We start from the raw sequence: 113,654 nt of genomic DNA, 5'->3' as shown, positions 1-113,654 counted from the left end.
GCGCCCCGCGGCGCCGAACATCCACGGCGCCACCGGGAACAGCACCTCGGAGATCTCCGCCAGCGCCATGATGTGCTTGGCCATGGGCTGCTCGCGGTCGTCCCAGGTGGATCCGAGCGAGCCGGGCTGCATCTTCTCGAAGCCCAGCGCCAGCGTGCATTCCGCCAGGCCGCCCCGGATCGCCTGCGCGGCGAGGTACAGCGCCGTGGAGCCGGTGGAGCAGTTGTTGTTCACGTTGACCACCGGGATGCCGGTCATGCCGAGTTCGTAGACGGCACGCTGCCCGGAGGTGGATTCGCCGTAGACATAACCGACGTAGGCCTGTTCCACCAGGTTGTAGTCGATTCCCGCGTCGGCGAGCGCCTTGGTGCCGGATTCCCGGGCCATGTCCGGGTAGTCCCACGCGCGGGTGGTGCCGTCGGCTTCCTCGACCATGCGGCGGCCCGGCTTCTCGAACTTCGTCATCCCGACACCGACCACGTAGACCTTGTTCGCCATCGAACTCCTCAGTTTGTACGTACGCCGCGAGGCGGCCGAACGAGTGAAAACAAACATACAAGGTTGTATGTAAGTGGGCAAGAGGTTGGCACGGCAGCGCCAGCTCCATGCCGGTAACCAGCCGATTGCGTCCCCCCTGCTACATACAGTGAGACATGCATGTTCTTTGATTACCGCGCTGGAGCGATCTGATCAGATAATCGCCGGTCGATCGGCGAGTATGACGGTCGCGCGGGCGGAGGAGGCGCGCTTCGACGATTTCCGGGCCATGGCGGCATCCCCTCCGCCGACCAGAACATACAGCAGTGTATGTAAGTGTAAGATCGAGCGATGGCCAGGAGCGTAGTCGTGAAGCAGCAGCGCCGGACGCAGGAGCAGCGCAGCAGCGAGATGCGCACCCGCCTGCTGGACGCGACGGTGGACTGCCTGGTCGAGTACGGATACTCCGGCACCACGACGCCACGGGTGGCCGAACGCGCGGGGGTGACTCGCGGGGCCCAAGTGCATCACTTCGGCTCGAAAACCGATCTCGTGGTGGCCGCGATCAGTCATCTGGCGCAGTTGCGCGCCGAGACCGCCATGCGGGAGATGTCGCGGGTGGAAGCCGGTGACGATCCGGTGACGGCGGCGCTGGAGTTCCTGTGGGACCTGCACCAGGGTCCGCTGTTCATCGCGACCGTCGAACTGTGGGTGGCGGGGCGCACCGATCCGGTGCTGGCCGCGGCGATGGAGAAGGTCGAGCCGTTCGTCAACAACGCCGTCCTGCTGGCGGTCGCCCGTTTCGTGCCGGACGACGTGCGCCGTAAGGAGGCGCGCGACTTCATCTACACGGCCATGGACGCGCTGCGCGGCATCCTGATCTCGAATTTCGTCGATCCGGACGATGAACGCGCCCGTCGCCGGTGGCGCCGCGCCTCGGCGCACCTGCACGAGATCGCGGGCCGCGCGCTTGCCGGCCGCCCCGCCGAATAGTCCTCAGCGGCGAGTCCGGCTCCCGGCTGCTTCCACCGCCGCCCGCCCGCGCGTTGTCACGCCCGGTTGGCGAGCATCGGGAACACGACGTAGAGCGAGGGCGCTACTGCGGCCTGGTCACCGTGCCGCTCGCTGTTCGGTCCCGCGATTTCCGCGCCGTCCAGACGGTCACCGCGAACAGCAACACGCCGGTCGCGGCCAAGGCGGCGCCGACCACGGCCGGGGCCGTGTAACCCAGGCCCGCGGCGATGACCAGGCCGCCGAGCCAGGCTCCGGCGGCGTTGGCGATGTTCAGAGCGGCGTGGTTGAGGGCGGCGGCGAGGGTCTGGGCATCCGCCGCGACATCCATCAGACGCGTTTGCAGCCCGGGCGCCAGCGCGGCCCCGGATGCGCCGACCAGCAACGCGCCGAAGGCCGCGGTATAGGGATTGTGCGCGGCGGCGACGAATCCACCGAGGATGACGGTCATCGCGACCATCGACACCGAGATGGCATGGTCCACGCCACGGTCGGCGAGCACGCCGCCGACGATGTTTCCGATCACCATGCCCACGCCGAACAGCATCAACACCAGGGGGACCGCCCCGGCCCGCAGACCGGCGACGTCGGTGAGCGTGGTCGCGATGTAGGTGTAGACGGCGAACATGCCGCCGAACCCGACCGCGCCGACCAGCAGCGTCAACAGCACCTGCGGACGCCGCAGCGCGCCGAGTTCGGTCATCGGATCGGTCATGGTGATGCCGGTGAGTACCGGCACGAAGCGCAGCAGCGCGGCCACGGTGCAGACACCGATCAAGGCGACCACCACGAACGCGTCGCGCCAGCCGAGATGCTGCCCGAGCCAGGTAGCTGCGGGAACGCCGACGACGTTGGCGGCGCTCAACCCCAGCATAACCGCCGCAACCGCCTTGGCCCGCTGTCCCGCCGGGGCGAGAGTGGCGGCGGCCAGCGAGGCGACGCCGAAGTAGGCGCCGTGCGGCAATCCCGAGACGAACCGCGCCGCAACCAGCGTCTCGAACGAGGGCGCCACCACGGTCGCCGCGTTGCCCACGGTGAACGCCGCCATGAGCGCGATGAGCAGCCGCTTGCGTGCCACCCGCGCGCACAGCGCCGCGATCAAAGGCGCGCCGATCACCACGCCGAGCGCGTAGGCCGACACCGCGTGCCCCGCGGTGGGCTCGGAGACGTGCATGTCCGAGGCGATGTCCGGCAGCAAACCCATGGTGACGAATTCGGTCGTCCCGATCCCGAATCCGCCGAGGGCCAGTGCCAGCATGGCCGGTACATGCCAAGCGGTTCGTCCGGGTGGGGCGGCGGTGCTGGTCGTCGTCACGGGGCTGGTCACGTGTTCATGTAACCGTTCCCGGCCCATATCCGCTTCCCGGGCGAACGTGAGTTCGCCCACCGGGACGTCGATGAACGACGCTGGTCGACCCCGCGAATCGTCCTGGACCGCTACACCGGTCGCGCATCCCCCGGCTCGCCGCGCCCGGAAAGTCCGCCGGTATTCGGCGGGCGATACCCCCGACCACACCGGAGAAGTGGCGGCGCAGGTTGGTGGCGGTGCCGAGACCGGACATCCGGCTGATCGCTCGATGCCGTAATCGGTGGCTTCCAGCAGGGATTGCGCATGGGCGAGGCGCTGGCCGAGCAGCCACTGCATGGGGGTCGCGCCCGTGGACCGTTGCAGACGTCGATGCAACAGTGCGGGCACCCGTTCCACCGGTGGGTGGGGCGGGTGCCCGATGTTCAGCCCGGCGCTGGGTGAGCACCCAGCGCCGGAGTCGGCCGAGCGACACGGCTCGGCCCCGCGGTTCGGCGCCTTGTCGGCGCCCGCGAACTCAGCGCAGTGCGCGAGCCAGGTTGGCGTCCAGCGCGCCGAGGAATTCCTCGGTGCTCAGGTAGCCCTGGTCCCCGCCGACGAGCAGCGCGAGGTCCTTGGTCATCTGGCCGCCCTCGACGGTCTTGATGACGACGTCCTCGAGGGTCTGCGCGAAGCCGATGACCTCCGGGGTGTTGTCCAGCTTGCCGCGGTGCTCGAGCCCTCGGGTCCAGGCGAAGATGGACGCGATCGGGTTGGTCGAGGTCGGCTTGCCCTGCTGGTGCTGGCGGTAGTGCCGGGTGACGGTGCCGTGCGCGGCCTCGGCCTCACAGGTCTGCCCGTCCGGGGTGAGCAGCACCGACGTCATCAGGCCGAGCGAACCGAAGCCCTGGGCCACGGTGTCGGACTGCACGTCGCCGTCGTAGTTCTTGCACGCCCAGACGTAGCCGCCCTCCCACTTCATGGAGGAGGCCACCATGTCATCGATGAGGCGATGCTCGTAGGTCAGGCCCGCGGCGTCGAACTGGCTCTTGAACTCGGCGTCGAAGATGTCCTGGAAGGTGTCCTTGAACATGCCGTCGTAGGCCTTCAGGATGGTGTTCTTCGTCGACATGTACACCGGGTAGTTCTGCTGCAGGCCGTAGTTGAACGACGCCCGCGCGAAATCCTCGATGGACTTGCGGAAGTTGTACATGCCCATGACGACGCCGCCGTCCTCGGGCATCTTCACGACCTCGTGCACGATCGGCTCGCTGCCGTCGTCCGGGGTGAAGGTCAAGGTGACGGTACCGCCTTGGAACACCTTGAAGTCGGTGGCGCGGTACTGGTCGCCGAACGCGTGGCGGCCGATGATGATCGGCTTGGTCCAGCCGGGAACGAGCCGGGGAACGTTCGAGATGATGATCGGGGCACGGAAGATGGTGCCGCCCAGAATGTTGCGAATGGTGCCGTTGGGCGAACGCCACATCTTCTTGAGGCCGAATTCTTTGACCCGCGCCTCGTCCGGGGTGATGGTGGCGCACTTCACACCGACACCGTGCCGCTTGATGGCTTCGGCGGCGTCGACGGTGACCTGGTCGTCTGTCTTGTCGCGGTACTCGATGCCCAGGTCGTAATACTCCAGGTTCACATCGAGATAGGGGTGGATCAGCTTGTCCTTGATGAACTGCCAGATGATCCGGGTCATCTCGTCGCCGTCGAGTTCTACGACGGTGCCTTCAACCTTGATCTTGGACATGGATCTTCGTGTCCTCCTAGGATGGTGCCCTCATTGCACGGCCAGGCGAACACGCTTGTGAGCGGACCCCAGCTGTTCCAACAGACAACGTATATGTCCCGCGTTGTCGGCGAGACGTGTGGTGCAAACAAGACGAGCGTACTGCTGCCCGAGTCCTCACCGCACGGGCAGCCCCCGGAGTGAGCTACGCCACCTTTGTTACCGATTGGTAGGTCGGCGACGGCTCCGAGCACCGTGAAGGGCGTTCGCGCAACCGCCGTCGCCGCCATGATCCGCCTTCCGTCCGAGCCCGGCAACCATCCGGCAGACGACGAGGTCCGCGCGGCCTCACCGGCGTCGCGCGGACCTCGTTCGCGGCGGATCAGACCCCGACCGGGATCCGTGCCCCCTCCTCGGAACCTTCGATGAGGTTCTCCGGCCGGTCCCGGATCATCAGCGCGATGATCGGGACGGCCGCGAGGAAGAACCCGGCGCCGACATAGAAGGCCACGTCGTAGCTGTGGATCGCGGCCCGCGCGGCCAGATTGTCGATACCCGGGTTGTCCTGCGCGAAGGACTTCGCGACTTGCACCGAGATCGTGGTCAGCAGCGCCGTCCCGACCGCGCCGCCGACCTGCTGCGCCGCGTTCAGCAGCGCGGAGGCGACGCCGGAGTCCTCTTCCTCGACCTGATGCAGCGCGACTGTCTGCATCCCGACGAACAACGGACCCATACCGAGCGCGATGAGCACCTGCGCGGGCAGCACCCCGGCCAGGAAACTGTCGCCGTAGCTCAACTGGGCCAGCAGCAGCAGGCCGATGACGCCCAGCACGGCGCCGGCCAGCATCAGCGGACGCGGGCCGAGCTTCGGCAGCAGAGCGCTGGTCACACCCGCCGAGATCGCGATGCCCGCCGGGAAGGGCAGGAACGCGAAGCCCGCCTTCAGCGCGGAGTAGCCGAGCGTGATCTGGAAGTAGAAACTCAGGAACAGGAACATCGCGAACATCGCGATCGGGATGAGCAGCGCGGCGAGGAAGGCGCCGCCGCGGTTGATCTCACCCGGGATGTGCAGTGGCAGCAGCGGGTTCGAGGAGCGGCGTTCGATCGCCACGAAGGCGACGAGCAGAGCGAGTCCGGCGACGAGCAGCCCCAAGGTGCTGCCGGCCAGCCAGCCGTCGTCGGCGGCGCGGCTGAAGCCGTAGACGATGGCGATCAGGCCGAGCGTCACCGTGACGGCACCGGGCACGTCATATCCCCCGCGGCGCGGCGCCGGCACGTCCTTCGCCACCCATGCCAGCGCCCCGACCAGCGCGAGCAGCGCGATCGGCGTGTTGACCAGCAGGCACCAGCGCCACGACGCGTACTCGGTGAGCGCGCCGCCCGCGATCAGGCCGAGCGCCGCGCCGCCCGCGGAAATGCCCGCGAACACACCGAACGCGGTGGCCCGCTCTCCGGGCTCGGTGAAGGTCACCGACAGCAGCGAGAGCGCGGCCGGGGCCAGCAGCGCGGCGAACGCACCCTGCAACGCGCGCCCGGCGAACAGTTCCGCCCCGGTTTGAGCGAGCCCGGCCAGCGCCGAAGCACCCGCGAAGCCGATCAGGCCGACGATGAAGATCCGGCGGCGGCCGAGGTAGTCGGCCAGCCTGCCGCCCAGCAGCAGCAAGCCGCCGAAGATCAGCGTGTAGGCGGTGAGCATCCATTGCCGGTTGCCGTCGCTGATGTCGAGATCACGCTGCGCGAACGGCAGCGAGATAGTCACGATTGTGGCGTCCAGCACCACCATGAGCTGGGCTAATGCGATCACTGTCAGCGCGAGCCAGCGCGCTGAAGCGGCCGTTTTCCGCGGCGCGTGCGCCGCTGTCCCGGGTTCCGTCACGGTCGTCTCCTCGTCCTTCGATGTCGGAAGCCATCCTGTCATCGAGCGACATTTGTCGTCAAGAGAAAAGTGTCGTACTACGACATTTGACCGTTAAGGACAGGAAAACAACAGGTTGCGTTACCATGGGGTCATGCTCGAGTCATCGACGCCGATGGGCGCGAGCGCTGCGGCCGACCGCGCCGCGAGCGCCCCCGCGACCCCAGGGCTGCGCGAACGCAAGAAGCAGCAGACGAGGTTGCGCATCATCGCGGCCGCCCTGGATCTGTGCGACACGCAGGGCTTCGACGCGACCACGATCGAGCAGATCGCCAACGTGGCGGACGTCTCGCCGCGCACGATCAACCGCTATTTCGAGAGCAAAGAGGACATCGTCCTCGGACCGGTCCAGGATTTCGGGCGCACGATCGCCGAGACGCTGCGCGAGCAGCCACGCACGGGTAACGAACTACAGGCGCTGCTCGCGGCCTTCCTGCACGTGGTCGATCAAGCCGCCGAGGGTGGCGAGGCCGACCCGTTGTCGTTCCGGCAGTTCCAGAAGATGCAACGGATCCTGCGCAGCAGCCCTTCGGTCAGCGCGCGCAGCATGGAACTCGCCGACGACAAGAACACGGCGATCGCGGCGGTGGTCGCCGAGCGCCTCGGCACCGAACCGGACGCGCGCGCGGTGCGGCTCCTCGTCGGCACCTGGCAACTGATCGGCCACATCGGCATGGAGTGCTCCGACGATGCGTTCCTGGACGAGGACCTGGCGACCGCGACCAGGGCGGGGCGCACCGCGTTCACCGAGGCGTACGACGAATTCGTACGCACCTGCTGCGGGGCGGCGACCGTCGCGGACCAGTGAGTTCGGCGGAGGATTTCGGACGCCGACCGCCCGCCGGTTATGATGCCGGGCAGGTTATGAGTACCAGCGCCAAGCCCCGGCTCGCTGGTCGGCAACCCTCCAACCGCGGTGGGGTGCTCCGGGTGATGACCTGGCTCCCGAGAGTCGGGAGCAAGCGCGTAACAGGAGGTCGCCGGCATGTGTTGTTGTTCGTTACCCACACACCGCTAACCCTTGCTGTACCGGCGAACACCTTTTGGGAGCAAACCATGAGTGAATTCACCGCGCCCGGGACCGAGCAGGACCCGGCAGCGCCGTACAGCCGCGTGGCCGCCACCGTGGACATTCCGGGCGATCTACGCGCCTGCTTCGCGACGGCGGCGACGTGACCGTGAGCACCGAACCGAGCACGCGGACCTCCGGCAACGTCCTGCCGCCCCCGGATGGACAGCTCGGCGCCATCGCCATCGGGGACGTGCGACTGGAGAACGGCGCGGTCATCCCGGACGTCCACCTCGCGGTGCAGCGCTGGGGCGAGCTCTCCCCCGGCCTGGACAATATCGTGCTGGTCGAACACGCGCTCACCGGCGACTCGCACGTCGTCGGCAAGTCCGACGACGTGCACGAGATGCCCGGCTGGTGGGACGGCATGGTCGGCCCGGGTGCTCCGCTGGACACCGACGAATGGTGTGTGATCGCGACGAACGTGCTCGGCGGCTGCAAGGGCAGCACCGGGCCGTCGAGTCCCGCGCCGGACGGGAAACCTTGGGGCGCGCGATTTCCCGAGATCTCCATCCGCGATCAGGTGACCGCCGAGGCCGCTCTGTTCGACCTGCTCGGTGTCGAGCGGCTCGCCGCCGTTGTCGGCGGTTCGATGGGCGGCATGCGGGTGCTGGAGTGGATGGTCGGCGCACCGGAGCGGGTCGCGGCGGCGCTGGTGCTCGCGGTCGGCGCCCGCGCCACCGCCGACCAGATCGGTACCCAGACCACCCAGATCGCGGCGATCAAGGCCGATCCGGACTGGCAGGGCGGCGACTATCACGGCACCGGCCGCGCCCCGCTGACGGGCATGGCCCTGGCCCGGCGGATCGCCCACCTGACCTACCGCACCGAATTCGAACTCGACCACCGGTTCGAGAACAAGCCCCAGGGCGACGAAGACCCGTGGCACGGCGGCCGCTACGCGGTGCAGAGCTACCTGGACCACCAGGCCGAAAAGCTGTGCAAGCGCTTCGATCCCGCCACCTATGTGCTGCTGACCGAGGCGATGAACCGGCACGACGTGGGCCGGGGCCGGGGCGGCGTCGAGGCGGCGCTCGCGGCGACGCCGGTGCCGTGCGTGGTCGGCGGCGTCGACTCCGACCGGCTGTACCCGCTGCGGACCCAGCAGGAACTCGCCGATCTGCTGCCCGGTTGCGACGGATTGGAAGTCGTGCACTCCCGCGACGGGCACGACGGATTCCTCACCGAGGCGGCGGCGGTCTCGAAGCTGCTGACCGAGACCATGCGACTGGCCCGGGCGGGTGTGCGACCCGAACGCTGAAGATCCGCCGCGCCGAAGCGTCCGCGCGCGACGTTCCGAGCACTGTCTGCCCCACGCTCAGAGCGCCGCGCCTCGTCGCGCCGCCTCGATCCGGTTGATGTTGCTTTCGATCCAATCCCGCAGCGCCGCGATCGGCGTGCGCAGACTGTGGCCGAGGTCGGTGAGGGTGTAGTCGACGCGGGGGGGAACCGTCGGATGCACTGTGCGCGTGACGAATCCGTCCGCCTCCAATTGCCGCAGAGTTTGCGTCAGCATCTTCTGGGAGATGCCCTCGATGCGGTTGCGCAGATCGGTATAGCGCATGGTGCCGTCCGCGAGTGCGTCGATGATCAGCACCGTCCATTTGCCCGCGATGTGGTCGAGAACCTCCCGCGTAGGGCACTTCGCGGAGTACACATCCGCGGGGAGACCGGAACCTTCGAGGTATGTGGGCACCTTTCGGAGTGTAGCGCACTATTTAGTGCCTTCTTCCTATTCGAGGGTCACTCTCCGATAGTAAGAATCATGGAAACGCAGACACTTTCGATTGCCGAAGCCATTCGAACCCGCCGCACCGTCCGGCATTACCGGGCCGATCCGGTAGCGCCGGAGCTGCTCGAAGAACTCCTCGACCTGACCATGCAGGCCCCGAGCGCCTGGAACATGCAGGACCGGTCGGTTGTCGTGGTGACCGGCGAAGCCGGCCGCCGCGCCCTGCACGAAGCCGCGTTCGGTCAGCCCCAACCGCTCGAGGCGCCGGTAGTGCTGGTTTTCCTCGCCGATGTCGACGCCTGGCGAGCGGGCAACGCCGATATCGCCGAACTCGCCGGCCGCAGCGGCGCGTGGAACGCCGACTTCACCGCCATGTTCGACACCCGCGCGGAGTACCACGCGCTCGAACGGCACGGCCTGCTGCGGGAGAATGCGGTGAAGAACGCGATGATCGCGGCCACCTACACGATGCTGGCGGCCACCGGCCTCGGACTGGCCTCGGCCCCGATGAACGGGTGGGACGCCGAACTGGTGAAGCAGGCCGTCGGTGTCGGCGATCGTGTCGATCTGGCCGTCGCGGTCCTGGTCACGGTCGGTTACAGCGACACCGTTCCACCCCATCCCGGCCGCCGGCCGCGCGAGCGGACGGTTTTCGCCGAGCGATACGCGGCCGCCCGCTGACCCCGCTGGGCGTCCCGCCGGGGCGCCCTTCCCGAGCGGTCAGCCGACGCCGAGCGTGTTGATCGTGGCCGCCAGGAACAGGATGCTCGAGCCGAGCAGCGTCAGCGCACCCACATCGAAAGGCTTGCTGCGCACCGCGAGCAACCCGACCCGCGCGGTCGGCAGGCACAGCCGGAACGCCGCCGCCAGCAGCGTCGCACCGCCGAAGAAGAACGCCCCGCGCCGCCACCGATCGGACGCGACGAAGACCACCGCCACAACCATGACCAGCGTCACAACCACCATCGGCAGATGGGAGCGCAGAAACTGCGCCCCCGCACTGCGGCGCCCGGAGATAGGCGCGTCGGCATCGGTCACCCCCCGATTCTTGCAGACCACCCCCGTCGGCCCGCCGGAGGTCACCGAGCCCGATCGGAACCAGCCCGATTCCTAGCGGCGAGTGGCACACGGCTGCGGCGAATCGCGAGTAGATCCCTCAGCTGTGTGCCACTCGCGGGCTGTCCACGGCGCTGATAGGCGTTCGAAAGTGGTTGTAGGTCAAGTTGGTTGGATGGCCCGGAAGGTTGGGCGCGTTCGGCAGGCTGGCATCATTCCATCATGATCATGCGACGACTCGCCCTGCTCGCGTTCGCAGCACTTCCCATGGCGCTCGGCTCCGGGGCCACCGCCACCGCGACACCTCCGCTGTCGCCTCCGGTCCTCGAGGAGGTCTTCTCGGTCCCCGGAACCGTATCGGCGAAATTCCACAACCCGAACGCCGAGGGTGTGTGCTGGGTGTACAACGACGACACCGGAGAGATCTTCGGTGGCAACAACCCCACGTCGTTCGCCATCGCGGACGGCAAGATGGTCCAGACGTCGCTCGGCAACGGAGCCTTGCCCGCCGGCCGGATGCGCGTGCGTGGCGCATGCGCCTGGGAACGACCCACCGGCGATCCCCGCGACGGCGACACGTCGACGACGGACGTCGTCACCGTCGACGTGGTCGGCAAGCCGAGCACGGGCAGCTTCGGCTGACCCCTGGCCGACAGACTCCGGGCGGGCGTCGGCAGCGCCTGACGCCCACCTGATCGACCGGCACCCGTGTTCCATCTGATGTTCCACGAGCCGTGCATCACTATTCACAGAACGTCAGCCACGCCGGAGCGCCCGGCGCAAGGCAGGGTAGTGCGCAGTCAACGCTATAGCGTGTGGTTTTCACTACAATCAGACCCATGACCGCAGCGTTCGAGTACGAAGATCTACATCGTCTGGTCGATCGGCTCACCCCGGACCAAGCGCATGCGCTGCGGGCTGTCGCGTTGCAGTTGGTCGTCACCGATACCGCTGAGCGAAGCCCGGTCACCGAGCCGCCAGGCGAGCGGCGTCGGCACCTTTCGTTTGCCGGCATGATGCACGCAGAGCCGGATCTGGCGGCAAGGTCTGAAGAGTTGCTCCGCGAGGAACGCGGTAGGCACGTCGAGTGATCGTCTGCGACACAGGCCCGCTCGTCGCTGTGCTCAACAAGAACGACGCGGATCACCGACGCTGCCTTGATCTCCTCGAGACACACCCCGGGCCGCTGCTGGTTCCAGGTCCAGTTCTCGCGGAAGTCTGCTATTTCTTGGAAACGCGGGTCGGTCCTTCGGCAGAGGCGAGATTCTTGGAATCTATCGCGAACGAGGAAATCGAACTCGTCGATCTCACTCCGGGCCGATCTTTTGCGGATGGCCGAGTTGGTGCGGAAGTACGCCGACTTCCCGCTCGGCGCTGTCGACGCCGCTGTCCTGGCCGTCGCCGAACGGCTCGGCGTGAGGGAAGTCGCAACATTGGATCGCCGACACTTCACCGCGGTCCGAACCAGTCACCCGGTTCCGCTCCGACTGTTACCCGACTGACCGACGAGGTCGTGGCTCCGCCGACCTGATTGACTGGCACCCGTGTTCCATCTGATGTTCCACGAGCCGTGCATTCCGCCGAATACCGGCAACGCGATCCGGTTGGTCGCGGGGACGGGGTGCCATCTGCATCTGATCGAGCCGTTGGGGTTCGATCTATCGGAGCCGAAGTTGCGCCGGGCCGGGTTGGATTACCACGATCTGGCGTCGGTGACGGTGCATGCGAATCTGGCGGCGGCGTGGGAGGCGTTGCGGCCGGAGCGGGTCTTCGCGTTCACGACGCAGGCCACCACTCGGTTCACGGAGGTGGCCTACCGCGAGAACGACGTACTGCTGTTCGGCACCGAGCCCACCGGCCTGCCCGCGGAGGTGCTGGCGGACCCGCACGTCACCGACCGGCTGCGCATCCCGATGGTGCCCGGCCGTCGCTCCATGAACCTCTCCAATGCCGCCGCGGTGACCGTCTACGAAGCCTGGCGTCAACTCGGCTTCCCCGGCGGCGTCTGATCCGCTCCGTCCATGTCGGTGCGGAACCCACCGCGAGACAGCGTGTTCAGGGTAGGTCGATCTCGAATCGTTTGAAGCGCGATGTCGCGCCCGCCGCCAGCCGGACGGCGGACTTGGCGACTCCGAAGTGTTCGGCGAGCAACTCGATGGCCGCCTTGTTGGCTTTGCCCTCGACGGCCGGAGCCCGCACGTACAGGTGCAGGCTGCCGTCGTCGAGGGTTTCCACCAGCGGGCCCTTACGGCTGTTCGGTTTGATCGTCGCCCTGACCACCGTCGGCACGCTCGCCTCCTGCGCTGGTTTCCGCGCCTTCGGCGGCGCCGCTCGCGGACTTCACGGGCGCTGATTCTTCCGCACCCGAGGCTGGCTTCCGACGGCGGCGCACCAGGCGCACGATGCCCCACAGCACGGCGGCCGACACCGCCAGGAAGCCGAGCCACGGAATCGCCTTGCCGCTGAACACGACCGCGTCCCGCAGCCAGTCCACCAGGGAGTTCCAGCCGGAGACGATGCCGTCCCAGAAGCTGTCGGGTTCGTCGCCGGGCTTCTTCTGATCGGTGGTGATCTCGATGGTCAGCGTGGACAGGGCGACCTGGTCGTCGAGCCGCCGCTTCTGCGCGGTGAGGCTGTCCAGTTCGCCCTGGCGGCTGGACAGCGCCTGTTCGGCGGCGAGCAGGTCGGAGGTGCTGGTGGCGCCCGCGATGAGCGCGCGCAGCCGCTCGACCGAGGCTTGTAACGCCTTGATCCGCGCGTCCAGGTCCTCCCACTGCATGGTGACGTCGTCGCGGTTGGTGGTGACCCGGGTGACCTGCCCGACCCCGCCGAGGCCCGCGATGAACGCGTCGGTCTTGTCCGCGGGCAGCCGGACGACGAGCGTGGCGCTGGGCTCGGTGTCGTCGGTCCCGGGTTGCTCGGTGCGGCTGTCGACCCGGCCACCGGCGGCGCGCACCTGGTCGATGATCGTGCCCGCCGCGGCGACGGGCGCGCCCGCGGTGATCTCGACACTGCCGGTGACCACTTCCTTGCGCAGGGACACGGGCTCGCCGCCGGAGTTGTTGTCCCGCTTGGGGGGCGCCAGTTCGTGTGCTCCCGGCGGCACGAGCGCGGGGGCGGCGGGCCCGGTGATCGCCGTCGACGTCCGGTCTCGAGCGGGCTGGGGGTTATCGGCACCGCAGCCGGCGAGCAGACTCAACCCCAGCACGCCGACACACAGCACAGCAAGCTTCCTCATGCCTGGCACAGTAGCCTTTTGCACTGCGCGAACAGCCCCGCATAACCGTTTCCTAGAACGCTTCTAATACTTCTTTAATGCACCGGCTCAACGGAAGTCGCGCGACTTGGACGCCATCCGCAGATCCATGCGCTGTAGATGTTCGGCGACCACGCTCACCACGCCCTCGGCATTCTGCACCCGGCCGCGGATGAGCAGAGCGGCAGCGCCCTGGGCGAGACGCCGGTACCGCCGCCACAGCCCCAGTGAGCAGACGATGTTCACCATGCCGGTTTCGTCTTCCAGATTGAGGAAGGTGACGCCCTCTGCGGTGGCGGGACGCTGCCGGTGCGTCACCGCGCCGCCCACCAGCACCCGCGAGCCGTCGGGCACGGCCAGCAGGCCGGAGGCCGGTATCACGCCGAGCGTGTCGAGGTGCGGGCGCAGGAACTCCGTCGGATAACTGCCCGGCGAGACGCCCGTGGCCCACACGTCGGCGGCGGCCAGTTCCAGATCGCTCATCCCGGGCAAGGCGGGCGCGGTGGTGGCCGCGCCGGTACCGGGCAACCGGTCCGGGCGCTCGCCCGCGGCGGCGCCCGCCGCCCAGAGCGCTTCGCGGCGGGTGCTGCCGAGACTGCCGAGCGCGCCCGCCGTGGCGAGCGATTCCGCCTGGGCGACAGTGAGTTCCACCCGCCCGGTCAGGTCGAGGAAGGACGTGTAGGGCCGCTCGCCCCTGGCGGTGACGATGCGTTCGGCGAGGTCGTCGCCGATCTGACGGATCGCGGCGAGACCGAGGCGCACCTCGGTGCCCTTCGCCTCGAGGGTGGGCTCGGCCCTGCTGGCGTTGACGTCGGGGCCGTGCACCGCCACCGCGTGCCTGCGCGCGTCGGCGACCAGCGACTGCGGCGAGTAGAACCCCATCGGCTGGGCGCGCAGCAGACCCGCGCAGAAGGCGGCGGGATGATGCAGTTTGAACCAGGCCGAGTAGTACACGATCGCGGCGAAGCTCTGCGAATGACTCTCCGGGAAGCCGAAATTGGCGAAGGCGTAGAGCTTCTCGTAGATGCGGTCGGCGACTTCGCCGGTGATGCCGTGACGCTCGCGCATGCCCTGGTAGAGCCGCGCCTCGAGGCGCTTCATGCGTTCCGGTGACCGCTTGGAGCCCATGGCGCGGCGCAGTTGATCGGCTTCGACGGCGGTGAATCCGGCGACGTCGACGGCCATCTGCATGAGCTGCTCCTGGAACAGCGGCACGCCGAGCGTGCGTTCCAGCGCGTTCTTCAGCGCCGGATGGTCGTAGACGACGTCCTCCACACCGTTGCGCCTGCGGATGTAGGGATGCACCGAACCGCCCTGGATCGGGCCGGGACGGATCAGCGCCACCTCCACCACCAGGTCGTAGAAGCTGCGCGGCCGCAGCCGGGGCAGGGTGGCCATCTGCGCACGAGACTCGACCTGGAAGACGCCGACCGAGTCCGCGCGCGAGAGCATCTCGTAGACCTCGGGTTCGGCCAGGTCGAGCGAGTGCAGCTCGACGGTCTCGCCTTTGTGCTCGCGCACCAGGTCGATCATGTAGTGCAGCGCGGAGAGCATGCCGAGGCCGAGCATGTCGAACTTCACCAGATCGATGCCCGCGCAATCGTCCTTGTCCCACTGCAAGACGCTGCGGCCGGGCATGCGCGCCCATTCCACCGGGCAGACGTCGGCGATCGGCCGGTCGCAGATCACCATGCCGCCGGAGTGGATGCCGAGATGCCGCGGCAACCCCTCGATATCGGCGGCCAGTTCCAGGACCTCGGCGGGGATGTCGGTGTTCGTCTCGGCGCCGACCCCTGTCCAGCGGCTCACCTGCTTGCTCCACGCGTCCTGCTGACCGGGCGAAAAACCCAGCGCCCGCGCGGCATCGCGCACCGCGGACTTGCCGCGATAGGTGATCACGTTGGCCACCTGCGCGGCGTACTCGCGGCCGTACTTGCGGTAGACGTGCTGGATCGCCTCTTCGCGGCGGTCGGATTCGATGTCGACATCGATATCCGGCGGACCGTCGCGCTCCGGGGAGAGAAAGCGCTCGAACAGCAACTGGTTGCGCACCGGGTCGACATTGGTGATGCCGATCGCGTAGCAGACCGCGGAGTTGGCCGCCGAGCCGCGACCCTGACAGAGGATGTCGTTGTTCTTGCAGAAGCTGACGATGTCGTGCACCACCAGGAAGTAGCCGGGGAATTCCAGCTTGCCGATCACCGCGAGTTCGTGCTCGATCTGCCGGTATGCCTCCGGGTTCTCCTCCGGCGGCCCGTAGCGCGCCGCGGCGCCTGCCATGGTGAGTTCGCGCAACCAGGACTGCTCGTCGTGTCCGGCGGGCACGTCGAAGGGCGGCAGGTGCGGGGCGATCAGCTTCAGGTCGAAGGCGCATTCGCGAGCCAGTGCCGCCGCGTTCGCCACCGCCTGCGGGCAGTCGGCGAACAACCGCGCCATCTCCGCCCCGGACCGCAGGTGCGCGCCGCCCGCCGGGGCCAGCCAGCCCGCGATCTCGTCCAGGCTCTGCCTGGCCCGGATCGCCGCCAGCGCCATGGCTCGACGGCGCTGGCCAGGTGCGGCGAAATGCGCCCCGGTGGTGGCGAGCACGGGCAGGCCGAGACGATCGGCCAAGGCGATGAGGTGAGCGTTGCGCTCATCGTCCTCCGGGACGCCGTGATGGGTGAGTTCCACGCTCACCCGGTCGGTTCCGAAGCGGTCGGTCAGGCCACGCAGCGCCGCTTCCGCGCGCTCGAGCCGGGTGTCGCCGCTGCGTAAATCGAGCTCGAGCGCCTGGCGCAGGTGACCCTTCCGGCACCCGGTCAGGATGTGCCAGTGCCCATCGGCCGCCGCGGTGAGCGTATCGAGGTCGTAGCGCAGGATGCCTTTCTCTCCGGCGGCCATGTGCGCGGCGGCGATCTCGCGGGAGAGCCTGCGGTAGCCCTCCTGGCCACGAGCCAGCACCAGCAGGTGCGGCCCGGCCGGGTCCGGCGCGCCGGTGCGCGGCGCCGAGTCGGGCGCGGCGGCGTGCCCGCGCGCCGTGCCGGAAACGTGGGGTTCGGATGCCGTGCCGAGCGACAGTTCGGCTCCGAAGACAGTGGGCATCCCCCACTCCTTGGCCGCCTCGGCGAAGCGGACGGTGCCGTAGAAGCCGTCGTGATCGGTGAGCGCGATCGCCGCCAAGCCGAGCCGCACCGCCTCCTCCACCAGCTCCTCCGGATGGCTGGCGCCGTCCAGGAAGCTGTAGGCCGAATGCGCGTGCAACTCCGCGTACGGGACCGGCGGTTCCGCGGCGCGCAGCACCGGCTCGGGCCGGTACTCGCCGCGCTTGCGCGACCACGCCGGGCTGTCGCCGCCGTCGCCCTGGACCACCCCATCGGGATTCGTCCGTCCGGAGCGCCCGGACAGCACCCGCTCCATCTCCGCCCAGCTGGGCGGACCGTTTCCCCAGCCCACAACTCACCTCCTCTTCTCGAACATACATTCGAGCAAGATCGATGTACAGGCTGGTCAGGCCACCGAAAGACGTTCGATGGAACCGGCGGCCAGGGCGGCTTCGACCCCGCTCAGGCGAGTCCGGATGAGCGCGCCGTAGGCATCGGAGGCCAGGACGTCGAGATGCCCGCGCGCGATGGCCAATTGCATCCTGGCCACTTCGAACTCACCGACCCGGCGGTGGCTGTCGGCCAGATTCAGATAGAGCGAGGGCAAGAAGCCGCGCAGGCCTTCATCCAGCGGCACGCCGGGAGCGAACACCGCGGCCAGCGCCCGCTGATCCCAGCGCAGCGCCTCCGCGGCCTCCTGCTGGAGGTCGGCGAGATGGTGGGCGACCACGCAGCGTTGCAGCGCTCCACCGTGTTCGCCGAGTTCCCCCCAGAGCTTTTCCAACGCCCGCCGCCCCGCCGCCGGGTCGACGCCACCGAGCCGCACCGCGGCAAACACCTCCGCCATCCGATCGTCCGACATGCGCAGAGTATCGCACATATGTTCGAACGTTTCGACAGTTGTTCGAACGTTTCGCACACCCGGGAAAACCCCGCACCCGTGCGGTTCTCGAAGACGCCGAGCCGCGCCGGGCGATACGCCGCCGCCACCGGGCCCGGCGCTCACGACTGTGATCAGGGCCACTTGGCAGTGAACTTACTTCAGAGTAAGTTTCATTTCGACCACACCTGCAAAGGAGCAGCGATGACCGACGCATCCGCCGAACCCGCCCGGCGCGGGCGCCGCAACCGCGACCTCAACGGACGGCACGTTCTCATCACGGGGGCGTCCTCCGGAATCGGCCGGGCGGCCGCGCTGGCCGTCGCGGCCAAGGGCGCCACGGTGTTCCTGCTCGCGCGCCGGGGCGAGGAACTCACCGCCGTCGTCGACGAGATCAGGGCGGCGGGCGGCTCGGCCTACGGATACTCCTGCGACGTCACCGATTCCGACTCCGTGGACCAGGTGATCGAGACCGTCCTGGCCGAACACGGCCACGTGGACATGCTGGTGAACAACGCGGGCCGTTCGATCCGCCGCGCCATCCACCGCTCCACCGACCGGCTGCACGACTTCGAACGCACCATGGCCGTCAACTACTTCGGCGCGCTGCGGCTGACGCTGGCCCTGCTGCCGCAGATGCGGGAACGCAAGTTCGGGCACATCGTCAATATCAGCAGCGCGGGCGTGCAGGTGGCCACACCGCGGTTCTCCGCATATCTGGCCAGCAAGGCGGCGTTGGACAAGTTCACCGAGGTGGCGGCCGTCGAGACCATGGCCGACGGCGTCACGTTCACCACCATCCACATGCCGCTGGTGCGCACGCCGATGATCACCCCGAGCGGCGACCAGGGCCCCGCCGAGTCACCCGAGTGGGCGGCCGCGACCATCGTGCGGGCGCTGACCGAACGCCCCAAGCGCATCGACGTACCGCTGGGCACCATCGCCGAATACGGCGCGCTGCTCACTCCGAAGATCCGCGACCGCGTCCTGCACCGCTACTACCGCGCTCTGCCCGACTCCCCCGCGGCCAAGGGCGAGCCGACCGAGCCCGACGACGAACAGGTCGAACCCGTCGACTCGCTTCCCGCGCGACGGCCCAGGTCGGCCGCGCGGCGCGTCACGGGCACGGCCTTGCGCCGGGCCGCCCGATGGGTGCCCGGTACGCATTGGTGAACCTCAGCCGGCCAGGAACGGCCGGACGGTCGCGGCGAACTCCTGGTAGCGGTCGCGATGGATGCTGTGGCCGCAGGTGAAGGTGGTCACGGTGCAGTCGGCGAGGCCGGCTCGCAGGTCGGCGAGTTTGGCCGGATCCACCATGCCGCCCGGTCCGCCGCACAACACCAGGGTGGGTGCGGTGATGTCGGAGAGCCGGTCCCACCATTCCGGGTTCGGCTTGCGGAACTGCTCCAGCGCCGTCTTCGTCATGGCACGGTCGAACGCGACCACCGCGCGCGGGTGGCGCACCAGGCTGGATGTGGCGTGCCACAACTCGGGCACGGTGGGAAACCGGCGGGTCAGACGCATTTCCTCGACGCCGGATCGCAGCGGAAGCGGGCATTCCTCCATGACCAGCCTGCGCGCCAGCTCCGGTCGCTCCTGCGCGACGCGCGACACCGCGTAACCGCCGAGCGAATGCCCGACCAGATCCACCGCGGGCAGCTCCAGATGTTCACAGAGGCGCAGCAGATCGTCGCCGAACTCGTCGAAGAGGTAGGAATCGGTATGTGAGCTACGACCGTGTCCGCGCAGATCGGGGATGATCACTCGGCGCCCGGATTGCACCAGCACACGCGCGAACCGGTCCCACGTGTGCCCGTCGCCGCCCATGCCGTGCACCAGCAGCACAGGGACGTCGCTGACGGCGCCCACCCCCGAATCCCGATAGGCGATTCGCACGTTTCCGAATGTCACCTGGTCCAGCGTCAGATCCACGACCAACGAGGATACTGACAGTCATGCACTCCCCCTGCGTCATGTAGCGCGTATCACTGCAGGAAAAGAGGTGTGGTGCGTGACCCGGGATTCCCGGGGCTCGCGAAGACTCGTGCGAAGCATGGTGTTTCGACTCGCTCGATAAATGCCTGGTGCGAGAGCGAGCCCGGAACAATACTCACCGCATGCCCTCCTTCGCCGACTTCGACCGCCGCGACTACCGCACCGTCGATGTCGCCACGGGATACGACGGGTGGGCGCCCACCTACGAGCAGACGGTCCTGGACGAAATGGATCTCGCTCTGCTCGGGCGATTGCGGTTGGACCTCGGCCGGATGCGGCGGGCGGCGGATCTGGGCTGCGGCACCGGGCGCACCGGAACGTGGCTGCGGGACAACGGGTTGACGCACATCGACGGGGTCGACGTGAGTGAGGGAATGCTGGCGCTGGCCGCCGAACGCGGCGTCCACACCACGCTGACCCGAGCGGATGTGCGGGACACGGGTCTGCCGGGCGGCGCCTACGACCTGGTGATCGCGTCGCTGATCGACGAGCACCTACCCGAACTCGCGCCGTTCTACGCGGAGGCGTGGCGCCTGGCCGCACCGGGCGCACGGTGCGTATCGGTCAGCTACCACCCGCAGTTCATCATGGTGTCGGGAATGCCGACACACTACACCGACCCTTCCGGCGAACCAGTGGCGATCAGCACCCATCTGCACTTGATCAGCGAGCACCTGTCGGCCGGTCTGGCCGCCGGATGGGTCCTCACCGAGGTCGCCGAGGCACTGGTGGACGACGCGTTCCTGGCCCGCAAGCCGAAATGGGCTGCGCTGCGCGGACATCCGTTCACGCTGGCGACGGTGTGGTCGCGGCCGGAGTGAACCAGCCGCCGACCCGGGTGCGGTGACGGCGGCAGCACCTGGTCTCCGACGCCGATTCCGTTCAGAGCCAAGCCTGTACCGGCCGAGAGCAACCCGAGGTCGGCGGGCGTGCAACTGTTGTGGCCCTCAGTCGTAAAGCCCCTCGGCGCGCCAGGTTTCGGCGCGGTAGACCAGCAGCAGCACTCGGCTGGGGGCGGGCGCGTCGTCGAGTTGGACCTGGGCGCGGGCGGTGAGTTCCGCGTCGTCCGCATCGGGCGCCCACCAGCGTTCGTCCACCGGCCACGGGCCCGCCCAGCCGGTCAGCCGCCACTGTTTGCTCCCCCAGCGCAGCAGGGCCGGCTCGGCGTCGAACATGGCGCGGTCGGTGACCTTGACGGGCGCGCCGTCGGCGGTTTCGAGCCGCACCAGCGGACGGTTCAGCAGAAGTACGGCGGGGGCGGGCTCGGGCAGCCGGCCCGGCCAGGGTTGCGCGGGGTCGGCCGCGGGGACGAGTTCGTCACCCAGCGTGACCATGGTGATTCGTTCGGCGGGCCCGCGTCCGCCGCTCAGCACGCCGACCCGCACCGCTTCCCCGCCCAGCAACCCTTGCACCCGGATGAGCGCGCGCCGGGCTCGCTCGTCCTCTTCCCCGGCCCCGCCCCACAGCCCGAGTTGCAATGCGCCCGCCGTGACCACCTCGACAGGTTCCAGCCGCAGCACGGTGATCGGCGCGGTGGGCCGCGCGCCGTCGCGCCGGGTGAGCCAGCCGTCCAGTTGCCAGCGCACCCGGTCCGCCGTGTCCTCCGGGGTGAGCGGCTCGGCGCAGCGCCAGATCCGCGCGAGATCCTCCCCCGCCGCGGTTTCCGCGTGCACCGAGAGCCTGGTGCAGGCCAGTCCGGCCTCCGCGAGCGCGCTGTGCAGCCGGGTGGCGAGCAGGCGACCGGCGAAGGCGGCCGCGTCGACCCGCTCGATCGGCGGATCACAGCGATACTCCACCACCAGATCCGGCGGCGGCTGCCGGGCGGACGGCGGACGCTCCGGCTGGGCCCTGGCGCAGCGGTGCGCGAGCACCGCGTCGGTCCCGAACCGGGAGGCGACCTCCGCCGCGGAGAGCGCGGCGAAATCACCGATCCGGCGCAGACCCAAGCGGTGCAGCAGATCGACCAGATCGGCGCGTTCCGGGGCGGCCAGGCTGGGCTCCACCGCGAGTTCCCCGATCGGCAGCGGCGCGAGAAACCGCGCACCCGCCCCCACCGGCACGATGGCGGCGCGCCGGGCGGCGATCACCGCCGTGGACAACTCGTCGGCGATCCCGATCTGCGCTTCCGCCCCGGCCGCGGCCACCGCGTCGACCAGGCGCTCGGCCGCCGCCTCCTCGGACCCGAAGAACCGCGCCGCACCGCGCGCGGCGAGCACGAGCAGCCCGGGGCGCAGTACCTCCACACCGGGGACCGTCGCGGCCACCGCCGCGACCAGCGGTTCGAACAGCCGCGCGTCCCGGTCCTGATCCTGCTGCGCGAGGAACAGATCGGGACACCGCGCCTGCGCCTCTCGGCGCTTCAGGCCGCGGCGCACCCCTTCGGCTCGGGCGATCGCCGAACAGGCCACCACCCGGTTGGCGAACAGCACCGCCACCGGCCGCGTCGCGGGCAGTCCCGCCGACGCCGCCGCGGCGACCGCGGGCCAGTCCGGGCACCACAGGGCGAGCACCCGCTTCGACCCCGGCCGGATCACGGCGACGAACGACCTTCGTCCCCCACGGGTCCTCGAGGGCACACGATCCCGGTGGAGTCATTCGCCGCATCGTGCGACATGCACTCCAGGTGGCGGACACGACACCGGATCCGGCGGCCCGGATTCTCCCTCGCGTGCTCGCGGCCGCCCGTCCTCATCGACGGATCGCGCCGACCGTGCCCGGGACACTCGGCGCCACCGGTGCCGAATCGCTCGGTCGGTGCGCCGGACCGGATCGGCAGCGACCGGACCGGGCAGCGGCGAACCGCAGCCATCGGGCGAATCGAGACGACCGGGGAAGCCGAGGAGCGGGCCTGCGCACTCACGAGACCGCCTCCTGCGTGTCGGCGACTTCGGCTGTCCGGGCGGACTTCTCGCGCAGCACCCATTCCACGCGCCCCGCATTCGGGCACAGATCCAGCCGTCCGCGCCGCGGCGGTCCCGCCTTGCCACGCACCTCGACCGTCAAGCCGAGCGAACGCAAGCGTCCGCGCCCGCGGCCGAGACCGGCATAACCCGCGATGCGGGCGTCGAGCTGGAGGGACGCGCCGGGCCACCGACCGTCGGTGACCACGAGGGTGGCGCCCTTGTTGCGGGCGCGGGCCGCGATCACCCGGCTGCGCGCGGGCGCGACGGCGCCACCGCCGAGGCCGAGCACGACCAGATCGAGCCCGTCGAGCAGCACCGCGGCCACCTCCACCGGATCGGGGCCGGGCTCGGCGATCACGGCCAGCCGCCGCAGCTGCGCCCCCATCTCCACCGCGGCGAGCAGACCGAGCCGGGGCATGCCGACCACCGCGGCATGCCCACCGCCCTCGGTCACCGCGGCGAGCAGACCGGCCAGCAGCGAACTCGCCCCCGTGTACGCCACCACCGAACCCTTGGGCAGGCCACCATCGGGCAACAGGGGCGCGAGCGCCGCTGGCACCGGCAATGCCGCGCGGCTCGATTCGGCGCCGAGCGGGACCCGCTGCGCCGCGGATTCACCACGCCCCGGCACCGCGGCCATGCGTCTGCGCAGTTCAGCCAGGGAGGGAGCATCCTCCCGCCCACCATCGCGCCGCAGCGCGCCCCGATTCACCCCTCCCTGCGATATCGCATCCGAACCCATCTCAACCACCCACTTCCCACGATGGACCCGAGGCGAAGCATGGCGGAGCTGCCCTCGCTTTCGAGCGCAGCACCGATTCAGCTATCGATTCATATCGAATATACGTTCGATACCGACTCAGTAGAAACCGACCCCTGGGTTTCGTCAAGAGCGGAGGGCTTCGTGTCGCGCCGTCCCCGCCGAGGTGAAAGTGCCCGGCTCGGCAAACCGGCCACGCAACCACTGCCATAGGCCGGAAATCCGCGGATCCCTTCCGAGTGACGTGATTCTCGATGCGAGGAGCGAACCCGGCGCGCGCCCGGCTACGACGCAACGGCACCCATTCATCGGTATGGTGTGTGGCACGCATCCCGACCGAGCGTCAGCGAGCGGGCGCGGCACATGGCCGCGCCCCGTGTATCGCCTATGCGCGAACACGAATCAGGCCAGCTAGCCTCATTTTCCGCTACCCTGCACCCGTGACCGAACGCGCTCGTCCCACTGTCGGCCCCCAATATCTCGTCGCAGGCCGCTATCGCCTCCAGTCGAAGCTGGGCGGCGGCGGCATGGGCGCGGTCTGGCTGGCGCACGATCGCCTGCTCGACCGGGACGTCGCGATCAAGCAGGTGCTCACCACGGCCGGGCTCGGTGAGGCAGAAGCGGAGGCGGTCCGCAACCAGATCCTGCACGAGGGCCGGGTCGCCGCGAAACTCTCGCACGACCACGCGATCGCCGTGTACGACGTGGTGCTCGAGGCCGGTGAGCCCTGGTTGGTGATGGAGCACCTACCCTCCCGCAGCGTCGCGAAGGCGCTCGCGCTGGTCGACACGCTGCCGCCGATCGAGGTCGCGCAGATCGGCGCCCAGGTCGCCGACGCGCTCGCCGCCGCGCACGCGGTCGGCATCGTGCACCGGGATATCAAGCCGGGCAACATCCTCGTCGCCGACCGCGGCCCCGGCGTGGGTATGGCGAAACTCAGCGACTTCGGTATCTCCCGGGGTGCGGGCGAGCTGTCCGACGAACCGGACGGCGTGATCACCGGCACCCCCTCCTATCTGCCCCCCGAGGTGGCGCGCGGAGCCCAGCCGACCAAGGCCAGCGACGTGTTCTCCTTGGGCGCCACGCTCTACACCGCGATCGAAGGGCAGCCGCCGTTCGGCTTCGACGAGGACAGCGACGTCATCGTGCACCGCGCCGCCATGGCGCAGATCATCCCGCCGACCCGCAGCGGTGTGCTCACCCAGGCCCTGCTGCACATGATGGAGCCCGCGCCGCAGCGCCGCCCGACCATGGCCGAGGCGCGGGACGAGATCCTCACCGCCGCTTTCGGTCCCGGCACCGGCCCGCACATTCTCGGCGCGCCCGTCCGCACCGAGGACGGAACCATCCCCTCCTGGGCCGCGCGCAATTCGGCGTCCGGGATCCGCAGCCCGCACTCCACCCCGCTGCCCCGCCCGCACCGCAACCACGCGGGCGCGACCGCGACCGCTACCCCGCAGCGCGCCAGGAATCCGCAGCCGAACAATGCCCCTCTGGCCATCGCCGTGGGACTGCTGATCGGCCTGATCATCATCATCGGGATCATCGTCGCCGTCCTCTGACGTCGCCGCACCGCACCGGCGGGCGCGCGGCCGTCAGTCGATGCGGCGGCGGTGAGCCCAGCGGGTCAGGGCGTTGCGGTTGGACTGCTGGGTCTTGCGCAGCACGTTGGAGGCGTGCGTTTCCACGGTTTTGACGGAGATGAACAGGGATTCGGCGATCTCACGGTAGGTGTAGCCGCGCGCGAGCAGGCGCAGAACCTCCAACTCGCGCGGGGTCAGGGAGTCGAGTTCGGGATCCAGGGGTGGTTCGGGTACCGGGGACCTTCCGGTGAACGAGTCCAGCACGAAGCCTGCCAGGCGTGGGCTGAAGACCGCATCACCGCCCGCCACCCGGCGGATCCCGTCGGCCAGCTCGGAGCCCGAAATCGTCTTCGTCACATACCCTCTGGCCCCGGCCCGGATCACCGCGATCACGTCCTCCGCCGCATCGGACACGCTCAACGCCAGGCACACCGGCCCCGGCTCGATGCCGGCCAGCACCGCCACCCCGCCGCCGTCGGGCATGTGCACGTCGAGCAGGACGACGTCCGGGCGCTCGGCGTTGATCCCGGCCACCGCCTCCGCCACCCCGCCGGCCTCCCCGACCACCTCCATGTCCGCCTCCCGGCTCAACTCCGCACGCACACCCGACCGGAAAACGGCGTGATCATCGACGAGAAAGACCCGCACGGCCACCTACTTCTCCTAACCGACCCTTGACCCCCAACCGGTACCACACTCATCCCCCACGCGCTCTTCGCGCACCCCACGGCCGCTGTGCGGACTCTGCGGGTCCGCGAGAAGCGGACGACTAGCGGACGACGCCCGCGGCGGGGGCGGGCTCTTCGTCGTGGGCGGGGCAGCCGGAATCGGTCCGCGGCATGATGATCCGTACCTCGGTGCCACGGCCCGGCCTCGACAGGATGTCCACCTGACCACCGCGGCGCTCGATCCGGCCGCGAATGGATTTGGCCAAGCCCCGGCGATCCTCCGGCACGGACGCGAGGTCGAAGCCGGAGCCACGGTCACGCACGAAGACGCTCACCTGATGCGGCTCGACCTCGGCGAACAGATCAATCTCCGGGACGCCCGCGTGCTTCGCGGCATTGACCAGCGCTTCCCTGCTCGCGCCGAGCAGCGCGGTGAAGTGCTCCTTCGGCAGACCGGATCCGGAACCGTCGATGTCCATCGACACGTCACCGACGGTCACCGGCGCCACCTTCACGCCGTGCTGGTCCTCCACCTCGCCCGCGATGGTCCGCAGGGCCGCGGTCAAGCTCGACTGCGCGGGGCCGGAATCCTCGAACAACCATTTCCGCAGTTCCCGCTCCTGGCTGCGGGCCAGCCGCAGCACCTCCTGCGGGTCATCGGCCTGGCGCTGGATGAGCGCGAGCGTCTGGAGCACGGAATCGTGCAGATGCGAGGCGATCTCCTCGCGTTCCTCGTTGCGGATGCGGGCGGCGCGCTCGGCGTTCAGCGCGCGCATCATGCGCAGCCACAGCGGAACCGTCAGCAGTCCGGCGCCGACCAGTGTGACCGCCACCGCGAGCAGCGCCGAGCCGAGTGAGCTGAGATCGATCCGCGCCAGCACCACCACCCCGAGGCCCGCCACGATCAGCGTCGCACCGGCGACGATCCGGGACCAGGTGATGACCGAGGGCCGCGCGGGCAGCCCGAGCAGCGAACGCGGCCCGTCGACGTCGTACTCCCGCCACACCAGCGCCGCGCCGACCGCCACCACGATGATCGGCGCGATCACCTTCGCCGCCGTCCCGCTGAACACCCATGACACGGCGACCGCGAGCCCCAGCCCGAGCATGGCTAGCCCGATCGCCTGCCGCCGCTCGGCACCGGAAGGTTTCGACTGGTCCGACCCACCGGGCGTGAAGATCCACAGCAGCCCGTAGGCGGCGATGCCCGCCCCGGCCAGCGCGCACAGCAGCACGAACGCCATCCGCACCTTGAACACGTCGACGCCCAGATGGTCGGCCAGACCGCCCGCCACGCCGCCGACGACCCGGCCACCCGAGCGGCGGAACATCCGCGCCTGCGGCGGCCCGGGGACCGGCGCGGGCGCGGGGCCCAGTCCGCGCGCGGCGTCGAACCCCCGAGTGTCGAACGCGGGAACAGACGGGTACATGTCTTCGATACTGCCCGACAACGCAGCTGCCAGCCATCCGGATTCACCCTGATCTCGAGCAGCGACACCCCCGCCGACCAGGGCAGAAGCGGCCGGATCAGCGAAACTCGGCATAGCTGAACAATTGCTACATCAGTGGATCGGTCCAAAGTGTTCAGGCCGTTTTTCAGGGTTCCCCCCGATGCGCCGATTCCGCGGGTCGGCACACCATGGGAGACATGACGAAAACGAGCTTCGGCGACCAGGTCCAGCAGATATGGCAGACCCGGCCGATCCGATTGCCGCGCCAGGGGCCTATCGCGGGCGTCGCGGCGGGGTTCGCGCGGCGCTACGAGATCGATCCGGTGCTGGTTCGCGTCGCGTTCGTCGTCTCGACGATCTTCGGCGGCGCGGGCCTCGTGCTCTACCTGCTGGCCTGGCTGCTGCTGAGCGCGGCGGGCGACCCGGCGTCCGCGGCCGAATCGCTGGTCGGCAAGGGCCACAGCTCGCAGTCGCAGACCAAGACCATCGTGCTGATCGTGGCGCTGGCCATCGCGGTCAGCACGATGGGCCCGGTCGGTGTCGGTCTCGGCGGATCCGGCCTGATCAGCCTCGCGCTGATGCTGGCCGGCTGGTGGATGCTGCATCTGCGCACACCCAACCCGCCCCCCGGAACCACCGAGGCGTTCGGCGGATTCGCCCCGGACGGCGGGATCACCGCCACCGGCTACCCCGGCGCGGTCTTCCCGCAGGGCGCGACCCGGACCGTCGGTGACCTGTACGTGCCGCCGACCTCCGTGTACACGCCGTACACCAAGCTGCCGGAGACGTATGTCCCCGAGACGCCCGTGCGCGCCGCGAATGGCGATGCGGCAACGGTCCCGCTGCACAAGCCCGCCCCAGAGGAGCAAGCCGCCGACCCCGCGACCGTGGTGCTGGACAAGTCGGCGGCGCCGACCTCCGGAGGGGCAACCGATGCCGGACCGGAATCGTCCACCGGCAAGCGAACCGAATCGGGCGCGGCCGTCGGTGACCGAGCCGGATCGAATCCGGCTGCCATCGGCCATGTCGGGCCGATGCCCGCGGTCGGCGACGAGACCGAGCCGGGGGATATCGGCGAAACAGGACCGAACTCTTCCCGCAGCGCCGAGCACCACGCGCTGAGCGCCTCGGATGACGCCATATCCACCGAGCGAACGTCTCGGCCCGCGAACCCGGTCTCCTCAGACAACACCGGCACCGGGGTGCCCGGCCGCACTCCGAGCCCGCGCAGCCCCGCAGCCGCTCACCCCGCGATCATCGGCGGCCCGACCCCACCGTCCTGGGACCCGCTCGGCGTCGCCCCGCTCGCCTGGGACCTGCCAGACCCCACACCGGCCCGCACCGTCGTCGCTCCGCCGCAGAAGCGTCCACGCTCGCGCCTTACGCCGGTGGTGCTCGGCCTGGCCATTTTGGCGGCGGCGGGCGCGGGTGCGGCGGCCGCCTCTGGCGCGGAATGGATGACGCCCGGCCGGATCGCCGCCGCTGCGCTGGCCGTGATCGGTCTGGGCCTGGTGCTCGGCGCGTTCCTGCGGCGTGGATACGGGTTGCTCGTGCTCACCGCGCCGCTCGCGGGCTTCGTCCTGCTCGCCTCCGCCGTCGGTCCGGTCGAGTTCGATCAGGCCGCGATGGGCAACCACACCTGGGCACCTGCTTCCGTCGCGGAACTGGCGTCGAACTATCAGGTGACCATGGGCTCGGGCACGCTGGATCTGCGGTCGGTGAAACTGACCGAGAACCGCACCGTGGACGTCGACGTGCGGATGGGCGAAGCCCGCGTCCTGCTTCCGGCGGACATGACCGTCCGCACCCGCTGCACGGCGACCATGGCCGAGGCCCTCTGCACCGACGGCATCAGCGGTCCGAATACTCTCGGCGCGCCGGTGCTCGAACTGAACGTCGACGTCCGCGCCGGAAACGTGGAGGTGCGACGTGGCTGAGACCGAGCGCGAAGAGACGACCGATTCCCGCCGCGGCCCCGCCGCCTCGCTGCTCATCGCGGGTTTGCTGTCCATCGCGATCAGCGTGTGGGCTTTCGTCGGTCCGGCGTCCTGGCCCGCGGCCAGCATGATCCCGATCGGTTGGATCGTCGTGATCGCCGCGATCGTCATCGGCATCCTGCTGGTGATCTCTCCCCGCAAATGACCGCACGGCCCGTCCGACCGGACGGGCCGTGCCACGTTCATCCCCAGCGATCATCCGGGCCGGACCCCTCGTCGTCGTACGACAGGAGAATCGAATGAACCCCGACGAACCCACCGATCCGCCGCGTCCCACCGCGCGGACCACACCGCCGGATCCCCGCCCAGGCAGCGCCAACGGTGCGCTGCTGGGGCACCTGATTCTGCACAGCGCCTTCCACCGCCCCCGCTGACCTCCTCGGTGACGCCGAGCGGCTACCGCCGGGAGATCACTCCCACTCGATGGTCCCCGGCGGCTTGCTGGTCACGTCCAGGACCACGCGGTTGACCTCCGGCACCTCGTTGGTGATCCGGGTGGAGATGCGTTCGAGCACCTCGTAGGGCAGCCGGGTCCAGTCGGCGGTCATGGCGTCCTCGCTGGAGACCGGGCGCAGCACGATCGGGTGACCGTAGGTGCGGCCGTCACCCTGGACGCCGACGCTGCGGACATCCGCGAGCAGCACGACCGGGCACTGCCAGATCTGTCCGTCCAGACCGGCCGCGGTCAATTCCTCGCGGGCGATGGCATCGGCCTGGCGCAGCGTCTCCAGCCGATCCGCGGTGACCTCACCGACGATCCGGATGGCCAGACCGGGCCCTGGGAAGGGTTGGCGGGCAACGATTTCCTCCGGCAGCCCGAGTTCGCGGCCGACCGCGCGCACCTCGTCCTTGAACAGCAACCGCAGCGGTTCGACGAGTTCGAACTCCAGGTCGTCGGGCAGGCCGCCGACATTGTGATGGCTTTTGATGTTCGCGGTGCCGGTGCCGCCGCCGGACTCCACGACGTCCGGGTAGAGCGTGCCCTGCACCAGGAACTCGACCTTCGGCGCCACGCCGTCGGCCTCGCCGTGCTCGAGCACCACCTCGCCCACCGCGTCCTCGAAGGACCGGATGAACTCCCGGCCGATGGTCTTGCGCTTCTCCTCGGGATCGGTCACGCCCTTCAACTCGCCGAGGAATTTGTCCACCGCGTCGACGGTCACCAGCTTGGCGCCGGTCGCGGCGACGAAATCCTGCTGCACCTGCTCGCGCTCCCCCGCCCGCAGCAGACCATGGTCGACGAACACACAGGTCAACCGGTCGCCGATGGCGCGCTGCACCAGGGCGGCGGCGACCGCGCTGTCCACCCCGCCGGACAACCCGCAGATCGCGTGCCGGTCACCGATCTGCTCACGCACCGAGGCGACCAGCGAGTCGGCGATGTTCGCCGGAGTCCAGGTGGAGGGGATGCCCGCGAGCTCGTGCAGGAACCGGCTCAGCACCTGCTGGCCGTGCGGCGAATGCAGCACCTCCGGGTGGTACTGCACACCGGCCAGGCGTCGCGCGCGATCCTCGAACGCGGCGACCGGAGCGCCCGCGGTGGTGCCGGTGACCTCGAAGCCCTCCGGCGCGTCGGTGACCGCGTCGCCGTGGCTCATCCACACCGGCTGAATGGTGGGCAGGCCGCCGTGCAGCAAACCGCCATCGATGTTGAGTTCGGTGCGCCCGTATTCGCGAGTGCCGGTATGCGCGACCGTGCCACCGAGTGCCTGCGCCATCGCCTGGAAGCCGTAGCAGATGCCGAAGACCGGCAGCCCCAGCTCGAACAACCGCGGGTCCAGCTGCGGCGCGCCCTCGGCGTACACACTGGCCGGGCCGCCGGAGAGGATCACCGCGAGCGGCTGCTTGTCGGCGATCTCCTCCACCGTCGCGGTGTGCGGAACCACCTCCGAGAACACGCTCGACTCGCGAACCCTCCGCGCGATCAGCTGGGCGTACTGTGCTCCGAAGTCGACGACGAGGACCGGTCTCTGGGTTTGTGCCACCCACCCAGTTTAGTGAGCGGCGAAACGAGCGAATCATCGGCACAGCGCCCCTCGCGCGGGAGGCGAGCCGACCGCCCGAATCGTCACCCGTGGCCGGGCCGGCTGGTTATCCTTCTGCTCGTGCCCTTCGCCCGCGCGATCGATGCCGACATCCATTACGAGGACAGCGGCGGGGACGGCCCGGTGGTACTGCTGGCGCACGAGTTCTTCATGGACCGCACCATGTTCGCCGCCCAAATGGCCGCGCTCGCACCGGAGTTCCGGATCGTCTCCTGGGATGCCCGCGGCCACGGCCGCACCAGGGACGAGGGCCTACCCTTCACCTACTGGACCGCGGCCCGCGACGCGCTGACCATTCTCGATCATCTCGGCGCCGAACAGGCCGTCGTCGGCGGCACCGCCCAGGGCGGCTTCACCGCGCTGCGCACCGCCTTGATCGCGCCGGAACGCGTCTCCGCGCTGATCCTGATCAGCACCGAAGCGCACGGTCCCACCCCGCAGCAGTCCACTGCCACCCAGAAATTCCTCGAAGAGTGGTACGACGACGGCTCCCGTGAACGCGCCGTGCACCAGCTGGCTTCCTGGCTGATCGGCGATGACGAGTGGTACCGCCAGATCTGGACCCAGCGCTGGCTGGTGCGCGACCGTCGTGGCATCGAGGTCGCGGCCGGCTGCCTGCTCAGCCGGGATTCGGTGCTGGATCGCCTGCGCGAAATCGCTTGTCCGGCTCTGGTGATCCACCCCACCCACAGCGGCATGGACCGTGAACGCGCCCAAGAACTGGCCCAAGGACTGTCCGGCGCGACGTTCATCGAGATCGCGGACGCCCGACTGGCGGTGACGATGACCCACCCCGAGCCGGTCAACCACGCGATCCAGCAATTCCTGCGCGCACGGACGAAACCGACCCGCGTGCGGTGAATCCCACCCACGCGAGCATCAATCGAACAACGGGAACCGTGTGGCATCAACTCGAACGAAGCATGCGCGAGAAACGAGTCTTACGAGCGCCGTTCGCGGCCCGGCTCACGTTCCGGCGGTCGAAGCGCATGCGCCGAAGGCGCGAGTCTCGGCCGCTGGAACGCGAGCCATCGAGGGGCCGCGAACACGCAGCGCCGCGTGCGCTGCGAATCGAACACAGCTCAGGCACGCACGCTGAGGCCGACCTTCTGGAATTCCTTCAGATCCGAGTAACCGGCTTTGGCCATCGAACGACGCAGTCCACCAACGAGGTTCAGCGATCCGAACGGATCGTCGGACGGCCCGAACAGCACCCGCTCCAGGCTCGGGCGCACCGTGTCACCGACCGGCTCGCCACCGAGATCCCACGGATCGTCGACGTGCAGCAGCGACCCGCGCGGAACCGATGGGTGCGCGGCCGCCGACGGCCAGTACCAGCCGCGACCCGGCGCCTCCGCCGCCACGGCGAGCGGAACTCCGAGCATGGCGGCGTCCGCGCCGCACGCGATCGCCTTGGCCAGTTGCCCCGAGGTGGCGACGTCGCCGTCCGCGATGACGTGCACGTAGCGGCCGCCTGTCTCGTCCAGGTAGTCGCGGCGCGCGGCGGCGGCATCCGCGATCGCGGTGGCCATCGGCACGCCGATGCCCAGCACCTCACCGGTGGTCGTCGCGCCGGGGTAGGAGCCGTAGCCGACGATGACACCCGCCGCCCCGGTCCGCATGAGGTGCAGCGCGGTGCGGTGATCGCTCACGCCGCCCGCGACCACGGGCACGTCCAGCTCGGCGATGAAGGTCTTCAGATTCAGTGGCTCCCCGTCGCCGACATGCTCGGCGGAGATGATCGTGCCGTGCACCACGAGCAGGTCGATGCCCGCCTGCAGCAGCGCCGGGGTGAGCGTGCGCGCGTTCTGCGGGCTCACCCGCACCGCCACGGTGACACCGGCGGCGCGGACCTGCGCGACCGCGGCGGCGAGCAGGTCCGGTTGCATCGGCGCGGCGTGCAGTTCCTGCAGCAACGCCACGGCGCGCTCGTAACCGCCTTTGCCGACCAGCTCGAGCAGCTGATCGATCTTCGCACCGACATCGGCGTGCCGCGCCCACAGCCCCTCGCCGTTGATCACGCCGAGCCCGCCGAGGCGACCGAGCTCGATGGCGAACTCCGGCGATACCAGCGCGTCGGTGGGATGCGCGAGAAACGGGATCTCGAAACGGTAGGCGTCCAGCTGCCAGGACAGCGAGACCTGCTTCGACGAGCGGGTCCGGCGCGAGGGGACGATATCGACGTCGTCCAGCTCATAGGTACGCCGGGCGGTCCGGCCCATGCCGATCTCCACCATGTCGCGCACGCGAAATCTCCTTAATTTTTGGCAGCGCCTGCGGCGCTGCGTGTTCGCGGCCCCTCGATGGCTCGCAGTCCAGCGGCCGAGACTCGCGCCTGCGGCGCATGCGCTTCGACCGCCGGAACGCGAGCCGGGCCGCGAACGGCGCTCGTAAGACTCACGCCTCCAGTGGTTACTTATGGGGGCAGGTGGGCAGCACGAATGAACCGCCAACTCCCGCGCGGCTCGCTCTCCGCCACAGCCGGTGGGCAAGCTCCATCATGCACGGACCGGTTGGTCCTGTACATGAACCTAGTGGGCTAACCGCGTCCCGTGTAGTTAGGGGCCTCGACGGTCATGGTGATGTCGTGCGGATGGCTCTCCTTGAGGCCCGCCGCGGTGATCTGCACGAACTGGGCCTCCTGCAGATGCGCGATCGACTGGGAGCCGGTGTAGCCCATGGCGGCGCGCAGGCCGCCGACCAGCTGATGGATCACCTGGTTGACCGGGCCGCGGAACGGCACCCTGCCCTCGATGCCCTCGGGGACCAGCTTGTCCTCGGCCAGCACGTCGTCCTGGAAGTAGCGGTCCTTGGAGAACGACTTGGCCTGGCCGCGCCCCTGCATGGCGCCCAGCGAGCCCATGCCGCGGTAGCTCTTGAACTGCTTGCCGCCGACCAGGATCAGCTCGCCAGGCGACTCGGCGGTGCCCGCGAGCAGCGAGCCGAGCATCACGGTGGACGCGCCGGCGGCGATGGCCTTGGCGATGTCGCCGGAGAACTGGATGCCGCCGTCGGCGATCACCGGGACGCCCGCAGGCTTGCACGCGGCGACCGCCTCCAGGATCGCGGTGATCTGCGGCGCGCCGACGCCCGCGACGACGCGGGTGGTGCAGATGGAGCCGGGGCCGACGCCCACCTTGACCGCGTCCGCGCCCGCTTCGACCAGGGCCGCCGCGCCCGCGCGGGTAGCCACGTTGCCGCCGACCACCTGGATTCGATCGCCGACCTCGGTCTTGACCTTGGTCACCATTTGCAGCACCTGCGCCTGGTGACCGTGCGCGGTGTCCACCACCAGCACATCGACGCCCGCGTCGGCCAGCGTCATGGCACGCGACCACGCGTCCTCACCGACACCGACCGCGGCGCCGACCAGCAGGCGGCCGTCACGGTCCTTGGTGGCGTCGGGGTACTGATCGGTCTTGACGAAGTCCTTGACGGTGATCAGGCCGCGCAGGCGTCCGTTGCCGTCGACGATCGGCAGCTTCTCCACCTTGTGCCTGCGCAGCAGCCCCAGCGCGGCCTCGGCGGTCACGCCCTCCTGGGCGGTGATCAGCGGAGCCTTCGTCATCACGTCGGCGACGCGGCGGTTCTGGTCCACCTCGAACCGCATGTCGCGGTTGGTGATGATGCCCACAAGCGCACCGGTCTCGTCCACCACCGGAAGGCCGGAGATGCGGAACCTGGCGCACATGGCGTCGACCTCGGCGAGAGTGTCGTTCGGGCGGCAGGTCACCGGGTCGGTGACCATGCCGGCCTCGGATCGCTTGACCGTCTCCACCTGGGCGGCCTGGTCGGCTGCCGAGAGGTTGCGGTGCAACACGCCCATGCCGCCCGCGCGGGCCATGGCGATCGCCATCCGCGCCTCGGTCACCGTGTCCATGGCCGAACTGACCAGGGGGGTCCGCAAGCGGATCTCCCTGGTGAGCCGGCTGGAGGTCTCCACAGAACTGGGGATGAGATCCGAGGCGGCAGGCAGCAACAGCACATCATCGAATGTGAGGCCGAGCATGGCGATCTTGTTCGGATCGTCGCCACCCGTAGGAGGGCGGACTGCGAGTCGTTCGCCCGGTACGGGATTACTCATTCGGATCGACCCCTCCTGGACGTCGATAGCGACCGGCGCAGGCATGACCTGCGCCGTGACGGCTGATGGGATGGACGTGGTTCGGCGGCGGTGCGGTCGGGACCCGCCGTAGCCTGTGCTCCATGGTATCTGTCCGGTGAACTCACCGACGAAGTGAGCCCACCACCGAAACTGGCGGGCCGCATCGCTGGCGCAGACCACCCTGTTCTGCGTACCGTGGGGATGTGCGTGACCATCTACCACCTGGCTTGCCGCCGGATCCGTTCGCCGGAGACCCCTCCGACCCGTCCGCCGCGCTCGACGCCATCGAGCCCGGCGAACCGCTGGATCCCCACGAGCGCCTTGCGGTCGAGGAGGATCTCGCCGACCTCGCGGTGTACGAGGCGCTGCTGGCCCACCGCGGCATCCGCGGTCTCGTGGTCAGCTGCGAAGACTGCAGGCAGGACCATTACCACGACTGGGACATGTTGCGCGCCAACTTGCTTCAGTTGCTGGTCGACGGCACGGTCCGCCCGCACGAGCCCGCCTACGACCCGACGCCGGAAGCGTATGTCACCTGGGACTACTGCCGGGGCTACGCGGACGCCTCGATGAACGAGGCTTTTCACGGCGACGGGTTCGACGGATTCGACGGCTGAGACCGCCTTCACCGATACGCACGCGGGCCTCTCGAGGCTCGCGTACCTGGCCTTGCCGATGTGATTCTCGACGCACACACTCACTTCGGCGAGCGGACATCGAGTCCCCGTCGCGGGCCGACACGCCGATGACTGATGGCCAGATGGGCCTCGCCCCACAGACCGGTGCCGCAAAGACAAAAAACCGACCGCCTGCCCGGCGATCGGTTCTTGCCTTATGCGGTTACTTCGTCTATCAGCGACCGGGCGGCACGAACGACCCCGGATTGGGGATGACGGGCACGCTGAAGGTCGGCGGCTGATTGTTGTTGCCGTTCGTACCGGTGTTGCCCTGTGTGGGAGCGGTGGGCGGCTGCTGCGGCTGCGGCGCCGACGGATTACCGGTGTCCGCCGTGGGCCCACCGGTAGGCGGCGGCTTGACCTCCGTGATCGGCGGCTCCTGCGGAACCGTCGGTTCCACGGTCGCCGGCGGCTGGGTGGTCACCGGCGGGACCGTGGTCACCGGCGGCACCGTGGTCGGCCCGCCGCCGTTCGAGGTTCCGCCGCCGTTCGATGTCCCGCCCCCGTTCGGAGCGGTGGCATCGACCGTGGTCGAAGGCTTCGTCGCATCGCCCGGCTGCTGCACGATCGTGGACGTCCCGCCGGTCGACTGGTTGGGCTTCGTGGTCGCGCTGGTGCCGGGGGTGGCGCGCGGATCGGTGGTCTTGGGCACCGTCGACTCGAGCTGGTCGGCCAGTTCCGGTTCCACCTTGCGCAGTTCCGCGAGCAACCGCTCCCACTGCGCCATCAGATCAGCGCGCTTATCCGGATCGCTGACCTGCGCGGCGCTCTCCTTGGCCCGCTCCAAGCGCACCTTCGCCTCGGCGGGATTCGCCGTGACCAGCGTCGACGCCTCGTTCAGATCGTTGCCCGCACGCTGCACCACGGTGGTCTGGGCCTGTTCGCTGAACACGACCTCCTTGACCCGCCACAGCGGATCACCCGGCTCCGCGTTGTACGAGAACGCCGTCATGCCGCCGAAGACCAAGGCCAGCGCGGCCGCGGCGCCCATGATCGGGCGCAGAAGCCTCAGTCGCCCGCCAGTGGGCGCCCCGATGCGAACCTGCCGCGCGCCGATCTCCTGGTTCACCGCGGCCACGATCGCATCCAGGTCCGGTTCGGCCGGCATCGGAGGTGCGATCAGTTCCGCTCGCCAATCCGCGAGCAACGTCGCGAGCTGATACTCCTCGGCGCTGTCGGTGTGCACCGGACCATCGCTGGCGATGGCGTCGATCAGAGCATCGTCGCGGCGTACCGCGGCGATGTCGACCGGGCCGGTGTCCCCGGACGCCTCGGCGTAGGGACCGCTGTTTCGCGATCCAAGCCGCGCCTTCCAGTCACCCCGACCGCGCTCGCCATCCCTAGCCATACATTTCACCTGCCCTCGCCACTTGTGACTTGAGTTTCGCGAGTGCCCTGTGTTGGGCCACCCGGATCGCACCCGCCGTACTGCCCACGGCGACTGCGGTTTCTTCCGCTGACAAACCCATGACCAAGCGCAGGATCAAGATCTCTCGGTGCTTCTCGGGAAGCGTCGCGAGCAAACGGTTCATCTGTCTGCTCGTCTCTGATTCGAGAGCTCGTTGTTCCGGTCCCTGGTCGGTGGATATGACATCTGGTACTTCGGCCATCGCCTCCGCCTTGTTACGGGCGGCATTGCGATGAGCGTCGGCGACCTTGTGCGAAGCGATCCCGTAAACAAAGGCCATGAAGGGCCTGCCCTGGTCTTGATACCTGGGCAAGGCTGTCATCACAGCCAGGCAAACCTCCTGCGCAACGTCGTCCGCGGAGAGCTGCCCACGCTCCGCGGCTCCGATCCGCGCGCGGCAGTAGCGCACCACCAGCGGGCGGATCATCTCCAGTACCTGAGCTAAAGCGGATCTGTCGCCCTGCGCAGCGGCAGCGACGGCGAGGTCCAACTCTTCGCCCGTGTGCGTCATCGTCAGAGATATTCCTGGCGTTACAAGTGGCACGGTCCGGTGACGACCAGTGCTTCCACCGAAGGGGCGGAACGGATCTAACAATAGCGACCCGATGGCCGGAACTTGGCAACACGGTGGACTCCGTGATCACCTAGCCGCCACCGAGCGGGCGCAACGCTCCGCCGGCACGGGCGATGACCGCGGCACACTCGGCCGCCTCGGCCGCCGCATCCGGTGCGCCGGAACCGGCGCGGAGCATGGCACAAGCCCAGCGCAACGGCAGCAGTCCGTGTTCGCGGCACTGCTCGGCGACGTCCTCGGCTGAGACACCGGATCGTCCACGGGCGTCGCGGGCCACGTCGGCCGCGGCGACCAGCAGGCGGGACTTGACCTGGTGCCGCACCGACGGGGATCGGTCGGCCAGCTCGAGCGCGGTCGCCGCGTGCGCCGCCGCCGTCTCGAAATCACCTGCTGCCAGGGCGGTTTCGGCGGACACCCAGCCCAGGCGGATCGCCGGACGCCAACCGGCCCCGTACTGCCGTGCCGCCGACGCGCTGCGCCGCAGCAGCCGATCGGCCAGCGCGAGCCGCCCGGTCCCGAGCGCGTCGGCGGCGAGCCCGGTGAGCGCGTCACAGATCGCGTCGGCGCGGCTGGGACGGTAACCGCCCGTCTCCTCCGAAGAACCCCCGGAGCCGGCTTCCGCCCGCGCGCCGGTGGTGAGGATCAACGCGGCGGCCCGCCCGTCGAACGCCGCCGCACGCTCGTGCCTGCCGAGCTGGCGCAGAAAAGAGCCCTCGGTACTTCCCGCCAGTGAGAGGAGGACGGGGTCGGTGCTGTGGTTGCATACCCTTCGCAATTCGGCACGCGCCGCGGCATAACGCCCCTGGCCGCCGAGGACCACCGCGCGATACCACCCGCCGAGTGCGTCCGAGGCGGGCGGCAACTCGGCGGCAGCGCGCCCCGGATCGGCGCCGAAGGCGGCCTCGGCGAGGACCGCGACGTGAGGATCTCCGAGCGGAGCGGGCGCGAACACGGGCGCACTCTATCCTGTGCGGCACGCGGGCCGGGACGACGAAAGGTGAGCGACCGCGGACCGGCCGGCACTCGGCATTTCCGCCGCCGAGCCGGATGTTTCCATTAGGTAAATCTAGCCCTGGCAATCGCCGAGCGGCCGCGCCGGGAATTCATGCGCGTTTCGCGTAATTAACCTGCCCGCCCCGTTTCCGCCATCTTCGGATCCACGGGTCCCGAACCCCCTCGGCCGCTGGAGCGGCCGCCGTCATGCGCGCACCATCCGCTCCGAAGCGGCTCCGCACCCCAAAAAGCGGCCCTACCTGCGTAAATCTGATCGCCCACGACACATGCGGATACAACGGGCCTCCGGCCAACCGAACAGTATCGCCGGAACCAACGCGAAAAGTAAACAGTTCGGAGGTTAAATTTCACAGCGCGAGATTTGGAAAAGTGCTGCGCCGAACTATTGACGGAATTTCGCGGCTGGACCTAACGTAGCTCATCGCCACAGACGGCGCCGCGCGAAATTGCAGCGACCGCGAAGGGCGAGCCCGGGCACCTTCGCCGACACGGCGTCGTGGCCCACAACTGTTGCAGGACAACTGCTCGACAACGCTGACGAGCTCGCACCACGAGGAGTTCACCATGCCCATGCCGACCCACCTCCCGGGACCCAACGCCGATGTCTGGGATTGGCAGATGCGAGGATCGTGCCGCGGGCAGGATTCCGCGGTGTTCTTCCATCCCGATGGCGAGCGTGGCCGAGCCCGCACCGCGCGCGAGATGCGCGCCAAGGAGATCTGCCGCACCTGCCCGGTGCTCATGCAATGCCGCACCCACGCGCTGAAAGTCAGCGAGCCCTATGGCATCTGGGGCGGCATGTCGGAGACCGAGCGCGAGATGCACGCGCGGCGCAACCGCCGCCGCATGGCCGTCTGAATCAATCCCCTCCCATCCACACGCCACCGGGCGTCGAATTCCTAGCAAACAACGGGCCACTGCAACATGCTCCGGTCGAGCCGCTCACGCGACACGGTGATCGGTTCAGCGCCGGAGGTCGGCGCGTGGGTTCCGATCGTCACCATCGATCGGCCGGCCGCCGAGCGAAGGCCGGGAACCGTGCCTCCGCCGTTTCCGGCACGGTGCGACAGTGCTCGGCGTGTCACGGCGTGTCTCCTCCCGAGATATCCGGCGTGTCGGCGCTTTTCGCAACACGGCGCCGGTTCCGCGCCGGGCTTGTGGGCACCCCACCGGAAGGGAGGCCATAGCGGCACGCTACGGTAGTGACCGATGACACAGAATGGAGCGTTGTGACAACGCGGCCGCCAGCCGCAGAGGGCGACTCGTTCCGAAGAGAAGCCTTCCCACCCACGGTGGATTCTGCGGTTACGGCACGCGCAGCCGAAAGTATCGAGCTCGCCGCGCTTCTGCATCGCTGCGGCCGAGCCGACCAGGAAGCATTCGCCGAACTGTACGACCGGACGTGCGCGCGCGTCTTCGGTCTGGTGTTGCGCGTTCTGCACGATCCTGGATACGCGGAGGAGACCACGCAGGAGGTCTATCTGCAGATCTGGCGGATGGCATCGAGCTTCGACCCGGCGAAGGGTTCCGCGGTGACGTGGTTGATGACGCTCGCCCACCGGCGCGCCGTCGACCGGGTCCGTGCCGAACAGGCCCACACCCAGCGCGAGGTCGCCTACGGGATCCGGGTGCTCGGCAACGAATTCGACGAGGTCACCGAAGAGGTCGAGCGCAGGCTCGACCAACAGGCCGTCCTGGCCGGTCTCGCCACACTCACCGAAACCCAGCGGGAAGCCATCTCGCTCGCCTACTACGGTGGGCGCACCTATGCGGAGGTAGCCACCTACCTCGACGTAGGGTTACCTACGGTTAAGTCCCGGATTCGGGACGGATTGACACGACTGAAGAAAAGTTTGGGGGTGACGTGAGATGAACGAACGCCAGATCGATCTCGCGCACACCGTCGCGCTCGGATCGATCGACGACGAAGACCATCAAGAAGTGCAGGAACTGTTCGACAGCGAGGACCCCGTGCTACGCGCGGAGTTCATCCGGGAAGTCAGAGACACCAAAGAAGCGCTCTCCGCTCTCGCCACCGCCACGGCGGCCACTCCGCCGCCCGCGCTGCGTGCCCGCCTACTCGCGGCCATCGCCGCAGAACAGCCGCCGGTCGCCAGCTGAACCCGGCGTCGCGCCAGGCATTCCCGCTCCACGCGTACGGGCCCGACGGTCCGGACCATCCGCCGACCCTTCCGGTCCCGCGGCAGACAGCGTGTCGAGCTTCGGAACCTCCTCGGTATCACCGGTAGTCGCGTCCCGTGCCGCAAGAACCGGCAAGGCCCCCGAACCGGGCGGTTCGGGGGCCTTGCCGGTTTCCTGCCCGACGGCCGGCTCAGTGCGAGTGGCCGTGGTGGCCGTGCTCGTTCTGCTCCTCGGCGGGCTTTTCGACCACGGCGCTCTCGGTGGTGAGCACCATGCGCGCGACCGACGCCGCGTTCACGACGGCCGATCGGGTCACCTTCACCGGGTCGACGACGCCGTCGGTGAGCAGGTCGCCGTAGGTGAGCGTGGCGGCGTTGAAGCCCTCCTTGCCCTCGGCCACCTTGCTGACCACCACCGCGCCGTCCAGGCCCGCGTTGGTGGCGATCCAGTACAGCGGCGCCCGCAGCGCGGTGCGGACCACCTCGACGCCGACGGCTTCGTCACCGGACAGCGAGTCGCGCAGCTCGACGAGCTTGCTCGCGGCCTGCACCAGCGCGGTGCCGCCACCGGGCACGATGCCCTCCTCCACGGCGGCCTTGGCGGCGCTCACCGCGTCCTCGACGCGGTACTTGCGCTCCTTGAGCGCGGTCTCGGTGGCCGCACCGACCTTGATCACCGCGACGCCACCGGCCAGCTTGGCCAGCCGCTCCTCGAGCTTCTCGCGATCCCAGTCGGAATCGGTGGCCTCGATCTCGCGGCGCAGCTGCGCGACACGCGCCTCCACGTCCGCCGCGGAACCGGCGCCGTCGATGATCGTGGTGTCGTCCTTGGTCACCACGACGCGACGCACCTTGCCGAGCACGTCCAGGCCCGCCTCGCGCAGCGTGATGCCCAGATCCGGGTTCACCACGGTGCCACCGGTGACCACGGCCAGGTCGTCGAGGAACGCCTTGCGGCGGTCGCCGAAGAACGGCGCCTTCACCGCGACGGCCTTGATCGTCTTGCGGATGGCGTTGACCACCAGGGTCGACAGCGCCTCGCCCTCCACGTCCTCGGCGATGATCAGGACGGGCTTGGCGCTCTCCGCGATCTTCTCCAGCAGCGGCAGGAAGTCCGGCAGCGAGCTGATCTTCTCGCGGTGCAGCAGGACGAACACGTCCTCCAGGACGGCCTGCTGGCTGTCGGGATCGGTGATGAAGTACGGCGACAGGTAACCCTTGTCGAACTGCACGCCCTCGGTGACGACCAGTTCGGTCTGCAGCGTCGAGGACTCCTCGACGGTGACGACGCCGTCCTTGCCGACGGTGGTCAGCGCCTTGCCGACCATCTCGCCGATCTCCTCGTCGCGCGAGGACACCGTCGCGACCTGCGCGATGGCCTGCTCACCGGAGACCGGGGTGGCCAGCGCGAGCAGCGCCTCGGAGACCGCGTCGGCGGCCTTGGCGATGCCGGACCCGACCGCGATCGGGTTCGCCCCCGCGGCAACGTTCTTCAGCCCGGCGCGAACCAGCGCCTGGGCCAGCACGGTGGCGGTGGTGGTGCCGTCGCCCGCGACATCGTTGGTCTTGGTGGCGACGCTCTTGACCAGCTGCGCGCCGAGGTTCTCGAACGGGTCCTCGAGCTCGATTTCGCGCGCGATGGTGACGCCGTCGTTGGTGACGGTCGGGCCGCCGAAGGACTTCGCGAGCACGACGTGCCGTCCGCGCGGGCCCAGGGTGACCTTGACCGCGTCGGCGAGCTTGTCGACGCCGCGTTCCAGAGCCCGGCGAGCCTTCTCGTCGAACTCGATCTGCTTTGCCATGGGAATTCGCTCCTGTAGTGGATTGCGGCGCTCCGGAGCCCATCGCTCGCACCGCGTGTCCGATGAGCGGTGCTCCCGGGGCCCTCCGTGGTTACGCAGGCTGCCGCCTACGGGCCCGTCGCTCGCACCGCGTGTTTCAGTGCCGGGGTGTCGGCGCCGAACGCGTTCCGCCCCGGGTCACGAGAGACACCGGGGCGGAACGCATGCGTGCCCGATCGGCTACTTGGTGACGACGGCCAGCACGTCGCGCGCCGACAGGATGAGGTACTCCTCGCCCTGGTACTTGATCTCGGTGCCGCCGTACTTGCTGTAGATGACGGTGTCACCCTCCTGGACATCCAGCGGGATGCGCTTCTCGCCCTCGTCGTCCCACCGGCCGGGACCGACGGCGACAACGGTGCCCTCTTGCGGCTTTTCCTTCGCCGTGTCGGGGATGACCAGGCCGGAGGCCGTCGTCGTCTCGGCCTCGTTGGCCTGGACGAGGATCTTGTCCTCGAGCGGCTTGATGTTCACGCTCGCCACGTTGAGCCCTCCACTTTCAGGGGATTCGGTCGTCCGGAACCGTTGTTCCGGACGCGTCGGTTGGTCACGATGCTGACCCTGCGCATAGCCCCGTCGTCGCGGGTGCCGGGACCCCTGCCCAGTGGTCAAGCTGCTGGCACAAGCACTACACACAGTGCCGACTAGCACTCTATACATGAGAGTGCCAGCGCTCAAGGCTGGGCGGTGCCAACTTTGCCGCGGCGCGCCCGAGACGCTGCGGGCTTGGCGATAAGTTCGGGAAAACAGTAACGTTCGGATAACGGATTGTGACACTATTGACGACGGCTGCGGTCCGGCCGCCGGTTCGTCGCCGAACAGGCGGCGGCGCGGCGACCCGGGGGTACCACAGCGTCGCCGAGACTCGCAGCGCCGCAGCACGATCGTTGCACCACCAGCTTCACCAGAGAGCAAGACACACGTGATCCATGGCCGGTCCCCGCGACCCACCCGGACGAGGGGCCGGTTCGTTTCCCGGTCCGGGTCGCGCGTCATCCATACCGCGGTCCGGCAGTTGATTCGAGATGGTCGGCGACACCATGACCATCCGCTCGAAGGGAGGTGAACATGCGAACATCCCTCGGCATCTCGGCCGGGGCCGAGGTCGTGTGCTCGGCGTTGGTCTCCACCGCGCCGAACGGCATGCAGAGCTTCGATTACCGCGTCGTCTCCGCCGACGCGGCCCATTCCGATCTCGGCGACCTGGTGGCGTCGTCGATCGAGCTGATGACCACGCAGCTGCCGACCACGCAGCCGCCGCGCGAGATCATCCGTCCGGTCGGCCGGTTCGCGGGTGGCCCACGCGATTTCGAGCCGATGACCGGTCAGCCGCCCACCAGCGTCGCGGTCGCCTACCGCACCAAGGAGCAGGCGCAGATCATCCGCTCGGCCACCGGCAAACAGCGTGAGCTGCGGCTGATCCCGGAGGGCACCGCCGCGCTGACGTACCTGCGGCACACCGGCCTGCTGGACCGTTACGACACCGTCGCCATCATCGATCTCGGCGCCTCGGGGCTCAGCGTCACCGTCGCCGACCGGGCCGAGGGTTCCCTGCTCCGTTCCGATCGCACCGCGACCGTCAGCGGCAAGGCGATCGATGACCTCATCTACCAGCATCTGGTGGACATGCATTTCGCCAGGCGCGGTACCCGCCCGAACCGCGGCATGCTCACCAACCGAGGCCGCGCGGCGAAGGAGCACCTGTCCATCGCGCCCGCGGTCACCATCGACCACGTCGCCGGGCGTCCGTTGAAGCTGACCAGGGCCGACTTCGAAGAGTTGATCGCCGACCTGCTGCGCGATCTCACCCGCTTCGTCACCACGGCGTTCGCCCGGTCGCCCCGGCAACCGCAGGCGGTCGCGGTCATCGGCGGCGGCGCCAACATCCCCGCCGTGCTCGACACCCTCACCGCCGCGCTGGACGTCCCGGTGTTCACCGTGCCGGACCCGGAGGCGGTGACGGCGAAAGGCGCGGCCTTGGTCGCCGATTCGGTGCAGCCCTCGGTGTTCCCGGTCGGCGCGCTCGGCGGCGACGCGCCCGCGGGCACGGTCACCAAGGTGTTCGGCACCCTGGCCGGTGCGATCGTGGTCGTCGGGCTGATCGTCGGGTACGGGGTCAAGACGTTCTCCCCCACCGCGGACGACGAGGTCTCTCCCGCGGGGACCACGAGCAGCGCTTCCCAGCTGCCGAACCCGACATCCGCACCGCTCCCGACCGCGGCGGCCGGTACGCACGACCGCACGCCGGACAGCACCGGCGTCGCGCCGACCACCACGGAACACGGGCCGCAGAGCAGCACCGGCGGTTCGACGGCCACGCAGGTGATTCCGCCCACGCAGCCCACGCTGCGCCCGGATCCGAACCTTCCGCCGATCCCGTTCCCCGAACTGCTCGGTCCGCTGTTCGGCAATCCGAATGCCGCGCCGGGCAGTTCGCCGCAGTCGAGCCGGACCCTGGGGCCCACGGTGCCCCGCACGGCGCCCGACACGAGTCCGACGCAGGCGCCCGCGCGGTCGGGCCTGCCGTTGCCGCCCCGGGGTAATTCGGGGTCCGCGTCGAACCCGGGGCTCCTCGCGCCGAACTGATCTCCGCGCAGGTGGGGTCGCGGCCAAGTGCCGGGCCCAGGCCGGGGCGCTCGTCTCCGGTCGTCTGCCAACCGGCGTCACCGAGGCGCTGTCCTCCGAGCCCGTCGACGTTTCCGTGGGCGGCATCCGCGTACCGATCGCCGGCCGCCGATCCCGGCGATCGCAGCCGACTCCGGTCGGTCACAACCCGGCCTGCCACCGAGTACCAGCAGGTCAGCGAACCATACTGACCGACACCGGCAGACCGGGGTCGGTGGCGACCGTCAGCGGAGAGGGGGCCGCGCCACCCGCGATGACATGCGCGCCGAGCGCGGCGATCATTACGCCGTTGTCCGTGCACAGCCGGGGCTTTGGCACCCGCAGCGTCAAACCTGCCGCAGTACAGCGCTCTTCCGCCATCGAACGGATCCGCGAGTTGGCCGTGGCTCCGCCGCCGAGCACCAGCGTGCCGACGCCGACATCCTGAGCCGCCCGAATCGCTTTCATGGTGAGCACATCCGCGACCGACTCCTGGAACGACGCCGCGATGTCGGGGATCGGCAGATCGTCCGCGGCCACGCCGTCGCGCTGCGCCGCCTCCACGTACCGGGCCACCGCGGTCTTGAGGCCCGAGAAAGAAAAGTCGTAGCGTGGGTCGCGCGGCCCGGTCATGCCACGGGGAAACGCGATGGCGCGCGGATCACCGGTCGCCGCGGCGGCGTCCAGCGCAGGACCGCCGGGGAAACCCAGCCCGAGCAGGCGCGCCACCTTGTCGAACGCCTCGCCCGCCGCGTCGTCGACGGTGCTGCCCAGCTCCACGATCGGCTCGGACAGATCCGTGACGTGCAGCAGGTGTGTGTGCCCGCCCGACACCAGCAGCGCGACGCACGGCGGCATCGGCCCGTGTTCCAGGGTGTCCACCGCGACGTGCCCGCCGAGATGGTTCAGCGCGTAGAAGGGCACATCCCACGCCGCCGCATACGCTTTCGCGGCCGCCACGCCGACCAGCAGCGCACCGGCCAAGCCCGGGCCGATGGTCACCGCCAGCGCGTCCGGTTTCGCGATACCCGCCGCCGACAGCGCGCGGCGCATGGCGGGCACGATCGCCTCGAGATGTGCGCGTGAGGCGATCTCCGGGACGACGCCGCCGAAGCGGGCGTGCTGATCGACGCTGGAGGCGACCTCGTCGGCGAGCAATTCGCAGGTGCCGTCGAGGTTCCTACGGACGATGCCGACTCCGGTTTCGTCGCAGGAGCTTTCGATGCCCATGATGATCACGACAGCACCTCGTCCGGTGTCCGCCACCGATCCTCGCTGGTCAGCGCGGGTCTACGCATCGTGTACGCGTCCGCGCCGCTGGGGTGGTAGTAGTTCTTGCGCAATCCGATGATGTGGAAGCCGTGCTTGGCGTACAGCGCGATCGCGGGCGCGTTGTCGGTGCGGACCTCCAGGAACACCGGTCCACCACGCCTGCCCGCCTCGGCGAGCAGCGCCTCCAGCAGGAGTGTGCCGACCCCGGCGCGATGGCAGCGGGGATCGACACCGATGGTGTGCACCTCGGCCTCGGGGTGTTCGGCGTCACCCAGCAGGGCGATACCCGCGTAGCCGACCATTCGCCCGTCCTCGTCGCGCGCGGTGATGTAGCGGTTGTGCCGGCCGGCCAGCTCGGACTGGAACGCCACGGCGGCCCACGGGTCGTCCTCCGGGAACAGCAACTGCTCCAGTTCCACGCAGCGTGTGATGTCGTCGGCCACCATCGGCTCGATCCGGAACGCCATCAGCCTCACGCTCCCGTCCGGTCGAGTCGGCGGTAGGCGTTCTCGACCGCGTCCGGCCTGCGCAGGTACAGCGGAACCAGCGGCTCCGGCACGCTGCGCGACAGCAGCTCGGGGGCGGCCACGCGCACCAAACCGGCGGGCGAGGGCGTTTCGGCGGGGAGCACAGGAAGATCGAAGAAGTCGACGTGCGAGGCGGATCCGGCGATCGCCGTGGCCTGACCCTCGTCCAATTCCGAGGGCTTGCACACCTCGGGTCCGGCCACTCGCGCGCCCTCCCGGTACCGCGCCCAGTACACCTCGCGCCGCCGCGCGTCGGTCACCACGAGCAGTTCGGCCTCGGGCGGGAGCTCGACCGGGGGTGGCACGGCGGGGTCGACGGCCGCGTCGGCGGCGATCGCGTCGAGGCTGCACACGCCGTACACCGGGATGCCGAGCGCGTCACCGAACGCGGCCGCGGTGGCCATGCCGACGCGCAGGCCGGTGAACGGCCCCGGCCCGACGCCGACGACGATCGCGTCGATGTCGGTCCTGGAACGACCTGCCTCGGTGAGGCATTCGAGGATCTGCGGGGTGAGCACCTCGGCATGGGCGCGGGGGTCGACCCGCACCCGGTAGGCGATGGTGCGCGCCCGGACGGGGTCCGCCGCGCCGGCGCCCTGCTCCAGGTCCACCAGTCCCGCTGTGACGGCGGGTGTCGCGGTGTCGACGGCTAGTACAAGCATGATTGGGCCAACGATACCGGGTGGTAGGAGGCACCGACGCAGAGCTACCTGAGAGCTAACCCACCCATTCCCAGATGGCGGTGCGCACATCCGAATCCGGCTCGCGCGACAGCAGCACGCGCAGGTGCCGCTCCGCGAGGTGCTCCACCACGCCGCGGCCCCACTCCACGACGACCACCGCCTGATGCAGATCGGTATCCAGGTCCAGGGCGTCCAGCTCGTCGAGGTCGCCGCCGAGCCGGTAGGCATCCACATGCACCAGGGGCACCGACGGTCCGTCCTCGCGCTGCCCGGCGCGGTGCTGGCGGGCGATGATGAACGTCGGCGAGCTGACCCGTCCCTGCACGCCGAGCCCCGCGGCGATGCCACGGGTGAGCGCGGTCTTGCCCGCGCCGAGCGGACCGTCGAGCACCACCAGATCACCGGCGCGCAGATCCGCGGCCAGTTCCCGGCCGAGCGCCTCGGTGTCGGCGACGGTGGGCAGGATTCGTTGCCGTGGTTCAGCCACCGGCTACCTCCGAGCCCGACGGGTCGACCGCGCCCGCGCGCACCAGCAATCGATCCAGCGCGGCGGTGACGATGTCCGGGTACTGCATATGCGGCATGTGCGCCGCGCCTTCCAGCCGGATGAGCTCGCTGCGGGGCAGCGCGGCGGCGAGCGCACGCGAATTACGGAACGGGATCACCAAGTCGCGCCCGCCGCCGAGCACCAGGGCCGGTGTGCCCGCCAGCGCGGGTAGCGCCGCCGACTCGTCGTGCAGCTCGATCGCCTGGAGGAACTTCACGATGGTCTCCATCGGCGTCTGGTCGATCATCAGCGTCGTGAAGCGCGACAGCGTGGGGCTCACCGGGCCGTGGAACGAGCTGACGTGCAGGATCGGGCTGATCACGTGCCGCGCGGTGACGCGGCCCGCCTGCACCAGGGCGGGCGCGGTGTGCACGGCCAGCCGGAAGCCGTCGATCGCGGGATTGCGCAACAGCTGCCCGACACCCGCCGCGGTCACACCGGCGGCAGTGGTCGACAGCAGTGCGATCCCGATCACTCTGGCCGCGAACAGCTCCGGGAATCGCGCGGCCGCGGCCAGGATCGCCATCCCACCCAGCGAATGGCCGACCAGTACCACCGGACCGGCCGGAGCGGTGGCGCGCAGGACTGCGGCGAGATCACAGCCGAGCTGGGCGACGGTACAGCTCGCGGCGCTCGGCACGCCGGAACGACCGTGTCCGCGCAGATCGAACAGCACCATGCGAATGCGTGCGCCCCACCGCTTTTCCAGGTCACGCCGCTGAAAGTGGAAAGACGCCATGCTGTTGCAGAAGCCGTGCACGAAGATCACCGTCACCGGCGCGTCGTCGGGGCCGCAGGTCCGCGTGGCCAGGGGCACACCGTCGTCGGTGAGCACCGTTCCGGCGCGGTCGGCATCGATCAGCCCGAAATTCTCGTCGCGGTAGTCGTCGCCCCGGGCGGGCCACAGCACCCGCGCACCGGCGCGCCGAAGGGCATGGGCGCCGGCCAGCGCACCGACGACACCCACCGTGGCCAGCCCTCCGCGCAGCGGAGTCATCCGGAAGCGGCTCACCGTACGGCACCGGTGTAGCGGCGGGTGACCCTGCCGCGCGGCGAGCACACCACTTCGTAGTGGATGGTGCCGAGCAGATCCGCCCAGTCTTGGGCATGCGGTCGCGCGCCGAAGAGGATCGCGGTATCGCCTTCCTGGACGCCCGCCGCGTTGTCACCGAGGTCGACGACGAACTGGTCCATGCACACCCGCCCCACGTTCCTGCGCAGTGCCCCGCCCAGCCAGACGTCGAATCGTCCGCTCAACGGGCGGAACACGCCGTCGGCGTAGCCGGCGGGAATCAGCGCGACGGTGGTGTCGTGCGGCGCGATCCATTGGTGCCCGTAAGAGACCCCTTCGCCTGCGGCCACCCGCTTGACCAGAACCACCCGGGCCTGGAACGTCATCGCGGGCCGCAGACCGAAATCGTCGTCCGGAATCGGGGACAGGCCGTACATGGCGATGCCGGGCCGGACCAGATCGAAGGCCAGGTCCGGCCGGGTCAGGGTGGCGGCGGAATTGGCGATGTGCACCAGCTCCGGCTCCAGGCCGTACTCCTTGGCGGTGGCGATCGCGTCCAGGAACCGGGCGCGTTGCACGTCGTTGTTGGGGTGCGCGGGTTCGTCGGCGTGCGCGAGATGGGAGAAGATCGCGCGGAAGCGCACCGCCTGCTCGTCGACCAGCGCGCGCAGCGCGGTCAGGACCTCCGGGTATTCGGCCGGCGACACACCGTTGCGGTTCAGGCCGGTGTCCACCTTCAGCGTCACCGTCGCCGGACGGCCGGTGCCGCGGACCGCCGCCTCGACCGACCGCAGATGCGCCCGCGAGGACACCCCGATCTCGACGTCGGCGGCCACCGCTGCCGCGAAATCGGTGTCCGTGCTGTGCAGCCAGCACAGAATGGGCGCGGTGATGCCTGCCGCACGCAACTCCACGGCCTCGGCCACCGTCGTCACACCAAGTTCCGCCGCCCCCGCGGCCAGCGCGGCCCGGGCCACCTCGACCGCGCCGTGGTTGTAGCCGTCGGCCTTCACCACTGCCATCACCGCCGAGTCGCCCGCGTGATCGCGCAGGATTCGCACGTTGTGGGCGATGGCGTCCAGGTCGATGACCGTTTCCACTTGCGCGTTCACGGCAGTCTGTTCCGCCTCTCCGGGAATTCAGGCCGTACCAGGTGAGTGGTACAGGATTCGCGTTCAGGTCCCGCGTCCGGTGCCACCTGGGTTCTGGGCGTCCCCGGCGAGTTACCCATGTGCTCCCTCGACGCATAGCCACAGGTCATGGTGCCGACCGTACCGTGTGAATTGCGGCCATTTGCCATCTACTCGTCAAGAATCGGTCTGACGTGCGTAGAGCGGTGCTGAATATTACGGTGTCGGCCTCGACCATTCGGACCGGGGCCGCGCCGGCACATGTTCTCGCTGCACGCGGTGGCAGAGCCGGCGCGGGCGGGGGCAGGGGCGACGATTACCATCCACCACCGCTGCCATTGAGCGGGGTTCTCCCTGGCGGCCTCGGCCACGACCGGCCCCTGCGCGGTGACGAACTGTAGATCCGCCGCCGGGACCGGGTCGGCGGCGAGCCGGGCAAGGCGATCATGTGCTGCGGTGGGGTCGACGACGAGTCCGGTCGTGACCAGCTGTTCGGCGGCAGTCGTTCGTACCTGGGGGTCCTCGGGGTCAGCGAGGACCGCGTCGCGAGTTGCCGGTCGGAGTCCTCGCAGGGTATCGAGCTGGGGCTGGTAGTGGCTGGTGAGGTCACTCATGGATACGGGCCGAAATTCTGATCTCTGACCACGTAGGCGCGAGGCCGGTGAGTTCTCCTGCCTATACGCCTTTCCAGGTCGGTGATCGCTTCTCGGCGAAGGCGCGAGCACCTTCGAGTGCGTCGGCGGAGGCCTGCACCGAGGCGGCCACCTCGTGCTGGACGGCGAAGTGAGAAGGGGTGGACCAGCCGGTGGTTGCCGCGACGATGCGTTGGAGGCATCCACCGCCAGGGGCGCGTTGGTGGCGATCGTCTCGGCGATTCGGCGGGCGCGGTCGAGGGCGTGCCCCGGTTCTGTCAGGTGATTGACCAGCCCGTGGTGGTGCGCTGTCGTCGCTGCGAGCCGATCGCCGGTGAGGACCAGTTCCATCGCCAGATGGTGGGGCAGCGTCTTCGCGAGCCGGATCACCCCACCGCTGGCCGCGACCAGCCCGCGTTTGACCTCCGGCAGCCCGAAAGACGCTGTGCGGGAGGCGACGACGATGTCCGCGCTGAGCGCGAGTTCGGTGCCGCCGGCCAGTGCGTAGCCTTCGACGGCCGCGAGCAACGGCTTGCGTGGCAGCCGATCGGTGAGTCCGGCGAAGCCCCGACCCACCACGACAGGTACTTCGCCGGCGGCAAAGGCTTTGAGATCCATTCCCGCGCAGAAGTGTTCACCGGCTCCGGTGAGGATGATCGCGGCGACGTCATCACGTGCGTCGGCTGCGTCGAGCGCCTCCGCGATGCCGGTCGCGACCGCGAGATCGACGGCGTTTCGTGCTTCGGGACGGTTGATGGTGATCGTCATGACCTGATCGAGCACGGTCATGAGGACAGGATTTGCCATCGTGGCGGTCCTCTTTCCTTTTGGAACGAGATCGGTGATTTCCGGAGAGGGCGTGGCGCGATGTGCGCCAGCTCGATGCCCGAAAGCGGGCTCGGAACGCGGAGGGACTGAAGAGAAGTCGCGAAGTAGACAGGGCGGCTCCCGGATCTTCCCGGTAGCGGGATTTGAAGCTGACGTCGACTTCAAATAGGTATAGGCGCGAGCCCCGCGTTCCGTCAAGGGCAACTTCTGCGGTCCCTCGACCCGTAGCGGTCGACGCTTCGCAGCTCATACGCCAGGCACGGAAAATACTCAAGTATTGTGAAACATATGTCAGCAATGTTTCATGACAGGTGTCGGGCCGCAACCCAGGCCCGCGAGACGAACTCACATCCGTAGTCGCCGCACGATGCCGCGCGAGCTCCGATTCGAGGACAACCATGAAGCAACGCAGGCGAAGGCACGCATCCCCCGGCAGGCTCGCGGTCGCCATGATCGCGGTGATGCTCGGCGCGATCCCGCAGATAGTCGGTGGCGGAACCACTTTCGCTCAGGCGAGCCCTGACGACCAGGGTTTCGCGTCGCCCGGAGACGTGGTCAGCGTCGAGCCTTCCAGTTTCCGGCTGATGCCCGTTCTGCCCACTGCGACTCGGGCGTGGAAGATCCTTTACCACTCGACAGACGCGCTCGGCCACGACGACCTCGTCTCGGGCACTCTCATCGTCCCGAACGACGGTCGAACCGGCGCGCGTCCGTTGCTCGCCTGGGCCGTGGGAACCGTAGGCATGGGCGATCAGTGCGCGCCGTCGTCCACCATGACCAACGGCATGGCTGCCGAGTCGGCATCGATCGCCAGGGCTCTGCGCAGGGGGTGGGCCGTGGTCGTCACCGACTATCCAGGCCTGGGCACCCCCGGCGACCACACATACATGGTCGGCCGAGCCGAAGGCGCTGCCGTCCTCGATGCCGCCCGGGCCGCGCAGCGGCTGCCCGAGGCGCGGGACGAAGGGGTCACGATCGATTCTCCGGTCGGCATCATGGGCTACTCGCAGGGTGGGCACGCGAGCTCCTGGGCGGCTGAAATGGCCCGCGAGTACGCACCCGAGCTGCAGGTCAAAGGTGTTGTCGCCGGAGGGGTCCCCTCCGACCTCCTCCGGGATGTCACGGACAAGATGAGTCTGGACGGCAACGGCACGCTGTCGCTGATGGTTGCCATCGGACATGACGCCGCCTACCCGGAACTCGATCTGGATCCCTACCTCACGCCGGAGGGGCGCGCGCTGGTCCAGAAGATGCGCGGCGGCTGTGTACTCGACAATGTCTTGGCCGCTCAGGGTAAATCGCTCGGCGAACTGCTCGTCCGCAATCCCCTCGACTCTCCCGACTGGCAGAAGCGATTCGAGGATGACCGGCTCGGTACCCGAGCTCCCGGATATCCCGTCTACCTCTATCACGGCACCACCGACGAGATCGTTCCCCCCACCCTGGGCGAGCGCCTTCGGTCGGCGTGGTGTGCGCTGGGCAATACCGTTCAGTGGCAGTCCTATCCGTCGGCAGCCCACCTGCCCGCGGCCATCGCGGGATCCGAACCCGCGATGAATTGGCTCGGCGATCGACTGGATGGCCGGCCGGCTGAAGGCAACTGCTGACGCCGACGCCGCCGAGGCTCGAGGCTGCGCTTACGGTAGGGAGCTATGCCGGTCGGAACCGAAGACGTCATCCGCTGTGCGGCTCTCGCGATCGAAAGCGGAAGACGTGTGGAACTCGGAGCGTTGGCGACCGAACTGCACATATCGCGCGTCACACTGTTCCGGCGCGTCGGCAACCGTGACCAGCTCATCAGCGAGGCGCTGTGGTGGCTGACACAGCAAAGCTTGGCCGCCTCGGCCGGCCGGTGGCGGCGCGCTCACGGCGATGTGGTGCGTAGCAGCAGAGGTGAACTGCGCAGCATGTGGATTATCAGCGATCATGCCGCCAGGACGGGGCGCGATGCCGGTTTCCAAAAATTGCTCGACGAGGAGCCGATCACCGCGTTACGGGCGCTGACCGACCCGGGCGGCGCGATGCAACCGCGGATGATCGCGGCGGTCCGGGCCTTTCTCGACAGCGATGTCCGCGACGGCGGATTCCGGCCGTCGGTGGACCTGGACACGCTCGCTTACGCCGTGGTCAGACTCGGCGAGTCCATCTTGTACGCAGACCTCATGGCGGGCAGGCAGTCGAGCATCGCCACGGCGTCGGTACTCGTCACAGCACTGGTCGAAGGCGTTCTCGAGACCGACTGAGGCGAAACCCTTGTGAAACATTTTGGATAGATGTTTCATCGTATGGGCGGCCACCACACTCCCCGCCGGGCTCCTATGCCCTCGGATCGGTCGTTCCCCATCGATTGGAGCATCAATGCCAAGCCCTTCGAGCCATCTCGTCACAGCTCTACTTCACATCTCACGCCGCAAGAAGCGACTTTCCAGCGCCGAGAGCCTGCGTCGAGCATTGGAGTCGAGGCGCAAGCACGCGAGCCCGATAGTGCTGCCGAAGCGAGTGCGTCGCAGCATGAACGTCGCCGTCGAGACCCGTTGCGGCTGGGTGTGTTATCGCCTGAGTCCGCGTCGGTCATCGGTGACGTCGCACGTGCTGTACCTGCATGGTGGGGCCTACGTCGCGGAAATCTCGCCGATCCAGTGGCGCGCGATCGCCGATATCGCCCAGGCGGCGAGCGCCGAGATCACGGTGCCCATCTATCCGCTGGCGCCGACCGCGACGGCCGAATCGGTGGTCGCCACCGCGACCGCGATCGCCGCGCAGCTCTCGGCCGAAAGACTTTCGGGCATACAGCTTCTCGGTGACTCGGCGGGCGGCGGGATGGCACTGGCGGTGGCCCGGCAGCTGCACGGCCAGGCGCTGCCGCAGCCGCGACGAATCATCCTCATCGGGCCATGGCTCGATATCACTCTCGCGGATCCCGCGGTGACCAGGATCGCGCGGATCGACGCGATGCTCGATGTCCCCGGCCTGATCGAGGCGGGGCGGATGTACGCGGGGGATTTGCCCGCTGATGATCCGCGGGTGAGTCCGATCCACGGCGAACTGGCGGGCCTCCCCCCGATTTCGCTGTTCAGTGGCACCTCGGACCTGGTTCACCCCGACGCTCGCGCCCTTGTCGAGCGCGCCCGGGTGGAGGGAATCGACATCGACTACCACGAATGTGAACGCGGACAACACTGCTACCCGATGCTGCCGACCCGGGAGGGTAGGCAAGCGCGCGCCGTTATCGCCACGCTCCTGAACTCCTGAGCGTGGTCGCGCCGCCCGCGAGCGAGGTCTGCCGCAGAATTTGAAGTTGACGTCAACTTTAGATGGAGGCGCTCGGCCACACGGCCGAGCACCTCCCATATTCGACGATCAACGAGCGGTCACCTATGTGTTGACCGTGATGAGGTACTGCAAAAATGCGGGAATCACCACGGGGGCTGCGAAACTGAGGGCGCCTGTGACGGCGCCCCCTGGCACGAATGCCGCAGCGCCGATAGCGCAGCCCACCAGGGGACCCGCTCCGAACAACATCGCCAGGGGCGCGGTCGCCACAGCACCGGTAGCCCCGCCCAGCAGACAGCCGATGACGCCACCGGCGGCCGCGCCGACGGCGGCGCTGATGCCGATGCGTTTGGTGATGGACGACATCGCTCGATCCAAGGCATCCTTCAGACGCTCGGCCGACGGCTGCGCGACCGGTTCGGCAATCGGCTCGTAGCGCGCATAGGCGGGATCCAGCCTCGGCGTCAATCGTGCGGTGTGGCCGGACACCGCGACATCGATCGGGAAGGCGAAGTCGCCCACGTGGAGTTTCAGCGGCAATCCGGCCAGCACCTGGTCCGAGGCTGTGCGGATCTGGAAGTGGCCGTCTTCGGCGACCAGCGTTCCGGTATCACCCACGGTGATCACCGCCGCGTCGCCGTCGACCGCCGCGGTGTAGGGAACCTCGGGGGCGGGAGGCGTGGCGGCGGCGGTTGGAGCGACGCCGGCGCCGACCGCGGCCAACGCCGCTGCGGTGATCAATACACGCTTCTGCATGTTCATGTTCTTTGTCTTTCGATTCGTCGCAGCACAGAACTGCACGTCAGGCCGTGGTCGTGTGCTCATAGCAGGAGGAAAGCGGCCAGTGTTGAACTTGATGTCGGATTCATATCTAGGCCACCCTCGGTGGCGAGTCAAGGGCGGTCCAGTGGTCGGGAGAGGGCGGTCGGTAAGCAGCCGAACGAAGCCTATACCGCAGAGCCGCCTGAAGTTCAAGAATTGCGAAACATATCTCATGAGTGTTTCATGAGGTGAGCCGCTCGGCTGGGGTCGGAGCGCATCCGCCTGATCCGCTCATCGCGAAAGACCCTCGTACACAACAGATTTGAGGACAACAATGAAGCTGATCCTCCGCCGGTCGCGGGAATCATTCGGGCGGTTGGCGGTGGCCGCAACTGCCGCGATGCTGGGTGTCGGCCTGTCGGCAGGTGTCGGTGTGTCTCACGCCGAAGATCCGTTCGCCGGCCGGGCGGGCGATGTGGTTCGCGTGGAGCCGTCCGGATTCCCCTTCCTCGGAGCGCCGACTCCAGTCGACGCGTGGAAGATCTTCTATCGCTCCACCGATCCGCTGGATAATCCGATTGTTGTCTCCGGCCGAGTCTTCGTACCGAGAGACGGTCGTGCGGGTACACGTCCGCTGGTGACCTACGCCGTGGGCACGGTCGGCATGGGCGATCAGTGTGCCCCCTCGGCCACGGGTGGGCCGCAGGAGATCAGCGAGCTGCTGGAGAAGGGCTGGGCGGTCGCGGTCACCGATTACGCTGGGTTGGGGACTCCGGGGGACCATCCCTACCTGGTAGGACGCTCCGAGGGCGCGGCGGTCTTGGATGCCGCTCGTGCGGCGCTGCGGATGCCCGAGGTGAACTCGCGAGGAGTCACAGCAGACTCTCCGATAGGCATCGTCGGCTACTCGCAAGGCGGTCACTCCAGCTCCTGGGCGGCCGAGATGGCGCACGATTACGCGCCCGAACTCCAGATCAAAGGCCTTGTCACGGGCGGAGTCCCGGCCAATACGGTCGCGGACGCGAGGGAACAGCAGAGCAAGCCGGGCAATCCCGCCATGTCGTTGATGGTCGCTGCCGGTCACGACGCGGTCTATCCAGAATTGGACCTGGACTCCTATTTGACCGACGAAGGGCGCAAGCTGACGCACAAGATCAGGACGGGCTGCGTGCTGGACAACATCGTGGCCAGTGAAGGAAAAACGCTCGGCCAATTGTTCACCAGCGATCCGCTCGATTCGCCCGAGTGGCAGCAGCGGTTGTCCGAAGATGTCTTGGGCACCCAGACGCTGGGATTTCCGGTGTACATGTTCCACGGAACGAATGACACTATCGTGCCCTTCAAATTCGGGCAGCGACTGCAATCCGACTGGTGTCGATTGGGCAATACCGTCGAATGGCACGTCATCCCGATGGCCGAGCACATCTTGGCGTTCGCCGTCGACGGCGGCGCGGCCTTGGATTGGCTCGGCCATCGGTTGGCTGGTGAACCGGCCCAGGGCCATTGCGCCGGCTGATCAGTCGAGGTGCAGCCTCCGGGCGATGACCGCGAACCGCTGAAAACACGTCCGGTCCCGCAGCGAAGTCCGCACGGGACCGGACGTGACGCTCGACCCCCTGGAGATCCGATGCTGACGATCGACGAAAACCTCTGTGCGCCCGAGCACTCGGAAGACAGCACCGCCGATGCCGCGCTCAACGAGTTCGCCATGTCGATGCTGTCCGGTGGTCACATCAACCTATCGATCGCCCGGCACTTCCAAATTCCCGTGACAGGCGCATTCGTCGTGGTCGCGGTGGTCTTCTCCGCAAGCCCGGACGATCCGACTACCGACCGGCCGACGGTGATTCCCGATGCTTGGTCGACCGACATTCGCCGATGCCTGGCAGCCGAATGCGGGTTCCCCGTACCGGCGCTACTGGGTCCGACCAGTGGCACGATCCTGATTCCCGAATCCTGCGCCCTCGGCCGCCGGATCGGTGATCTGCACCCGTTGTTGTCCACGGCCGCGCGCAACGCGATTACCGCGGTCGCCGTCGAATCCGCGACCGCATCGATCTCGGAGGCCGCCGGAACGGCCCACGAACTGTTGGACCTCGCGATCCGCCTGCGCAAGCAGTCGCGGCTGTACTTTCTCGACCAGCTGGCAGTGGAGTATCAGATCACCCGTCCCGGACCCGGTCGCGATCGCCTGGTTTCCCTCTTGGCGCCCCTCGAAGAACATCCGGAACTGATGGACACCTTGGCAGAGTTCGTTCGCCAGGGCTTCGATCGCCAACGTACTGCCCATCAGCTGTGCGTTCATGCCAACACCATCGACTACCGCATGCGGCGGATCTCGGCCTTGACCGGCCTGCCCTCGACACACGCCGCTCGCTACCGACTGTTCGCGGCGTTCACCGCGCATGCGTTCGTTCGAGCCGAACACGGCCACTGACAGCTCGTAAACCAGGCCAGGGGCGGTAGCCGCTCCGCACCGACCGACACCGCCGTGATGTGCGGCGACCTATGCGTGGGCAACCTCCAGCGGAGAGCTACCCAATTCCCAGTGTCGGCGCAACCGCGTGGTCGCGGCAGCGCATCGAATCAGAAGGGGTGGGCGAGGTCGCGGAGAACGCCGATCGCGGGTCGGACGTGAGTGGCCAGGACGCTTGCCGAGATGGGGGTTCCCGCGGGCGCGGCGTCGTGGGCGGCCAGGTTCGCCGCCAACGCGTGCACACGCGCTGCCGCCGCAGCCGACCAGGCGGGGTCGCGGCCGGCCGCCAACAGCGTTCCGATGATGCCCGAGAGCACGTCGCCCGCGCCGGCGGTCGCCGCCCACGAACCGCCCGCTTCGTTGACCAGCACCGGACGGCCCGGCGCGGCGACCAGCGTCGCGCGGCCCTTCAACAGCACCGTGACCTGCCAGGAATCGGCGAGGCCGCGGACCGCGCCCACCCGATCCGAGCCGACCTCGTTGCCGGTGAGCCGGGCGAACTCGCCCGCGTGCGGGGTCAGGACGGTCGGGGCCGCGCGATCGCGCACCAGTTCCGGCGCGGCGGCCAGCAGGGTCAGCCCGTCGGCGTCGATCACCACCGGGAGATCGGTGTCCAGTATCTCGCGAAGGCGTTGTCCGGCGTCGTCGTCGGTGCCCGCGCCCGGACCGAAGACCCAGGACTGGACGCGACCGGTGGCGGCGAACTGCTGGGTGGCGATCACTTCGGGGAAGTGATGCAACACCTCGGCCGCCGCGGTTCCCGCATACCGCACCATGCCCGACGTCGCGGCGACGGCAGCACCCGCGCACAGCACCGCGGCGCCCGGATACGTCGCGCTGCCCGCGCATACACCGGTCACGCCTTGCGTGTACTTGTCGTCGGCCGGGCCGGGCACCGGCCACGCGGCGCCGATCGAAGCGGGTTCCAGTGCGACGAGATCCGCTTCCGGAAGACGCAAGCTGATGGGGACCAATTCGATTCGGCCACACTGCGGTGCGGCGAGGGCATGCACCGGCTTGTAGGCGCCGAAGGCGACCGTGACGTCCGCGCGGACGGCGGGGCCGTCGATCGCCCCGGTGTCCGGGGCGACGCCGCTGGGCAGGTCGGCCGCGACGATCGGAGCGTCCAGCGCCGCAACGATTTCCGCGGCACGCGGCCGCAGCGGACCGCGACCGGAGATGCCGACGATGCCGTCGATCACCAGGTCCGGATCACCGGTGTCGTCGGCCACTCGACCACCGGCTTTGCGCAGCGCCGCAAGCCCTTCGGCGTGCGCCCGCTCCGGGTCGAGCAGGACCGCTGTGACGGCGACACCGCGGCGGCGCAACTGCGCTCCGGCCCAGAGCGCGTCGCCGCCGTTGTCGCCGGAGCCGACCAGCAGGGTCACCGCTCGCCCCGCGACACCGCCGGTACGCTCCCGCAGCTCTCTCGCCACCACCGTGGCCAGGCCGTGCGCCGCGCGGCGCATGGGCACGCCGTCGGGCACCCGAGTGAACAGCTCGGCCTCCGCCGCACGTACCTCGTCTACGGTGAAATAGCCCCGCTGCGTGGACATCGCCGCTCCCTCCTTCGGTGTGGCCTACTACGCTTGGCCATCATGCCAAGTGTTCGCCGCCGCAACGGGACCGTCCGCGTCTTCACGGGAGTCGCCATGGCCGGGGCGCTGCTGCTGTCCGGCTGCGGCGGCGACGAATCCGATTCGGCCGCCACCACCACGAGGAAACCGGCTCGGCCTGCCACCACCACCGCTCAGCAGACCGGTGAGCGCAAGCCCGCCGCCGCCACCGTCGCGGTGGACGACATGAAATTCTCCCCCGCCGAGGTCACCGTCAAGGTCGGCGACACGGTCACCTGGAAATTCGGTGACAAGCTGCCGCACACCGTGCAGGGCATCGGTGACAAGGCGATGGGCATCAACAGCCCGATCATCGACAAAGGCGAGTGGAGCTACACCTTCACGACGCCCGGTAGCTACCGCTACCTCTGCTCTCTGCACCCGGAGATGCGCGGGACCATCACCGTCGAATAACCCGCGCACAGCTCACCGGAGCAACCGATTCGGACGCCGGTCGGCGTCCGAGCCGAATAATCGCCTCCGCTCACACCGGGCGGTAGTCCCGGGGCCGGGCCCCGCGGGCGGAACTGGTGTTCAGCGCCTCGACCGCCGCCACCAGCGGCGCGAGTTCCGGGTTGGCGGCTGCTTGACCGAGAGCGCCTGCGAGGGCGGCGTCGTGCGTGGGCCGGGCCTGCTCGAGCAGGTCCAAACCCGCCGCGGTCACGTCGGTGTAGATGCCGCGGCGGTCGTCCGGGCAGAGGTACCGCTGGAGCAGGCCGCGATCCTCGAGCCGGGAGACCAGCCGGGTGGTGGCGCTCTGGCTCAGCACCACGGCTTCGGCGACCTGGTTCATCCGTAGGTGCCCGCCCGGCCCGTCGTGCTGGCGGCTCAGGACGACCAGCAGTGAGTATTCGCGAACGCTCAGGTCATGGCCGGATTGCAGGGCCCGCTCGATGTGCGCCTCGATCCGGTCGTGCAGCAGCGAGAGTGCGTACCAACCATCGGCGAGGCCGGTCGAAGCGACATCCGCGGTCATCGGCGTTTCCTTCGGCGTCAGGGGATCAGGCCTCCAGGATAGCCAGACTTCACAATAGCCCGCGCTTGCAATTAAAGCGCGTATGCAATTATTGTCGACGCCTGTAAGGATCTGACGCAACGTTATGTGGAGGCTCCCCTCATGCCCCTCGCCCTTCTCGCCCTGACCCTCGGGGCATTCGGCATCGGGACGACGGAATTCGTCGTCGTCGGCCTGCTGCCCGACATCGCCGACACCTACGCGGTGTCCATCCCCACCGCCGGTCTGCTGGTCACCGGATACGCGCTCGGTGTCGTGGCGGGTGCGCCGCTGATGACCGGCCTCGGCACCCGGGTTTCGCGCAAACGCATGCTGCTCGGCATGCTCGCGCTGCTCGTCCTCGGCAACATCGTGTCCGCCGCCGCACCGACTTTCGCACTGATGCTCGCCGGGCGGGTCGTGGCCTCGCTCGCCCACGGCGCCTTCTTCGGAATCGGCGCGGTGGTCGCCGGAACCCTGGTCAGCGTCGACCGGCGCGCCGGCGCGATCGCGATCATGTTCACCGGGCTCACCGTCGCCACCATGGTCGGTGTGCCGCTGGGGACGCTGCTCGGCCAGCATTTCGGCTGGCGGCTGACCTTCTTGTTCGTCGCGCTGATCGGGCTGATCGGCTTGCTGGGCGTCGCCGCGCTGGTGCCGGAACAGCCCGCCGACGCGAACGCCCGGCTACGCACCGAACTGGCGGTGTTCCGCAATCCTCAGGTGCTGCTGGCGATGGCGATGACGGTGCTCGGCTTCGGCGGGGTGTTCGCCGCGATCACCTACCTGGCGCCGATGATGACCGAGGTGACCGGTTACGCGGAGAGCTCGGTCACCTGGCTGCTCGTGCTGTTCGGCCTCGGCTTCTTCGCGGGCAATCTGATCGGCGGCAAGTTCGCCGACCGCCACCTGATGCCGATGCTGTACATCACCCTCGGCGGGCTCGCGATCGTTCTCGCGCTGTTCACCGTCACCGCCCACGACAAGGTCGCCGCCGCCGTCACGGTCGTGCTGATCGGCGCCCTCGGATTCGCGACCGTCCCGCCGCTGCAGAAGCGCGTCCTCGACCAAGCGGCGGGCGCACCCACCCTGGCCTCCGCGGTCAACATCGGCGCGTTCAATCTCGGCAACGCGGTGTCGGCCTGGCTCGGTGGCGTGGTGATCGCCGCGGGCCTCGGCTACACCGCCCCCAACTGGGTCGGCGTCGGGTTGGTCCTGGTCGCGCTGGTTCTCGCGGTCGTGTCCGGATACCTCGAGCGCCGCTCGGCGCCCACCTTCCCGGAGGAACCCTTGGTCACCGTGCGGGCATAGCCGAGACGGCGAGCAGTGGCCGCGCACTCGACAGTGCGCGGCCAACGAGCTACTCCACGGTGACGGACTTGGCCAAGTTACGTGGCTTGTCGACGTCGTAGCCGCGCGCCTGCGCCACCTCGGCGGCGAAGATCTGCAGCGGGACCGTCGACAACAGCGGCTGGAACAGCGTCGGCGCGCTGGGGATCTCGATGAGGTCGTCGGCGAACGGGCGCACCGTGTCGTCGCCTTCCTCCGCGATCACGATGGTGCGCGCGCCGCGCGCCTGGATCTCCCGGATGTTGCTCAGCAGCTTCGAGTGCAGCACCGCGCGCCCCTTCGGCGACGGCATCACCACGATCACCGGGAGACCGTCCTCGATCAGCGCGATCGGGCCGTGCTTGAGCTCACCCGCCGCGAATCCCTCGGCGTGCATGTAGGCCAGCTCTTTGAGCTTGAGCGCGCCCTCCAGTGCCACCGGGTAGCCGACGTGACGTCCCAGGAACAGCACGGTCGGCACCTGGGCCAGTTCCCGCGCGATGGTCCGCACCTGCGGCGCGGTCTCCAGCACGCGTTCCACCAGCTTCGGCATCGCCTCGAGTTCGGCGAACTCGCGGGCCACCTCGTCCGGGTACTTGGTGCCGCGCGCCTGCGCCAAGGCCAGCCCGACCAGGTAGTTCGCGGTCACCTGGGCCAGGAACGCCTTGGTGGAGGCGACGCCGATCTCCGGCCCGGCCCTGGTGTAGAGGACCGCGTCGGACTCGCGGGGAATCTGCGCGCCGTTCGTATTGCAGATCGCGAGGACGCGGGCCTTCTGCTCTTTCGCGTGGCGCACCGCCTCCAGCGTGTCGGCGGTCTCGCCGGACTGGGAGATCGCCACCACCAGCGTCGAGCGGTCCAGCACCGGATCGCGGTAGCGGAACTCGCTGGCCAGCTCGACCTCGACGGGCAGTCGAGTCCAGTGCTCGATGGCGTACTTCGCCAGCAGGCCGGAGTGATATGCGCTGCCGCAGGCGACGACGAACACCTTGTCGAAATCGCGCAGCTCCTGGTCGGCGAGGCGCTGCTCGTCCAGCACGATCCGGCCCCCGCCGTCGCGATCGGTGCTGAAGTGGCCCATCAGGGTGTCCGCGACCGCGGCGGGCTGCTCCTCGATCTCCTTGAGCATGAAGTAGTCGTGGCCGCCCTTCTCGGCGGCCGCCAAGTCCCAGTCGATCGTGAACGGGCGGGTGCGCGCACGCGCGTCCTCGCCCGCGAAATCGGTGACCCGGTAGCTGTCCACGGTGATCACGACGGCTTGGTCCTGGCCGAGCTCGACCGCCTCGCGGGTGTGCTCGATGAACGCCGTGACGTCGGAGGCGATGAACATCTCGCCCTTGCCGACGCCGACCACCAGCGGCGTGGAGCGGCGCGCGGCCACGATCATGTCCGGGTGGTCGGCGTGTGTGAAGACCAGGGTGAACGCGCCCTCCAGCCGGCGAAGCACCGACAGCGCGCTTGCCGCGAAATCACCGGCGGTCGGGCCGTCGGCGTACGCGCGGGCCACCAGGTGCACGGCGACCTCGGTGTCGGTGTCGCTGCGCAGCTCGACCCCGGCGTCCTCCAGCTCGCGCCGCAGCGGAGCGAAGTTCTCGATGATGCCGTTGTGCACCACGGCGACCTTGCCGCTGTCGTCCCGGTGCGGGTGCGCGTTGCGATCGGTCGGCGCGCCGTGCGTGGCCCAGCGGGTGTGCCCGATGCCCGTGGTGCCCACGAAACGATCGATGCCGGTTTCGGAGAGCTGGGCCTCCAGATTCGCCAGGCGACCGGCCTTGCGTTCCACCGCCAGCGCGCCCGCGCCGTCCAGGATCGCCACACCCGCGGAGTCGTAACCGCGATATTCCATGCGGCGCAACGCGTCAACGACGACGCCGAGCGCGTCTCGGTACCCGACGTACCCCACGATTCCGCACATGGCTCACCACACTACTTATCGGATAACGTTCACGTCGTGTCGGCGTCTGTGAAATCGCTAATGAGCACCCTGACCAGCCGCGGCCCGCACCGCGTGTTGCGTGGCAATCTGGCCGTCGCCGGCCAGCCGGGGGTGGTGTTCACCCCCGAGGCGGGGCGGAATCTACCTGCCGTCGCGTTCGGCCACGGCTGGCTGACCGGGGTCGCCCACTACCGCACCCTGCTCGAACACCTCGCTTCCTGGGGCATCGTGGCGGCCGCCCCGGACACCGAGCGCGGGCCGATTCCGTCACATCTGGGGCTGGCCGCCGATTTGCTCACCACGCTCGACATCTGCACCGGCGTGCGGCTCGGCGACGGCGAGATCAGCGTGCATCCGGAGCGCCTTGCCCTGGCCGGGCACGGCATGGGCGCGGGCGCCGCCGTCATCGCCGCGGGGCGGCGCGACGTCGCCACCGTCGTGGCGCTGTTCCCCGCGCCGACAGCGCCCGCCGCCGAAGCCGTCGCGCCCGAACTGGACATTCCGGCGTTGATCCTGGCCGGCGCGACCGACATCACCTCGGTGAGTTCCAACGCCATCCCGCTGGCCACCGCTTGGGGCGGCCCCGCGATCCTGCGCGCCATCGACAAGGCCTCGCACAACGGCATCATCGAGGGCAGGCGCGTACTCGCCGCCGTGGGCGCGGGCAAGCACGAAGCGAAGACCGCACGCACCACCCGCGCCCTGCTGGCCGGTTACCTGCTCACCACGCTCGCAGGCGACAAGACCTATCGCGCCTTCGCGGACCTCGAAGAGGTCATCCCGCACACCACAGTCGTCGACCCGGATGCGCCGCAAGAGGAAGAGGCGGCGCCGAAGCTCAAGGTCGGCCAGCTCGCCGCCCTGCTGCGCCGGTAGCAGGGCCCACGCTCGCCGGAGTACCTGGTCAGATCAGCCAGCTCTTGCGTCTGTAGAACGCGGCTTCCTCGTCCTCCTCGTCGACCGGAGTCACCATCTGACCGGCCCGGCGTGCGGCCATCGATCGTGCGATGGCCGCACGCTGCTCCCGTGCCTCGTCTTGCAGCCGTTGCTGCGCCTCCGCCTCGGCGGCGGCCTCGCCCAGCTCGTCGGCGTGCGTCGTCCAGAACTCGTCCATGTCGGCGGTCAGGCGATCGGCGAGTTCTCGGCCGGTCGCCGCGGTCTGCTCGTTGATCGCCTGGATCTCGTCGAGCAGCAGCGACATGCGGCGCTGGTTCTCGGCGGCGAGTTGCCTCGCTTCCTCGGCGTAGTTCACCATGCTGCGCCTCCTCGCTCATCGGGTGTGCGGATTCGGCCCGGCCGGGCTCACAACGGGCCCGCCTCGGCGAAGTCCGCGTCCAGCGGCCCGGCTTCGGCGAGTTCCGCGCCGGTGTCCACCGGCGCGTCCGGTTCCGGCATCGGCCTCGGATAGTGTTCGCCGTCCTCCTCGCGCCGGGTGCCCGGTGGGGTTCCGCTCGGCACACCGAGCCGACCGTCGTCGGTTTCCGGCGCCGGGGCCGAGTCGGGCGCATTCTCTTTCTCCTGGGCCTCCGGCGCAGGAGCCTCCTCTTGCGTCTGGTTCTCCGGCGTCGGGGCATCCGCGTCCTGCTCGGCCTCGGGCGCCGGAGCATCCGGTGCCGAGGGCTGCGCGTTCTCCGGCTCGGTTGCGGAGATGACCGGTATGCCTTGCTCGTTCAGCTCGATGGTGAACTCCTGTTCCTTGCCGGTGGCATCGGAGAGGAGAAGCCGCAACTGACCGTCCGGGCCCATCTCGAACTTCACATGCTTTCCGCCGATATCGAACTCCGCCTCGGGCCCGGAATTCTCGTTTCTCTCTTCGTCTTTCTCGCCGTCGGCTTCGGCGGTCTGCGGATCGACGCTGTGCACAAGCTTTTCGATCGCGTCGTCTACCCCGCTTTCGATGAGGCCACCCAGGGCTGACAGTCCCTGGTTCACGGCCTGGCCGAGACCGGTTGCCAATGGGGACAATTCCTGGGCCACCTGGCTTAGTGCGGCAAGTCCGTCCAGCGACGGCAACCTGGGCGCGGGCGTAACCGGAGTGCTGGGCGTTACGGGGGTGCTGGGCGTAACCGGGGCGCTCGGCGTGACCGGGGCGCTCGGCGTGGCCGGTGCGGCCGACGCGGGGACATCACTCGGTGTGGCGCTCGCCGGGACCGTGGCAGCGGGCGTGCCGGGCGGCCCGGGAGCATACGTTTCCTGGGGCTTGTCCTGGTTGGCCGGTGTTTCCGGCTGTGGATTCGTCGGACCTTCCGGCCGAGGGTAGGCCCGTTCGGTGACCTGCGCCAACGCGTCGGTCAGGTTCTTGTACTGGTCCTTGAACAGGCGATCGACCTCGGCGCAGACGTCGACGTAGGACGCCAATTTCCGATCGAAGTCCGGTTTGAAGGTCTTGGTCAGCCACTCGTCGGTGACGCTGCGCACCCGATCGCCGTACGCGCCGGTGAGCAGATTCCTGCTGTCGGAGTTGATGAAACCGAGCACGCTTTTGTTGATCTTGTCCTCCGGCACGGCGAGTGCCGGGAATATGCGGCCGAGGTCGCGCACCTGCTCGGCGTCGATCCATTCCCGCGCATGATGCACCTCGACGATGACTTTCACGTCGTCCGGAGTCTTACCGTCGATCTTCACCACTTTGCCGCCGCCCACCGGGCCCTCCAGCAGCTCCCGGGTGGCGAACGCCTTCGCGGCCACCGCCGAGCGCAGCGAACTCGCCATATCGGCGATCACCGTCATGGCCGCCCGGGCATGCTGTCGGTCCTCGTCGGCCAGGACCGACTGTTTGCCGAGCATGTCGAGCGCGGCGGCGGCAGCGGTTCCCTGCCACAACTCGGGCAGTCGACGGGTGTAACCCTGCTGCGCGTCCCATTCCCGATCGACCTCGGCCAGAGCGACTTTCAGCGCCTCGCCCGCCTGCTCCAGCTTCTCCAACCGCATGCCGCGCTGCTCGTCGTACATCGCCAGCAGCTTGCCCAGGTCGCCACGCCCCCCGTTGCCGCCGAATGCCGCCTCGTACAGCGGCATGAACTCGATCCAGTACCGCAGTCCCGCGCTGCCCTCGTCCAAGAGGGCGTCGATCGCCTTGCCCTGCCAGGAAACCGTCATGATCCCGACTCCTCGAATGTGTGGTGTCGCCGGTGCGAGCACGTGTCATTCGGCGGTCTCATGTGTTGTTCGTCTCGGAGGCGCGCTGCCGGTCGGTCTCGGCGTAGGCCACCACGGCTGCCCCGAGCGCGTCAGCGGTGGCGGTGGTGGCGTCGCTCCAGTTCCGCAGCCACGCGCTGATCCGTTCCAGTCCTTGCTGCACCGCGATGCCCTGCGGCGCATAGTTCCGGCCCGCCTCGTCACCGGCGCCGAACCGGTGATCGGCGACTCGCTTCGCCTGGTCGCGGACCGCGTCCGCCGATCTCCGATAGTCACTGCCCAGCGCACCGAGTTCCCCCGTGCGGACGCCGACCATTTCCGACCCGCCCACGAATCCCCTCCGTCCTCGTAGTGTCCTTGCGCCGGTGCGAATCTCGTTCGCACCGAGTCCCGCCGTACTTCCTTCGACGCAATACGCAGACACTCGGTTCCCCCGAATTCCGCTTACGCGGAGATGGTCAGCTGCCGATTCTGCCCCGGTCGGTGCGAACCCACTCGGAGGTGCCGTCCGGGTGGCGGTGGAATTCCCATGCGGCGTAGTCGCCGTCCTTCTCCACCACGGTGACGTGGTCGGCGAAGCCGTCGTGGTCGTAGTCGGTCCAGACCTGCATCGCCTCGTCACCGGTCGTGGTGATGGTGTCGAGACTGCCGTCGCCATCGATGTCCTGGGTCGGATGCTGCAATTCGATGGCGCCCAGTCCGCCGAGCGACGAGGACGCGTCGATGCCGGGTATATCAAGACCGGGGAATTCGCTCGAGGTGATCATGATTCCTCCTCAGCAGGACTCGTTCGGTGGCGCGTGCCGCACAAGCGGCATCGTTCCATCCTGACACCCTCGCGCGCTCGACGCAGCCCCCTGGGTCACTTCTTCGGCATCAGCAGCCACAGCACCAGGTAGAGGATGAACTGTGGGCCGGGCAGCAGGCACGACACCACGAACAGCAGCCGGACGACGTTGGCGTTCCAGCCGAGGTACTCGGCGATGCCACCGCAGACGCCTGCGATCCACTTGTCGTGGGCGGAGCGGGCGAAACGGCGGGTGGGGGCGGTCATTGGTCTTCCCTCTCGTGCGGTGATCGCTACGACCTCCACTGTGCCCGCCACCGCGGGCCCCGCCATCGGCCCCGCGGCCGATTCCCACCCTGATTTCTCCCGGGGCCGACCTCAGGGTCCGACCCCGAGCACGGCAGACTCGTGCTGGTGAGCACCACTCTGCATGCCCGCGGCCTGTCGGCCGGTCACGGCGAGCGCACGCTGTTCGCCGACCTCGATCTGACCCTCGCGCCGGGCGACGTGATCGGGCTGGTCGGCGTGAACGGCGCGGGCAAGTCGACGCTGCTGCGCATGCTCGCCGACCGGCGCGCGCCGACCGGCAGCATCACGCTCAGTCCCCCGGACGCGACGGTCGGTTACCTGGCCCAGGAGGCGCAGCGGATCCCCGGCGAGACCGTTCTGGAATTCCTCGCCCGCCGAACCGGAGTCGGCGAGGCACAGCGGGTGATGGACGCCGCGGCCGAGCGCCTCGCCGACGGCGGGCCGGACGAGTACTCCCCCGCGCTGGAACGCTGGCTTGCCCTCGGCGGAGCCGACCTGGACCAGCGCGCCCACGAGGTCGCCGCCGATCTCGGTCTCGCCGAAAGCCTGCCCGGCGGCCTGGACACGCCGATGACCGGGCTGTCCGGTGGCCAGGCGGCCCGCGCCGGCCTGGCCTCGGTGCTGCTGTCGCGCTTCGACATCCTGCTGCTGGACGAGCCGACCAACGACCTGGACCTGGACGGCCTGGCCCGGCTGGAGCAGTTCGTCGGGGGCGTGCGGGTCCCGCTGATGGTGATCAGTCACGACCGCGAGTTCCTGGCGCGCACCGTGAATCGCGTCGTCGAGCTGGATCTCGCCCAGCAGCAGGTCGGGTTGTACGACGGCGGTTACGAGTCGTATCTGATGGAGCGCGAGATCGCCCGGCAGCACGCGCGCGAGGCCTACGAGGAGTACGCCGACACCAAAGCGGGCTTGGAGTCCCGCGCGCAGATGCAGCGCAACTGGCTCGAGCACGGCGTCCGCAACGCACGCCGCAAGGCGCGCGACCCCAGGAAGATGGACTCGGACAAGGCGGGCCGCAAGATGCGGGCCGAATCCACCGAGAAACAGGCCGCCAAGGCCAGGCAGACCCAGCGCCGCATCGAACGACTCGATGTGGTGGAGGAACCGCGCAAGGAGTGGGACCTGCGCATGAGCATCGCCGCCGCCCCGCGCAGCGGCTCGGTGGTTGCGACGCTGTCCGGGGCGAAGGTCACCCGCGGCGACTTCACGCTCGGCCCGATCACCACCCAGGTCGACTGGGCGGATCGCATCGTTCTCACCGGGGCGAACGGCTCCGGGAAGTCCACCTTGCTGGCGCTGTTGCTGGGAAAGCTCCGGCCGGACAGCGGGACCGCGAGCCTGGGTTCCGGCGTGGAGATCGGCGAGGTGGACCAAGCGCGCGGGCTGTTTCGCGGAACCACCGCGCTGGCCGACACGTTCGGCACCGAGCTGCCGGAACTGCCGGAGGCGGAGGCACGCACGCTGCTGGCGAAATTCGGCCTGCGCGGCCCGCACGTGCTGCGCCCGTGCGACACCCTCTCCCCCGGCGAACGCACCCGCGCCGCCCTCGCCCTGCTCCAAGCCCGCGGGGTGAACCTGCTCGTGCTGGACGAGCCGACCAACCACCTGGACCTCCCCGCCATCGAGCAGCTGGAGCAGGCCGTCGAATCCTTCACCGGCACACTGATACTCGTCACCCACGACCGCCGCATGCTGGACACCGTCCGCGCGACCCGCCGCTGGCACATGACCGCGGGCACACTCACCGAGACGGTCTGACCACGAGCGCGTCTCGGCGCGACGCAGCATCCACCGAACCGCGCCGGTCATCGTCTTCGGCTCGTGCGACGACCACACCGGCTCAACCACAGGTTTTGAGCGAGCGAAACAATCGGGCGCCGTTCACGGCCCGGCGCGCGACCGCCACGTCCACGACTGATCCCGGGTTCACAGCACGACCACCGACCACCGCGAGCCGCGTGCACGATATCCAGGGCTCGCGCCTTTACGCGCCCAGCGCACCCCCACTCCCGGTTCCGAGCGAAGCGAAACCGAGCATGCCCCGATCGCGGCCCGACTCGCGTTCACGCGACCGCCACGTCCGCGACTGAGCGCCGGTCATCAGGACGACCACCGACCACCGTGAGCCGCGTGCACGATGTCCAGAGTTCACGCCCCGACGCGCCCAGCGCACCCCCACTCCCAGTTCCGAGCGAAGCGAGACCGAGCATGCGCCGTTCGCGGCCCGGCTCGCGTTCGCGTGGCCGTCGCGTCCGCGACGAAGGAGCAAGCGGCGGTCGCGCGAACGCGAGCCATAAGGGGGCCGCGAACACGCCGCGACGAAGTCGCGGCCAAACTACACAGCCGCAACCCGCTTGGCGAGGTCGTCAGCGAGCTGGCGTGCTTGGCCGGGGTCGGTGGCCTCTACCATCACGCGCACCAGTTCCTCGGTGCCGCTGGGGCGCAGCAGTACTCGCCCGGAGTCGCCCAGCACGCGCTCCGCTTCCAGCACCGCTTCCCGGATCTCGGGTGCGCGTGCGACCACGGATTTGTCGCTGACCGGCACGTTCACCAGGATCTGCGGCACGGTCTGCAGCACGCTCGCCAGGTCGGCCAGGGTGCGCTGGGATTGCGCCATCCGCGCCATCAGGCGCAGGCCGGTGAGGATGCCGTCGCCGGTGGTGCCGTATCGGGGGAACACCACGTGCCCCGACTGCTCGCCGCCCAGGGTGAAACCGCCGCGCCGCAATTCCTCGAGCACATAACGGTCGCCGACGGCGGTGGTGCGCACGGTGATTCCGGCCGCGCGCATGGCGATGTGCAGCCCGAGATTGCTCATCACGGTGGCGACCAGGGTGTTTTCGGCCAGCTCGCCCGCGTCGTGCATGGCCAGGGCGAGGATCGCCAGGATCGCGTCGCCGTCGACCACATTGCCGTAGGCGTCGACGGCCAGGCAGCGGTCGGCGTCGCCGTCGTGCGCGAGACCGAGATCGGCGCCGTGCTCCACCACCGCGGCCCGCACCTGGTCGAGATGAGTCGAGCCGCAGCCGTCGTTGATGTTCAGCCCGTCGGGCTCGGCGTTGATGGCGATCACCGTCGCCCCGGCCTCGCGGTAGGCGGCGGGTCCGACTTCCGCGGCCGCGCCGTGCGCGCAGTCGACCACGACGGTCAGTCCGGACAGGTCCTGGCCGGTCGCCTCCACCAGGTGTTCCACGTAGCGTTCGTGGGTGCCCGCGAGGCTGTACTGGTCCGGGATGCTGAGCCCTTGATCACGCGCGCCCGCCGCGTTGCGCACCCGTCCGATGCCCGCGCCGGTCGGGCGGAACGGCGTCTGCGCGGCCATCAGCGCCTCGATCCGGTCCTCGATCGCGTCGTCGAGTTTGTGCCCACCTGCGGCGAAGATCTTGATCCCGTTGTCGGGCATCGGGTTGTGCGAGGCGGAGATCATCACGCCGAGACACGCGTCGTACAAACCGGTGAGGTAGGCGACGGCCGGCGTCGGCAGCACCCCCACCGCGAGCACGTCCACGCCCGCCGCGGTCAGACCCGCGGTCACGGCGGCCTCGAGCATTTCCCCGCTGGCCCGCGGATCGCGGCCGACCACCGCGAGCGCCCGCATCTTGCCCCGGCTCAGGATCTGCGCGGCCGCGCCGGAAACGCGCAGCGCCAGCTCCGGACTCAGTGACTCGTTGGCAAGCCCGCGGACTCCGTCGGTGCCGAACAACCGTCCCATACCTCGCCCCTCATTGATGATCTGTGGCGTAGGCGTCGACCTGGGAGGCACCGGCCTGTGCACCACGAAGGCCCCGCGAACGCCGCGTGTTCATACAGCGCGAGAGCAGGCGACCAGCTGTTCGCTGGGAGCCTGCTCTCGTACAGCTGCCGCGACGACCGTACCGCGTCCGGCACCGCGGGGGCGCCGGACGCGGAAGATCGACGATGCCGATATCAGCGCTTCGAGTACTGCGGCGCCTTACGCGCCTTCTTCAGACCGTACTTCTTGCGCTCGGTTGCACGCGGGTCACGGGTCAGGAAGCCGGCCCGCTTGAGGGCGGGACGATCCTCGGGGGTGACCTCGATCAGCGCGCGGGCGATGGCCAGCCGCAGAGCGCCTGCCTGGCCGGACGGGCCGCCGCCGACCAGGCGGGCGTGCACGTCGAAGGACTCGGTGCGCTCGACGGTCACCAGCGGCGACTTGACCAGCTGCTGGTGCACCTTGTTCGGGAAGTAGTCCTCGATGGTGCGGCCGTTGAGCACGAAGTTGCCGGAGCCGGGGAGCAGGCGCACGCGCACGACGGCTTCCTTGCGGCGGCCGACGGTCTGCACCGGGCGGTCGATCACGACCGGAGCGTAGGACGCCGAGTCCTCGGAGTCCTCGTAGCCCGCGCCGTCCTCGACGGCTTCGGCAGCGTCGAATTCCTCGACGAAGTCCTCGTTGAATTCCTCGGGAGCGGTCACTGGGCCACCTGCTTGATCTCGAACGGAATGGGCTGCTGGGCGGCATGCGGGTGCGTCGGGCCCGCGTAGACCTTGAGCTTGCCCGCGATCGCGTTGCCGAGCTTGTTCTTCGGGATCATGCCCTTGACGGCCTTCTCCACGAGCCGATCGGGACGCGTCTCCAACACCTGACCGACGGTCCGCGACTTGAGGCCGCCCGGGTGCCCGGAGTGGTGGTGGATCAGCTTGTCCTGCCGCTTGTTGCCGCTGATGGCAACCTTGTCGGCGTTGATGATGATGACGAAATCGCCACCATCGACGTGCGGGGCGTAGGTCGGCTTCGTCTTGCCACGCAGCAGATTCGCTGCCTGGACGGCGAGACGGCCGAGCACTACGTCAGTGGCGTCGATGACGTACCACTTACGGGTCACGTCACCCGCCTTGGGGCTGTACGTAGGCACAGTGCTTCCCTGTCTGTCGTCGGTGTTGCCGGCCCAGCGTGTGGTCGAGGTGTTCCCGGCGGCCGGTGGAGACCCGGGACTCGGCGGACGTTCGGGCGATTCATCAGGAGTCGACCGGACGTTCCACACGCCGACGAGCCACGATACCAGTGGGGTATCGCGGGAAGAAATCGCCTCAGGTCTCGATCGGCGGGCCGAAGTCCATGGCGCCGGGCGGTCCGGGGATCAGGTAGCGCAGGGTGTCGACGTCGGGCCGTCCGCACTCGGCGCCGCTTTCCCGCACTTCCCGCTGGTCCCCGCGAGCGTTGGTGACCCCCGGTCGCGGCTTGGTGATCGCGTAGGGGGCGGTCGCACAGGCGACCGGATCGGCCGCGGCCATCTTCTCCGACACGACCGAACCCGTGTCCAGGACGACCGACTCCGCGGTCAGCTCCACCCGATGATTCCCGGACGGAAGCGCGACCACGGCCAGCGCCACCGCCCCGACCACGGTATTGGCCCCGAACAGGTTGCCCTTCATCTTGTTCCACAGCTTGCCCTTGCGGTGCCGGTCCTCGGCGTCGGACTCCGCGCCCTGGTCCTGCCATGGTCCCTGGCCGCCGGGGTACTGCGACTGCTCCGGTGCGCCCGGATAGGGCGGCCGTGGGCCGAGGGGCGCCACCGGCCCGCCGGGCGGCGGCCCCGCGGGTCCGCCACCGGCCTGCTGATCCTCGGACGCGCTCGGCGGCCGGGTGAAACGGCTGCCCAGCTCGGCGAGGTTCGGCGGGAGACCGCGCGGCGCTTCGTCGGGTCCGATCCTGGTCGTCGCCTCGTCGGGCTGGGTCGGATATCCGGGCCCGTACTGGACGCCGGGCACCGGCCTGCTCGGCCGCTGTCCCGCGTCCGCCGGTTGCGGCGGGGCCGTGGCCTGCGACGGGTACTCGACGGGGCGCTGCGGGGCGGGCGCGGATTCGGCGTGCCCGCTCGCGGGTTCCGGCTCACCCGCCTCCGTATCGCTCACCAACAGGTGCGCCGCGCCGAGGACGAGCGCGTGCATCGGATGGTCGGCCACCTGCAGGCGGTGCCCGAGATGGTTCTGGAAGGCCAGCCGCAGCGCGTCGTTGAAGCGCACGTTGCCCGACAGCAGCACCGTCGAGGTGTCCGCGCCGATCGAACGTGCGGCCGCCATCACCTCGATCACGACGTCGTCCGCCGAGCGGGCGTCGCGCATGGCCTCCGCGTCCACCGGAACGTCGACCGATTCGGTGGGCTGCTCGTCGTCGCCGTGCACCGCCACCACCAGCATGCTGCGGCCGTCGGAGTACACGCCCGTCGCGCCGATGCCGTTCGGCCTGGACCGGTCGGGCGGGTGCACCAGTCCGAGCGCGCGGACGTAGCCGGACAGCGCGACGCTCTCCGGCAACGGCTCGACGACGACGTCGAGCTGTTCCACCATCGAGGCGTAGACCTCGACCTTCTCGTCCGGCCAGCTGTCCGGGAAAGGCAACGCCACCAGGTCCGGTTTACCGCGCAAGTGCTTGCCGATCTCGGCGAGCGGGTTGTACATGCGCGCACGGAAGACCAACTCGGCGGGCCAGGTGGCGCCCGCGACCACGATCTGCGGATGTCCGAGGATGTCGCGCACGTCGGCGATCGCCATCCCGAGATCGGGCCTGTTGCGTTCCACGCCCGCCGTGTGCAACCGGCCCGACGAATCCGCCAGCAGATATGCCGGCGGCGTCCACATACCTTCCACTTGCACCGGGCGGATGGGAACGCCACCACCACCCGCGGCCACGGACACCACATCCCAGCCGAGATGCACTGCCCCTACTCGCACCGTCACAGGCATAAGTGTGCCCGGTTCGCCGCCGAGATGCTCGTCGGTGCCGTCCGATGCCGTCCGGCGCCGCTTTCGCGTACCGGGGCGCTCGCGTCGCGTTCGAACCGCTTCACGCCGACGACTTCTTCAGTCGCAACCGGCGCCACGTCATGACCGCCAGCACCAGGGTGATCAGCAGCAGCACGCCGACGTCCAGCGCCCAGATCTCCGGCTTGTGCTGCCAGAGCGTGTCGGGTTGCGCGTTCAGGAACAGTTCGCGGATGTTCACCGTCGACGCACCGCTGGCGTATCCCCACCGAGCCGGGAACAGCCAGGACACCTGCTCGAGCACGACCCGTCCGGTGACCGGGATCAGCCCGCCCGCCATCACCAGCTGGCACATGATGGCGACCACCAGCAGCGGCATCACCTGCTCGTTCGACTTCGCCAGCGACGAGAGCAGCAGGCCGACGACCACGCAGCAGATCGCGGTCAGCGCGATATCTATGTAGAGCTCCGCGCTGCCGGACGCCAGCACCGCCCCTTCGCCCGGCCGCTTCTTTCCCGCCAGCACGATGCCGACCAGCACCGCCGACTGCAGCAGCGCGGTCAGGCTGAACACGGCGATCTTCGCCATCAGGTACGCCGAGGGCAGCAGCCCGACCGCGCGTTCGCGGTGGAAGATCGTCCGCTCGCCGACCAGGTCGCGCACGGTGAGCGTGGAACCCATGAAGCAGGCGCCCAGGATCAGAACCACCAGCAGCTGCTGCGTCTCACTGCCGCCCTCTGGCACGAATGTGCCATCGGGTAGCGCTTTCAGCGCGCCGCGCTGGAAACCGTTCTTTCCCGGCACCACCAGCGAGAGCCCGCCGAGGATGAACGGCAGGATCACCAGGAACGTCAGATAACCGCGGTCGGCCAGGATCAACCGGACCTGACGACGCGCCAGTGTCGAGAACTGCTTGCCGCGGCTGGACTGCGGCGGACTGCCCGCGGGACCGTACGGCTGCGCGGGCGGCGGCGGTGGCGGCGCGAACGCCTGGCGGGAGCGATAGGCCGCGAACGCCTGATCCGGGTTGGCCGCGACGTTGGCGAAGATCTCCGCCCAGTCGCTGGTACCGAGCGCCGCGCCGACGCCAGCGGGGTTGCCGCAGTAGGCGGTCTTGCCTCCGGGGGCGAGCAGCAGCACCTGGTCGCACATGTCCAGGTGCGCCACCGAGTGGGTGACCACGATCACCACGCGACCCGCGTCGGCCAGTTCGCGCAGCATCACCATGACCTGCCGGTCCAACGCCGGGTCCAGGCCCGAGGTCGGTTCGTCCAGGATGAGCAGCGACGGACCGGTCAGCAGTTCCAGCGCCACCGAGGCGCGCTTGCGCTGGCCGCCGGACAGGCGGTCGACCCTGGTGTCGGCGTGCTCGGTGAGCGAAAGCTCTTGCAGGACACCGTCGATGACCTTCTGCCGGTCCTGCTTGCTGTTGTCCCTCGGCAACCGCAACTCGGCCGCGAACCCGAGCGCTTGGCGCACCGTGAGCTGGCGGTGCAGCACGTCGTCCTGCGGCACCATCCCGATGCGGGAACGCAGCGCCTCGTACTCGGCGTGCAGATTGCGCCCCTCGAACGTGACCACGCCGCCCGACGGCTGGGTAGTGCCCGCGATCAGGCGCGACAGCGTCGACTTACCCGCGCCGGACGGGCCGATCAGCGCGGTGAGCGTCCCGCGGCTGGCCGACATGTTCACATCGACGAGCAGTTGCTTGTTGCCCTCGACGGTGAAACCGACCCCGTGCACCGCCAGGCCCTGCTCGGCGACCGGCTTCTGCCGGTGCACCAGCGCGCCCTGCTGGACGACGAAGTCGATGTTGCCGATGGTGATGATGTCCCGCTCGCGCAGCACCGCGCGCTCCTGGCGGTGCCCGTTGACGAACGTGCCGTTCGCCGAGCCGAGGTCCTCGATGGTCAGGCCCTCCGCGGAGGCGACCAGGCGGGCGTGCTTGCGCGAGGCCAGCGGATCGTTGACGACGATCTGGTTGTCGGTGGTGCGACCGATGCCGAGACCGCTCGGAGGAATGCGGTCGGGGCGGGCGATCGGCGCCGTGCTCGCCCTCGCCCGGACCGGCGGCATGTTCGAGGTGTCCGCCCTGGTCGTCATGTTGACGTTCAGCGCGGGCGACGGCGCGTCCTGCGGTGGCGGATAGCTCGGACGCTGGAATTGCTGCGCGGGCCGCCGGACCGCGTGCGGCGGCGGTCCCGGCTGCGACGCCTGCGCCGGTTGCGGCGGGCGCGCCGAGGGCCGTTGCGGTGGTTGCGGGTTCGCCGGCAGCAGATGCAGCAGCGGGCCGCTGATCGCGTCACCCAGCCGGACCTGCGTGGGACGGTCGATCGACACGGGCTGGGTCAGCCTGCGCGCGTCCACGAACACCCCGTTGGTGCTCTTGTTGTCGGTCAACACCCAGGCGCTGCCCTGCCAGGCCAGCGTCGCGTGCACACGCGAAACGAGCGGGCTGTCGACGAACAGCGTCACCTCCGGCGCACGGCCCATCGTGACCTGCTGGCTCGAATCGAATACTCGTTCGTTTCCATCATGGCGCACGGTGATGGTCTGCGCCCCCGGTGAAGACATGCAGCGGATACTATTCCATCACCCGGACATCGGCGGTGCCCCCGATGCGCCAATTGCCCCGATCCGGCGACCGATGTGAACGTATAGCGGCCGACGAGGGGGAGCCTTGCCGAGAGTCCGTGCGACCGTGCTTGTCGCGGCGCTGCTCAGTATTCTGGCGCTGGTCGGGGGCTGTGTCCGAGTGGTCGACGGCCGGGCCGTCTCCATCTACGACGACCCGTTCAAGGTCGCCGGACTGCCCACCACGAGCGGCCCGAGCGGCCCGCGCACCGGCGTCCCGGACAGCACACTCACCGCGACGAACGGCGACGGCGGGCTCATGGATACGCTGGCGCTCAACGCCATCGATGACATCCAGACCTTTTGGCGCGGCGAGTTCGGCAAGGAGTTCCAAGGCGAGTTCAAGCCGGTGGACAAGCTGCTGTCCTGGAGCGCGAAGTCCGGGCGCAGCGAGGCGGTCGAGTTCTGCAAGGAGACCACCTACCGCTTGGTGAACGCCGCCTACTGCCGCCTGGACAATTCCATCGGCTGGGATCGGTCGGTGCTGCTTCCCACCATGGAGGAGGCCTTCGGGAAGATGTCCGTGGTGATGGTGCTCGCGCACGAGTACGGGCACGCGGTGCAGACCATGGCCAAGATCGTCGGCCCGAAGGATCCGGTGATCGTGAAGGAGCAGCAGGCGGACTGCTTCGCGGGCGCGTTCATGCGGCACGTCGCCCAAGGTAAGGCGAGGCATTTCACGATCAACACCTCCGACGGCCTCAACTCGGTGCTCGCGGCCACCGTCGCCATCCGCGACTCCGACCCCGACGATCCGGAGAGCGTGCACGGTTCGGCCTTCGAACGCGTCACCGCGGTGCAGATCGGTTTCACCGACGGCCCCAAGGGATGCAAGGGCATCGATCAGGACGAGATCGACCAGCGCCGCGCGAATCTGCCGCAGAGTTTCAGCGACGACCAAGGGCACGGTGAGTTCCCGATCACGAAGGAGACGCTGATCGAACTCACCAAGGCGCTCCAAGCCATCCTGCCGATCGACGAGGAGCCGACCTACGACTACTCCCGGGCCGAGATCGACTGCCGCGATGGTGCGGTCACCGAACCGGTGTCGTATTGCCCGGCGAAGAACACGATCGCCACCGACATTCCCGGCCTCGCCGAGCGGGGAACGTCGAATTCCGGTGAAGACGACCCCCTGCCGCTCAAGGTGAGCGGTGACTACAACGGCTACGTCGTATTCATCTCCCGCTACACCCTGGCCGTCCAGCAGAGCCGTGGCGAGAGCCTGGTCGGCGCCAAGACCGGACTGCGCGCGGCCTGCCTGTCCGGAGTGGTCACCGGCAAGCTCGCCGAATCCGGGCGGCCGATCAGTCAGGGTGACATCAAACTCGCCACCGGCGATCTGGACGAGGCGGTCTCGGGTCTGCTCACCGACGGCTTGGCCGCGAGTGACGCCCAAGGCAGAACCGTGCCCAGTGGTTTCTCGCGCGTCGAGGCCTTCCGCGCCGGAGTCCTGAGCGGCGAGAGCGTCTGCGCAGCGCGCTATTCGTAGTCTGGGCTCAGCGGCCGAACGGCGGCGGCGCGGCCAGTTCGAAGCGCAGCACGCGGTTGCCGAGCATGATCTCGGTGCCCGGTACGAGGACCATCGACTGGTGCGGCGCCAAGCGCACCCAGTCGCGGTAGCCCGGCAGGCGGGTGCGGGTGCCGTTGGTCGAACCACAATCCACCACCGTGACATCCCAGTTCACCAGGCGGATTTCGGCGTGGGCCCTGGACATGCCACCGGAGGCGTCGTCGACGCGCAGCGGCACGAGTCCGCTCTCCGCCGCGGGGGAACGCTCCGGATCGCGACCGACTACCGCGTCGGCGGCGAGCATGTAGGTCATGCCGTCGTCGAGGATCAGCATGCCCAGCGGCGGACGGACCACCTCGATCAGCGCCTGGGTCTGGTCGACCGGCATCCCGCAGACGGTGCAGAACGCCGCTCGCGGATCGCTGGGATGCGCACGCGCGCATTTGAACCCCATCACCTTGACGGTCAGCGCGGTGGCCTTCGCGGTCGCCTCCAGCCTGCGCTGTAGTTCCGGGTCGGGCCGCGGCGCGGGATTGGTGCCGCCCACCTGGGTGGGCGCGTGGTGTGGGTCGATCGGCGTCTGCTCGGTCTCCGCGTCGAGCATCGCGGTCGACGGCGCGGTCGGATACCGCGGGCGCCCGGCCACCGGCTGCGGTTGCGGCTCGGGCCGCTCCCGCCGTCCGGTTTCGGCGGGCGGCTCGTGTTCGACGCGCGCCGTGGGCAGCGACGATGTCTCCGGGCGGCGATGCGTGCCCGCGGACTGGGACTCGCTGCCGTTACCGGAGATCCCCGCGCGGGGACCGTCCGACCAGACGATCGCGCCACCCGCCTGGGCGATGCCCTCGACCAACCTGCCGATGCCGGGCTCGGGCGGCAGGTCCGGGATGCGGCCCTTCCCGTCGTCGACGAACAAGGCCGCGGCCCGCGCCGGGACCGCCGCGACCCGATCCACCGTGAAGGCCGCGTCGCTGCCGCGATATCGCTCGAGCACGCCGTCGCCGGCCAGTACGGCGGTGATCGCGCCGTGCAGGAAGATCGCCACGCCCCCGTTCTCGGCCGCGGAGAGGATGCCGAAGTCGATCGGCTCACCCGGGCTGATCCGCTCGGCGTGCTTCATCAGCCAGCGCGTCGCCTGCCGCGCCACCAGGGCGCCGGGGCCGCCCGGCTCCCGATCGGTCGCGTCGCGCACCAGTTCGGCCAGTGACTCGAGGGCGACGACGGCGGGCGAGTCCTGGGTCGGCCTGCCCGGCTTGCGGTGCGCGACCACGACCACCGCGCCCGCGACCCGGGCCACGGCGTGGCTGCCTACGACGACCTCGACCTGCCGATCCTTCACCGGTATCGGCCTCCGCCGGAGGTGTGGTTCGGGGTCGTCGTCACACCGACAAGGGTACCGATAAAGGGTATTGCGATACGAAGGCCATCGGTCCCCCTCCCCGGCGTCCGTCGGGTAACTTCAGTGTCAGCAACGGGAGGAACGAGGGGCCTGAGATGGTTCGGACGCAACGCATCGCGCTCACCGCGTCATGTCTGGCACTGGCAGGGATGCTGGCCGGTTGCTCTGGCGTGCAGGGGACGCCGACCCCGGGCGAGATCGACGTACGCACGCTGGAAGTCGGCATCTATCCCGTCGACAAGCACGAGTACAGCCAGGATGCGGGCGGCAAAGGCGCACTGCTGGAGGGCATGCGGATGTCGGCCGCCGTGGTCCCCACCGTGCGCATCGACCCCGTGCTGAAGTTCGGTCGCGGCAGCACCGTCGTCGCGGATGCCGAGCAGGCATTGGGCTTCGTGGCCAAGGTGTCCAGGCCGGTCTTCGACAACCGCAAACTGGTCGTCGGATACGCGGCCAGCGGCGCCGACCGCCCCGATCCGGCAGGCCAGACCAATCCGGCGCCGGAAGCCACCGCGGTCACCAACGCCCTGTTCCGTTTTCCCGACGAGGCCGCCGCCGAACTCGCCGCCCGCGAGCTCGAGGATGTCGACATCGCCGTCTCGCCGGACAACCGCAAACTGACGTCGTCGAAGTATGCCGACGCCTACATCCACTGGCGGCCGGGCGTCCCGAACGTCGGTGCCTTCATGGCGCACAAGGAATTCGTCATCTCCTTGTTCATCCAGCGTCCCGTCGCGGATGGCGACGACCTGGTGAAGTGGGTCGACAAAACGCTGGCCGCCCAGGTCGCGCAGCTGGACCAGTTCACCGCGACGCCGGTGAGCAAACTCGACACCCTGAAGGCCGACCCGGACGACCTGCTCGCCCGCGTCGCGGTAGCCGACCGCAAGAACCGCGCGCCCGACCCGGCGACCTTCGCCGTCTACGGCGGATACCACACGGTGCACCGCGCCGACGACGAGTCGGTACACCTGCGCCTGATCGAGGACGCGGGCGTGGACCACATCGGCCTCGTCGACGACAGCTACGTCGCACGCACCCGCGACGCGGCCGCGGCCCAGAAGCTGGTCACCGGCCTGCTGGAAAGCGAAGGCGCGCACTACGACACCCTCGGCGCTCCCAAGGACGTCCCCGGTGCCAAGTGCCTACAGCTCAACAGCAAGGGTGACCCGGACCGGGAATACAAGTACCGCTGCTACGTCGCGTACAAGCGGTACATCGGAGTCGTCACCAGTGATAAGGAACCGGACGTACGACAGAAGGTCGCCGCGGAGTACGCGCTGTTGGCGAACAGTTTTTGAGATGAGCAGCGGTAGGCGCCCGGCGCCTTCGCGATCCCGGGCCACGGGTCGGCCCACGTAGGATCCGGCGCAACTACCGCAGTCAGGGGAGGGAAGAGTGCAGCACGGCGCTATGTCCAGACCGATTCGAACCGCCTGTGCCCTGGTGCTGGCCGGCGCCGTCGCCTTGGGCGGCGGCGCGTGCGATGGCTCCGAGGCCGCGACGGAGCGGCCCGCGCAGCCCGTCGATCTGGCTCAGCTCGACGTGGGCAATTACCCGACGACGCCGCGTGCGCTCGCTACGGCGAAGAATCCCGAGCAGGCGCGCATGATCGAGGCGGAGCGGCTGGCGAATTTCGTCCCGCTGTCGTCGGATATCGACCCGGCGTTCGTCTCCGCGAATCCGTCCATCGCCAAGGTGTTCATCGATCCGAAGGGTTCACTCGGCCGCATCATGCAAGTCTCCCGCTTCGCGGAGGCCGCACCGGATTTCGTCGCCGGGTTCCTCAGCAGCGCGGGCAGCGCGCCGGACAACCGCGGCACCGACCTGGTCAACGCCGTGCTGATCTTCCCGGACGAGCAGAAGGCGGCCGCCGCAGCAGCGGCTTTGGAACGCGTCGACTTCGAGGCGAACAACCGGAACACGCCGGTGCAGATCCCGAAGTACCCCGCCGCGCACGCGCATTGGCAGCCGCACGAACAGTCGATCGGGTCGTGGTTCGCCACCGGCAAATTCGTCGTCTACACCTGGGTCTTCGACTACGTGAAGATCTTCCTGGAGAAGGTCGACCTTCCGCCGCTGCTCAGCCTGGTCGAGAAGAGCCTCGACACCGTCGTCCCGGCGATCGGCAAATTCACTCCGACCCCCGTCGATCAGCTGATGACAGCGCCGATCGATATGGACGGCATGCTCAACCGGGCTCTGCCGCGACCCCGGGAAGACTCCTGGATCGACCCGCCGGGCGCGTACACCGGCGCAGGCGCCCTGCACTTCACCATCGATTCGGCCGAGGACCGCAGGATCATCGAAGCCGCGGGGGTCGATCGGTACGCCACCGACGGGACCGATCTGTTCCGCACGCGCGACGCCGACGCCGCCGTCCAGTTGCGCGAGCAGCGCGGCGGGCTGTCGAAGAAATTCCGCGCCGCCGAGTCGCCGAAAGGCCTGCCCGCCGCGCACTGCAAGGAATACATCGGCAACAAGACGGTGGTCGTCCGGTTCTACTGCTCGGTGGCCTACGACCGCTACACGGCGTTCGCGTGGTCGCATCAGCTGCTCGACGCGCAACAACGCATCTCCGCCCAGTACGCATTGTTGGTGAATGCCAAATGACGAAATTCCGCACCGCCGTCGCCGTGCTCGCGTGCACGGTGACCGCCGCGATCCTCACCGGCTGTGGTTCGACGATGCCGGGGACCGCGCAGCCGGGTGAAATCGACATTCGCAATCTCGACACCGGCAACTACCCCACCGAGCCGCCGAACGCGCACGACGACGACTACCAGCCGCTGTTCATCGACATGAACAAGGTTGCCGCGATGCGGCTGGCCGACCACGTCGCGTCGGCCTACGACATCGACCCCAGGATGAAGTACAGCTGGACGCCCTCCAGCATCAGCAAAGGGACGCTGCCCGGCGAACTCGGGAACCCGGCAGACCTGCGGCCGATCGCGGAACGCAACCGGATGATGTTCGGGTTCCACACCAACGGCTCGGATCAGGACATCAGCCTGATCGCGTCGGGATGGCCGTCCAAGCCCCGGCCCAATTCCACGACGGTCGGCACGATCGTCATGCAGTTCCCCGACCCGGAGCGCGCCCGGCAGGCCGCGACCGAGTTCTACGACGCCGATTTCGGCGCCTACCGCGAGCAGAACGAGCCGGTCACACTGCCGCGGCAGCCACAGGCGCGAGCGCACTGGCGTCCCGGCTCGCCTTTCCTGCGCACGATGCTCGCGCACGGCTCCTACGTTGTGGCGTTCCTCCTTTCGGCGAACGCTCCCGACCGCGCCGCCCTCGTCGCGCTGGCGGAGAAGGCGTACGACGTTCAGCTGCCCCTGCTCGACCAGCTCCCTCCGCTGACCGAAGAAGAGATGCTGCGGTTGCCCTGGGACCCCGACCATCTGCTGAGCCGCACCCTGAATCCGTCCAAGGTCCAGTCTCCGAGCTACGACGATTCGAACGCGCTGTTCGGTCTGCGCGGAATCATGCAATACACCGGAGACCTCGATTACGCGAAACAACGTTTCACAGCGATGGGCGCCGAGAAATTTGCGGCCAACGGCGACACATTGGTGATCCGCACCGCCGATGCGGAGACGGCGCGGCGGGTTGTCACGGAACGTATCACGCCCACGGTGGTTGCCCGTCCGGCCGATCCGCCGCCGCATCTGCCCGATTCGGCATGTGTGGAGAACCGGTCCGGACTATTCGACGACCGGCGATTCACCTGCGTCGTCGCGTACAAAGAATACGTCGGATTCGTCGCGGCGAATCAACTGCTGGACGCTCAGCAGCGCGCTGCCGCGCAATATTCCGTTTTCGCGAACAGCCGATAATGCCGCATTTTCGTCGCACATCGGGTCGAGTATGCTGCGGGGCGAACGCCAGCGGCCCGCGTGGAGTCAGGAGATCGTGAAGATGCCGATGAGCCCCGGGACCATCGTCGGCGGGTACCGCGTCCTGCGGGTGCTCGGCGCGGGCGGCATGGGCACGGTGTATCTGGCCAAACATCCCAGCCTGCCCAGAACCGACGCGCTGAAGGTGCTCGGTGGCGAACTCAGCCGCGACTACGAGTTCCGCACCCGTTTCGAACGCGAAGCCAATCTCGCCGCCGGGCTCGACCATCCGAACATCGTCTCGGTCTACAACCGCGGTGAGGAACACGGCCAGTTGTGGATCGCCATGCAATACGTGGACGGCACCGATGCCGCCGCCGAACTGGCCCGTGATCCGCACGCGATGAATCCGCTACGCGCCCTGCGTATTACGACCGAGGTCGGTAAAGGGCTCGATTACGCGCACCGCAAGGGCCTGCTGCACCGTGATGTCAAACCGGCGAATTTCCTGCTTTCCTCCCCCACCGACGGTGAAGAAGAACGCGTCCTGCTCACGGATTTCGGCGTCGCCAAATCCAATGACGACACCACCGAACTCACCCAGACCGGCAGTTTCGTCGCCACCATCGCCTACGCCCCGCCCGAGCAGCTCACCGGCAGCCCGCTCGACCACCGCGCCGATGTGTACAGCCTCGCGTGCTCGTTCTTCAAACTGCTCACCGGACGTAATCCCTACCCGGGAACGCAACCCGCGCTAGTGATGATGGGCCATCTCCACGAGCCCCCGCCGCTGGCCACCGCGGTCAATCCCGGCCTTCCGCAGGCCATCGACCATGTCTTCGCCCGAGCAATGGCGAAGAACCCGGCCGAACGATTCCACAGCTGCCGCGAATTCACCGACGCCGCCGCGAGCGCTCTCACTCCCGGCTACAACCCCGTCGCAACCAACACTTCCCCCACTTATCCGGTCCAGGTCCTCGATCCGCGGCCGGGGACCGATCCCCGAGTCGCTGTCTCCGGTCAGGTGACCGCTGCGCCCCCGCGCAAGAACTGGCTGCTCGCCGTGGCCGCCGGCATCGTGACCGTCGCCCTCGCCGCGGGAATCGGCATCTGGGCGCTGAACCGGGACGAGTCCGGCCCCGCGTCCGCGGCCGCCACGCCGAGCAGCACGGCCGCCCTGGCGCCGCTGGACCGGGCGCGGGCGGACAATCCGGTGTTCCGGGGCAAGACGATCACGATGGTGGACGTGCCACGCGGCTCGCAGGTCTCGATCTTTCTGGGTGGCACCCCGCAGGCGAAATTCCTGGAGGATCTCGGATTCGTCTACAACCTCAACTACGCACGTCAGGGCGACGAGGCATCGCCTCGGGAACTGACCGGCTCCACCAGGCTGGAGGCCGCGGCGGACGGCTACGTGCTGGCCGTGCGCAGCGACGAAAAGGCCGGTGGCGGTGGACTGCTCGGGCTGCCCTACCAAGTGGCGGGCACGCGCGCCACGGTGATTCCGCTGGACGATCCCGCGGCCGTCGCCGCGGTCCGCAATTGGAGCGAATCCTCCGAACAGACCCTGCTCGACCGTCTGGTACCGGTGCTGCGCAATCGCGTGAAGTGATTCGGTCACCTTCGCTGAAGCGAAGGCTTCGTAGGCTTTTCGAATTCCGGGACCACTGGTTTTCGCCATTCTGCTGGTAGCGGCGAACTTAGGCGTTCGGTAAGGTGTACCGCAGCCAGCCCACTCGCCGATCATTACAGCAGCGAGCAGGGGGAAGGAGGGGAGCCGAGCGCTGGCGTTACAAGTCATGCGGACCCGGATTGCGTCGTGGTCTTCCGAGCAGGCCCGTACGCGGCCGCCGAAATCACGGAAGAGCCGGGCCGAAGGGCGCAGGGCCCTGATCCCGTGGGGCGATGCCGAATTATTTCGAGTCGGATGGAACCGATCAGAGCCACACCGCGTCCAACCAGATGTACAGGCCAACTGAGGCTTCCGCCGTTGGCCGAGACGGGAACCGAAAGGAGCCGAAATGGCAGGACAGCTCGAAGCGAGTGAAGAGGCGATCTCGAAGTTTGTGGACAACTGCCGGCAGCGGCACCAGGATCTGCAGACCGCGATCACCGCACTGAACAGCAAGTCGGATCAGACCACCGCCACCTGGAGCGGTGCGGCGCGTCAGGCGTTCGACACCTTCATGGACAGCTACTTCGCCCAGGCGCGGAAGCTGAACGACCAGCTGGATCAGACGTCGGACAAGCTCGCCCACGCTGGACGGAAGTTCGCCGATCAGGACCAGCAGTTCGCCCAGCAGGTGGCCGCGCAGGCCTCCAGCCTGGACCTTCCCTGATCCGATAGCCGTACCACAGACAACAAGGAGCTCCACATGGTAGCGAACGATCCCGGTCGGATTGCCTCCAACTTCGGCGAGGTCGAGGCGGGCGCCCAGGCCATCGTGGCCGAGGCGCGCAGCGTCATGACCATGCTCGAGGATTTCCACAAGCAGGTCACCGACTTCGTGACGAACTACTGGAAGGGTGACGCGAACGACGCGTTCGCCTCGCTGCAGGCCCAGTGGAACACACAGGTCACGCAGCTCAACACCACGCTGGAAAGCGCGGGCAAGATGGTCAGCAGCGGAAACTCCGACCTGCAGGGCACCGACACCGCGCTGGCGGGCCTCTTCTGAGATCCCGTCTCGGCTGATTCGAGCCCCCGGTACTTTGGTACCGGGGGCTCGAATCATCCTGCACAGAGCAACATTCGCTGAAGTACGGCACGGCCGCACGGGTCACGGGACGACGCGGACGGTGTCTCCGAAATGCGAGCATGGGGCCTCCAATTGCCCCCACTCATCTCCCGCGTACTGGCAGCCGATGCTGATCTGAATCCCGAACTCCAGCAGAACATGCCAGTGAACGGTTGATCCGTCTCCCGGATGTTCCAGGTAGGCCAAGCCGGAACGGCCACCGAACATGACATCGCGCTGCAAGTCGGTCAGTACCCCCGGCGGCCGCTGAGCCATCTGTGTCTCCAGCTTCGCCGCGACCTGCGCATAACTGGACGACGCCGTCAGCGGTGCCTGCATCAGCGTGATTCGCTGCCGAGCACCGGCTTCGGGCACCAAATCGAGACGAGCACGTCCGGTATCGGGCGATTGGGTGACGCGCCAGCCGGGCGGAACGCGGAATCGAAGGCGGCCGAATGCTTCCGGTGGCGCCTCATCCGGCGGGCCGATCGGCGGCGGCGCGGCGATCGGCGATGCCACTCCCGTGCCCGGCGCCGCTGCCGTCTCTTCACCTCGGCGACCGGACAAGATGACCGCACCGGCGACGATCAGAGCGACGACCGCCAAGGCCGCGACGGCGACTGTCGCGAAACGCGCTGTGTCGTGTCGGGGCTGCTGGGCAGCGGCGCGTTCCCGGAGCGATTGCATCCACTCGGTGGGGGCGGTCGACGCTTCGCGCCGGTCGTTCGGCTCGGCCCGACGGCCCTGGACGAGATCGGCACCGGCGACGGGACGTAGCTCGACGGCGGTGCCCGCGGTCTGATCGATCGCGGCACGGAGCAGGTCGAGTTTCGAGGGATCCGCGATAGCCACCACCTGCGCGAGATCGATCGGACCGCTGTCCAGCAACCGAGAGATCAGGCTGCACAAACCGGCGTATCCCGCTGATTCCGCGGTGATTTCGGCCAACGCGAGGGTCGGCTCGTATTCACAGGATTCGAGATGCACGCCGCGATGGCTGCGGATGACCGCTGAGGCCGTAGTGCCCAGCATTCCGAACTCCAGTACCAGGGTTCGCCTGCTATGACTGGTGCCCTCGTCGGACGCGACCGAACGCACCGCGATGTCCTCGAATACGACGTCCGTGGCGTAGCGGCGCGCCGCCTGGTCGAGCACGTCGCGACGGCCGGCGCCCCAATCGGTGGGGCAGATCAATGTCATCCGGGCACACGGGGCTGCGATACGCAGATTCTCGAGCAGACCCGCGAAGACAGCACCCATCGCGTCCACCACCGAAGGCGTACGTGGCGGCAGGGCGATGGCGTCGGCGGGCACGAACTGGATCACCGAACCGACCTGGGTGGGCGGCGTCAGCGGCTGCCCCACCACGAGGTCGAAATCGTTGCTGCCCAGAACGACCGACGGCGGCATGTCCCAGTGCGTGTCGGCGCCGCGCGCCCAGATACGCGCTTCCGTGACGACGAGCTCGACCTCGGACATCAGGGCGACGGCATCCAGGCCGTCTGCACCAGGCCCTCCATATTCCGGGTTACATAGGTGCCTCGACCCGGCGGCATCGGACTCGGCCGCTTGGTGCCCATCAGGACGCCTTCATCCTTGCTGCAGCTCAGAATCAGGCCCGCCGAGCCCAGGTCCCGCATCCTGGCCAGCGTCGCCTCGAACATCGCCCTGCTCGCACCACCCGAACGCCGGGCGATGATCACGTGGAAGCCGAGGTCCCTGGCGTGGGGCAAGTGCTCGAGCAGCGCCTGGACCGGGTTGCCCGCGGAGGTGGCGACCAAGTCGTAATCGTCGATGATGACGTACAGTTCCGGCCCGCTCCACCACGAGCGATCCCGCAACTGCTGCGGAGTGACATCCGAGCCAGGAGTTCGCTTGCTGACATAGGCGGCCAGGTCGTTCATGTTCTGGGTGAACTGCGGCGCCGTGGAACCATAGCCCGCGAGGTACCCCTCCGGAACGAGCCCGAGCATGCTGCGCCGGTAATCGCCGAGAATGAAGCGGGCCTTGTCGGGGGTGTTGGACGCGGCGATGCCCTCGATCAGCGAGCGCAACAGCGTCGTCTTCCCCGATTCGGTGTCACCGATGATGATGAAGTGCGGGCTCTCCGCGAAGTCGATGTACACCGGCGCCAGCTCGGATTCGTTGATGCCGAACGGGATTCGGAGGCACTTCGCGTTCGGGTCGACCTGCGAGGGCCAATCGCCGGCCAGGTACAGCAGTTGTTCGCGCGGAAGCTGTTCGGGCAGCATGCGCACCTGCGGGGCATGACGGCCCGGTGTCAGCCCGGCGATGGTGGCGACCGCGTCCGCGACGGCCTGGGTGAGGTTGGTCGGGTCGGGGGTGCCGTCGATGCGGGGCAGGCCGGTCAGCATGTGCAGGCACTCGGGGGTCATACCGCGGCCCGGCCGCCCTTGCGGGACCAGCGAGGCGAACTTGCGACCCAGATCGGAGTCCATCGGATCGCCGAGGCGCAGCTCGATCCTGGTGCCGATCTGGTCCTTCAGCGCGGGCCGCGCCTCCGCCCAGCGGTTCAGCGCGATGACCACGTGGACGCCGTAGGACAGACCCTGCACGGCGAGGTTCATGATGGTCTGCTCGAGCATCTCGAAGTCCTGGCGGATCGAGCTGAAGCCGTCGATCACCAGGAACACGTCGCCGAACGGATCCTCGTGCGCGCCTGCGGCGCCCGGACTACTGGCCGGATCCATCGCGCGCAGTCTGCGGAAGTCCGTCATCGATTCGATGCCGAGTTGCCGGAAGCGCGCCTCGCGCTGCCGGACGATGGTGGTCATCTCCGCGATGGTGCGCCGGACCTGGTCCTCGTCCAATCGGCTGGCGACCGAGCCGACGTGCGGCAACCCTTGCAGGCTCGACATGGTGCCGCCACCGAAGTCGAGGCAGTAGAACTGCACCTGCTCGGCGGTGTGCGTCAACGACATCGCCATGATGAGGGTGCGCAGCGCCGTCGATTTACCGGACTGCGGACCGCCGACGATGGCGACATTGCCGCGGGCGCCGGACAGGTCGATGACCATCGGGTCGCGGCGCTGATCGTAGGGCCGGTCGACGATGCCGATCGGGGCACGCAGCGTGGACACCGCGGAGTACTCGCCGGTGAGGATGGAGCGCGGGAGGAGCTGGTCGAGCGTCGGCGCCTCGTCCAGCGGCGGCAACCAGATCTCGTGCGCCGGGCGGCCGTGGCCGCGGATCCGGGAGACCAGCATGTTCAGGTTGGACAGCTGCTCGCCGTCCTCGTCCTGCTCCGGCTCGAGGCTGGGTTCGGGCGGCAGCGGAACGCGGTCCGCCGCGCGGAAGTCGACATGCGTCGCGGTGAACGGCCTTGCCTTGACGTCGATCTCGCCGGACTGCGTGGCTACGACCATGTCGCGCTGCGAGCCACCGCCGACATATTGGCCGGAGACATAGGAAGCCTGGAAGCGCTGGATCTCGCCGGAGTCCGCCTTCAGGTAGCCGCCACCGGGGTTGTTCGGCAGGTTGTAGGCATCCGGCACACCGAGCACCTGACGGGACTCGTTGGCGGAGAACGTCTTCAGTCCGATGCGGTAGGACAGGTGGGCCTCCAGGCCCTTGAGCTTGCCTTCTTCCAGGCGCTGCGAGGCGAGCAGCAGATGTACGTGCAGCGAGCGGCCGAGGCGGCCGATCATGACGAACAGCTCCGCGAAATCCGGGTGTTGGGTGAGCAGTTCGGAGAACTCGTCGAGCACCACGAACAGCGCGGGCAGCGGATCCAGGTCGGCGCCGGCCGCCCTGGCCTTCTCGTACTCGGAGACGTTGGCGAAGTTGCCCGCGGCCCGCAGCACTTCCTGGCGGCGGTTCATCTCACCGGCCAGGGCGTCCTTCATGCGGTCGACGAGGTCGGCCTCTTCCTCCAGGTTGGTGATGACGGCGGCGACGTGCGGAACGCCCTCCAAGCCGAGGAACGTCGCGCCGCCTTTGAAGTCGACCAGCACCAGGTTCAACTGGTCGGGTGAGTGCGTGGCCAGCAGGCTGAGCACGAGGGTGCGCAGGAACTCCGACTTACCGGAACCGGTGGCGCCGATGCACAGACCGTGCGGGCCCATGCCGTTCTCGGCGGCCTCCTTGATGTCCAGCTCCACCGGAAGGCCGTCGGCGCCCACCCCGAACGGCACGCGCAGGCGTTCCCGTCCGTAGCGCGGTCGCCATGCGTGCTCCGGGTTGAACGCGCCGATGTCGCCGAGACCCATCAGCTGGCTCCAGGTCGAGATCACCTCGGAGTCGTCGGTTTCCACGTCGCTGCTGCGCTGCGTGGCCGCACGGTAGGGCGCGAGTCTGCGCGCCACCTGCTGCGCCTGCTCGGGGCTGATCCGGTCGATCAGTGCGAAGCGCTCCTGATTGCCGGTGGCGCCGCGGCCGACGCACTCGCCGTTCTCGACGATCATCTTGATGCCGCGCGACACCGCCAAGCGCGGCGCGTATCCGCACAGGTCGATGATGGTGACGCCCTCGTAGCCGGACTCGCGCAGCTGATCGTCTTCGGCCTCGAGCAGACCGCCGTCCACCACGAAGACGATGTGCACCATGTTCGCGTTGGCCGGCTGGTTGCGCGAGTACCTGACCCGATTGCCGAGCAACGGATGCAACCCGGCCATGGCCTCCCGGATCGAACCGTAGAACATGCGCTCGGTGCCGATGCCGTCCTGCGCGTCGGGATGCTGGGTGTGCGGGAGCCACTTGGTCCACTCCCACTCCGGCGCGGTGTCCGGTCCGCAGACGACCGCGACGAGCACTTGATCCGGCGCCTGGAACATGCACAGCTGCACCAGCATCGCGCGGGTCATGTCGCGCGCCTGCGCCCGGTCGCCGTCCAGCGCGATGGTGGCGAAGCCCTTGACCGCGATGGCGGTCGGCAGGTCGGGCACGGTCGAATGGGCGCGCACGAAGCGGCGCAGCGAGACGGCGGCGATCGGCTCGAGTTCCTCGACCGGGCCGGTCTCGGGGGCGACCAGCCTGGTGGCCAGGCGCTGCCCGCCGAGACCGATGCGGGCGTGGCAGAAGTCCTTGTCCCCCGCCCGTCGTTCCCACATGCGGCTGGTGCCTGCGAGCATCCAGACCAGTCCCGGCTCCGGGTGGCTCCATTCGACGGAAGCCCGCTGCTGTGCTGCGGTCTCGTCGACGTCCTTACGAACCTGGTCGAGGTAACGCAGGTAATCCTTGCGATCCTCGTTCGCCTCGGCGGCCTTCTGCCCCTTGCCTCCGCCCTGACCGGCGAACATGCCGACCATCGAGAACATCATCATGAGCGGGAACATCATGCTCATCGGGTTGGAGGCGATACCGCCGCCCTGGGTGAACAGCAACGCCATCATGCCGACCATGCCGATCACCATCACGACGGGCATGAGCTTCATGACGAGGTTTCCCGGTGTGACCCGGGGGATTTCGGGCGGGGGCTGCAGCGTGACCTCGCCACCGGGTGTTCGAGGCATCTCGCGGCGCGCACGGCGCTGGAAGCGGACAGTGCTCATCGACGAGATTCCCCCTTCGGCCAGCTGCGATCCGGCCTCAGTGTAGAGGTCACAGCCGACATGTCGTACAGTTCGACCAGCATTCTGCTGCCCGGACCGTGGGTTCGCAAGCTCGCCCCCGGCCTGCGGGGCCGCGGAATCACGAGGTAGAAGACCGAGTTGGGGGAAGCTTGACGCACGCGCGACTTGACCACATCGATGAAGAATCCTCGCGCGGGATCGTCCGCGCTCCCGATCTCGCCCGGGTGACGATTCTGGCCAAGCACACTCAGGTCGACATGGCCATACCGGTCGACGTGCCGGTCGCGCTGGTGATTCCGAGTGTGGTCGACATGGTCGCCCAGCACAGCCGCAGCAACGATTTCGACAACGAGGGCGAGCGTTACGAGCCCGCGGAGTGGGTGCTCGCCCGGATCGGCCATCCGCCGTTCTCGAACTCGCTCAGCCTCGGCGAGCACGGTGTCCGCGACGGCGAACTGCTCATGCTGGAAAGCGCCTCGCACACCGCGCCGACACCGCTGTTCGACGACATCATGTACAACGTCGCGATCGCCGACACCGACCACTACCGCAGCTGGACCCCGCAGATCGCGCGGATCACCGGCTCGGTGCTCGCGGCGGTCACCATGATGGTCGGCTGCCTGGGTCTGCTGCTGTCCCCCGGCTCGCTGCCGATCGGGGTGGGCGGCTCGATCGCGCTGGTTGTCGCGATTCTGCTAGTCGTGAGCGCGATGGTGCTCAGCAGGATGTACGGCGACACCGGCACCGCACTGGTGCTCGGCGGGTGCGCACTCCCCCCCGCGTTCAGCGCGGGCATGCTCTTCGTGCCGGACGATTACGGCTGGGCGCACATCCTGCTCGGATCGGTTCTCGCGGGGGCGACGGCGATCCTGGCCTGGCGGGTCATCGGCGTCGGTCTCGCGTTGTTCATCGGCGTGGCTACGCTCGCGACATACGCGGTGCCCGCGGCGCTGGTCGGCCTGCTCACCGACCATCCGGAGCGCGCGATCGGCGCGGGCGCGGCGGCGCTCGGCCTCGGCGGGCTCTCCCTGGCGCCCCGGGTGTCCATGCTGCTGGCGAAACTGCCGCTGCCGCCGGTCCCCTCGCCGGGCACCCCCATCGATCCCACCGAGGACGACCCGGACGATCACCGCGCGCTGCCGACCATGGAGGCGCTGCGGGTGAAGTCCGACCACGCCCGCAAGTACCTCGCGGGCCTGGTCGCGGCGACCACGCTGGTCACCGCCGCGGGCGCGCTCGCCGCCACCGACCCGTCCTCCGACGACCCGTACTGGCAGGGCATCGCGCTCGCACTGGTCTGCGCGGCGGTGCTGATGTTCCGCAGCCGCACCTACGCGGGTGCGGAGCAGGCCGTCGTGCTCATCGCCGGTGGCGCGGGCATCGTGCTGATCATGCTGGTGGGCGCCGGTTTCGCGATGCACCAGCCGCTGGCCGTCTTCGGCGCGGCGATGGTGGTCCTGGTCGCGGCGCTGATCCTCGGCATCATCATCCCGAACCAGTCGGCCACCCCGCCGATGCGCCGCGGCGTCGAACTGCTCGAGTACACGTTCGTCGCCGCAGTGCTGCCGCTGGTCTTCTGGGTGACGGATCTCTACGCCCTCGTCCGCGGGCTGTGAACCGGGCGCTGCGCACCGGGGCGGCCGCCGCGGTGCTGTCTTTGAGCATGTCGTTCGGAGTGGGTGCGAGCCAAGGCATCGCCTATGCCGATCGGCCACCGTCGGTGGATCCCGGACAACTGCCCGCAGGGGATCCCGCACGGCCGCTGGACAAGACCGAGCGTCCGGGCAACACGCCCTGCTATTCGACCCAGCAGGGCGGCGACGGTCCCGCCGCTCCCGCACCACAGCGCTCACTGGACCTGCCGCACGCATGGGAGTTCTCCCGGGGCGAGGGCCAGCTCGTCGCGGTGATCGATACGGGCGTCGCTCGTCACCCGCGCCTGCCCGATCTGGAGGCGGGCGGCGACTTCGTGGCCGACGGCGGCGATGGAGTCAGCGAGGATTGTGACGCGCACGGCACCGTCGTCGCCGGGATCATTGCCGCCAAGCCGCAGGCGGGGCAAGGTTTCTCGGGCGTGGCCCCCGAAGCGCGAATTCTGTCGATCCGCCAGACCAGCGCGCTGTACGACTACGCGAACCGGCAGGATAGGAAGCCGGAAGATCCGCCTCGTGGATACGGCAAGATCGAGGCACTCGCCGCCGCGATCCGGCGCGCCGCCGACCGGCACGCTTCGGTCATCAACATCTCGCTCGTCTCCTGCATGCCCAGTGGCGTGAGCTTCGGCGACGGAGCCGTCGGTGCCGCCGTGCGCTACGCCACCTTGGAAATGGACGCCGTCGTGGTGGCCGCCGCGGGCAACACCGACGACAAATGCAAGGCGAGCAATCCTGGGATCGATCCGCTGAATCCGACCGGGGATCCGTGGAACAACGTGACCACCAACGTCACCCCCGCGCGCTACGACGATTACGTCCTGTCCGTCGGTTCGGTCGACCGGAACGGCGCGCCGTCGAGTTTCACCGTGCCGGGCCCCTGGGTCGGTGTGGCCGCACCGGGTGAGGACATCGTCTCGCTGGACCCGCGCGGAACCGGCACCATTACAGGAAAATACGACAACCAGAGTCTCGTGCCGCTCAAGGGGACGAGCTTTGCCGCGCCGTATGTTTCCGGGGTCGTCGCCTTGGTTCGCGCTCGTTTCCCCGAACTCAGAGCACTCGACGTGATCAAACGTATCCAGGCGACGGCACACGCCCCGGGCGAAGGCTGGAACCCCTATGTCGGTTACGGTGCGATCGATCCGGTCGCCGCGCTGACCGCCGAGGTGCCGAGGACACTTCCGCCGAAGCGACCCGCGGCAGCTCAGAGTGTGCAATTGCAAGTCCCGTCACCACCCCCGCCGCCCGACAACCGCGCCCGCAACGTGGCGCTGATCGGGAGCGGCAGCGTCGCAGCACTCCTGATCCTGGGCATGCTCGCATCGTTCCCCATCCGCCGCAGATTCGGCGTCCGCGAGGACATGTGAGGAATTACCCGCGTGGTGCCATTTCGGATATCGTGGCCGCACCGGCGTCCGGGCACTGCTTGCCGCGGTAATAGACGGTGGATTCGACAGCGAGAAATGATGTATTCGAGGCAGTAAACCATGATCAACGGCACAGGGCTGCGTTGTTTCACGACAACAGGTCTCCACCGTGTGCCGTTGATCTCGGACGAGGTGACGGTGCGGGCTTACTGCCCGCGTGCGGGCTCCAGTTTGTAGTACCTGTAGCCGTCTTCGACGCAGACCGCTTCCTTGCCGTACATCTGCCGGAAGCTGTCCTTGCCCGTTGTCATGCATTCCTTATAGGTCATGCCGTGCTTGGTACGCATCGGTGCGGCGGTGGCGGCCGAGGTGGCGACTGTGCCGACCACGGTCGCGGCGGTGATACCGATCGCCAAGGCGTACATGGTGCGCTTCATGAGTGAATCCCTCCCTTATCTGTGGCGAAACTCCCTTTCGCCAACTCGGAGGGTACCGGATTCGACATCAGCGACCAATTCAGGCAACTCGGTCTCAATTCTGGTTTTTTACAAGCTCTTTCGCCGGGTTCGCGTCCGGTGCGACGCCGTCGTGGGCCACCATCGCGTCCTGACGGCTGAGCACCGGACCGGAGGCGAGCAGGCCGAGGATTGGCCATGGCGCCGGTTCGGGTTGTTTCACTCCCGCATCCGTACTCATCCCCAGGGCTTTGACCGCTTCGGCGTCCCTGATGCCGTAGCGAACACCGGTATCGGCGACGTAGAACTGGCTGTCCTTGCGCTGGCTGTCCGGCTCGATGCCGGTGCCCTGTACGAATGCTCCGGAACCGGGCTTGAAGTACACCGAATCCACGTTGGGGCCGTCACCGTCGGCCTGGGCAAGCGGCACCAGGCGAGCGTTCTCCGGCATCGGCAGACCTACGCCGGTGATCACCGAAAGCTCGGCATGATTGCCCCCACCGTCCTCCGCGGCGGCGATCGGCTTCCACGACAAACAGCTGGTCGGTCGATCCTTGATCTGTACGAGCGAGGGCGCGGTGGCCGGATAGTCCCTCACCGGCAGCGTCGTCGATATGGGTGATTGGCTTTTCTCGAACGGAATGATCGTTGGATTTCGGCCCGCCCCGGGATCGGAGTTGAGGATGATGTTGGCGGTCAGCTGAGAGATTTCCTGCCTACCGTCCTGTAGCACCACGAAGTACTGCTTGGTCCCGGCATCTTGCACCACTTCGCCGATCCGGTGGTCACCGATGTTGTACCTCGGCTGCGCGCCGCGATCATCGATGTGCGGCACCTCGATCCGCTGCACTTCGGGAATCGCGTTGAGCAAGCCTTCGCTGATCGGCCGCGGTTGCACGTTGCGGATGCCCAATGCCTCCGTCACGGCGTTGCTGTTCATGTCGACGCGGGCGCGCTTGTTGTCGTAGACGAGGTAGGTGGCTTCCTTGCCCTTGACCAGCAAGGCGTTACCCGACTCCATCGCCGAAGCCTTGGCTCCGAGCTCGACATCGCCGATGAGCACCGAGGTGGTGGCCTTGTCGGTGCCGTCGAGCTGGAGAGTGTCACACACCGTCCAGGCCCGCCCCTCGCCCTCCTTGTCGAAGTGCAACGACCCGGGAGCGCCTGGGATGCCGATCAATTGGCCGCGCGGTTTCTTGCCGAGCTCGGACTCCTTCACGGTGGCGGGTTTGGCCGCCTCGCCCGCGGCAAGGCGGGCCGAGGCGAGGTTGAGGGCCGGGTGCACCACGTCGTCGATCACCACGTAGACGGCGCCGGAATCCTTGCCGATCAGGATCTTGTTGTCGTCGCCGATCTTGCCCTGGGGACGAAGCAACGCGAGCACACCGCAGCCGGCCAGGACGACACACGCCAGGATCAGTCCCGCCGCGTACGCGCGGGACTGGGATCGCATGGGGTCGTGCAGCATTCGCACGTCCCGGCGCACCAAGGCGTGCTCCATCCGCCGGACCAGAAAGCGGTAGCCGCTCACTTGCCAGCGTGTGGTGGGTTTTGAAGGCATTATTCCTCCCCCGAACAGTGCTCACGTTCGCGGAACACAGTACAGTTCCCGAGGACTCTTGTTCAGCTCGGCCACAGCGAACCGGCCGATATCGGGTACTTTGGGGGACGAGGATGGCGGAACCGGCAGGCGCGGGACCACGACCGCTTCTCGGGCGCGTCTCGATGCAGAACCTGCTGATCGCGCAGATCATCGGGCTGATCGCCGGAGTCGTCGCGCTGTTCGCCGGCCTGCCCGGACTTCCCGCGTTCGCCGTGGCGGTCGTCGTCGCACTGATCCCGCTGATTCCCGTCGCCAAACGCACCCTGCTGGACTGGATCGCCACGTATTGGCGCTATCTCACCCATCGTGACTACGAACTCGGCGACACCGTCGACTTCCGCGGCACGGACGGCCGTTCGCTCGGCCTGTACTGGGACGGCAGCCGCGTTGTGACGGTGGTCGAGGTGCTGCCCCCGCCCGGCGGGCTGACCAGGATCGCCCGCACCACGGTGCACGCCTCGCACCTGCTTCCGCTCGCCGAGCTGGCGAAATGCCTGAACCAGCACGACATCCTGCTCAGCGGCATCGACATCATCAGCCATGGGCACCGCAGCCGTTCCGGCACGCCAGCGGGCAAGATCTACGAATCGCTGCTCGGCCCGCTGCCCGCCACCGCCCACCGCACGGTGTGGCTCGCGATCGGTTTCGACGCGGTGGCCTGCCCGGAGGCCGCGGACCGGCGCGGCGGCGGAGCGGAAGGCGCTTCGCGCGCGGTCACCATCGCCACCCAGCGGATCATGCGCACACTCGAGGACGCCGACTGCAACGCCCGCATCCTGACGGCGCCCGAGATTCGCAAAGCGGTCCTGCAGATCACCGGTGGTTACGACCCGCGCACACTCGAACACCGCTGGCGCTATGCCGAAATCGGCAACAACGTGAACATCGGCAGCGCCGTGGATCCCAAGCGGCTCGCGTCCGATCTGCTCGCCCAGCTCTGGGTGGCTCCCTCGCGCGGAACGACGGTGGCGGTGCGGCTGCGCCCCGGCAGTTCGGCCGACTCGGTGAGCATCGGTGCCGCATGGCGGCTGACCGCGCGGGAGCTGCCGGAACGGTCCGAGTTGCCGGGCATGATCTCGATGAACGGACGCCACCGCGACGGGCTGCTGGCCCATCTGCCGCTCGCGGTTCCCGGTGTGGACGACACCGTCCCGATGATCGAGCACCTGATCGACATCGTCGACGATCTGCACCTGCCCTCCTCCGGCTGCGGCCAGCTGATCGGGTCGGACGACGAGGGAAACGGTGTGGCGGTCCGCATCGTCGGCGCGGGCATCTCGACGGTGTACGTCGCGGGCGAGCTGTATCTGGCGCAGCAGTTGGTGTTCCGCGCGCTCGCGGTCGGCGAACGGATCCTGATCCGCACCGATCGGGCGCGGGCGTGGGAGAACCTGGTCACCACGATCGGCAATCCGGAGCGACTGACCATCGCGGCCGAAACACACCAGTCCGACGCGGGATTCACCGCCACGGTGGTGGACGGGGTACTCGCGCCCGCCCCGCACGCGGGCGTCACCACCATCTATGTCACGGGTGATCCGATGGGCTGGCCCACCAGCCGTCCCGACTTGGCCATCCACCAGCCCGGCGCGATCGGCAACCATGTGGTGCTGCGCACCGGCACCGCGCAGGTCGACCTGACCCTGGTGTCCATTCCCAGCGAAGCCACCTACATCGGTCAGCCGCGCGGCCGTCGGGCAATGCAACCGCAGTAGACAGCGCGAGTCTCCGTGCTCGAAAGAATTCGACGCCGACTCACCCGGTGGCGACATTCGGTTGACGCCCCCAAATGGGAAAGCTAATGTCTGGCAAGGCGGCTCGAGATCGGGCCGTCCTGGTTGGGAGTTCCAGGAGGGGAAATTCATGAGGGTATCGGCCTGTGTCTTCACGTCGTTGCTGACCGCCGGCATCGCTTCGGCGGTGCTGAATCCGGGCGTCGCGAACGCGCTGCCGTCCGGCTGTCACACCGGAGGCTTCGGCGTCAGCTGCACGACCAAGAAAGACTGCGAATCGGCGCGCTCGGAGCTCAAAAAGCAGCATCCGTCGATCAGCCGCTGCTATTCCCAGCAGCCGGACAAGGAAAAATTCAAGTACGTTTGGTCGGCGAACTGGTAATCGGCGGCTCACATTGCGACAAACGACAACGCCGGAAGTTTCACCTGCATGTGATCGCCCGAAGTCGTTCCGCCGGTCGATGTGCGCCGCACAACGGAAATACCCGGTGGCGACGATCTTCAGTCGTGAATGTGAATGAAGTGATACTGCGGACTCGTCCGCGCTTTCTCTGACGAGTGTCCTGACAGACCCGGCCTGCCGATCGCGCCGATCCGGATATCCACCGACTCGGCGTGATCGGCAACCACTTGGTACTACGCACCGGCACGGTGCAGGCCGACCTGGCGCTGGTATCGGTTTCCGACGAGCTGACCACATCGGTCGGGCCGAGCCGGGTAGCGGTCAACCGGGATACGGGTCAGCAGCGCGGGCGGATCGCAAAGTGCGCGCCCACCAGCCCAATTGGCGCAACATTCGTTCCGCCGCGTCGATGGCGGCGCCGTCACGAGTGTCGCCCGTTTCATCGAACGACTTCTTGGCCTGGTGGAAGCTGACCGTCTCGCGCACCGACACCATATGGATTTCGGCGACGACCTGGCGTAGTTGCTCTACCGCACGCAGCCCCCCGGAAAGTCCGCCGTAGGAGACGAAAGCGATGGGTTTCGCGCGCCACTCGTGCTTCGCGGTGTCGAAGGCCGTCTTCAGCGACGCCGGATAGCCGTGGTTGTACTCGGAGGTGACGACGACGAAAGCGTCGGCCTGCCGCAGACGCGCGCGGTAGGCCACGGTCTCGTCGTTCTCGGTGAGTTCCACCGGCAACGGTGTGTGCGCGAGATCGATGACGCCGGTGTCGAATTCGGGATGGGCGCGAACCGTACGCAGGAACCAGTCCGCGACCACCGGCGCGAACCGCTCCGGACGCACACTGGCCACGATGACCTCGAGCCGTAGCGGAGTATCCACCGCGCGAGCCTAACTCGGGACCTGTCGATGGCCGGGCACCGCCGCGCGCGGCACACCCCGCGAGCCGGGCTTGCCACCCGTTGCCGGGCCACCACCGAGTACCGATACGCAAGTCGCAATTCGCCCGGCACGGACGTACACAGAAGAGTTGCCACGAACCGGCTTCCCGGCAGTGGCGAATACCTGGTCCTCGATACAGCGGATACGCTTCGGCCGATCAGACCACTACCGGCCGTGGACATCCCGCACGAGCACAGCGTTGAGCAGGCGCTGAAGGCGACTACACAACTGGACCAGCGAGCGTTCGATCCCGCGTATATCCCTCACGCAACGACATCGGCCCGACCATGTCGATCGAGCCGAGCGTTGCCCGTTCGCGGCCCGGCTCGCCGTAAGCGGGCCGCGAACACTGTGCACCGCCGAACTGGAAGACGAAGACGGAGACGAAATGATCCTGGTAACCGGCGCCACCGGCAATGTCGGCGCGGAACTGGTGCGGACCCTCACCGAATCGGGCGAGCCGGTGCGAGCACTGGTGCGCGACCCCGCCAAGGCGACGCTCCCGCCGGGCGCAGAGGCCGTCACCGGCGATCTGAACCGCCCGGAGACGCTGGCCGACGCACTGGACGGCGTGGACGGAATGTTCCTGCTCCCCGGCTACGACAACCTGCCGGACCTGCTGGAACGCGCGAACAAGGCCGGGGTGCGCCGGGTCGCGCTGCTCTCCGGCGGTTCGGCAGCGCTGCGGGACATGGACAACGCCGTATCCCGCTACATGACACTGTCCGAGGACGCGGTGCGCGCCTCCGAACTGAGCTGGACCTTGCTGCGCCCGCGGTCGTTCATGTCGAACGCGCTGCACTGGTTGCCGCAGCTCGCCGCGGGCGACGTCGTCCGCGTGCAGTTTCCCGGAGTCCGGGTCGGTGCGACCGACCCCGCCGACATCGCGGCGGTCGCGGCCGCGGCGCTCACGCGAGACGAACTCGCCGGGCAGGTGCTCGAGCTCACCGGCCCGCAGGCGCTGCGACCGGCGGAACAGGTCGCTGTGCTCGCCGCGGTGCTGAACCGGCCGCTCGTGGCGCACGAACTCAGCGACGCGGAGACCGAGGCCGAACTGGCCGCCACCATGCCGAGGGAGTACGTCGACGCGTTTCTCAGCTTCTTCGTCGAGGGCAGGCTGGACGAGGCGACGCTCTACCCGACCGTCGAGCAGGTGACCGGCCGATCGCCGCGCACCTTCGAACAGTGGGCGATCGACCACGCCGAAGCCTTCGCGCCGACACCGGGATGACGGCTTCCGGCCGAGCCGATACGGACGTCACCGATGCGGTACAGCTGTTCACGCCGGGAGCGGGACCTCGACAAGCGCAGCATGGTCGTGAGCACCTCGCCCAGAGCGTGAACAAGCCGGTCAGAGCCCGCCGAACGCCCCGGTGACCACCATCGGACTCAGGGCAGTTCGAACGGCAGCGACACTCCGGCGTGGACGCGGCAGCGGTCACACGTCTCGGTGCCGTCCACCCCGGCCACCGCGCGGCGAATGAGTTCTTTGAAGGGCGCGAGGTTGCGTTTGAACTCGGCGAAGACGTCGACGGCGTGCACTCCCTCGCCCTCCTCCAGACCGGCGTCCAGATCGGTCACGAGAGCGACGGCGGCGTAGCACATTTCGAGTTCGCGGGCGAGCACCGCCTCCGGATGACCGGTCATGTTCACCAGGTCCCAGCCCTGCGCGGCGAACCACCGGCTCTCGGCACGGGTGGAGAAGCGTGGTCCCTCGACCACGACCATCGTGCCCGCGTGCATCATGTGCAGCGCGTCGGACTCGGCCTTGACGGCGGCGGCACGCAGTTCCTCGCAGTACGGATCGGCGAAGGACACGTGAATGCCGCCGCCGTCGAAGTAGGTCTGCGGACGGCCGGAGGTCCGGTCGACCAGCTGATCCGGCACCGCGACCGTGCCGGGGCCCCAGTCCGCCCGCAGGCTGCCGACCGCGCAGGGCGCGAAGATGCGGCGCACGCCCAGCGAGCGCAGGGCCCACAGATTGGCCCGGTAGGGCAGGGTGTGCGGTGCGAATTCGTGGTTCTTGCCGTGTCGCGGCAGGAACGCCACCGGCCTGCCCTCCACCTCTCCGACGGCGATCCCCGCGCTCGGGGCGCCATAGGGAGTCTCGACCTCGATGGTGGTCGCCTCGTTGTCGAAGAAATCGTAGAAGCCGCTGCCGCCGATGACGGCGAGCGCGGGCCGGGGGTGCGAACTCATACCCCGATTGTCTCGTCCCGCGACGGCCGTCGCGCGGCGGGCTGCGCGTTACCCTGCTTCCGGTGCGGCTCGTCGACTGTTGCGGCCGGCCGCCGGGTGGTCGTCACACGGGTCCGACCTGACAAGACGGCCCGAAAACTGTACCCTAGGGGGGTATTGATCCGGTTTCGGCGACCGGCAGGCAGCGAGGAGACATCGGTGGCAGATTCCCCCCACGACCACACGGCGGCCGAGCACGCCGCGCACGGCTATATCACCGCCAAGGACGACTACCTCAAGCGGCTGCGGCGCATCGAGGGCCAAGCGCGCGGTCTACAGCGGATGGTCGAGGAGGAGAAGTACTGCATCGACATCCTCACCCAGGTCTCCGCGATGACGAAAGCCCTGCAGGCGGTAGCGATGGGCCTGCTGGAGGACCACATCAGCCACTGCGTGGTCGACGCGGCCGTCGCGGGTGGCCCGGAGGCCGAAGCCAAGATCAAGGAGGCCACCGACGCCATCGCCCGCCTGGTCCGGTCCTGACGTCGCTAGCCGTGCCAGCGGCGGTAGACCGCGGCCGCGCCGGGATGTAGCGGAATCGAGCCGGTGCTGATCAGCGAGCGCCCGTCGAGGAACTGGGTGCCCGCCGCTTCGGTGGGCACCAGCGCGTCGGCGTGCCATACCAGCAGTTCGACGATCGAAGCGGCCACTTCCTCGGGCATGGTGGGGGCGGCGAGCAAGAGATTGGCCACCCCGATGGTGTGCACCGAGACACCGCCCGGATAGGCGTCCGCGGGGATCGCGACCCGGTCGTACACCGGCCCGAACAGCTCTCGCATCGGTGCGGCCAGTTCGCCCATGTCCACCAGCCGCATCCGGCTCGGCACCGCGAGCAGCCTGGTCGGGACGCCGCCCGCCCACAACAGCGCGTCGGCCTCGCCTGCGGTCAGGGCGGCCACCGCCTCCGTCAAGGGGCGGTGCGAAATCGCCACGTCGGCATGCGGGTCCAGCCCCGCGACGCGCAAGATCCGCTCGCCGGTCAGGGCCGCGCCCGACCCTTCCGCACCCAGGCTCACCCGGGTTCCGCGCAGATCCGCGACCGAGCCGATCGTGCTGTCCGAGCGCACGACCAACTGCAGGTAGTTCTCGTAGACCCGCCCCAGCGCGCACACCCGATCGGCGTCGTCTCGCAGCGAGTCCGCGAGCGCTAGTGCGGCATCGACCTCGCCGCGCGCCAGCAAAGCCAGATTGGCCTGCGAGCCCGAGGTGGCGACCCGCTCGATCCGCACGTCTCCGATGTTCTCGGCGGCCAGGCCGAGCAACCCCGCGAAGGCGTGATAGAAGCCGCCGACCTCGCCCGAGGCCAGCCGCACCGTAGCTTCCCCGCCGCTCGGAGCGCAGCCTGCGACACCCGCGACGAGAGCCAACGCGAGAAAGCCGCGCCGATCGATGCCGCGCCGGAGGATCGACTCGCGGCCGGTCACCGGACCTCCGCCGCGGGCAATCGCACACTCACCGCGAGACCGTGCGGCCGCGTCGCCACGACGGTGAGAACGCCACCGCGCGCCTGCGCCAACGCCGCGGCGATCGGCAGGCCCAGCCCCGAGCCACCGGTCCCTGCGGACGAACCACGGAAGAAACGCGTGGTCAGCTTGTCTATCTCGTCGGGGGGAACACCGATGCCGTCGTCGCGGACGGTCACGGTGACCCAGCCCGGCTCCGTCGCGACGACGAGATCGACGTGCGCGCCCGCCCCCGCGTAGCGCGTGGCGTTGCTCAGCGGTACGTCGAGCATCTGCGCGAGCACGTCGGCGGGGACCGCGACGTCGGCGCGCTCGGTCACGGGCGGCACCCGCAGTCGCTGGCCGGCCGCCTCGAACGCCGAGCACCATGCGTCGAATCGGTCGGCCGCCACCTGCACGGCGTCGCATTGGTTGTCGCCCTCGGCGGTGTGCGCCATGTCGAAGGCCGCGGGTGTCTCGGCGACGGCCAAGCTGAGCAGGCCGTCGAGCAGCGCGGTGAGCCGGTCGACCTCGGCGCCCGCGCCGCGGAAGGTGCTCGCCGCGCCGGCCGGGATCGCGGGCTCCAGGGAATCCAGGCGGATGGTCAGGGCGGCCAGCGGGTTGCGCATCGCGTGTGCGGTGTCGGCGACCAGTTGGCGCTGCGCGTCCGCCGAATCGGCGACCGCCAGAGCCATCGCGTCGAAGGACTCCACCAGCGCGCGCATCTCGGGCGGCCCGCCGTAGCGGCCCGCGATCGACACCGGAGCGATCGTCCCCGCGCGCGGCTTGGGCAGCGTCGCGGTCAATTCCGCCACACCTTGCGACAGCGCCGCCAGCGGCCGCAGCACCCAGCGGCCGATCGTCACCGCCAGCAGCACGAACAGTGTCATCGCGACGACGCCGCCGAGCACGATCACCGCCCAGGCCCGCGCGATATCGCCGCGGGCGCGTGCCGTCGACGCCTCGATCACCACGGCGCCGTTCACCTGGACTCCGGTACCGACCGGCCGTGCGACGAGCATGGTCGGCGCGCCCCACGGCGTCAGCTTGTCCGCCGCGTGCGGGCGCTGGTTGCGGCGGGCGGCCGCCACCGCCGCTTCGACGTCGCGATCGTTCACGTCCGCGCCCGCGTTCACCGTCGTCGCCCCCCTGGCGTCGACCACCAGCACGTTCTCGCCGTACAGCTCGTGGTAGCGCAGTACCTCGTCGGCCAGCGCGCGGCTGTCTCCCGCGGTGACCGCGTCGTCGGCCAGGGTGGCGAAGCGGTCGGCGTCCCCGGACCGGGCCAGCACCAGCTGCTGGGTGCGGCTGGTGGCGACGGTCAGCGACAGCGGCACCGCGAACGCCAGCACCGCGATGGCCGCGAACAACGTCAGCGCGACGAGCAGGCGACGCCGCATGGCATACCTCCGGCTCGCCGGACCGCGCTCACTGTCCCCACCGATATCCGTATCCACGGATGGTGGTGATCAGACCGGGCCGGTTGAGCTTCGCCCGCAGACCGGTCATGTGCACATCCAGGGAACGCGAGACCGCGACGAAGGCGTCACCCCAGATGCGATCCATCAACTGCTGGCGACTCACCGCGGCCCCCGGCCGTTCCACCAGCGCCTCGACCAACTCGAACTCCTTCTGGGTCAACGGCACCGGCGCACCGGCGACCTCCACCACGCGGGCCCCCAGGTCCACCCGCACGTCACCGGTGACGACCACCGATTGCGCCTGCCGCGCCGCGGCCGCCGCCCGCCTGGTGACCGTCTCCAGCCGCGCGACGAGTTCCGCGATCCGCGGCGGCTTGACCAGATAGTCGTCCGCGCCGCCGCGCAGGCCGCGCACGATCGAGCGTTCGTCGCTGCGCGCGGTGAGGATCAGCACCGGAACCGAACTCACCTCGCGCAGTCTGCGCAACACCTGCAGGCCGTCGCCATCGGGCAGTCCGAGGTCGAGGACCACGGCGTCGAAGTCGCGGTGCGCGACCAGCAGATCCGCTCCGCGACGCATGCGTTCGGCGCGGTAACCGCGGGCGTTCAAGGCCTCGACCAGCGCGTCTCCCACGCCGTCGTCGTCCTCGACCACCGCAAGCCGCACGCGCCGATCCTCCCACAGCGGGGGGACCGGCGCGTGTGCCGGACGGTCAGTCACGCACGGTGGCCATCCGCCGTCGCGGCTCGGTCGCCGCGGCACCGGATAGCTCGCCGTCGATCTGCGACGAGGCCGAGGTCTCCCGCATGAAGTAGTAGGTGATCAGCGAGATGGCGATGCAGCCCGCGACGTACCAGAAGTACAGCGACTCGTGGCCGCCCTTCTTCAGCGCCAGCGCGATCGTCTCCGCGGTGCCGCCGAAGATGGCGACGGTGAGGGCGTAGGGCAGCCCGACACCGAGCGCGCGGATCTTCGTCGGGAAGAGTTCGGCCTTCACGATCGCGTTGATCGAGGTGTATCCCGTGATGATCAGCAGGGCGACCATCATCAGGCCCCACGCGGCGACCGGATTGGTGGTGTGCGCGAGCACCGTCATGATCGGCACGGTGAGCAGCGTGCCCGCCACGCCGAAGAAGATCAGCAGTTTGCGCCTGCCCACCCGGTCCGACAGCGCGCCCGCCAGCGGTTGCAGCACCACGAAGACCAGCAGCGCGATGAAGTTGATCCACGCCACCGTCGATTTGGAGATACCGGAGGTATTGATCATGAACTTCTGCATGTAGGTCGTATACGTGTAGAACGCGACCGTTCCGCCCAGCGTCAACCCGACCACCAGCAGACACTCGCGGGGGTATTGCAACAGGATCCGCAACGACCCACGTGACTGCCCCGCTTCGGCCGCCGCCGCCTTCTTCTGCGACGCCTGCCCGGATTCGGCGCGGAACTGTTCGGACTCGTCCATACCGCGCCGCAGCCACATCACGATCAGCGCACCGGCGGCGCCGATCACGAACGGAATCCGCCAGCCCCAGGCGTTCATCCGGTCGGCGTCGAGGAATTGTTGCAGCACGATCTGCACCCCGAGCGCGACGAGCTGGCCTGCCACCAGGGTCACGTACTGGAAACTCGAGTAGAACCCGCGCCTGCCCGCCGAGGCCACCTCGGACAGATATGTCGCGCTCGTGGCGTATTCGCCGCCGACCGACAGACCTTGCAGGAGCCGGGCGACCAGCAGCAGGGCCGGAGCGGCCACACCGATGGTCTGGTAGCCGGGTGTCACCGCGATCAGCAGAGAACCCGCCGCCATCACGGTCACCGACAGGGTCAGCGCCGAACGACGGCCGAACCGGTCGGCGTACCGGCCCAGTGCCCAACCGCCGATCGGGCGCATCAGGAAGCCGACCGCGAACACGGCGGCGGTGGACAACAGCTGCGCCGTCGGATCGTCCTTGGGGAAGAACGTCTTCGCGAAGTACACGCTGAACGCGGCGTAGACATACCAGTCGTACCACTCGACCAGGTTTCCGATGGATCCGCGTAGTACGTTCGCGACCACCCGGCGCTCACTCACGGGCTGTGTCGTAGTCACAAGATCTCCTCCTCCGACGCCTCATCACGTCGTCGCAGATCAGTGTGGCGACAGTCACAAGCTCGCGGAATGGCTCTCGATGCTTCCTAACAGTCCCTTAGGACGATCGTCGGAAAACACCTCCGGCCCCGGCAAGAGGCCGGGGCCGGAGGCGAGCCGATGCTCAGGCTTTCGCGGTCAGCAGCGGGGCGAGGGTGCGCAGGGCGGGGAGGTAGTTGTCGCCGAGGATCTGCACCGCGACATGGTCGGCACCGGCGTCGAGGTGCTCCGACAGCCGGGCGGCGATCCGCTCCGGCGTGCCGTAGGCGATGACGGCGTCGAACACGCGATCGCCGGGCGGGACGGCGAGGTCGGCGTCGGTGAAGCCGAACCGGCGCAGGTTCGACGCGTAGTTGGTCAGGCCCAGGTAGAACTCGACGGTCCCGTCGGCGACGGCGTGCGCGGCTCGGGTGTCGTCGGTCAGCACCACCTTGTGCTCGGTGGCCAGCAGCGCGTCCGGGCCGACGATCTCGCGAGCCTTCGCGGTGTGCGCCGCGGGTACGAAGTACGGCAGCGGCCCCGAGGACCGCTCGGCGGCCAGCTTCAGCACCCGCGGGCCGAGTGCGGCCACCGCGCGCCGTTCGGCGGGCACACCGGCGGCGTCGAGGTCGTCCAGGTATTCGACCAGTGCGTCGTACGGCTTGCGGTACTCGCCGGTGTGCTCGGGGTGTCCCGCACCGATGCCGAGCAGGAACCGGCCGGGGAAGCGCGCCTCGATCCGGTGGAACGAGTCGGCCGTCTCCTTCGCGGGCGACGCCCAGATGTTCACGATGCTGGTGGCCACGGTGATCGTTTCGGTCGCCTCCAGCAGCGGTTCGACGGCTGCCAGATCCGCGGGCGGCGAGGCCCCCAACCACAGCGCGCCGTAGCCCAGCTGCTCCAATTCCCGTGCGTCCTCGGGGCCGAACCCGTTGAACGCCCGCCACACTCCGAACCGTCCGAGACTGTCGAATGCCATGTCCCGAGCCAACACGTGCCCGGAGGCGGCTATTCCGTGCCGGCGGATCTCGCGGTCGCGTATCCGTCGGGCTTGATGCTCTCCCGCTTCAGGAGGGCTACTGTGGCTATTGCACAGCTATGGCGCCCGCCGCCGTGGCAGGCGTCACCACGAACGAGATGGAGGTGATCGCTGTGCTGAGATTCGATCCATTTCATGACATCGACACTGTCGCCCGCCAGTTGCTCGGTGAAAGCTCAGGAACCGGTCGCGCACCGCGATTCATGCCGATGGATCTGTTCAAGGCGGGAGATCACTACGTCCTGAACGCGGACCTGCCCGGCGTCGATCCGGGCTCGATCGACGTCAGCGTCGACAACGGCACGCTCACCCTGCGGGCCCAACGCACCGTGCCGAGCGAGGAAGGCGTCCAGTGGATCGCCTCGGAACGCTTCGCGGGCACCTTCATGCGCCAGATGTCGCTGGGTGAGAACGTCGACGTCGAGAACATCAGCGCGACCTATAACAACGGTGTGCTCTCGGTGACGATTCCGATCGCGGAGCGCGCGAAGCCGCGGCGCATCCAGATCTCCGGGGCGTCCCAGGAACCGAGGACGATCGAAGCGCAAACGGGTCGGTCCGGACAGCCGGCGCAGGCAGAGCAGCAGGGACAGTCCCAGCAGCAGTACCCACAATCGTCGAAGTGAGCGCCGCGCTGCCCGCCACCCGTGCACGGGTGGCGGGCAGCCCGCATCCCTAGTCGCCGCAGCAACCCGCCTGCGGGGCCGGGACCAACCGCATCTCCCGCGTCTGCGCGTTACGGGCGGCGAGTTCCCCGTCGGCCGGGTAGTCGACGGCGATCAGGCTTAAACCGTGTGCGGGCGCGACGGTGACCGAGCTGGAGCGCTCGGTCTCCCGCAGCAGCGCGGCGACCCATTCCACGGCGCGCCGTCCCTCGCCGACGGCGAGCACCGCGCCGACCAGGCTGCGCACCATCGACCAGCAGAACGCGTCGGCGCTGACGTAGGCGACCAGCAGATCGCCGTCGCGCACCCAGTCGAAGCGCTGCAACTCCCGGACCGTCGTCGCGCCCTCTCTGCGACGGCAGAACGCGGCGAAATCGTGCAGCCCCAACAGTGTTCGCGAAGCCTCCCGCATGGCCCCGACATCGACGCCGGATCGGCAAGCGACCACGCTGCGGGCGTGCAGCGGCTCCGCTCCGTACGGCGCGGTGGTCAACCGATAGGCATAGTGGCGGCGGATGGCGGAGAACCGGGCATCGAACTCGGGCGGAGCCGGGCGCGCCCCCGTGATCCGCACGTCCTTCGGCAGGAATCGCGCCATGCGGTGCACCAGCTTCTCCGCGTCCAGTTCGCCGGACGTGTCGAAATGCGCGACCTGCCCCTCTGCGTGCACGCCCGCGTCCGTTCGCCCCGCCACGGTCAGCTGGATGGGCTCACGGAACACCTTGCTCAGCGCGTCCTCCAGCACGCCCTGCACGGTGCGCAGACCGGGCTGACGTGCCCAGCCGGTGAAATCCGTGCCGTCGTAGGCGATGCTCAGCCGGACCCGCGACATGCCGGTTTCCGGCACGTCCTCGGGCGGCCGGTCCGCACTCGATCCCACCGATTCCTCCACGGTCACATGATCCTCCGGTCGAAACGAACGAGCCCGCCGACCCAGTGCGGGTGGCGGGCTCGTGCGCGAACTCCGGACGCTTGGCGTCAGGCGTCCTTCTTGTCCTCAGCGGCCTCCTCGGCAGCCGGAGCCTCGGCGGTCTCGGCGGTGGCCTCCTCGGCCTCCTCCTCGACGACCTCGGCGGCCGGAGCCTCCTCCGCCTTCTTCGACGCGGCGACGCGGCGGGCGCGATCGGCCTCGTTGGTCACGGTCTTCTCCCGGACCAGCTCGATGATCGCCATCGGCGCGTTGTCACCCTTACGCGGCAGCGTCTTGGTGATGCGGGTGTAACCACCCTCGCGTCCCTCGAACGACGGACCGATCTCGGCGAAGAGTTCGTGTACGACGTTCTTGTTGCGGATGACCTTCAGCACCTCGCGACGGTCGGCCAGAGTGCCACCCTTCGCCTTGGTGATCAGCTTCTCCGCGTAGGGGCGCACGGCCTTGGCCTTGGCCTCGGTGGTGGTGATCCGGCCGTGCTCGAAGAGCGCCGTCGCCAGATTGGCGAAGATCGCCTTCTGGTGCGACGCCGACCCGCCGAAGCGGGCACCCTTCTTGGGCTTGGGCATTGTGGTGTTCTCCTGTGTGTCTTTTCGGCGCTCCCGGCGCCCTGCGTGGTTACGCTCTGCTACCGCCTCCGGGCGCGTCGCTCACGCCGCGGGTATGAGGCCGGCCGGGCCGGGGGCCTTCCCGGCGGCCTAGAGCTGTTCGGTCTCGGCGTAGTCCTGCTCGCCGCCATCGGTGTCACTGAACGTGCCGCTGTCGCTCCACGTGCCGGTGCTCGCGTCGTAGCCGACCACGCTGGACGGATCGAACGACGCCGGGCTGTCCTTGAGCGAGAGGCCGAGCGCGTGCAGCTTGACCTTGACCTCGTCGATGGACTTCTGGCCGAAGTTGCGAATGTCCAGCAGATCCGACTCCGTGCGGGCGACCAGCTCGCCCACGGTGTGCACACCCTCGCGCTTGAGGCAGTTGTAGGACCGGACGGTGAGGTCCAGGTCCTCGATCGGCAGGCCGAACGAGGCGATGTGATCCGCCTCGGCCGGCGAGGGGCCGATCTCGATGCCCTCGGCTTCGACGTTCAGCTCACGGGCCAGGCCGAAGAGCTCGACCAGGGTCTTGCCCGCCGAGGCGAGCGCGTCCCGCGCGCTGATGGAGTTCTTGGTCTCCACGTCCAGGATGAGCCGGTCGAAGTCGGTGCGCTGCTCGACGCGGGTGGCCTCGACCTTGTAGGTCACCTTCAGCACCGGCGAGTAGATCGAATCCACCGGGATCCGGCCGATTTCCGCACCGGAGGCCTTGTTCTGCACGGCGGGGACGTAGCCGCGACCGCGCTCGACGACGAGCTCGATCTCCAGCTTGCCCTTGTCGTTCAGGGTCGCGATGTGCATGTCCGGGTTGTGCACCACGACGCCGCTGGGCGGGACGATGTCACCGGCGGTGACGGTGCCCGGACCCTGCTTGCGCACGTACATCGTGACCGGCTCGTCCTCCTCCGAGGACACGACCAGGCCCTTGAGGTTCAGGATGATGTCGGTGACATCTTCCTTCACGCCCGGGACGGTGGTGAACTCGTGCAGGACGCCGTCGATGCGGATGCTCGTGACCGCCGCCCCCGGAATCGAGGACAGCAGGGTACGCCGCAGCGAGTTGCCGAGGGTGTAACCGAAGCCCGGCTCGAGCGGCTCGATGGTGAACTTCGAGCGGTTCTCGGCGACGACCTCTTCGGTCAGCGTCGGACGCTGTGAAATCAGCATTAGGATCATCCTCCTTTTTGGGCGCCCGCTATTTGACGCCTCGTCTCAGGGGTTGTGTGTGGCCGCCCGTGTCCGGGCGACCACACACCAGCAGCACGTGCCGATTACTTCGAGTAGTACTCGACGATCAGCTGTTCCTGCAGCGGCACATCGATCTGGGCGCGCTCCGGCAACTGGTGGACCAGGATCCGCAGCCGGCCCGGGATCACCTGCAGCCAGCCCGGCACCGGGCGGTCGCCGACGGTCTCGCGCGCCACCTGGAACGGCAGGGTGCCCAGCGACTTCTCCTTGACATCGATGATGTCGTACTGGGTGACCTGGAAGCTGGGAACGTCGACCTTCTTGTTGTTCACCAGGAAGTGGCCGTGCGAGACCAGCTGGCGAGCCTGGCGGCGGGTACGCGCCAGACCGGCGCGGTACACGACGTTGTCCAGCCGGGTCTCGAGCAGACGCAGCAGGTTGTCACCGGTCTTGCCCTTGAGGCGGTTGGCCTCTTCGTAGTACCGGCGGAACTGCTTCTCCATGACGCCGTAGGAGAAGCGGGCCTTCTGCTTCTCCTGCAGCTGGAGCAGGTACTCGCTCTCCTTGATCCGCGCGCGGCCGTGCTGGCCGGGCGGGTAGGGGCGACGCTCGAACGCCTGGTCGCCTCCGACGAGGTCGACGCGCAGACGACGCGACTTGCGGGTGATAGGGCCTGTGTAACGAGCCATTGTTCGCTATTCCTTTCCCGCTAGACGCGACGCCGCTTGGGCGGACGGCAGCCGTTGTGCGGCTGCGGGGTGACATCGGAGATCGTGCCCACCTCGAGGCCTGCGGCCTGCAGCGAGCGGATCGCGGTCTCGCGGCCCGAACCGGGGCCCTTCACGAACACGTCGACCTTCTTGACGCCGTTCTCCTGCGCCTTGCGGGCGGCGTTCTCGGCGGCGAGCTGCGCGGCGAACGGGGTCGACTTGCGCGAACCCTTGAAGCCGACGTGCCCGGACGACGCCCAGGAGATGACG

Annotated in this window: 103 protein-coding genes, 1 pseudogene and 1 riboswitch (2 of these 105 cut by a window edge); of the genes and pseudogenes, 43 read left to right on the top strand and 61 right to left on the bottom strand. The window is 68.7% G+C overall.

The window, feature by feature from the left end:
• Positions 1 to 498: the beginning of a lipid-transfer protein gene (locus ACGF7Y_RS18185; RefSeq protein ID WP_393235048.1), read on the bottom strand. It extends 720 nt beyond the left edge of the window; the window shows 498 of its 1,218 coding nt (coding positions 1–498); it begins with the start codon at positions 496 to 498; its stop codon lies beyond the left edge, outside the window.
• A gap of 330 nt (positions 499 to 828) precedes the next feature.
• On the opposite strand from ACGF7Y_RS18185, the gene ACGF7Y_RS18180 reads away from it, so the two are divergent.
• Complete coding sequence (locus tag ACGF7Y_RS18180; RefSeq protein WP_393235045.1) at positions 829 to 1,470, top strand: TetR/AcrR family transcriptional regulator; 642 nt, start codon at positions 829 to 831, stop codon at positions 1,468 to 1,470.
• Positions 1,471 to 1,573: 103 nt separating this feature from the next.
• Here ACGF7Y_RS18180 and ACGF7Y_RS18175 read toward each other — a convergent pair whose 3' ends face one another.
• The 3 genes from ACGF7Y_RS18175 to ACGF7Y_RS18165 form a co-directional block, all read right to left on the bottom strand.
• The gene (locus ACGF7Y_RS18175; RefSeq protein ID WP_393235182.1) at positions 1,574 to 2,746 is read right to left on the bottom strand and encodes an MFS transporter; all 1,173 of its coding nucleotides are present in this window, start codon (positions 2,744 to 2,746) and stop codon (positions 1,574 to 1,576) included.
• Positions 2,747 to 3,311: 565 nt separating this feature from the next.
• Positions 3,312 to 4,529 (bottom strand): NADP-dependent isocitrate dehydrogenase, encoded by a 1,218-nt coding sequence (locus ACGF7Y_RS18170; RefSeq protein WP_040864988.1) that lies wholly within the window; start codon positions 4,527 to 4,529, stop codon positions 3,312 to 3,314.
• A 361-nt stretch (positions 4,530 to 4,890) separates the two neighbouring features.
• Positions 4,891 to 6,384, bottom strand: coding sequence for an MFS transporter (locus tag ACGF7Y_RS18165; RefSeq protein WP_393235042.1), 1,494 nt, complete (start codon positions 6,382 to 6,384; stop codon positions 4,891 to 4,893).
• A 133-nt stretch (positions 6,385 to 6,517) separates the two neighbouring features.
• Here ACGF7Y_RS18165 and ACGF7Y_RS18160 point away from each other — a divergent pair, with 133 nt between their 5' ends.
• Entirely contained in the window at positions 6,518 to 7,231 is a 714-nt protein-coding gene (locus ACGF7Y_RS18160; RefSeq protein ID WP_357044899.1) for a TetR family transcriptional regulator, read from the top strand.
• Between the two features lie 52 nt (positions 7,232 to 7,283).
• Positions 7,284 to 7,394, top strand: a riboswitch (SAM riboswitch).
• 201 nt (positions 7,395 to 7,595) lie between these two features.
• Positions 7,596 to 8,753, top strand: a complete 1,158-nt coding sequence (locus ACGF7Y_RS18155) for a homoserine O-acetyltransferase (protein WP_393235038.1) — start codon at positions 7,596 to 7,598, stop codon at positions 8,751 to 8,753.
• A gap of 57 nt (positions 8,754 to 8,810) precedes the next feature.
• Here the strand turns inward: ACGF7Y_RS18155 and ACGF7Y_RS18150 are convergent, their stop codons facing one another.
• Positions 8,811 to 9,188, bottom strand: coding sequence for a helix-turn-helix domain-containing protein (locus ACGF7Y_RS18150; protein WP_040864986.1), 378 nt, complete (start codon positions 9,186 to 9,188; stop codon positions 8,811 to 8,813).
• Between the two features lie 69 nt (positions 9,189 to 9,257).
• On the opposite strand from ACGF7Y_RS18150, the gene ACGF7Y_RS18145 reads away from it, so the two are divergent.
• The gene (locus ACGF7Y_RS18145; protein WP_393235034.1) at positions 9,258 to 9,905 is read left to right on the top strand and encodes a nitroreductase family protein; all 648 of its coding nucleotides are present in this window, start codon (positions 9,258 to 9,260) and stop codon (positions 9,903 to 9,905) included.
• 39 nt (positions 9,906 to 9,944) lie between these two features.
• On the opposite strand, the gene ACGF7Y_RS18140 is transcribed toward ACGF7Y_RS18145, so the two are convergent.
• Positions 9,945 to 10,190 (bottom strand): DUF3017 domain-containing protein, encoded by a 246-nt coding sequence (locus tag ACGF7Y_RS18140; RefSeq protein ID WP_245559786.1) that lies wholly within the window; start codon positions 10,188 to 10,190, stop codon positions 9,945 to 9,947.
• Between the two features lie 312 nt (positions 10,191 to 10,502).
• Here ACGF7Y_RS18140 and ACGF7Y_RS18135 point away from each other — a divergent pair, with 312 nt between their 5' ends.
• The 4 genes from ACGF7Y_RS18135 (at position 10,503) to ACGF7Y_RS18120 (ending at position 12,289) form a co-directional block, all read left to right on the top strand.
• Positions 10,503 to 10,922, top strand: coding sequence for a hypothetical protein (locus ACGF7Y_RS18135; protein ID WP_393235031.1), 420 nt, complete (start codon positions 10,503 to 10,505; stop codon positions 10,920 to 10,922).
• Positions 10,923 to 11,119: 197 nt separating this feature from the next.
• A complete protein-coding gene (locus tag ACGF7Y_RS18130) occupies positions 11,120 to 11,371 on the top strand; it encodes a hypothetical protein (RefSeq protein WP_393235028.1) in 252 nt (83 codons plus the stop codon).
• The gene (locus ACGF7Y_RS18125) at positions 11,368 to 11,811 is read left to right on the top strand and encodes a type II toxin-antitoxin system VapC family toxin (RefSeq protein ID WP_393235026.1); all 444 of its coding nucleotides are present in this window, start codon (positions 11,368 to 11,370) and stop codon (positions 11,809 to 11,811) included. Before ACGF7Y_RS18130 ends, ACGF7Y_RS18125 begins: the two co-directional genes overlap by 4 nt.
• A gap of 13 nt (positions 11,812 to 11,824) precedes the next feature.
• Positions 11,825 to 12,289: a tRNA (cytidine(34)-2'-O)-methyltransferase gene (locus ACGF7Y_RS18120; RefSeq protein WP_062973267.1), complete on the top strand. Its 465-nt coding sequence runs from the start codon at positions 11,825 to 11,827 to the stop codon at positions 12,287 to 12,289.
• A 46-nt stretch (positions 12,290 to 12,335) separates the two neighbouring features.
• On the opposite strand, the gene ACGF7Y_RS18115 is transcribed toward ACGF7Y_RS18120, so the two are convergent.
• From ACGF7Y_RS18115 to ACGF7Y_RS18100, 4 genes are all read right to left on the bottom strand, one after another.
• Positions 12,336 to 12,569: a DUF167 domain-containing protein gene (locus tag ACGF7Y_RS18115; RefSeq protein ID WP_040864983.1), complete on the bottom strand. Its 234-nt coding sequence runs from the start codon at positions 12,567 to 12,569 to the stop codon at positions 12,336 to 12,338.
• Entirely contained in the window at positions 12,526 to 13,518 is a 993-nt protein-coding gene (locus ACGF7Y_RS18110) for a DUF4349 domain-containing protein (RefSeq protein ID WP_393235023.1), read from the bottom strand. Before ACGF7Y_RS18110 ends, ACGF7Y_RS18115 begins: the two co-directional genes overlap by 44 nt.
• An 87-nt stretch (positions 13,519 to 13,605) precedes the next feature.
• Positions 13,606 to 16,968 (bottom strand): error-prone DNA polymerase, encoded by a 3,363-nt coding sequence (locus ACGF7Y_RS18105; RefSeq protein ID WP_393235021.1) that lies wholly within the window; start codon positions 16,966 to 16,968, stop codon positions 13,606 to 13,608.
• Positions 16,969 to 17,022: 54 nt separating this feature from the next.
• On the bottom strand, positions 17,023 to 17,478 hold the full coding sequence (locus tag ACGF7Y_RS18100) for a hypothetical protein (RefSeq protein ID WP_393235018.1): 456 nt from the start codon (positions 17,476 to 17,478) through the stop codon (positions 17,023 to 17,025).
• Positions 17,479 to 17,700: 222 nt separating this feature from the next.
• On the opposite strand from ACGF7Y_RS18100, the gene ACGF7Y_RS18095 reads away from it, so the two are divergent.
• Positions 17,701 to 18,669, top strand: coding sequence for an SDR family NAD(P)-dependent oxidoreductase (locus tag ACGF7Y_RS18095; RefSeq protein ID WP_393235015.1), 969 nt, complete (start codon positions 17,701 to 17,703; stop codon positions 18,667 to 18,669).
• 3 nt (positions 18,670 to 18,672) lie between these two features.
• On the opposite strand, the gene ACGF7Y_RS18090 is transcribed toward ACGF7Y_RS18095, so the two are convergent.
• Positions 18,673 to 19,428, bottom strand: coding sequence for an alpha/beta fold hydrolase (locus ACGF7Y_RS18090; protein WP_393235012.1), 756 nt, complete (start codon positions 19,426 to 19,428; stop codon positions 18,673 to 18,675).
• A gap of 185 nt (positions 19,429 to 19,613) precedes the next feature.
• Here ACGF7Y_RS18090 and ACGF7Y_RS18085 point away from each other — a divergent pair, with 185 nt between their 5' ends.
• Positions 19,614 to 20,312 carry a class I SAM-dependent DNA methyltransferase gene (locus ACGF7Y_RS18085; RefSeq protein ID WP_393235009.1) on the top strand — a complete coding sequence of 233 codons (699 nt, stop codon included), beginning with the start codon at positions 19,614 to 19,616 and terminating at the stop codon, positions 20,310 to 20,312.
• 126 nt (positions 20,313 to 20,438) lie between these two features.
• Here ACGF7Y_RS18085 and ACGF7Y_RS18080 read toward each other — a convergent pair whose 3' ends face one another.
• Both ACGF7Y_RS18080 and ACGF7Y_RS18075 read right to left on the bottom strand, forming a co-directional pair.
• Positions 20,439 to 22,025 carry a DNA polymerase Y family protein gene (locus tag ACGF7Y_RS18080; protein ID WP_393235007.1) on the bottom strand — a complete coding sequence of 529 codons (1,587 nt, stop codon included), beginning with the start codon at positions 22,023 to 22,025 and terminating at the stop codon, positions 20,439 to 20,441.
• Positions 22,026 to 22,347: 322 nt separating this feature from the next.
• Positions 22,348 to 23,136, bottom strand: a complete 789-nt coding sequence (locus tag ACGF7Y_RS18075; protein ID WP_393235004.1) for a hypothetical protein — start codon at positions 23,134 to 23,136, stop codon at positions 22,348 to 22,350.
• Between the two features lie 458 nt (positions 23,137 to 23,594).
• Between ACGF7Y_RS18075 and ACGF7Y_RS18070 the strand changes: the two genes are divergently transcribed.
• A complete protein-coding gene (locus tag ACGF7Y_RS18070) occupies positions 23,595 to 24,716 on the top strand; it encodes a serine/threonine-protein kinase (protein ID WP_393235001.1) in 1,122 nt (373 codons plus the stop codon).
• A 33-nt stretch (positions 24,717 to 24,749) separates the two neighbouring features.
• Here ACGF7Y_RS18070 and ACGF7Y_RS18065 read toward each other — a convergent pair whose 3' ends face one another.
• Together ACGF7Y_RS18065 and ACGF7Y_RS18060 are read right to left on the bottom strand one after the other, a co-directional pair.
• Positions 24,750 to 25,385 carry a response regulator transcription factor gene (locus ACGF7Y_RS18065; RefSeq protein ID WP_040865043.1) on the bottom strand — a complete coding sequence of 212 codons (636 nt, stop codon included), beginning with the start codon at positions 25,383 to 25,385 and terminating at the stop codon, positions 24,750 to 24,752.
• Positions 25,386 to 25,506: 121 nt separating this feature from the next.
• Positions 25,507 to 26,835 (bottom strand): PspC domain-containing protein, encoded by a 1,329-nt coding sequence (locus tag ACGF7Y_RS18060; RefSeq protein ID WP_393234998.1) that lies wholly within the window; start codon positions 26,833 to 26,835, stop codon positions 25,507 to 25,509.
• A 218-nt stretch (positions 26,836 to 27,053) separates the two neighbouring features.
• Between ACGF7Y_RS18060 and ACGF7Y_RS18055 the strand changes: the two genes are divergently transcribed.
• From ACGF7Y_RS18055 to ACGF7Y_RS18045, 3 genes are all read left to right on the top strand, one after another.
• Entirely contained in the window at positions 27,054 to 28,793 is a 1,740-nt protein-coding gene (locus ACGF7Y_RS18055; protein ID WP_393234995.1) for a PspC domain-containing protein, read from the top strand.
• Positions 28,786 to 28,998 carry a hypothetical protein gene (locus tag ACGF7Y_RS18050; RefSeq protein WP_063051517.1) on the top strand — a complete coding sequence of 71 codons (213 nt, stop codon included), beginning with the start codon at positions 28,786 to 28,788 and terminating at the stop codon, positions 28,996 to 28,998. The genes ACGF7Y_RS18055 and ACGF7Y_RS18050 overlap by 8 nt, the downstream gene beginning before the upstream one ends.
• Before the next feature lie 94 nt (positions 28,999 to 29,092).
• Positions 29,093 to 29,227: a hypothetical protein gene (locus ACGF7Y_RS18045; RefSeq protein WP_393234992.1), complete on the top strand. Its 135-nt coding sequence runs from the start codon at positions 29,093 to 29,095 to the stop codon at positions 29,225 to 29,227.
• A 36-nt stretch (positions 29,228 to 29,263) separates the two neighbouring features.
• Here ACGF7Y_RS18045 and guaA read toward each other — a convergent pair whose 3' ends face one another.
• Positions 29,264 to 30,838, bottom strand: a complete 1,575-nt coding sequence (gene guaA, locus ACGF7Y_RS18040; protein WP_393234989.1) for a glutamine-hydrolyzing GMP synthase — start codon at positions 30,836 to 30,838, stop codon at positions 29,264 to 29,266.
• A 120-nt stretch (positions 30,839 to 30,958) separates the two neighbouring features.
• On the opposite strand from guaA, the gene ACGF7Y_RS18035 reads away from it, so the two are divergent.
• Complete coding sequence (locus tag ACGF7Y_RS18035) at positions 30,959 to 31,759, top strand: alpha/beta fold hydrolase (RefSeq protein WP_393234986.1); 801 nt, start codon at positions 30,959 to 30,961, stop codon at positions 31,757 to 31,759.
• Between the two features lie 221 nt (positions 31,760 to 31,980).
• Here ACGF7Y_RS18035 and ACGF7Y_RS18030 read toward each other — a convergent pair whose 3' ends face one another.
• Both ACGF7Y_RS18030 and guaB read right to left on the bottom strand, forming a co-directional pair.
• The gene (locus ACGF7Y_RS18030) at positions 31,981 to 33,144 is read right to left on the bottom strand and encodes a GuaB3 family IMP dehydrogenase-related protein (RefSeq protein ID WP_357044861.1); all 1,164 of its coding nucleotides are present in this window, start codon (positions 33,142 to 33,144) and stop codon (positions 31,981 to 31,983) included.
• A 293-nt stretch (positions 33,145 to 33,437) separates the two neighbouring features.
• Positions 33,438 to 34,982 carry an IMP dehydrogenase gene (guaB, locus tag ACGF7Y_RS18025; RefSeq protein WP_281032502.1) on the bottom strand — a complete coding sequence of 515 codons (1,545 nt, stop codon included), beginning with the start codon at positions 34,980 to 34,982 and terminating at the stop codon, positions 33,438 to 33,440.
• A gap of 224 nt (positions 34,983 to 35,206) precedes the next feature.
• On the opposite strand from guaB, the gene ACGF7Y_RS18020 reads away from it, so the two are divergent.
• Positions 35,207 to 35,620, top strand: a complete 414-nt coding sequence (locus ACGF7Y_RS18020; protein ID WP_039795739.1) for a DUF5319 domain-containing protein — start codon at positions 35,207 to 35,209, stop codon at positions 35,618 to 35,620.
• Between the two features lie 235 nt (positions 35,621 to 35,855).
• On the opposite strand, the gene ACGF7Y_RS18015 is transcribed toward ACGF7Y_RS18020, so the two are convergent.
• The 3 genes from ACGF7Y_RS18015 to ACGF7Y_RS18005 all read right to left on the bottom strand — a co-directional run bounded on the left by ACGF7Y_RS18015 (position 35,856) and on the right by ACGF7Y_RS18005 (position 38,614).
• On the bottom strand, positions 35,856 to 37,028 hold the full coding sequence (locus ACGF7Y_RS18015) for an anti-sigma-D factor RsdA (protein ID WP_393234981.1): 1,173 nt from the start codon (positions 37,026 to 37,028) through the stop codon (positions 35,856 to 35,858).
• Positions 37,021 to 37,599 carry a sigma-70 family RNA polymerase sigma factor gene (locus ACGF7Y_RS18010; RefSeq protein WP_040864971.1) on the bottom strand — a complete coding sequence of 193 codons (579 nt, stop codon included), beginning with the start codon at positions 37,597 to 37,599 and terminating at the stop codon, positions 37,021 to 37,023. The genes ACGF7Y_RS18015 and ACGF7Y_RS18010 overlap by 8 nt, the downstream gene beginning before the upstream one ends.
• 133 nt (positions 37,600 to 37,732) lie before the next feature.
• Positions 37,733 to 38,614, bottom strand: a complete 882-nt coding sequence (locus ACGF7Y_RS18005; protein WP_393234978.1) for a hypothetical protein — start codon at positions 38,612 to 38,614, stop codon at positions 37,733 to 37,735.
• Positions 38,615 to 39,240: 626 nt separating this feature from the next.
• Between ACGF7Y_RS18005 and ACGF7Y_RS18000 the strand changes: the two genes are divergently transcribed.
• The 3 genes from ACGF7Y_RS18000 (at position 39,241) to ACGF7Y_RS17990 (ending at position 40,797) form a co-directional block, all read left to right on the top strand.
• The gene (locus ACGF7Y_RS18000; RefSeq protein ID WP_040865039.1) at positions 39,241 to 39,534 is read left to right on the top strand and encodes a WhiB family transcriptional regulator; all 294 of its coding nucleotides are present in this window, start codon (positions 39,241 to 39,243) and stop codon (positions 39,532 to 39,534) included.
• Positions 39,535 to 39,968: 434 nt separating this feature from the next.
• Positions 39,969 to 40,544 carry a sigma-70 family RNA polymerase sigma factor gene (locus ACGF7Y_RS17995; RefSeq protein ID WP_040864969.1) on the top strand — a complete coding sequence of 192 codons (576 nt, stop codon included), beginning with the start codon at positions 39,969 to 39,971 and terminating at the stop codon, positions 40,542 to 40,544.
• A gap of 1 nt (position 40,545) precedes the next feature.
• Positions 40,546 to 40,797: a hypothetical protein gene (locus tag ACGF7Y_RS17990; RefSeq protein ID WP_393234974.1), complete on the top strand. Its 252-nt coding sequence runs from the start codon at positions 40,546 to 40,548 to the stop codon at positions 40,795 to 40,797.
• A 211-nt stretch (positions 40,798 to 41,008) separates the two neighbouring features.
• On the opposite strand, the gene groL is transcribed toward ACGF7Y_RS17990, so the two are convergent.
• Both groL and groES read right to left on the bottom strand, forming a co-directional pair.
• Positions 41,009 to 42,619, bottom strand: coding sequence for a chaperonin GroEL (gene groL / locus ACGF7Y_RS17985; RefSeq protein ID WP_393234971.1), 1,611 nt, complete (start codon positions 42,617 to 42,619; stop codon positions 41,009 to 41,011).
• Between the two features lie 219 nt (positions 42,620 to 42,838).
• Positions 42,839 to 43,141 carry a co-chaperone GroES gene (gene groES / locus ACGF7Y_RS17980; RefSeq protein WP_028479292.1) on the bottom strand — a complete coding sequence of 101 codons (303 nt, stop codon included), beginning with the start codon at positions 43,139 to 43,141 and terminating at the stop codon, positions 42,839 to 42,841.
• A 585-nt stretch (positions 43,142 to 43,726) separates the two neighbouring features.
• Here groES and ACGF7Y_RS17975 point away from each other — a divergent pair.
• Positions 43,727 to 45,244 carry an Hsp70 family protein gene (locus ACGF7Y_RS17975; RefSeq protein ID WP_393234968.1) on the top strand — a complete coding sequence of 506 codons (1,518 nt, stop codon included), beginning with the start codon at positions 43,727 to 43,729 and terminating at the stop codon, positions 45,242 to 45,244.
• A gap of 213 nt (positions 45,245 to 45,457) precedes the next feature.
• Here ACGF7Y_RS17975 and tsaD read toward each other — a convergent pair whose 3' ends face one another.
• The 7 genes and pseudogenes from tsaD to ACGF7Y_RS17940 all read right to left on the bottom strand — a co-directional run bounded on the left by tsaD (position 45,458) and on the right by ACGF7Y_RS17940 (position 51,872).
• Positions 45,458 to 46,501, bottom strand: a complete 1,044-nt coding sequence (gene tsaD / locus ACGF7Y_RS17970; protein WP_393234964.1) for a tRNA (adenosine(37)-N6)-threonylcarbamoyltransferase complex transferase subunit TsaD — start codon at positions 46,499 to 46,501, stop codon at positions 45,458 to 45,460.
• Positions 46,498 to 47,001: a ribosomal protein S18-alanine N-acetyltransferase gene (gene rimI, locus ACGF7Y_RS17965; RefSeq protein WP_040864964.1), complete on the bottom strand. Its 504-nt coding sequence runs from the start codon at positions 46,999 to 47,001 to the stop codon at positions 46,498 to 46,500. Before rimI ends, tsaD begins: the two co-directional genes overlap by 4 nt.
• Positions 47,002 to 47,006: 5 nt before the next feature.
• Positions 47,007 to 47,723: a tRNA (adenosine(37)-N6)-threonylcarbamoyltransferase complex dimerization subunit type 1 TsaB gene (gene tsaB, locus ACGF7Y_RS17960; protein ID WP_040864963.1), complete on the bottom strand. Its 717-nt coding sequence runs from the start codon at positions 47,721 to 47,723 to the stop codon at positions 47,007 to 47,009.
• Positions 47,724 to 47,778: 55 nt separating this feature from the next.
• Positions 47,779 to 48,231: a tRNA (adenosine(37)-N6)-threonylcarbamoyltransferase complex ATPase subunit type 1 TsaE gene (tsaE, locus tag ACGF7Y_RS17955; RefSeq protein ID WP_062973217.1), complete on the bottom strand. Its 453-nt coding sequence runs from the start codon at positions 48,229 to 48,231 to the stop codon at positions 47,779 to 47,781.
• Complete coding sequence (locus ACGF7Y_RS17950; RefSeq protein WP_393235177.1) at positions 48,224 to 49,288, bottom strand: alpha/beta fold hydrolase; 1,065 nt, start codon at positions 49,286 to 49,288, stop codon at positions 48,224 to 48,226. Before ACGF7Y_RS17950 ends, tsaE begins: the two co-directional genes overlap by 8 nt.
• An 11-nt stretch (positions 49,289 to 49,299) precedes the next feature.
• A complete protein-coding gene (gene alr, locus ACGF7Y_RS17945; protein ID WP_393235174.1) occupies positions 49,300 to 50,442 on the bottom strand; it encodes an alanine racemase in 1,143 nt (380 codons plus the stop codon).
• Between the two features lie 666 nt (positions 50,443 to 51,108).
• Positions 51,109 to 51,872, bottom strand: a pseudogene (locus tag ACGF7Y_RS17940) (crotonase/enoyl-CoA hydratase family protein).
• A gap of 419 nt (positions 51,873 to 52,291) precedes the next feature.
• On the opposite strand from ACGF7Y_RS17940, the gene ACGF7Y_RS17935 reads away from it, so the two are divergent.
• The 3 genes from ACGF7Y_RS17935 (at position 52,292) to ACGF7Y_RS17925 (ending at position 55,145) form a co-directional block, all read left to right on the top strand.
• A complete protein-coding gene (locus tag ACGF7Y_RS17935; protein WP_393234959.1) occupies positions 52,292 to 53,500 on the top strand; it encodes an alpha/beta fold hydrolase in 1,209 nt (402 codons plus the stop codon).
• 45 nt (positions 53,501 to 53,545) lie between these two features.
• Positions 53,546 to 54,136, top strand: coding sequence for a QsdR family transcriptional regulator (locus ACGF7Y_RS17930; RefSeq protein WP_393234957.1), 591 nt, complete (start codon positions 53,546 to 53,548; stop codon positions 54,134 to 54,136).
• A 346-nt stretch (positions 54,137 to 54,482) separates the two neighbouring features.
• Positions 54,483 to 55,145 carry an alpha/beta hydrolase fold domain-containing protein gene (locus ACGF7Y_RS17925; RefSeq protein WP_393234954.1) on the top strand — a complete coding sequence of 221 codons (663 nt, stop codon included), beginning with the start codon at positions 54,483 to 54,485 and terminating at the stop codon, positions 55,143 to 55,145.
• A gap of 123 nt (positions 55,146 to 55,268) precedes the next feature.
• Here ACGF7Y_RS17925 and ACGF7Y_RS17920 read toward each other — a convergent pair whose 3' ends face one another.
• The gene (locus tag ACGF7Y_RS17920) at positions 55,269 to 56,063 is read right to left on the bottom strand and encodes a hypothetical protein (protein ID WP_393234952.1); all 795 of its coding nucleotides are present in this window, start codon (positions 56,061 to 56,063) and stop codon (positions 55,269 to 55,271) included.
• A 247-nt stretch (positions 56,064 to 56,310) separates the two neighbouring features.
• On the opposite strand from ACGF7Y_RS17920, the gene ACGF7Y_RS17915 reads away from it, so the two are divergent.
• Together ACGF7Y_RS17915 and ACGF7Y_RS17910 are read left to right on the top strand one after the other, a co-directional pair.
• Positions 56,311 to 57,444 carry a lipase family protein gene (locus tag ACGF7Y_RS17915; protein WP_393235171.1) on the top strand — a complete coding sequence of 378 codons (1,134 nt, stop codon included), beginning with the start codon at positions 56,311 to 56,313 and terminating at the stop codon, positions 57,442 to 57,444.
• A gap of 111 nt (positions 57,445 to 57,555) precedes the next feature.
• Positions 57,556 to 58,365: a PucR family transcriptional regulator gene (locus ACGF7Y_RS17910; protein WP_393234949.1), complete on the top strand. Its 810-nt coding sequence runs from the start codon at positions 57,556 to 57,558 to the stop codon at positions 58,363 to 58,365.
• Positions 58,366 to 58,514: 149 nt separating this feature from the next.
• Here the strand turns inward: ACGF7Y_RS17910 and ACGF7Y_RS17905 are convergent, their stop codons facing one another.
• Positions 58,515 to 59,960: an NAD(P)H-hydrate dehydratase gene (locus tag ACGF7Y_RS17905; RefSeq protein ID WP_393234946.1), complete on the bottom strand. Its 1,446-nt coding sequence runs from the start codon at positions 59,958 to 59,960 to the stop codon at positions 58,515 to 58,517.
• Positions 59,961 to 60,002: 42 nt separating this feature from the next.
• Here ACGF7Y_RS17905 and ACGF7Y_RS17900 point away from each other — a divergent pair, with 42 nt between their 5' ends.
• On the top strand, positions 60,003 to 60,434 hold the full coding sequence (locus ACGF7Y_RS17900) for a cupredoxin family copper-binding protein (RefSeq protein WP_393234944.1): 432 nt from the start codon (positions 60,003 to 60,005) through the stop codon (positions 60,432 to 60,434).
• A gap of 70 nt (positions 60,435 to 60,504) precedes the next feature.
• Here the strand turns inward: ACGF7Y_RS17900 and ACGF7Y_RS17895 are convergent, their stop codons facing one another.
• The gene (locus ACGF7Y_RS17895; protein ID WP_393234942.1) at positions 60,505 to 60,996 is read right to left on the bottom strand and encodes a MarR family winged helix-turn-helix transcriptional regulator; all 492 of its coding nucleotides are present in this window, start codon (positions 60,994 to 60,996) and stop codon (positions 60,505 to 60,507) included.
• Between the two features lie 141 nt (positions 60,997 to 61,137).
• Here ACGF7Y_RS17895 and ACGF7Y_RS17890 point away from each other — a divergent pair, with 141 nt between their 5' ends.
• Positions 61,138 to 62,325 (top strand): MFS transporter, encoded by a 1,188-nt coding sequence (locus ACGF7Y_RS17890; RefSeq protein ID WP_393234939.1) that lies wholly within the window; start codon positions 61,138 to 61,140, stop codon positions 62,323 to 62,325.
• Positions 62,326 to 62,374: 49 nt separating this feature from the next.
• Here the strand turns inward: ACGF7Y_RS17890 and glmS are convergent, their stop codons facing one another.
• Positions 62,375 to 64,258, bottom strand: a complete 1,884-nt coding sequence (glmS, locus tag ACGF7Y_RS17885) for a glutamine--fructose-6-phosphate transaminase (isomerizing) (RefSeq protein ID WP_393234936.1) — start codon at positions 64,256 to 64,258, stop codon at positions 62,375 to 62,377.
• A gap of 36 nt (positions 64,259 to 64,294) precedes the next feature.
• Here glmS and ACGF7Y_RS17880 point away from each other — a divergent pair, with 36 nt between their 5' ends.
• A complete protein-coding gene (locus tag ACGF7Y_RS17880) occupies positions 64,295 to 65,155 on the top strand; it encodes a hypothetical protein (RefSeq protein ID WP_393234934.1) in 861 nt (286 codons plus the stop codon).
• Between the two features lie 28 nt (positions 65,156 to 65,183).
• On the opposite strand, the gene ACGF7Y_RS17875 is transcribed toward ACGF7Y_RS17880, so the two are convergent.
• From ACGF7Y_RS17875 to ACGF7Y_RS17855, 5 genes are all read right to left on the bottom strand, one after another.
• Positions 65,184 to 65,534, bottom strand: a complete 351-nt coding sequence (locus tag ACGF7Y_RS17875; protein WP_357124323.1) for a hypothetical protein — start codon at positions 65,532 to 65,534, stop codon at positions 65,184 to 65,186.
• 47 nt (positions 65,535 to 65,581) lie between these two features.
• Positions 65,582 to 67,378, bottom strand: coding sequence for a hypothetical protein (locus tag ACGF7Y_RS17870; RefSeq protein ID WP_393234931.1), 1,797 nt, complete (start codon positions 67,376 to 67,378; stop codon positions 65,582 to 65,584).
• A gap of 58 nt (positions 67,379 to 67,436) precedes the next feature.
• The gene (locus tag ACGF7Y_RS17865) at positions 67,437 to 67,748 is read right to left on the bottom strand and encodes a hypothetical protein (protein ID WP_357044825.1); all 312 of its coding nucleotides are present in this window, start codon (positions 67,746 to 67,748) and stop codon (positions 67,437 to 67,439) included.
• A 127-nt stretch (positions 67,749 to 67,875) separates the two neighbouring features.
• Positions 67,876 to 68,184 (bottom strand): DUF6802 family protein, encoded by a 309-nt coding sequence (locus tag ACGF7Y_RS17860; protein ID WP_063051496.1) that lies wholly within the window; start codon positions 68,182 to 68,184, stop codon positions 67,876 to 67,878.
• A gap of 95 nt (positions 68,185 to 68,279) precedes the next feature.
• Positions 68,280 to 68,471 carry a PspC domain-containing protein gene (locus tag ACGF7Y_RS17855; RefSeq protein ID WP_393234928.1) on the bottom strand — a complete coding sequence of 64 codons (192 nt, stop codon included), beginning with the start codon at positions 68,469 to 68,471 and terminating at the stop codon, positions 68,280 to 68,282.
• A 147-nt stretch (positions 68,472 to 68,618) separates the two neighbouring features.
• Between ACGF7Y_RS17855 and ACGF7Y_RS17850 the strand changes: the two genes are divergently transcribed.
• The gene (locus tag ACGF7Y_RS17850) at positions 68,619 to 70,274 is read left to right on the top strand and encodes an ABC-F family ATP-binding cassette domain-containing protein (RefSeq protein ID WP_393234925.1); all 1,656 of its coding nucleotides are present in this window, start codon (positions 68,619 to 68,621) and stop codon (positions 70,272 to 70,274) included.
• A gap of 577 nt (positions 70,275 to 70,851) precedes the next feature.
• Here ACGF7Y_RS17850 and glmM read toward each other — a convergent pair.
• The 5 genes from glmM to ACGF7Y_RS17825 form a co-directional block, all read right to left on the bottom strand.
• A complete protein-coding gene (gene glmM / locus ACGF7Y_RS17845) occupies positions 70,852 to 72,228 on the bottom strand; it encodes a phosphoglucosamine mutase (protein WP_357124335.1) in 1,377 nt (458 codons plus the stop codon).
• Positions 72,229 to 72,443: 215 nt separating this feature from the next.
• Complete coding sequence (rpsI, locus tag ACGF7Y_RS17840) at positions 72,444 to 72,953, bottom strand: 30S ribosomal protein S9 (RefSeq protein ID WP_062973192.1); 510 nt, start codon at positions 72,951 to 72,953, stop codon at positions 72,444 to 72,446.
• Positions 72,950 to 73,393: a 50S ribosomal protein L13 gene (rplM, locus tag ACGF7Y_RS17835; protein ID WP_040864934.1), complete on the bottom strand. Its 444-nt coding sequence runs from the start codon at positions 73,391 to 73,393 to the stop codon at positions 72,950 to 72,952. The genes rpsI and rplM overlap by 4 nt, the downstream gene beginning before the upstream one ends.
• Positions 73,394 to 73,568: 175 nt before the next feature.
• The gene (locus tag ACGF7Y_RS17830) at positions 73,569 to 75,224 is read right to left on the bottom strand and encodes a hypothetical protein (protein ID WP_393234920.1); all 1,656 of its coding nucleotides are present in this window, start codon (positions 75,222 to 75,224) and stop codon (positions 73,569 to 73,571) included.
• A gap of 100 nt (positions 75,225 to 75,324) precedes the next feature.
• Positions 75,325 to 77,817: an FHA domain-containing protein gene (locus ACGF7Y_RS17825; protein WP_393234918.1), complete on the bottom strand. Its 2,493-nt coding sequence runs from the start codon at positions 77,815 to 77,817 to the stop codon at positions 75,325 to 75,327.
• Between the two features lie 106 nt (positions 77,818 to 77,923).
• Here ACGF7Y_RS17825 and ACGF7Y_RS17820 point away from each other — a divergent pair, with 106 nt between their 5' ends.
• Complete coding sequence (locus ACGF7Y_RS17820; protein WP_393234915.1) at positions 77,924 to 79,369, top strand: metallopeptidase; 1,446 nt, start codon at positions 77,924 to 77,926, stop codon at positions 79,367 to 79,369.
• A gap of 7 nt (positions 79,370 to 79,376) precedes the next feature.
• Here the strand turns inward: ACGF7Y_RS17820 and ACGF7Y_RS17815 are convergent, their stop codons facing one another.
• Positions 79,377 to 80,726, bottom strand: a complete 1,350-nt coding sequence (locus ACGF7Y_RS17815; RefSeq protein WP_393234913.1) for an FHA domain-containing protein — start codon at positions 80,724 to 80,726, stop codon at positions 79,377 to 79,379.
• Positions 80,727 to 80,881: 155 nt separating this feature from the next.
• On the opposite strand from ACGF7Y_RS17815, the gene ACGF7Y_RS17810 reads away from it, so the two are divergent.
• The 6 genes from ACGF7Y_RS17810 (at position 80,882) to ACGF7Y_RS17785 (ending at position 87,303) form a co-directional block, all read left to right on the top strand.
• Positions 80,882 to 82,087, top strand: a complete 1,206-nt coding sequence (locus ACGF7Y_RS17810; RefSeq protein WP_393234910.1) for a hypothetical protein — start codon at positions 80,882 to 80,884, stop codon at positions 82,085 to 82,087.
• A 112-nt stretch (positions 82,088 to 82,199) separates the two neighbouring features.
• Positions 82,200 to 83,399: a hypothetical protein gene (locus tag ACGF7Y_RS17805; RefSeq protein WP_393234907.1), complete on the top strand. Its 1,200-nt coding sequence runs from the start codon at positions 82,200 to 82,202 to the stop codon at positions 83,397 to 83,399.
• Positions 83,396 to 84,625: a hypothetical protein gene (locus ACGF7Y_RS17800; protein ID WP_393234905.1), complete on the top strand. Its 1,230-nt coding sequence runs from the start codon at positions 83,396 to 83,398 to the stop codon at positions 84,623 to 84,625. Before ACGF7Y_RS17805 ends, ACGF7Y_RS17800 begins: the two co-directional genes overlap by 4 nt.
• A gap of 82 nt (positions 84,626 to 84,707) precedes the next feature.
• Entirely contained in the window at positions 84,708 to 86,237 is a 1,530-nt protein-coding gene (locus tag ACGF7Y_RS17795) for a protein kinase (RefSeq protein WP_393234902.1), read from the top strand.
• A gap of 409 nt (positions 86,238 to 86,646) precedes the next feature.
• Positions 86,647 to 86,964, top strand: coding sequence for a WXG100 family type VII secretion target (locus ACGF7Y_RS17790; RefSeq protein WP_039795679.1), 318 nt, complete (start codon positions 86,647 to 86,649; stop codon positions 86,962 to 86,964).
• A 36-nt stretch (positions 86,965 to 87,000) separates the two neighbouring features.
• On the top strand, positions 87,001 to 87,303 hold the full coding sequence (locus ACGF7Y_RS17785; protein WP_062973176.1) for a WXG100 family type VII secretion target: 303 nt from the start codon (positions 87,001 to 87,003) through the stop codon (positions 87,301 to 87,303).
• 102 nt (positions 87,304 to 87,405) lie between these two features.
• On the opposite strand, the gene ACGF7Y_RS17780 is transcribed toward ACGF7Y_RS17785, so the two are convergent.
• Positions 87,406 to 88,842, bottom strand: coding sequence for a type VII secretion-associated protein (locus tag ACGF7Y_RS17780; RefSeq protein WP_393234898.1), 1,437 nt, complete (start codon positions 88,840 to 88,842; stop codon positions 87,406 to 87,408).
• Entirely contained in the window at positions 88,842 to 92,873 is a 4,032-nt protein-coding gene (eccCa, locus tag ACGF7Y_RS17775) for a type VII secretion protein EccCa (RefSeq protein ID WP_393234895.1), read from the bottom strand. Before eccCa ends, ACGF7Y_RS17780 begins: the two co-directional genes overlap by 1 nt.
• A 170-nt stretch (positions 92,874 to 93,043) precedes the next feature.
• Here eccCa and eccD point away from each other — a divergent pair, with 170 nt between their 5' ends.
• A complete protein-coding gene (gene eccD, locus ACGF7Y_RS17770) occupies positions 93,044 to 94,510 on the top strand; it encodes a type VII secretion integral membrane protein EccD (protein WP_393234892.1) in 1,467 nt (488 codons plus the stop codon).
• Positions 94,511 to 94,557: 47 nt separating this feature from the next.
• Positions 94,558 to 95,916, top strand: coding sequence for a type VII secretion-associated serine protease mycosin (gene mycP, locus ACGF7Y_RS17765; protein ID WP_393234889.1), 1,359 nt, complete (start codon positions 94,558 to 94,560; stop codon positions 95,914 to 95,916).
• Positions 95,917 to 96,122: 206 nt separating this feature from the next.
• On the opposite strand, the gene ACGF7Y_RS17760 is transcribed toward mycP, so the two are convergent.
• Both ACGF7Y_RS17760 and eccB read right to left on the bottom strand, forming a co-directional pair.
• Positions 96,123 to 96,353: a hypothetical protein gene (locus ACGF7Y_RS17760; RefSeq protein ID WP_393234886.1), complete on the bottom strand. Its 231-nt coding sequence runs from the start codon at positions 96,351 to 96,353 to the stop codon at positions 96,123 to 96,125.
• Positions 96,354 to 96,447: 94 nt separating this feature from the next.
• On the bottom strand, positions 96,448 to 97,932 hold the full coding sequence (gene eccB / locus ACGF7Y_RS17755) for a type VII secretion protein EccB (protein ID WP_393234883.1): 1,485 nt from the start codon (positions 97,930 to 97,932) through the stop codon (positions 96,448 to 96,450).
• A gap of 113 nt (positions 97,933 to 98,045) precedes the next feature.
• Between eccB and eccE the strand changes: the two genes are divergently transcribed.
• Both eccE and ACGF7Y_RS17745 read left to right on the top strand, forming a co-directional pair.
• Positions 98,046 to 99,689, top strand: a complete 1,644-nt coding sequence (gene eccE / locus ACGF7Y_RS17750) for a type VII secretion protein EccE (RefSeq protein ID WP_393234881.1) — start codon at positions 98,046 to 98,048, stop codon at positions 99,687 to 99,689.
• Positions 99,690 to 99,837: 148 nt separating this feature from the next.
• Positions 99,838 to 100,089, top strand: a complete 252-nt coding sequence (locus tag ACGF7Y_RS17745) for a hypothetical protein (RefSeq protein ID WP_062973169.1) — start codon at positions 99,838 to 99,840, stop codon at positions 100,087 to 100,089.
• 342 nt (positions 100,090 to 100,431) lie between these two features.
• Here the strand turns inward: ACGF7Y_RS17745 and ACGF7Y_RS17740 are convergent, their stop codons facing one another.
• Complete coding sequence (locus ACGF7Y_RS17740) at positions 100,432 to 100,992, bottom strand: NADPH-dependent FMN reductase (protein ID WP_393234878.1); 561 nt, start codon at positions 100,990 to 100,992, stop codon at positions 100,432 to 100,434.
• 448 nt (positions 100,993 to 101,440) lie between these two features.
• Between ACGF7Y_RS17740 and ACGF7Y_RS17735 the strand changes: the two genes are divergently transcribed.
• Positions 101,441 to 102,283, top strand: coding sequence for an NAD(P)H-binding protein (locus ACGF7Y_RS17735; protein WP_393234876.1), 843 nt, complete (start codon positions 101,441 to 101,443; stop codon positions 102,281 to 102,283).
• Positions 102,284 to 102,441: 158 nt separating this feature from the next.
• Here ACGF7Y_RS17735 and ACGF7Y_RS17730 read toward each other — a convergent pair whose 3' ends face one another.
• The gene (locus ACGF7Y_RS17730; RefSeq protein WP_393234873.1) at positions 102,442 to 103,251 is read right to left on the bottom strand and encodes an S-methyl-5'-thioadenosine phosphorylase; all 810 of its coding nucleotides are present in this window, start codon (positions 103,249 to 103,251) and stop codon (positions 102,442 to 102,444) included.
• Between the two features lie 198 nt (positions 103,252 to 103,449).
• Here ACGF7Y_RS17730 and ACGF7Y_RS17725 point away from each other — a divergent pair, with 198 nt between their 5' ends.
• Positions 103,450 to 103,773, top strand: coding sequence for a metal-sensitive transcriptional regulator (locus ACGF7Y_RS17725; RefSeq protein ID WP_063052158.1), 324 nt, complete (start codon positions 103,450 to 103,452; stop codon positions 103,771 to 103,773).
• Between the two features lie 5 nt (positions 103,774 to 103,778).
• On the opposite strand, the gene ACGF7Y_RS17720 is transcribed toward ACGF7Y_RS17725, so the two are convergent.
• The 5 genes from ACGF7Y_RS17720 to ACGF7Y_RS17700 form a co-directional block, all read right to left on the bottom strand.
• Entirely contained in the window at positions 103,779 to 104,714 is a 936-nt protein-coding gene (locus tag ACGF7Y_RS17720; RefSeq protein WP_393234871.1) for a TAXI family TRAP transporter solute-binding subunit, read from the bottom strand.
• On the bottom strand, positions 104,711 to 106,132 hold the full coding sequence (locus ACGF7Y_RS17715; protein WP_393234868.1) for a sensor histidine kinase: 1,422 nt from the start codon (positions 106,130 to 106,132) through the stop codon (positions 104,711 to 104,713). Before ACGF7Y_RS17715 ends, ACGF7Y_RS17720 begins: the two co-directional genes overlap by 4 nt.
• A gap of 28 nt (positions 106,133 to 106,160) precedes the next feature.
• Positions 106,161 to 106,820: a response regulator transcription factor gene (locus ACGF7Y_RS17710; protein ID WP_040864915.1), complete on the bottom strand. Its 660-nt coding sequence runs from the start codon at positions 106,818 to 106,820 to the stop codon at positions 106,161 to 106,163.
• A gap of 46 nt (positions 106,821 to 106,866) precedes the next feature.
• Complete coding sequence (locus ACGF7Y_RS17705) at positions 106,867 to 108,243, bottom strand: MFS transporter (protein ID WP_393234865.1); 1,377 nt, start codon at positions 108,241 to 108,243, stop codon at positions 106,867 to 106,869.
• Positions 108,244 to 108,406: 163 nt separating this feature from the next.
• On the bottom strand, positions 108,407 to 109,240 hold the full coding sequence (locus tag ACGF7Y_RS17700; protein WP_393234862.1) for an LLM class F420-dependent oxidoreductase: 834 nt from the start codon (positions 109,238 to 109,240) through the stop codon (positions 108,407 to 108,409).
• A 173-nt stretch (positions 109,241 to 109,413) separates the two neighbouring features.
• Between ACGF7Y_RS17700 and ACGF7Y_RS17695 the strand changes: the two genes are divergently transcribed.
• Positions 109,414 to 109,926, top strand: a complete 513-nt coding sequence (locus tag ACGF7Y_RS17695; protein ID WP_393235168.1) for an Hsp20/alpha crystallin family protein — start codon at positions 109,414 to 109,416, stop codon at positions 109,924 to 109,926.
• 49 nt (positions 109,927 to 109,975) lie between these two features.
• On the opposite strand, the gene truA is transcribed toward ACGF7Y_RS17695, so the two are convergent.
• From truA to rpsK, 5 genes are all read right to left on the bottom strand, one after another.
• On the bottom strand, positions 109,976 to 110,797 hold the full coding sequence (gene truA / locus ACGF7Y_RS17690; RefSeq protein WP_393235165.1) for a tRNA pseudouridine(38-40) synthase TruA: 822 nt from the start codon (positions 110,795 to 110,797) through the stop codon (positions 109,976 to 109,978).
• A 146-nt stretch (positions 110,798 to 110,943) separates the two neighbouring features.
• Entirely contained in the window at positions 110,944 to 111,465 is a 522-nt protein-coding gene (gene rplQ / locus ACGF7Y_RS17685) for a 50S ribosomal protein L17 (RefSeq protein ID WP_062973156.1), read from the bottom strand.
• A 129-nt stretch (positions 111,466 to 111,594) separates the two neighbouring features.
• A complete protein-coding gene (locus ACGF7Y_RS17680; protein WP_039796155.1) occupies positions 111,595 to 112,653 on the bottom strand; it encodes a DNA-directed RNA polymerase subunit alpha in 1,059 nt (352 codons plus the stop codon).
• A gap of 104 nt (positions 112,654 to 112,757) precedes the next feature.
• On the bottom strand, positions 112,758 to 113,363 hold the full coding sequence (gene rpsD, locus ACGF7Y_RS17675; protein WP_043719990.1) for a 30S ribosomal protein S4: 606 nt from the start codon (positions 113,361 to 113,363) through the stop codon (positions 112,758 to 112,760).
• A gap of 20 nt (positions 113,364 to 113,383) precedes the next feature.
• Positions 113,384 to 113,654: the 3' portion of a 30S ribosomal protein S11 gene (gene rpsK / locus ACGF7Y_RS17670; protein ID WP_014349147.1), read on the bottom strand. It continues 143 nt past the right edge of the window; 271 of the gene's 414 nt are visible here — the last part of the coding sequence; the start codon falls outside the window, past its right edge — the gene reads right to left on this strand; its stop codon occupies positions 113,384 to 113,386.

The sequence above is a fragment of the Nocardia sp. NPDC047654 genome (assembly GCF_043205035.1).
Lineage (GTDB): Bacteria > Actinomycetota > Actinomycetes > Mycobacteriales > Mycobacteriaceae > Nocardia.
The sequence above is the reverse complement of the archived record's forward strand: the minus strand, read 5'-3'. Positions and strand labels throughout refer to the sequence as shown.

Bases quoted from the DNA above. Each gene is read 5' to 3' on its own strand.
- ACGF7Y_RS18180 (WP_393235045.1), top strand. From the start codon at position 829: ATGGCCAGGAGCGTAGTCGTGAAGCAGCAGCGCCGGACGCAGGAGCAG.
- ACGF7Y_RS18175 (WP_393235182.1), bottom strand. From the start codon at position 2,746: ATGCTGGCACTGGCCCTCGGCGGATTCGGGATCGGGACGACCGAATTC.
- ACGF7Y_RS18170 (WP_040864988.1), bottom strand. From the start codon at position 4,529: ATGTCCAAGATCAAGGTTGAAGGCACCGTCGTAGAACTCGACGGCGAC.
- ACGF7Y_RS18160 (WP_357044899.1), top strand. From the start codon at position 6,518: ATGCTCGAGTCATCGACGCCGATGGGCGCGAGCGCTGCGGCCGACCGC.
- ACGF7Y_RS18145 (WP_393235034.1), top strand. From the start codon at position 9,258: ATGGAAACGCAGACACTTTCGATTGCCGAAGCCATTCGAACCCGCCGC.
- ACGF7Y_RS18140 (WP_245559786.1), bottom strand. From the start codon at position 10,190: ATGGTGGTTGTGACGCTGGTCATGGTTGTGGCGGTGGTCTTCGTCGCG.
- ACGF7Y_RS18135 (WP_393235031.1), top strand. From the start codon at position 10,503: ATGATCATGCGACGACTCGCCCTGCTCGCGTTCGCAGCACTTCCCATG.
- ACGF7Y_RS18130 (WP_393235028.1), top strand. From the start codon at position 11,120: ATGACCGCAGCGTTCGAGTACGAAGATCTACATCGTCTGGTCGATCGG.
- ACGF7Y_RS18110 (WP_393235023.1), bottom strand. From the start codon at position 13,518: ATGAGGAAGCTTGCTGTGCTGTGTGTCGGCGTGCTGGGGTTGAGTCTG.
- ACGF7Y_RS18100 (WP_393235018.1), bottom strand. From the start codon at position 17,478: ATGTCGGACGATCGGATGGCGGAGGTGTTTGCCGCGGTGCGGCTCGGT.
- ACGF7Y_RS18095 (WP_393235015.1), top strand. From the start codon at position 17,701: ATGACCGACGCATCCGCCGAACCCGCCCGGCGCGGGCGCCGCAACCGC.
- ACGF7Y_RS18085 (WP_393235009.1), top strand. From the start codon at position 19,614: ATGCCCTCCTTCGCCGACTTCGACCGCCGCGACTACCGCACCGTCGAT.
- ACGF7Y_RS18075 (WP_393235004.1), bottom strand. From the start codon at position 23,136: ATGGGTTCGGATGCGATATCGCAGGGAGGGGTGAATCGGGGCGCGCTG.
- ACGF7Y_RS18060 (WP_393234998.1), bottom strand. From the start codon at position 26,835: ATGTACCCGTCTGTTCCCGCGTTCGACACTCGGGGGTTCGACGCCGCG.
- ACGF7Y_RS18055 (WP_393234995.1), top strand. From the start codon at position 27,054: ATGACGAAAACGAGCTTCGGCGACCAGGTCCAGCAGATATGGCAGACC.
- ACGF7Y_RS18045 (WP_393234992.1), top strand. From the start codon at position 29,093: ATGAACCCCGACGAACCCACCGATCCGCCGCGTCCCACCGCGCGGACC.
- guaB (WP_281032502.1), bottom strand. From the start codon at position 34,982: ATGAGTAATCCCGTACCGGGCGAACGACTCGCAGTCCGCCCTCCTACG.
- ACGF7Y_RS18015 (WP_393234981.1), bottom strand. From the start codon at position 37,028: ATGGCTAGGGATGGCGAGCGCGGTCGGGGTGACTGGAAGGCGCGGCTT.
- ACGF7Y_RS18010 (WP_040864971.1), bottom strand. From the start codon at position 37,599: ATGACGCACACGGGCGAAGAGTTGGACCTCGCCGTCGCTGCCGCTGCG.
- ACGF7Y_RS18000 (WP_040865039.1), top strand. From the start codon at position 39,241: ATGCCCATGCCGACCCACCTCCCGGGACCCAACGCCGATGTCTGGGAT.
- ACGF7Y_RS17990 (WP_393234974.1), top strand. From the start codon at position 40,546: ATGAACGAACGCCAGATCGATCTCGCGCACACCGTCGCGCTCGGATCG.
- groL (WP_393234971.1), bottom strand. From the start codon at position 42,619: ATGGCAAAGCAGATCGAGTTCGACGAGAAGGCTCGCCGGGCTCTGGAA.
- ACGF7Y_RS17975 (WP_393234968.1), top strand. From the start codon at position 43,727: ATGCGAACATCCCTCGGCATCTCGGCCGGGGCCGAGGTCGTGTGCTCG.
- rimI (WP_040864964.1), bottom strand. From the start codon at position 47,001: ATGGCGTTCCGGATCGAGCCGATGGTGGCCGACGACATCACACGCTGC.
- tsaB (WP_040864963.1), bottom strand. From the start codon at position 47,723: ATGCTTGTACTAGCCGTCGACACCGCGACACCCGCCGTCACAGCGGGA.
- ACGF7Y_RS17950 (WP_393235177.1), bottom strand. From the start codon at position 49,288: ATGACTCCGCTGCGCGGAGGGCTGGCCACGGTGGGTGTCGTCGGTGCG.
- ACGF7Y_RS17935 (WP_393234959.1), top strand. From the start codon at position 52,292: ATGAAGCAACGCAGGCGAAGGCACGCATCCCCCGGCAGGCTCGCGGTC.
- ACGF7Y_RS17930 (WP_393234957.1), top strand. From the start codon at position 53,546: ATGCCGGTCGGAACCGAAGACGTCATCCGCTGTGCGGCTCTCGCGATC.
- ACGF7Y_RS17910 (WP_393234949.1), top strand. From the start codon at position 57,556: ATGCTGACGATCGACGAAAACCTCTGTGCGCCCGAGCACTCGGAAGAC.
- ACGF7Y_RS17905 (WP_393234946.1), bottom strand. From the start codon at position 59,960: ATGTCCACGCAGCGGGGCTATTTCACCGTAGACGAGGTACGTGCGGCG.
- ACGF7Y_RS17900 (WP_393234944.1), top strand. From the start codon at position 60,003: ATGCCAAGTGTTCGCCGCCGCAACGGGACCGTCCGCGTCTTCACGGGA.
- ACGF7Y_RS17895 (WP_393234942.1), bottom strand. From the start codon at position 60,996: ATGACCGCGGATGTCGCTTCGACCGGCCTCGCCGATGGTTGGTACGCA.
- ACGF7Y_RS17890 (WP_393234939.1), top strand. From the start codon at position 61,138: ATGCCCCTCGCCCTTCTCGCCCTGACCCTCGGGGCATTCGGCATCGGG.
- glmS (WP_393234936.1), bottom strand. From the start codon at position 64,258: ATGTGCGGAATCGTGGGGTACGTCGGGTACCGAGACGCGCTCGGCGTC.
- ACGF7Y_RS17875 (WP_357124323.1), bottom strand. From the start codon at position 65,534: ATGGTGAACTACGCCGAGGAAGCGAGGCAACTCGCCGCCGAGAACCAG.
- ACGF7Y_RS17870 (WP_393234931.1), bottom strand. From the start codon at position 67,378: ATGACGGTTTCCTGGCAGGGCAAGGCGATCGACGCCCTCTTGGACGAG.
- ACGF7Y_RS17860 (WP_063051496.1), bottom strand. From the start codon at position 68,184: ATGATCACCTCGAGCGAATTCCCCGGTCTTGATATACCCGGCATCGAC.
- ACGF7Y_RS17855 (WP_393234928.1), bottom strand. From the start codon at position 68,471: ATGACCGCCCCCACCCGCCGTTTCGCCCGCTCCGCCCACGACAAGTGG.
- glmM (WP_357124335.1), bottom strand. From the start codon at position 72,228: ATGGGACGGTTGTTCGGCACCGACGGAGTCCGCGGGCTTGCCAACGAG.
- ACGF7Y_RS17830 (WP_393234920.1), bottom strand. From the start codon at position 75,224: ATGCCTGTGACGGTGCGAGTAGGGGCAGTGCATCTCGGCTGGGATGTG.
- ACGF7Y_RS17825 (WP_393234918.1), bottom strand. From the start codon at position 77,817: ATGTCTTCACCGGGGGCGCAGACCATCACCGTGCGCCATGATGGAAAC.
- ACGF7Y_RS17810 (WP_393234910.1), top strand. From the start codon at position 80,882: ATGGTTCGGACGCAACGCATCGCGCTCACCGCGTCATGTCTGGCACTG.
- ACGF7Y_RS17805 (WP_393234907.1), top strand. From the start codon at position 82,200: ATGTCCAGACCGATTCGAACCGCCTGTGCCCTGGTGCTGGCCGGCGCC.
- ACGF7Y_RS17800 (WP_393234905.1), top strand. From the start codon at position 83,396: ATGACGAAATTCCGCACCGCCGTCGCCGTGCTCGCGTGCACGGTGACC.
- ACGF7Y_RS17795 (WP_393234902.1), top strand. From the start codon at position 84,708: ATGCCGATGAGCCCCGGGACCATCGTCGGCGGGTACCGCGTCCTGCGG.
- ACGF7Y_RS17790 (WP_039795679.1), top strand. From the start codon at position 86,647: ATGGCAGGACAGCTCGAAGCGAGTGAAGAGGCGATCTCGAAGTTTGTG.
- ACGF7Y_RS17785 (WP_062973176.1), top strand. From the start codon at position 87,001: ATGGTAGCGAACGATCCCGGTCGGATTGCCTCCAACTTCGGCGAGGTC.
- ACGF7Y_RS17780 (WP_393234898.1), bottom strand. From the start codon at position 88,842: ATGTCCGAGGTCGAGCTCGTCGTCACGGAAGCGCGTATCTGGGCGCGC.
- eccCa (WP_393234895.1), bottom strand. From the start codon at position 92,873: ATGAGCACTGTCCGCTTCCAGCGCCGTGCGCGCCGCGAGATGCCTCGA.
- mycP (WP_393234889.1), top strand. From the start codon at position 94,558: ATGTCGTTCGGAGTGGGTGCGAGCCAAGGCATCGCCTATGCCGATCGG.
- ACGF7Y_RS17760 (WP_393234886.1), bottom strand. From the start codon at position 96,353: ATGAAGCGCACCATGTACGCCTTGGCGATCGGTATCACCGCCGCGACC.
- eccB (WP_393234883.1), bottom strand. From the start codon at position 97,932: ATGCCTTCAAAACCCACCACACGCTGGCAAGTGAGCGGCTACCGCTTT.
- eccE (WP_393234881.1), top strand. From the start codon at position 98,046: ATGGCGGAACCGGCAGGCGCGGGACCACGACCGCTTCTCGGGCGCGTC.
- ACGF7Y_RS17745 (WP_062973169.1), top strand. From the start codon at position 99,838: ATGAGGGTATCGGCCTGTGTCTTCACGTCGTTGCTGACCGCCGGCATC.
- ACGF7Y_RS17735 (WP_393234876.1), top strand. From the start codon at position 101,441: ATGATCCTGGTAACCGGCGCCACCGGCAATGTCGGCGCGGAACTGGTG.
- ACGF7Y_RS17730 (WP_393234873.1), bottom strand. From the start codon at position 103,251: ATGAGTTCGCACCCCCGGCCCGCGCTCGCCGTCATCGGCGGCAGCGGC.
- ACGF7Y_RS17715 (WP_393234868.1), bottom strand. From the start codon at position 106,132: ATGCGGCGTCGCCTGCTCGTCGCGCTGACGTTGTTCGCGGCCATCGCG.
- ACGF7Y_RS17700 (WP_393234862.1), bottom strand. From the start codon at position 109,240: ATGGCATTCGACAGTCTCGGACGGTTCGGAGTGTGGCGGGCGTTCAAC.
- truA (WP_393235165.1), bottom strand. From the start codon at position 110,797: ATGTCGCGGGTCCGGCTGAGCATCGCCTACGACGGCACGGATTTCACC.
- rplQ (WP_062973156.1), bottom strand. From the start codon at position 111,465: ATGCCCAAGCCCAAGAAGGGTGCCCGCTTCGGCGGGTCGGCGTCGCAC.
- ACGF7Y_RS17680 (WP_039796155.1), bottom strand. From the start codon at position 112,653: ATGCTGATTTCACAGCGTCCGACGCTGACCGAAGAGGTCGTCGCCGAG.
- rpsD (WP_043719990.1), bottom strand. From the start codon at position 113,363: ATGGCTCGTTACACAGGCCCTATCACCCGCAAGTCGCGTCGTCTGCGC.